Genomic DNA, 114,786 nt, shown 5'->3' on the forward strand with positions numbered 1-114,786 from the left:
ATCCACATAGATAGGCTACGTCTAGTTCATGAAGCCACTAACAACGGAGAATCCCACGATGCCCGCACCAGAGTCCCGCGTGGCGTTCGTGTCGGGTGCGCGGCTGCCGGGGTGGGTGGCGCGCTTTGCCGCAAGCCACGGCACAGTCGGGGTGGAAGAGCTCGACGGCGGGCTGCAGCTGTCAGCGCCTGACGGCGCCGTGGCGCTGCTCCAGCCGCCGTGGCCGCCGGACGGCCGGCCGGGCCGCGGCAGCGATGCGGTGGAACGGCTGGCATCGCTGGCGGCACAGTCCCGGATGCTCGGTCTGGTGCTTGTCCGCCGCGGCGGATACTCCGTGGCGGCGGTCCGTGACGGCGCCGCCGTGGCCGCCAAGAGCGGCACCCGCCACATTCAGTCCAGAACGGCCGCCGGCGGATCATCCCAGCAGCGCTTCGCCCGGAGGCGCGCAAACCAGGCGGATGCCCTGGTGGAAGCGGTCGCGGAGCACGCGGAGCGGATCTTCGCCGAACAGCGGATCGAATACCTTGTGCCGGGCGGCGACCGCACACTCGCCGAGCAGGTCCTTGGCGCACCCGTGCTGAAACGCTACGCGGCGCTGACGCGGCTGCCGTTCCTGGACGTCCCGGATCCGCGCGCCGCCGTGTTGAAGCAGGCCGCGGCGGACGCCTGTTCTGTGCGGATCCTGGTGACCGACCCGGCTTAGGGCTTCCTACTCGTTGCCCACTCCTGCAACAGGGGCTCTCAGGCTACTCATCAGGTGGGCGCGGCCTCTCGAGAGTACGCGCGTGTAAAGAACAAGTAGTCACCACTCGTTTCTGTCGAATATTCCCAAAGTTAGACTCACCCCAATCAATTCGTCACAGGTCTCGATTAAAAGCGGGGGGTCGCTCAGTGAACGCTCTTATGAAATCAGCCACGCCGGTTTCACATAAGATCCGTTGCGGTGCTGTATATCGCCTCGCCTTTTATACGTCGGCAGGCTGTTTGCCGCTTATGGCAAGGGTTGCGCGATGAAAAGGCCACCTCGAATTACCGGTATCATTGCGGCAACCCTTGCCCTCCTGTTTACGGCAAATTATTTAGCCGGCGATCCAAGGGTTGCCTCCGCCGCCGAACCCGTGAATTTGGTCAAGAATCCCTCGCTGGAACTAGGCAACGGCCAGCCCACCTGCTTTAAGCCCTCAGGCTGGGGCACCCCCGGCAAGTGGTCATTCGCCCCGGGGCGGAACGGCGGTCGCTCCTATGGGGTGACGGTCACCGGGTACACCCAGGGGGATCGCAAACTGCTGCAGACAGAAAGCGTTGACTGCGCCCCGAAGGTCACCCCGGGACAAACCTACGAGATGGGCATCTGGTACAAGTCCACCGCGTCGGTGTCGCTCACCGTCTTCCGGCACACTGCGCAGGGGTGGAGCTACTGGGGCGACATCGAGCGGCAGGCGCCAGCGGCAGGCTGGACCCTCGCCGCCGCCACTACTCCGCTAATTCCTGAAGGTACGGATCAAATTGCCTTCGGCCTTTCCCTCTCGGCAAATGGGACGTTAATTACCGATGACTATTCATTAGTGCAAAATGTGGTCACTGAACCGGTGCCGAACACGGGGCAACTTGTTGTTAATGGCAACTTGGCCGCAGGTGCACAAATGCCTACCTGCTTTAGCGTTGGAGGCTGGGGAAATCGCCAGTTGACTTCTTCGCTTTCCACCGATGTGCCCGCTAATTCAACCGTCGGCACCCGGTCGCATGATCTGACAATTGCTTCCTACGTTTCCGGCGACGCGAAACTCATTCAGTCGGAGCAGACCGGCTGCGCCCCCGCCGTCGTACCTGGAGCGCAATACGACCTCAAGGTCGATTACAAGACATCTGCCGTTCCGGGCACCAACCTCACGGTCTTCGCTCACACTGCCACGGGCTGGCAATACTGGACCGACCTGAAGACGTTGCCGGCCAGTGCGGCCTGGACCACGGCCCAGGCCCGGACCCCGGTGACACCCCAAGGCGTGGACCGGATCTCGTTTGGTTTGTCCCTCAGCGCCAACGGTTCGCTGAAGACCACCAACTACTCAATGGTCAAGTACGACCCTTCACCGCCGCCGGTTGCCGGCGGACCGGAACTCGTGGGCTCGTGGGACGTCCTGACCACCCAGCTCCCCATCCGCGCCATCCATTCGACGCTGCTTCACGACGGGCGCCTGCTGCTGATCGCGGGTTCGGGGAACGACGGGGCAGCCTTCACGGCGGGATCGTTCAAGGCCGTGGTCTGGACACCGAGCACCAACGCCTTCAAGGACGTCCCGGTCCCCTACGACATGTTCTGCGCCGGCCACGTCACCCTTCCGGACGGCAAGGTCCTCCTGGCCGGCGGCACGGAAGCCTTTCCGGGCAGCACTGACGGACCCACCGCCTTCAAGGGCGCCAAGAAGAGCTACTACTTCGATCCGGCAGACGACCAGTTCCACCAGATCGGTGACATGACCGGCGCCCACTGGTACCCGTCGCTCACCAAGCTGGGTAACGGCGATGTGTGGTCCGCCGGCGGAATCGACGACCAGGCCAAGGGAACCGTCCTGACGGAAATGTTTGACACCTCGGCCATGGATTGGCTGCCGCAGAACGAGGTCCCGCAGACGTGGAGCTACTGGGGCACCTACCCGCACATGTTCCTGCTGGACGACGGCAAAATGTTCTACACGGGCGGCCACACGTTCGGAAACGGCCTGCCCGGCACCGGCGCCAGGGTATACGACTGGACCACGGCCCAGATGTGGGACGTCCCGGGGCTGCGGCAAAAGGACATGAGGGACCAGGCCGGTTCCGTCTTCATCGGGCCCGCCCAGGACCAGAAGCTGATGATTGTGGGCGGCGGCAATACTGACGGGAACGCCCCGGGCATCAACCTCGTGGACATCATCGACTTCAAGCAGGCAGCACCCGCATACGTCCCCGGCCCGGATCTTCCCGGGCCCGGCAAAACGTACGTCAACCTGGTCAATCTTCCGGACCGGACGGTGCTCGCGGCGAATGGCGCGCAACTGAACCGCGCCGGCAACGTGCAGACCGCTTCCCTGTACAACCCCGTCAGCAACTCCTGGAAGGAAATCGGGGCTGATCCGGTGGGGCGCAACTACCACTCGACATCGATCCTGCTGCCCGACGGCAAGGTGGCCATCCTGGGTTCGAATCCGCTGGACAACTCCTTCGAGCTTCGGATCTCCGTCTACAGCCCGCCCTACCTGTTCAAAGGCACGCGCCCCACGGTCACTGCCGTTCCGGGATCGGCAAACTACGGCCAGACCATCGAGCTGGGAGTCACGGGCAACGTCTCCTCCGCCTCCCTCATGTCGCCGATGTCCGCAACCCACCAGACGGACACCAACGCCCGCCTGGTAGATCTTCCCATCGCGGGAACCGGCGGCAGCCGCACAGCGCAGATACCGGACAACCCGAACCTCCTGCCGCCGGGACCCTACATGCTCTCAGTCCTCGATAGTAACGGCGTCCCCAGCATCTCCAAGTGGGTGTGGATCTCATGATGAATCTCAGGAAAGTGGACCGGCGCACGCCAAGCCGCCGCAAGCGCTGGACCACGGTGCTGGCCACTTCGGGCCTTGCCGTGGCGGCGGCCGTGACCTGGGGCGGAATGTCCGCCGTCTCCACCGTGGCGACTGTCGATGCTGCGGCACATCTGACCGCGGCCCCGGCGGAACCGCTGCCGCTACCGGTACCGGTACCGGGGTCAGTGTCTGGCGGGACAGCCGGGCCCGCACACCACGACTCCGCCGCCCGGCAGGCAGACCGGCCTGAAGCACTCCCGGAGAGTGCACGCAACGACAGCACTGCGGCGGGCCGCGCTGATGAAGCACCCGGGATCGGCAACAAAGCTGAGGTTCCACTCAGTGAGGCAGCAGGAGCCGAGGTCGGTCCGGCAGCGGGCGCCAGGCGCGACGGCCGGGACCGTTCGTCCGGCCTCACAGAGCAGGCAGCCGTGGACCCGGCCGCGGTGCTGGGCTCCGGGGACGTTTCCCTTGGCGGCTGCCTTCCCCAGTACGGCGCGGACGGCCAGTGCCTGCCCGCTGTTCCGCCAAGCCAAAGCCAGCATCTCCAGGACATGAAGAGCGCAGGCATCGATCCCGGTTCGATGGCCCACGACTGGAACTGCGCTGAAGTCCGCGAGTACTTCCCGAATGGCATCGTTGTCCGGCAGGTAAGCGTCGACCCCCAGAAGCTGGACCCGAACGACGACGGAATGGCCTGCGGCCCGGCCGACTGACCACAGCGCTGCTGACCGCCTGAGTTTCACCCACCAAGCCATCCCGAGCCCGCCACCTTTCATTGGAGCTACCCCATGCCTGTTTCCGTGCTGGCCAGCGCCCTGGTCGTCCTGATTGCATTGGCGTTGTTCGCCATTGCGTTGTCCACCCTCTACCTCAATACGTATGCGTGGTGGGATCCCAAGACCCAGATCCGCACGTCCTACTCGGGCCTGCAGGAGTCGGAAGCGTGCTCCTTCTCGCTGATCATGCCGTGCAGGAACGAGCGGGAGGACGTCATGCGGGCAACCCTTTCCGCGCTGCTGGCCCAGACGCATTCCCGCAAGGAAGTGGTCATCTCGGTGGGTCATGACGATCCGGAAACCGTTGAGACGGCGTACAAGCTTGCCCGTGAGTATCCGGACCACGTCCGGGTCAGCGTGGACGTCAGTGAAACCAAGAACAAACCACGGCAGCTCAACAAGGCGCTATCCATGTGCCGCAACAGCGTGGTGGGTGTGTTCGATGCCGAATCGATCGCGGCTAAAGAGTTGCTCGCCCACATTGACAGCGTCTTCGCGACGAAAAACGCAGACGTCGTCCAAGGGGCCGTCCAGCTCATCAACTACCGTGACACCTGGTACTCACTGCGTAACTGCCTGGAGTACTTCACCTGGTTCAGGTCCCGGTTGCATGCCCACTCCCGGCAGGGATTCATTCCCTTGGGCGGCAACACGGTGTTCATCAAGCGTGAGCTCCTCAACGAGGTCCGCGGCTGGGACGGGAACTGCCTTGCCGAGGACTGCGACCTAGGGGTCCGGCTATCCACCCTCGGCCGGAAGATTATCGTTGCCTACTCCCCCGAACTGGTCACCCGCGAGGAGACTCCGGACACCCTCAAGGCCCTGGTGCGCCAGCGGACCCGCTGGTCGCTGGGCTTCATGCAGGTTTTCGCCAAAGGCGACTGGAAGAACCTACCCACCCGGAAGATGCGTGCCATTGCCTGGTGGACCCTGATGCAACAGCACTTCATGGCTTTCGCCGGCGTCTGCATTCCCGTGGCAATCTTCGCGGCAGTGTGGGGCGGGTTCCCGCTCGTTGTTACGCTCGTGGCCTTCCTTCCCCTCGTCCCCACCCTGGCGACGATTGCTTTCGACATCTGCATGCTCCAGGAGTTCGGCCGGGACCATAAGTTCACCATCACCTGGTACGACTACCTGCGCCTCATTGTCGGCACACCCCTCTACCAGCTGGTGCTTGCGTTTTCCGCCCTGCGCGCCCTGCTCAAGTTCATCCGCCGCGACTTCGGCTGGGAAAAGACCGACCACTCCGGCGCGCATCTTTCCTACCTCGAACCCGCAGCGGCCGTCACGGTCCGTCCCTAGTTTCACCCCCGTCCGTCCCTAGATTCGAAGCAACCAGGCAAAGAAGGAGGAAATCATGGCAGTTGCGGAGATGGAACCGTCCGTCATTGAAGGCAAGAACAGCGGTTCACCCCAGCACCGGGGCCCGGGACCCGATGCACCGTTTTCCCTGACGCAGCTGTCCTTCTGGGACCGCATCACGTTGTGGGTCCTCACGGCAGCGGCGGCCGTCCTCAGCCTGTGGAATCTAACCGGCGCCCCCAGCTACCAGGACGATGAGGGTACGTACACGGCCCAGGCCTTCGCCGTTCATTCGGGAAACCTGGCTCCTTACACCTACTGGTATGACCACCCGCCACTGGGGTGGATCCAGATCGCGGCCCTCAACTGGCTCCCGACGATGCTGGGCGTAGGCGACGGGACCGCCATCGGTGCAACGAGGTACGTCATCGCCGCATTCTTCGTCGCCAGCGCCGTCCTGCTCTACATGGTTGCCAGGCGCCTGAAAGTCCGTATTCCCTTCGCCGCGCTGACAACCGTCATCTTCATCCTGTCCCCGCTCTCCCTCGTCCTGGGACGGCAAATCTACCTCGACAACATCGGAGTTCCCTGGCTCCTGCTGGCTTTCTATCTCGCCCTGTCCTCCCGCGACGCCCTCTGGCACCACGTGTGCGCCGGGATCTGCTTCGCCGTGGCGGTCCTTTCGAAAGAGACCCTTGCGATCTTCGGCCCGGCGCTGTTGATGGCGCTCGTATACCGTCCGCGCTGGAGCAACCGTTCGTTCTCCGTGGTGGGATTCCTCACGGTGGGAGGGCTGATCCTCGCCTTCTATCCGTTGTCGGCGCTGCTGAGGAACGAGCTCTTCTCCGGATCCAACCACGTGTCCCTCCAGGACGCCCTCTCGTACCAGTTCCTGGAACGCTCAGGTTCGGGAAGGATCTTCGAAGCCGGTTCGAGCCGCGCGGAGTTGTTGGCGGGCTGGCTCTACTTCGACAAGTACCTCATTGCTGCCGGCCTTGTGGCAGCCGCCCTCTGCCTGCTGAGGAAGCAATCGAGGGTCATCACGGTGGCCATTCTGTCCTTCGCCATCCCGATCGTCCTTGGCCAGGGCTACCTGCCTGCGATGTACATCATTGGAGTCATACCTTTCCTGGCGCTGGCGCTGGGCACCGGCGTCGACATCGCGTGGTCCGGGCTGGAGAAATTCGGCAGGACCCGGCCGAACCTACGAAGGCCGTTGCGGGCAGCGTTCGTGGCGGTCCTTTGCTCCTCGCTGGTGCTCATGTCCGTGCCGCAATGGTTCGAACAGGACAGGGACCTCCTGACCGCCGAAAACAACGCCAACTGGCGGCAAACGCTCTCCTGGGTTCAGGACAACATCTCCCGCGAGGACGTTGTCCTTGCGCCCTACTCCATGTGGTACGACCTCAATTCCAGCGGCTGGAACGACTCCTGGACCATGATCGCCACGGAGAAACCCGACCTCGACAAACAATTTGAAACAGCCCATCCCGACGGATGGCAGGAGATTGACTGGATCATCGTCGGACCGTCCGTCACGGCCAACATCGACAGCCTGGGCCTGAGCCGGGCAGCCTCCGCGCTGCAACACTCCACGGCTGTCCGGACGTTTGGCGAGTGGAGTATCCGCAGGGTGGAAGCCCCCGTCCGGCCACAGGCCAACGAGCGATAGGAGCAGGTGCCGTGAAACTTTCCGTGATCGTACCCACTGCCAATGAAGCACCCAACATCGAGCAGCTCGTCAACCGCGTGGCAGGAGCCTGCAAGGATATCGACGCCGAAATCATCTTCGTCGATGACTCCACGGACAACACCCCCGAGGTCATTGGCCGCGTTGCGTCGACCGCGGCCCTTCCGGTCCGGATGATCCACCGGACAGAGCCAGAGGGCGGTTTGAGCGGGGCTGTCGTCGCGGGCTTGCAGTCAAGCTCAGCCGAATACTGCCTTGTCATGGCTGGCGATCTCCAGCACCCGCCTGAGCTGATTCCCGTCTTGCTCGCAGAGCTCGAGGGCGGGGGCCATGACGTAGCCCTGGCCTCCCGGTATTGCGGTCCGGGCAGTAGCGCCGAGGGGCTCCCCAGCCTGTACCGGCGGATAGTTTCCGGCAGTGCGTCACTGCTGACACGCTGCCTGTTCCCCTCAAAGCTGCGTGACTGTTCCGACCCCTTGACGGGTTTCTTCGCCCTGCGTCGCTCGACGGTGGATTACGACAGGCTCCGTCCCGGTGGATTCAAAATCCTTCTTGAGATTCTCGGCAGGCATCGCCTGGCTGTCACGGAAGTTCCCTTCATCTTCGAAAAGCGCACGGCCGGAACATCCAAGGCAGGCGTCCGCGCAGGCATGGGGTTCCTCCTTCAGCTCGTGCAGCTTCGCATCGGCAGGGCCGGTGTTTTCGCGGGCGTGGGCGCAGTCGGCACTGTGCTCAACCTCCTGATTATGGGGCTCCTGCTGACAGCGGGGACACACTACGTTTTCGCCGCCGTCATCGCTGCGGAACTGACCATTGTTTCGAACTTCGTCATGCAGGAGCGGCTGGTTTTCGGCGCGAGCCTGCACACAGCGAGGTCGCGGACAACCCGGTTCCTGCACTCCTTCGGGTTCAACAACGCCGAGGCACTGCTGCGGCTGCCGGTCCTGATGGTTGCCGTCGAAACGCTCATGATCAACAGCGTCGTTGCCCAGGGGCTGACGCTGCTGGCTGCGTTCACCGTGAGGTACCTCTATCACTCCAAGGTCGTCTATCGGCCAACGCAGCCTGCACCGGCCGCCGCCACCATGACGGGAGTCCGCCGCGAGCCTTTCGTGCCACAGGCACAGGGCGACCCTGTCATTTAATGATTCCGGCCGCACCGCGCCCATCCGACGACGCTGGACAACCGGTGCGCAGGGAACTGTCGAAACCGGCGCGCTAGTCTTCGGGAGCCAGGGTGACGGTTACTCCGTTGAGCGCCGGGCTGAAGTCGAGTTGGCAGGAGAGCCTGGAGCCGCATTCCTGGTAGCCCCCGGCCTCGACGAGCAGTTCCAGTTCATCCTCGCTGCGTTCGCCCAGCGTGTCGAAAACCTCCTTCTCGAGGAACACGTGGCAGGTTGCGCAGGAGGCGGTGCCGCCGCAAGACGCCAGGACGGGCAGGTCGTTGTCACGGAGGGCCTCCATCAGCGTCTGGTCCGGTTCCCATTCGAGGCGGTGCGTGGAGCCTTCACGGTCGACGACGGTGAGATTGTTGTTGCTCATGTGGGTGGTTCCTTTAGATTCGGGCTGCTGCAAGTTCAGCGTGGGTGGGAGCGGGCGAGCTGTGTTCAACGCCGGAGAGAACGGCTTCGGAGAGGTGGATGCCGGGGTCCGCCGCCAGCGTCGGGTCCATTCGGGCGCCCTGGGCGATCAGTTTCCGGGCCGGGCGGAAATCGGTCAGGCCCGCCACCGTGTCAACCGCGGCGAGGCGGCCGTCCCGGAGATAGACCACGGCGAAACTCCCGCTGGCGGGGTCACCGCGCACGATGACCTCATCGTCGGGGTGCCGCACACCGGCCGTCTGCAGCCGGACGCCGTGCTGGACGGTCCAGAACCACGGGATTTCCGGAACTGCTGCCTGCTGACCGGTGATGTGCGCGGCAACCCTGTCTGCCTGCGCCTGCGCGTTCTGGATGCATTCCAGGCGCTGGCTTGCACCGTCGATCGGGCTCGTGAACCGCGTGGCGTCGCCGGTGGCGTAAATCGTTGCATCAGAGGTGAGGCCGTCTGCGTCCACAAGGATGCCGTCCCGGCACTCGATTCCGGCTTCCGCAGCCAGCTCCTGGTTGGGAATGACGCCGATTCCGGCCAGTACGACGTCGGCGTGGAACGCGGCGCCGTCGGCGGTGACCACCCGTTCGGCGCGTTGGGTGCCTTCAATACCCGTCACGGCTGCGCCAAAGACGAACCGGACACCGTGCCGCTCGTGGAGCTGTTCGAAATGCCGCGACACCGGCGCTGAGGTAACGCGGCTCATCACGCGGTCCTGAAACTCCAGCACAGTGACCTCGCAGCCCCTCGCGGCTGCCGCGGCCGCGACCTCCAAGCCGATGTAGCCGGCACCGATGATGGCTACCCGGGTTCCTGCGGCCAGGTGGCGTTTGAGCTCGAGGGCGTCATCCTTGGTCCGAAGTGCCTGCACCCCGGAAAGTCCGGCGCCGGGCACCGTGAGGGGCCGCGCCCGGGAACCCGTGGCAATAACAAGCCGGTGGTACGCGTGCCGGCTGCCGTCAGCCAGCAGGACTGTCCGGCCCTGCCGGTCTATCGACTCGACGGCGAGGCCCGCAGCACGGTCGATGCGCCTGTCCTGGTAGAACTTCTCCTTGCGCAGGACAGCGGACTCGTCATCCGCGCCGGGCTTCAGGAGTTCCTTGGACAGCGGGGGGCGTTCATAGGGTGTCCCCTTCTCCGCTTCGAGCAGCAGGATACCGCCCTCCCAGCCCCTCGTCCGGAGTCCCGCAGCCACCGCAACACCGGAATGCCCGGCTCCTACGATCACCACGGGCGCGGTGGCCCCGGCCATCAGTTCCCGTTCTTGTTCGTTGTCACGCATTGGACGCCTCCAGCACCACGTGGAGGTGCTCCGGACCGGAGTTGGTCAGGTTGTTGCCGCGTACGTATTCGATGGGCTTGGACGGCTCCAGCGCCAGGGACCCCAGCTTTTCGGCGAGGAGCTTCACGGTCACCAGGACCTCAAGCCGCGCCAGGGGTGCGCCGAGGCAACTGTGGACGCCGTGGCCGAAGCCCAGGTGTCCGTCGATACTGCGATCCATGTCGAAGCGCTCACCATCGGGATATTTGCTGCTGTCCCGGTTCGCTGCGGCGGGCAGCAGGCGGACGATGGCGCCTGCCGGAATCGTCACACCGGCAACGTGTACTTCTTCCGTGGTGATCCGGCTGGCCCGCTGCACCGTGCCGCGGTAACGGGCGAGTTCTTCGACAAAGAGGTTCGCGTCCTCCGGGTTTCGGCGGATCCGTTCCAGCAGTCCGGGCTGCTCGCTGAGGACGCGGAATGCGTTGGCCAGGAGGATGGTGGTGGTGTCGTGCCCGGCGACAAAGACAAAGGCGCAGAGTTCCTTGGCTTCCTTCTCGCTGAGCAGGCCGTCCTTCCACATCCGGGCTATGTGGCCACCGACGGACTCGCTTTCCTCGCTGTAAAGGCGCTCCATGGTGCCCTTGAGGTAGTCAAAGAACTCGAAGGTACTTCGTTCGTCGGTGCCGGTGCCCTGCGCGTTGCGGGCAAGCCGGCCGAAGTAGCTGAAGGTCTCGTCGGACCAGAACTTCATCTTCTCGAAGTCCTCGGCCGGTACGTCCAGCAGGGCGCTGATGGTGGACATGCTCAGCGGGATGGCGTAGTCGTCCACGGAATCGCCGCCACCGGCGGCGAGCATCGGAGCCAAGTACTTTTCGGCGTTTTCGCGGACCCGGTCCTCAAAGCGTGCAATGGCCTTCGGGATGAAGGCCTGCGCCACCACCTGGCGCAGGCGGGTGTGGTTGGGGGCGTCGAAAAGGGTCAGGAAGGTCAGCGGAACCGGGTCCACCACCTGGGAGGAGAAGACCTTCGGGGCGCGCATTGCCTTGCGGACATCGTCGTAGCGGGAGATGAACCACACATCCGATACGGGCGAATGGGCACGGAGGACAGGGGCGTTCTCCCGCATCCATTCATAGTGGGCGTAGGGATCACCCTGCGTCCCGTCATCGACGACCTTGAACGGGGCCATGCCCTCCGGCCAGCTCAGTTCGTGCGAATACGGGGGAAGTTCCGGAGCCCCGACGGGCTGGCCTCCGGACGTATGGGCTGCTGAAATCTCTGTCGTAGCGGAAGACATCGTTGTCCTTCTTTCGGAGTTTTCGGACGTGATTTACGTCTCAGGCAACAATGCCGATCCCGCCCCCGCCCGCCCCATAGGGCTTCCGTTCATCGGTTGTAAAAGGCTAGCGTCGGGGTGCCCCGGCGGCCTTCAAGGCCCGTGAAATCCCGTGGGCGGCAGTCAGCAGCGCAGGAACGGTCTGGGGAACGGCGGCTTCCTGCCGCGGAACGATGGCATTGAGCGCGGCGGCGATGCCGTTGTCGGGACCAAAGACGGGCACGGCGATGCCGGTCCATTCCGTGACGCCAATGCCCGGCAGTGCCACATAGCCGCGCTGCCTGATTTCAGCCAGATGCTTCCGGATGAGCGCGGGGTCGGTAATAGTCTCCGTCGTCACAGCCGCCAACGGGCGCACGAGCACCTCGTCCTGGAAGGCAGGCGGAGAGAAGGCCAGCAGCACCAGTCCGGACGAGGCAGCATGAATCGGCATCCGCTGGGCGATGTGGGCCGCGTCCAGGCTGGATTCCGGCGAGGACAGCCGCTCCACGTACAGCACCGACCCGTGGTCCAGCACCGCAAGCGTGGTGTGCTGATGAACGGCCGCCTGGACATCGTGCATAAACGGCAGTGCCAGCTCGCGGAGGTTCAGCGCGCGCGACCCCCGGGCGGCCAGCTCCCACATCCGCATTCCGGAACGCAGGTTCCCGTCCGGCAACCGTTCAATCAGTCCGTGCAGGACCAGATCGTCCACCAGCCGGTGGGCTGTGGTCAGGGGCAGGCCGGCCCTGCGGGCGAGGCCGGAGAGCGTCATGGTGGGCAGGTCCCGGTCGAACGCACTCATGAGCCGCACAACGCGGCTGATGACCGATTCACCCGATGGTGAGTTTGCCATCGACGCCTCCGGCCGCTGACCTAGACCGCTCCGACGGTGGCCGCGCGATCGGTACCCAGGCCGGCCGCGAGCCCGGCAATGTCCCGGCCCGCCCGGTATCCGAACACGAGGGCCGGGCCGATGTGCGAACCGTAGCCCGGGTAGCCGCCGCCGAAAACGCTCACGGCAGCCGCACCGACGGCAAGCAGGCCGGGGACTGCCGTTCCCTCCGTGGTGACAACTTCCGAGCGCTCGTTGACCCCCACTCCGGCAAAGGTGCCCAGGTCGCCCATCTGGATCTTTGCGGCGTAGTACGGGCCTTTGCCAACCGGGGCGAGGTTCGGATTCGGCTTGTGCTCAAGGTCACCGCGGAAGTGGTTGTACAGGGTGGAGCCTCGGCCGAACGCCGGATCCTCGCCGCGGCCGGCGGCCGGGTTGAATTCAGCCACGGTGGCAGCGAGGCCTTCGGCGTCGATGCCGAGCTTTCCGGCCAGTTCCGCCAGGGTGTTGCCCTTGACCAGGTACCCGGTCCGGTAGAAATAGCCGCGCGGCATCGGCCAGGGTTTGGCGTAGCCGATGCCGTACTTGTGCATCGTCTTCGCATCGCCGATCACGTAGCCGAATGTCTTGTCCTCGTCCTCGTTGTGCCGGATCATCGCGCCGCCGAAGTCGTGGTAGCTCAGCGCCTCGTTGCCGAAGCGCTTGCCGTGACGGTCGACGGCGATCAGGCCGGGCAGGCCGATGGCCCGCAGGTGCGGGAAGAGCCGCTCCTTGCCGCTCAAGTACCTGAACACGGTCACCGGAGCCCAGGAGCCCACGCTGAACACGGAGTCATCGATGTGCCCGCCGGCACTCATCGCCAGGGTGGCGGCGTCCCCGCCGTGGCCCACTGTCGGCGTAAAGTGGTCGTCGCCGTCGCCGTCGTGCGGGAAGTACTGCCGCCGCAGTTCCTTGTTGCCCGAGAAGCCGCCGGCGGCGAGGATCACGCCGAGCCGTGCAGTCACCGTGCCGGCATGCTCTCCCCCGAGCACCGCCCCGGTGACAGTTCCGGCGTCGTCACGGGTCAGCGAAAGGGCGGGCGAAGACTTCCACAAGCGCACACCAAGGTCGTCGGCGCTCTTGACCATGCGGGTCATCAGGGCATTGCCGTTGGAACGCAGGACGGGACGCTTGTAGCGGGCGGCGTCGGCCCATGTGCGCAGCAGCTTCTTCGCCACATAGACGAAGGATTTGACCGACTGGTTCACGTGGAAGAACTCGTTGATGTCCGGGCCCACCTGCGGCATGTAGCCGAACACGGTGTAGGAGCTCATGTACGGCTGCATCAGGAGCCGCTTGTCCCCCAGCACGCGTGCGTCAACATCCTGCGGCAGGATGGCACGGCCCGAAAGCTTCGCCCCGGGCAGGTCCATCTGGTAATCCGGGGACTTTTCCGGGTAGGTGAACTTCACCTCGGTTTCCTCCTCAAAAAAGGAGATCGCCTCGGGCACAGTATCCAGGAAGTCCCGAACGCCCGCTTCGTTGAACGTCTCGGGGGCCAGGTTCCTCAGGTACGTCTCGGCGTCCTCGCGCGTATCGCCCTGGGCCACGCCCTGCTTGTTGCCGGGGACCCACGCCCAGCCCGCGGAAATGGCCGTGGTTCCACCAAAGTACTGTTCCTTTTCCGCAACGATCACAGTCAATCCCTGTGACGCGGCCTTCAGTGCCGCGGCCATCCCGGCGACGCCGGAGCCGATGACGAGGACGTCACAGACAGTAGTGTTCGTGGTCGGTTTCTTGCTCATGGTTGTTGCCTTGCTCATTATCCTGGCTCCATTCAGTCGGCTGCCTGCATCCTCGCGGCGGCCGGTTGGAAGGCTAAACCCCCAGTAGACCCGGCGGCACCGGCAGGCGGGAGGAGGATTACCATTGAGCGGGAATCCTGAGGAGGAACTGTGGCCAATTCCGCGTCGGGCGAGTCGATTATCGGCCGCTTCGTAAAAATCGTGAGCGCGTTCGACGACAGGCACACCTCCATGAGCGTCGCCGAGCTCGGGCGCAGGACCGGGCTGCCGGTCACCACCACTTACCGGCTGGTGAATGACCTGTTGCAGGAACGGCTCCTCGAACGCGAAACCGGCGGAGAGATCCACATCGGCACGCGGATGTGGGAACTCGTCTCCCGGGGGTCCAAAATGCTGGGCCTGAGGGAGGCTGCCCTGCCGTTCATGGAGGACGTCCAGGCGGTGGTGCAGCACTCCACCACGCTCGGCATCCTGGATTCGGACGAGGTGCTCTACATCGAGCGGCTCGGCTCGGACAAGACCATCGTGGACATCACCAAAATCGCGGGCAGGCTGCCACTGCACGCAACGTCCTCGGGCCTGGTCCTGCTGGCGCACGCCCCGGCCGCCTACCAGGACAGCTTCCTGGCCCGGCCGCTGACCAAGTTCACCGAAACCACCCTCACCGAACCGTCCCAGCTGCGCCGCCACCTTGCCGACATCAGGCAGCGGGGTTTTGCCGCCATGCCGGGCGTGATCGTGCCCGAATCCAGCGGCATCGCCGTACCGGTCTTCGGGCCCGACAACACCGTCCGTGCCGCGCTCAGCGTGGTGGTGCCGCGCAACGAGGAGAACGCAGCCGCCCGCGTCCCTGTCCTGATGGCTGCTGCCCGGGGCATATCGCGGGCCCTCGGCTGGCGGGGCGAGCTGAAGGGCACTCTTCGCCAGAGCCACTAAGGACCACTATTTCCGTTCATCGGGAATCATGTGGTTCCAGTCACACCACCCCTGAGACTCTGGCTAGGTGCAGCAAGGAAGCTGCACGAGCTACGAGGAGCACACCACATGAACACCACAGCGAACCGCGTGGCCGGCAAGACCGCAATCGTTACTGGCGGCCGCGGCGACCTGGGCAGCGCCACCGCCGCCCTGCTGGCCGAGCACGGCGCAAAAGTTGCCAGCCTTGACGTCGCCGGGATCCCGGCTGGTGCGACCCACCCAAACATCAGCGAGTACGACGTCGATGTCACCAGCGAGGAGAGCGTCGTCAACGCCATCCGCCGGGTCCGGGACGAACTGGGCACTCCGGACATCCTGGTCAACGCCGCCGGAATTATCGGCCCCGCCGGGGCCTCCCACACCGCGTCGGTCACGGACTTCGACACGATCTTCAACGTCAACGTCAAGGGCGTCTGGCTGATGACCAAGCACGTGGTCCCCGGAATGATCGAAAAGGGCGCCGGCAGCATCGTCAACTTCTCCTCCATCCACGGCATCACCGGCGGACGGAATGTGCCGCTGTACCACGCCACCAAGGGCGCGGTCCGGCTGCTGAGCAAGTCCGACGCCGCGGCCTACGGAAGCCACGGCATCCGCGTGAACTCAATCCACCCCGGCTCCATGGACACGCGGATGAGCCGCCGCTCCGCCGAGCAGTCAGACATCGGCGCCGAGGCCTACTACAAGCAACTGGTGGGCTCCAACCCGCTCCCCCGCCAGGGTAAGCCGGACGAGATCGCCTACGGCGTGCTGTACCTGGCCTCCGACGAATCCCGCTTCACCACAGGCTCCGAGCTCGTGATCGACGGCGGCTACACCGCCGTCTGACCCGGCCCTGCCCCACATTTCTTCCTCCTGAAAGGCAACACCCATGAAATTCGTCAATGGCACCCCGGCGGAAAACTACGACGTCGTCATCGTCGGTTCCGGCGCCGGCGCCCTGACCGCTGCGGCCACCGCGGCCCGTGCCGGCAAGTCCGTCGTCGTCCTCGAGAAAAGTGCCCTGCTGGGCGGGACCTCGGCCGTCTCCGGCGGCATGCTGTGGGTGGCGGACAACCACCACGCCCGCGAGGCCGGTATCGTGGATTCCAAGGAAGCGGCCGCAGAGTACGTGCGCGCCGTGGCCCGGGGACGCGGCCGCGATGAACTGCTGGACGCGGCACTGACCTACGGGGACCAGATGCTCCGCTTCGTCGAGGAAGAGTGCGGGCTCGGCTTCATCTTCCTGGACAACTTCCCCGACTACCGCCAGGACCTGCCCGGCGCCGTGGAAGGCGGCCGCACGGTGGAGCCCGAGCTGTTCAACAGCCGGGAGGCCCTGGGCGACCTCAAGGAACACGTGCGCAGCGACGGCCGTGCCCCGTTCACCATGCAGGAATACGAAAACTGGGGCGCCTTCACCAAGTTCCCCTGGGACGACCTCAACCGGCGCCATGCCGACGGGCTTGTGGCCAAGGGCCAGGCCCTCGTGTCCATGCTGCTCGCCAGCCTGGTCCGTGACGGAGCAGCACTTGTCACCGGCGCACGGGGGCACCGCCTGCTCACCGACGGCAGCCGGGTGACGGGCGTCGAACTCGAGTCTGGCCAAGTCTTCCAGGCGAACGACGGCGTGGTGCTGGCCACCGGCGGCTTCGAATGGGACAAGGCACTGGCCGACTCGATGCTCGCGTCGCGGCTTTACACGATGTGCTCGCCGCCCTCGAATACCGGTGACGGCCTGCGGATGGCCCAGCGGATCGGCGGCCAGACCCGCGGCACCCGTGAAGCCTGGTGGGCCCCGATGTCGGTCACCGGCGACACCCGCGACGGGCAGCCCATTGGCACCCTGCTGCGCTTCGAACGCCAGGGCCCCGGATCGATCATGGTGAACCGCCACGGCCGCCGCTTCGCCAACGAGTCGCAAAACTACAACGACCTCGCCCGGAGCCTGCAGTCCTGGGACTCCGCCGCGAACCGGACCCTCAACACCCCCGCGCACGTGATCGTCGACCACGCCTACATGGAGCGCTACGGCATCCTGGCCCACCGCGCCGGCCAGCCCGCCCCCGGCTACCTGACCGAGGCGGCGACAGTGGAAGAACTTGCCGCAAAGATCAACGTTCCCGCGGAAAACCTCAGCGCAACGGTGGCGCGGTTCAACGAATACGCCGTGAAGGGCGAAGACCCGGACTTCGGCCGTGGCGAAAGCGCGTACGACAAGTACTGGGGCGACGACGACAACATGTACCCGAACCCGTCCCTCGGTCCGCTGCAGACCGGCCCGTTCTACGCCATGGAAGTGGTCAACGGCGCGTTCGGCACCAACGGCGGCGTGGCAACAGACGGGCTGGCCCGCGTGCTCGACGTCGATAACCAGCCCATCGAGGGCCTGTTCGCCGTAGGCAACACCACCGAAAACGCCTACGCGGCCGGATATCCCGGTGCGGGCGCCACCCTCGGCCCGATCATGACCATGGGCTACCTCGCCGGGCGGACCATCGCCGGCCAGTCCGCGGAGTACAGCGCGGCAGAACAGACAGAATCCACATCAGAACTGGTAGGAGCCTGAGATGATCCGCCACACCGTACTCTTCAAGTTCAAACCGGATTTCCCGCCCGCCGACAAGCAGGCATGGATCGCCGGACTCAACAGGATGACCGGGAACATCCCCGGCATGCTCAGCCTGAGCCACGGCAAGGACGTGCTCAACACGGAGCGTTCCTTCGACTACGCCATCGTGGCGGACTTTGAAACGGTTGAGGACATAGCGGTGTACAACACCCATCCGCTGCACGAGCCGCTCAAGGCCTACTCATTCCCCAACAGCCAGCAGATCCTCTCAGTGGACTTCCACCTGGAGGTTTCCCAGCCGGCTCCCGCTAAGACACCGATGTCTTAAGGAGACCCCCATGCAGTCCGTATCCCCAACCCATCCCGCAGCACGACCGACCCAACGCAAGACGCCCGGCAAGGCCGCCCTGGCGTCATTCCTCGGCAGCACCCTGGAGTACTACGACTTCTTCATATACGGGACCGCCGCCGCGCTCGTGTTCCCGCACCTTTTCTTCCCGTCCGCGGACCCCGCCATCGGCCTGATCGGCGCATTCGCAACCTTCGGCGTCGCCTACGTGGCACGGCCGGTGGGCGGACTGGTCATGGGCCACTTTGGCGACAAGCTGGGCCGGAAGAAGATCCTGCTGCTGACCCTGGGCATCATGGGCCTGGCATCGTTGGGTATCGGGTTCCTGCCCACCTATGAGCAGGTGGGCGTCTGGGCGCCCATCCTGCTGGTGACCGGCCGGCTGGCACAGGGCTTCTCGGCCGGCGCTGAATCGGCGGGCGCCTCCACCCTCACGCTCGAGCACTCGCCGGAGGGCAGGCGCGGCTTCTTCACCAGCTTCGTGATGACCGGGTACGCTTCCGGCATGGTGCTGGCCACCCTGGTCTTCATTCCGGTCACCGCCCTGCCCCGGGACGCAATGATGACCTGGGGCTGGCGCATCCCGTTCTGGCTCTCCATCGTGGTGCTGGCCATCGCCTACTGGGTGCGTACGCACCTGGACGAAACACCCGTCTTCGAAGAGGCACAGGAAAGCCGGCAGGTCGCCCCGATGCCCATCGGAGAAGTGCTCCGCTTCCAGGCTCCCGACGTGCTGCGCGTCGTCGGGATGTCCATCATGTCCGTGATGCAAACCATCTTTACGGTTTTCGGACTGGCATACGCCACGTCCACGGCAGGTTTTGACCGGGCCTCCATCCTGACCGTCAACGCCGTCGCTATCGGGCTGTCCATGATTGCCATGCCGCTGGCGGCACGGCTTTCGGACCGGATCGGCCGCCGGCCCCTTCTGCTCACTGCCGCCTTCGGGTGCTCCGCCACAATCTTTCTGTACTTCCTCGCGCTTTCCTCAGGCAACATCGTCCTGGTGTTCCTGGCGGCGTTCCTGAACATGACCGTGCTGTACTCAGGGTTCAACGGCATCTGGCCGTCGTTCTTCGCCGAACAGTTCGCCGCCCCGGTCCGCTACACCGGGATGGCGATGGGAAACCAGCTGGGACTGGTCCTGGCCGGCTTCGCCCCGATGATCGCCGGCATGCTCCTGACCCCGGGTGTCACCGGCTGGGTTCCCGTTGCTGTGTTCGGCACAGTCTGCATGCTCGTCGCGGCGGCCTCCGTGTACTACTCACGCGAGACGTTCAAAACGCCGATCGAGGAACTGGGCGCTCCCTACCTGGCCGGAACGGCGAAACGCAGGGAAATGCACAACGCTTGAATACCTTGAAGGTTCTTAGCAGCCGGTCAGGTGGCGCTTGGGCCGCTCCTGGCGGTAATAGTAGCGGCCGGCTTCCGTGAACCCGGCCTTTGAGTACAGCTCCCGGGCGCCGGCATTGGCCGCCGTCACCAGCAGCCAGTAGCTCCCGAGGCCCCGGGCGTCGCCTTCACGCAGCAAGGACTGGAGAACCCGGGTTGCGTAGCCGTGGCGCCGGTTTTCGCGGTGGGTTGCCATGCAGTACAAGCCGCCCGCCCCGCCGGAAGGGAGGGCAAGGCGTCCGACGGCGGCGGGAACGCCGTCGTCGTCGCACACCAGTGCGTACAGCGACTGACAGCCCCGGAGGATGCTGCGGGCGGTCGCGAGGGAATCGTCGCCGCCGCGGCCGTCCACACTCCACCAGAGCCGCAGCCACTCATCCGACGGCTCAGCGGAAAGCTCGACGCCGGTGTCCCGGGGTGCGGTGTCCCGGGACGCGGACGCCCCGCCGGCGTCCCGCACCAGGACCAGGGTTTCGGACTGCCGGGTGAAGCCTTCCTCGTCGAGGACAGCGTTCAGCGCGGCACTGCGGGGGTCGTCAAAGACCTGGAAGATCACAGGGAGCCGGCGGCTGCGGTACCAGGCCCGGGCTTCCCGGAGCGAAGCCAGCCGGCTGTGGTTTGTGCCGTCAGGTTCCGAGCGCGGCCAGATCGAGTTGGCCCGCTGGGTGACGCCGTCCGAGGCGCGCAGCACCCAGCCGCTGGCCTCCTCCCGGTCAGGGCTGGGCCAGGCAGCATCCATCAGCGTTTCCAGGGAGGGCAGTGCCGCCAGGGCGGGCATGGCCTGCCGTTCCATGGGACTCCTCACTGATTTGTTTGTGGGAAAGCCAAGGCTCCCCGGTTTCCCGGAGAGCCTTGGCTGGCAGTTCACGCTACTTTGCTGCGTCCTCGGGGTTTTGAGGTACAGCCGTTGTCTTCTTGGCCTCCGGCTTGAAGTCGACGCCGGCCTCCTTGCGCTGCTGCGCGGTAATCGGCGCCGGAGCCTGGGTCAGCGGGTCGTAGCCGCCGCCGGACTTCGGGAAGGCGATGACGTCGCGAATCGACTCCACGCCGGCCAGCAGTGCCACAACGCGGTCCCACCCGAAGGCGATGCCGCCGTGCGGCGGAGCGCCGAACTTGAAGCCTTCCAGGAGGAAGCCGAACTTCGTCTCGGCATCGGCCTTGTCCAGGCCCATGAGCTCGAAGACCCGCTCCTGGACGTCACGTTCGTGGATACGGATGGAGCCGCCGCCGATTTCGTTGCCGTTGCAGACAATGTCGTAGGCGTAGGACAGCGCGGACTCGGGGTCCTGGTCGAATGAATCCATGAACTCCGGCTTGGGCGAAGTGAAGGCGTGGTGGACGGCCGTCCACTTGCCGGCACCGACTGCCACGTCGCCAGAGGCCACTGCGGCGGCGGCCGGCTCGAACATCGGTGCATCCACCACCCAGCAGAACGCCCAGTCAGCGGGGTTGATCAGGCCGGTGCGGTGGCCGATTTCAACGCGGGCCGCACCGAGCAGTGCACGGGAGGGTGTCTTCTCGCCGGCGGCGAAGAAGATGCAGTCCCCGGGCTTGGCACCGACGGCGTCGGCCAGGCCGGCACGCTCGGTTTCGGTGAGGTTCTTGGCCACGGGACCGGCCAGTTCGCCGTCTTCCTTGAAGAGGACATAGGCAAGGCCCTTGGCGCCGCGCTGCTTGGCCCATTCCTGCCAGGCGTCCAGGGCACGGCGTGCCTGCGAGGCGCCGCCGGGCATGACCACGGCACCGACGTAGGGTGCCTTGAAGACGCCGAAGTTGGTGTCCTTGAAGAATTCGGTGAGTTCGGTCAGCTCCTGGCCGAAGCGGAGGTCCGGCTTGTCAGAGCCGTAGCGGGCCATGGCGTCGGCGTAGGTGATGCGCTGGATGGGCGTCGGGATTTCGACGTCGATCAGCTGCCACAGGGCTTTGACGATGTTTTCGCCGAGCGAAATGATGTCGTCCTGCTCCACGAAGCTCGCTTCGATGTCCAGCTGGGTGAATTCCGGCTGGCGGTCGGCGCGGAAGTCCTCGTCGCGGTAGCAGCGCGCGATCTGGTAGTACTTTTCGAAGCCGCCCACCTGCAGGAGCTGCTTGAAAAGCTGCGGGGACTGCGGCAGGGCGTACCAGGAACCCGGCGCGAGGCGTGCGGGAACGACAAAGTCACGGGCGCCTTCCGGCGTCGACCGCGTCAGCGTGGGGGTCTCGATCTCAACGAAACCGTCCCGGTGGAGCAGCTCGCGCGCCACGCGGTTGGCCTCGGAGCGCAGGCGCATGTTCCGGGCGGGGCCCGGGCGGCGCAGGTCGAGGTAACGGTGCTTGAGCCGTGCTTCCTCGCCCACCTCGACGTGCTCGTCGATCTGGAAAGGCAGCGGTTCGGAGGTGTTGAGGATGGTCACCTTCTCGGCGATAACCTCGATCTGGCCGGTGGCCAGCGCCGGGTTTTCGTTGCCCTCCGGGCGCTGCGAAACCGTACCGATAACCTGCAGCACGTACTCATTGCGGAGTCCGTGGAAAACCTCTTCTTCGCGGACTACCACCTGGGAGACGCCTGAGGCGTCGCGAAGGTCAACGAATGCCACACCACCGTGATCACGACGCCGGCCCACCCAGCCGGCCAGGGTTACGGTTTGTCCAATGTGCTCGGAGCGAAGGGATCCGAGGTCATGTGTGCGCAGCACAGCACGCCTTTCTGAAGGAGACAGCAGGAATACAGAGATGATGTTGAATGGGACCGTTACGGGAACAGTCCCGTACGAGTTTACCCGTTGGAGAGGCTTTCCTTCCGCCATGCAGACCCATCAACGGCTTCAGCGCCGGCTCGGCGTGTTCGATGCAACCGCGATCGGACTTGGATCCATGCTCGGCGCCGGTGTATTCGTCGTCTTCTCCCCCGCCACCGCACTGGCCGGCCGGCTCATGATCGTCTCTGTGCTGATCGCCGGTGCGATCGCCTACTGCAATGCCGTTGCGTCCGCCCAGCTCGCCGCCAAATACCCGGCAAGCGGCGGGACCTATGTCTACGGCCGCAAGCAGCTGGGCGAATGGCCGGGCTTCATTGCCGGCTGGGGTTTTGTCACCGGAAAGACTGCATCGTGCGCGGCCATGGCCCTGACTTTCGGACACTATGTAGCACCGGACTATGCCACGCCCCTGGCTGTCGCCGCCGTCGCCGTGCTCACGGCGGTCAACCTCATGGGCATTACCCGCACCGCGCTGTTGACCAGGATCCTGCTCGGCCTAGTCCTGGCCACCCTCGTCTTCGTTGCGGCCGCGGGCCTGACCGGACCCCACCCGGATCCGCTTGCCTCGGCGCAAAGCCCCGGCAATGCCTGGGGCATCCTCCCGGCCGCCGGGCTGATGTTCTTCGCCTTTGCCGGCTACGCACGGATCGCCACGCTGGGCGAAGAGGTCAAAGATCCCTCCCGCACCATTCCGCGGGCAATACTGGCCGCGCTGGCCGCCGCTTTCGTGATCTACCTGGGACTCGCCGCGCTGCTGCTCTGGCACCTGTCCCCCGGACGGCTGGCTGACTCACTGTCACCCCTGCTGGACGCCGTGGCCCTCTCAGGCTTCAGCGCGGGCGGCCCTTTTGTCCAGGCCGGAGCAGCCGCCGCGTGCCTGGGAGCCCTGCTGGCCCTTATCACCGGAGTGGGCCGCACGGCCCTGGCCATGGCCCGGGAGCGGGACCTCCCGGTTGCCCTGGCCCGCGTGCACGGACGCCACACGGTGCCGGTCGCCGCCGAACTCTCGGTGGCCGCTGCCGTGGTGCTCCTGCTCGTCACCACCGATGTCCTCACCGTGGTGGGCTTTTCCAGTTTCGGCGTGCTGATCTACTACTCGGTGACAAATGCCGCCGCTTTCACCCTGGCCGAGCGTCCGGGAAGCGCACCCCGCTGGCTCAACGCTGCGGGCTTCGCCGGCTGCCTCATCCTGGCCTTCACGTTGCCGCTGGGCTCGGTGTTGGGCATGGCGGCCGTCCTGGCCGCCGGCGTCGCCGGACGGTTCCTGGCACTGCGGTTCCGGAAGCGGCCGCCTGGGGCCTAAGGATGTTCAGTTCTTAAGGCCGCTCAGGCCTTCACGATCCGGACGTGCAGGTCCTCGTCCGACGGCGTCCAGCTGGCCGGATCGGCGTCTGCCTGCTCGCCCGAGCGGATGTCCTTGACCTGGTGCCTGCCGTCGTCGTCCGTGAACCAGACAAACGGGATGCCCCGGCGGTCGGCAAACTTGATCTGCTTGCCGAATTTGTCCGCTTTGGCGGCCACCTCGGTGGAGATTCCGCGGCTGCGGAGCTGGGCGGCGACGTCCTGCGCCGCGCCCCAGCTGTCGTCGTTGGTCAGGGCGACGAGCACTGCAGTGGGCACTGCACGGGTGGCCTGCGCCAGTTCCTGGCTCAGGATCCTGGAGACGAGGCGTGTCACTCCGATGGACAGGCCGACGCCCGGGAATTTCCGGTTTCCCTTGCTGGCCAGCGCGTCGTAGCGGCCGCCGGAGCAGATGGAGCCCAGCTGCTCATGGCCCACCAGGACGGTTTCCACCACGGTTCCCGTGTAGTAGTCGAGGCCGCGGGCGATGCTGAGGTCCGCCACCACTTTGCCGGGCGCACGCTCCGCCGCTGCGGCGATGACCTGTTCCAGCTCGTTCAGGCCTTCCTCCAGCAGTTCGTCCTTGACGCCCAGGGCAAGGACCTTGTCAACGAAGGACGTGTCCTCGGTACGGATGCCGGCCAGGCTCAAGGCCGCCTGCGCCTGGTCCTCCGAGGCTCCCAGCTCGGTTTTCAGCAGCTCGGCCACCTTGGCGGGACCAATTTTCTCGAGTTTGTCGATGCTTCGCAGGACTCCTGCGGTATCCGTCAGGCCGATACCGCGGTAGAAGCCCTCGGCCAGTTTGCGGTTGTTGATGCGGAGGCGGAAGTCCGGGATGGGGAGGGCGCTCAGTGCTTCGGCGATCACCAGCGCGATTTCGACGTCGTAGCGGAACGGCAGCTCGCCGTCGCCCACGATGTCAATGTCCGCCTGGGTGAATTCACGCGCACGGCCCTCCTGGGGACGCTCACCGCGCCACACCTTCTGGATCTGGTATCGGCGGAAAGGAAACGACAGGTAGCCGGCGTTTTCCACGACGTAACGGGCGAACGGGACTGTCAGGTCGAAGTGCAGGGCCAGGGAGTGGTGCTCGCCCTTGGCGGCCCGGGATTCTTCTTCGTCCTCCTGCAGCCGGCTGAGGCCATAGACCTCTTTGTCGATCTCACCCTTACGGAGGAGCTGGCCCACCGTTTCCACTGCACGGGTCTCGATCGAGGAGAAGCCATGCAGCTCAAAGACGCGCCGAAGCGTGTCCAGCACATGCAGCTCCACCAGCCGCTCCTCGGGAAGCCACTCGGGGAATCCGGACAGGGAGGCGGTGCGTGCCATGGTGGATTTTCTCCTCAGGTAACAGAAGGCTGGAGTCCGCTGCCCGGTATTCCGGTTCCGCCATGTGATCAAAAGCGGCGGGTAAGGGCGGGAGTCCAGCCAGTCATGCATAAACTATGTGCGGCAGTCAGTTTATGCTTTCGGCGCCCGCAACTCTAATGGGGCGGCCGGGAACATCGCCTGCCGCTTGTTGCCGGACACCGGACGTCGCCCCTGGCCCGTTCGGGGGTGCGGCCCGACAACCAGGAGGACTTTTGGCGGCCAGTTCACGGAGCGCCCGCGAAGCAAAGCGGCGCATCCTGCAAATGGAAGCAAAGCGCGAGCTGCGGCGGCAGCAGGAGAAGCGCCGGAAGCGCGACAACGTGGTCGCAGCCGGTGCGGGCGCCGCAGCGCTGGTTCTCGCCGTCGTCCTCCAACTGACTGTCTTCTCGAGCAATCCGACGGAAGACGAATACGCCGCGGCACAGGCCGGCCTGACCAGCCCGTCAGCCACTCCGACGGCTCCGGCCACGAATGCCGCCAACATTCCCAGCCCGGAGACTGCGGCGGGCAAGGTCTTCAGCGGCGAGCTTAAGCTCAACAGCGGTGCCCTCGGCGTCGAACTTGACGGGACCAAGGCGCCGCAGGCAGCCGCAGTCTTCAAATCGCTTGCCGACGAAAACTACTTCAACGGGATCAGCTGCCACCGGCTGACGACCGGCGAAACGTTCGGCGTCCTGCAGTGCGGTTCAAAAACCGGAGACGGGCAGGGTGACCCCGCGTACACGTGGGGTCCGTTGGAGAACACGCCGGCAGACAACGCCTATCCGGCCGGGACCATCGCAGTGGCCCGTACCAGCGGCAACGCCTACGGGAACGGCACCCAGTTCTTCATCGTTTACAAGGACACGGTCATTCCGTCCGATGCGGCCGGCGGGTACACGGTGGTGGGCAAGGTGACCTCCGGCCTCGATGTGGTGGCAAAGATCGCCGACGGCGGTATTAAAGCGGGCGGAAGCGCAACAGACGGCGCTCCTGTGGAACCAGTCACGATAGACTCGTTCTCTCTGAAGTAACCAGCCCCGGCCTCCACGCTGCGGGTGCAGGTATTTCCCTCCAAGCGAAAGACTTTTAGCGGTGACAGACAGTCAGAAATCCGACGAAACAGTAACAGCAGCCTCCGAAGAAGCCGAGACCGGGGTTCAGGTGGTTGACGACGCGCAGGCGGCCGGCAACGACGCAGCTCCCGAGGCCGCGGCGGAAACGCAGTCAGCAACGCCCGAATCTTCCGCAACGGAGCCTGAATCCGACGCTCCGGCCACGGAGGAGGCACCTGCCGCCGAGGAGACTCCCGCTGAGCAGCCCGCCGAGGAGGCTCCCGCTGAGCAGCCCGCCGAGGAGGCTCCCGCCGCCCCGGCACCCGCCCCGCGGCCGGCAGCGCGCCCGGCCCCTTCACCGGCCGCCTTTGCTGCCCGGCCGAAGGCTGCGTCCTCTCCTGCAGTTCCCGCCCCCGCTTCTGTCTCCTCTGCTGCCTCACTGGCCGAGGCCGCACGCTGGGGCCGGGTTGAAGGCGACGGCCACGTCTTCCTGACCATCGACGGCGAGGAACACCCCGTGGGTCAGTACCCGGACGTGAGCGACGAGGAAGCACTCGGCTATTTCGCCCGGAAGTACGACGACGTCGTGGCCCAGATTGTCCTCCTGGAACAGCGCGTGGGCTCCAAGGCCCCGACCACCGACATGCAGAAGACCGTAACCCACCTGCGCGAGCAGCTGGCGGAACGGAACATGGTGGGAGATATCCGCGCGGCCGAAGCCCGCCTCGACACGCTGTCCACCCAGATCGCGGAACTCGAAAAGGCGGAAAAGGCCGAACACGACGCCGTCCGCGCCGCCGAGCTGGCTGCCCGCGAAGCAATCGTTGCGGAAGCAGAAGAAATCTCCGGCCACGATCCTGCGCAGATCCAGTGGAAGACTTCCAGTGCCCGCATGAACGAGCTCTTCGAAACCTGGAAGGCTGCGCAGAAGAACGGCGTGCGCCTGGGACGCAGCAACGAGGACGCCCTCTGGAAGCGGTTCAGGGCAGCGCGGACTGTCTTTGACCGCCACCGCCGCGCGTACTTCTCGCAGCTGGACAGCAACAACTCGGCAGCCAAGGCTGTGAAGGAAAAGCTGATCGCTGAAGCTGAAGCGCTGTCCTCCTCCACCGACTGGGGCTTCGCCGCGGGCGAATACCGCCGCCTGATGGACGAGTGGAAGGCCTCACCGCGGGCCAGCCGCAAGGACGACGACGCACTGTGGGCCCGCTTCCGTGCCGCCCAGGACGTCTTCTTCACCTCGCGCCAGGCAGCCAACGACGAGATCGACCAGGAATATGGCGCCAACCTGACCGTCAAGGAAGCCCTCCTGGTCGAGGCCAACGCACTGCTGCCCATCAAGGACCTGGCCGCCGCGAAGAAGGCACTCCAGTCCATCCGTGACCGCTGGGAAGAAGCCGGCAAGGTTCCCCGTGCGGACATGGGCCGGATCGAAGCAGGGCTCCGGAAGGTGGAGGACGCCGTCCGCCATGCCGAGGACGAAAACTGGAAGCGGTCCAACCCCGAGACCAAGGCGCGGACCAACAGCGCCCTGTCGCAGCTGGAAGCCGCCATCGCGGGGCTGAAGGAAGACCTCGCCAAGGCGGAGAAAGCGGGCGACCAGCGCAAGATCAAGGCCGCCCAGGAAGCCCTCGAAGCCCGCCAGGCGTGGCTCGACCAGATCTCACGCTCGGCCAGCGAACTTTCCTAAGCACGCTCGCGCCACGTACGGGCCCTCTTCCGGTTATCCACATAACCGGAAGGGGGCCTGTACGCGTTTCGGGCGGCAGGAAAGGATGGCTGGATGGCTACCCCTTCTCCGGAAATCTATTCCCCCGGCCGTGTCTTCTCATGGCCGGAACTGCAGGCAATGGCCGCAGACGGCATCCTCAACCAGCTGTATCAGCGCGGGTACGTGCTCCCCGGGACGGCCGCCACTCCGCAGCTGCGGGCGCGTGCGGCGTCGTTCGCAGTCCCGCCGGCCATCCGGCAGCGTGTTGTTGCCGGACGCATGACTGCGGCATGGATCTACGGCTGCGCCGGGGAACCGGACCGGCTGGCGCTCCTCGTGGACGCCACACGCCGTGTCTCGAGCCTGCGGTCGACCCGCGGGTGCACCCTCCACGAGGTCAGGCTCGGACCGTTCGACGTCGTCAGCCTGGGCGGCCTGATGGTGTCCAGCCCGCTGCGGACAGCGTTGGACATCGCCCTCCACGTGGACGCCGAGCGCGCCCTGCCGGCACTGCGGAAAATGCTGGCGAGCCCTGAGCTGGATGTCAGGCTGCGGCTGCTGATGCTAGCGGTCGAAGCCACTCCCCGGGTGCCGCACAAGAAGGCGGCCCTGGAAATACTCTCCGCCCTGAAGCTTGAACCTGGCTGACCCGGCCCGGGTGCGGCGCGGTGACCGCCCTGGACTCAGCTGCGCCGCCGGTTGCCGGTGGTGCGGTAAACGTCGAATACTCCGTCGATGCGCCGCACGGCGCTGAGCACGTGGCTCAGGTACTTCGGATCGCCCATCTCGAACGCGAACTTGGAGATGGCCACACGGTCAGTCGACGTGTGAACACTGGCAGCCAGGATGTTGACGTGGTTCTCGGAGAGGATCCTGGTGACGTCGGAGAGCAGCGACTTCCGGTCCAGCGCCTCCACCTGGATCTCCACGAGGAAAACGCTGGACTGGGTAGGCGCCCAGTCCACCTCCACGATGCGGTCCGGCTGGTCCTTCAGGTCTGAGACGTTGGTGCAGTCCGTCCGGTGCACTGATACACCGGAGCCCCTCGTGACAAACCCCAGGATGGGATCCGGCGGTACCGGCGTGCAGCAGCGTGCAAGTTTCACCCACACGTCACCCACGCCGCGGACGATCACGCCGGAGTCGGAATACTTCGTCTTGCTGACCTGTGTGGGGATGCTGACCTCGGTCAGGTCATCCTCGGGCCCCTCATTGCCTCCGAGGGTTTCAACAAGCCGTTCCATGACCGACTGGGCCGACGTGTGCCCGTCGCCCACTCCGGCGTAGAGGCCGGAGATGTCCACGTACTTGAAGTGCTCCGCAACCTCTGCCAGGGCGTCGTGGGTCATCAGCCGCTGCAGGGGAAGGTTCTGCTTGCGCATGGCCTTCGTCAGCAGTTCCTTGCCGCGGTCGATTGCCTCTTCACGGCGTTCCTTGCTGAACCACTGCCTGATCTTGTTGCGGGCGCGGGCACTTTTGACGAAGTGCTGCCAGTCCTGGCTGGGGCCGGCACCCTCGGCCTTGGAGGTGAAGATCTCCACCCAGTCGCCGTGGTTCAGTTCGCTGTTGAGTGGGACGAGCTTTCCGTTGACCCTGGCGCCGATGGTCCGGTGGCCCACTTCGGTGTGGACGGCATAGGCGAAGTCCACCGGCGTCGATCCCGCCGGGAGGGCCATGACCTCGCCCTTGGGCGTGAACACGAACACCTCGCGGGCGTTGATTTCGAAGCGCAGGGAATCCAGGAATTCGCCGGGATCGGACGTTTCCTGCTGCCAGTCGACCAGTGACCGCAGCCAGCCCATGTCGCCGTCACGGGGGCTTCCGGGACCTGCGGCCGTCCGGTTGGGCTGGTCCTTGTACTTCCAGTGCGCCGCCACACCGTACTCGGCCCGGCGGTGCATCTCGTGGGTCCGGATCTGGATCTCCACCGGCTTGCCGCCAGGCCCGATCACCGTGGTGTGCAGGGACTGGTACATGTTGAACTTGGGCATGGCGATGTAGTCCTTGAAGCGCCCCGGAAGCGGGTTCCAGCGCGAATGCAGCGTGCCAAGGGCCGCATAACAGTCACGGACGGAGTCCACCAGGACCCGGACGCCCATGAGGTCGTTGATGTCGTCGAAGTCCTTGTCGCGGACGATCATCTTCTGGTAGATCGAGTAGTAATGCTTGGGCCGGCCCGTGATGGTGGCCTTGATCTTCGCCGTCCGGAGATCTTCGGTGATCTGGTTCCGGATAACACTCAGGCTTTTTTCACGCTCCGGGGTCCGGTCCCCCACCATGCGCACGATCTCTTCGTACACCTTCGGGTACAGCGCCGCGAAGGACAGGTCCTCGAGCTCCCACTTGATGGTGTTCATGCCGAGCCGGTGCGCCAGCGGAGCGAAGATTTCCAGCGTTTCCCGGGCTTTGCGGGCCGAGGACTCTGCCGAAACGAAGCGCCACGTGCGGGCATTGTGCAACCGGTCGGCCAGCTTGATCATCAGCACGCGGATGTCCTTGGCCATCGCAACGACCATCTTGCGGACCGTTTCGGACTGCGCCGCTTCGCCGAAGCTCACCTTGTCCAGCTTGGTGACGCCGTCCACGAGCATGGCAACCTCGGGGCCGAAGTCCCTCTTGAGGTCGGCCAGCGTGTAAGGCGTATCTTCAACGGTGTCGTGCAGGAGCGCCGCCGCCAGCGTGGTGCCGCTCAACCCCAACTCCGCCAGGATGGTGGCCACTGCAACGGGATGCGTGATGTACGGGTCGCCGCTCTTGCGTTTCTGTCCCCGGTGGCTCTGTTCCGCCACCACGAAAGCCCGCTGGATGAGGTCGAAATCCTCTTTGGGGTTGTTCGCCCGGACCGTGCGGAGCAGCGGTTCAAGGATCGGGGAATACGTGGCCGTTCCGCGCCCGGTCAGCCGGGCCAGCCTGGACCTGGTGCGTTCGCGGCGTCCGGGAAAAGTAGGCCGGAACCCGGAACTGTCAACCGGCACGCCTGCATCCGGGCGTCCGGACGCGACCAAGCCGGTCTGCGGACCCTGGCCCGGACCTTCCCCACCGTCGGCCGTTGGCGCCGACGTCGAACGTTCTTCCAATGAAGCACCCCTCACGACCCGTTAATTATCCCAGTCTATTCCCGCGGCAGGGCACTTCCGTAACCGGGACGCAGATGCGAAGGGCCGGGCACCGTCACGGATGACGGCGCCCGGCCCTTCACGGCCGAACAGTTCAGGTTGTTGCGGCCTCCGGTGCGGCAGTCGCCTTCGCGGCCGATTCGGCCCGGCGGCGTTCAACCCGCTCGGCCTGCTTGACCAGCGCAGGTTCACCCTGGCGCAGCCAGGCGTACAGCGGGGCTGCGATGAAGATGGTCGCCGCGGTACCGATCAGGATGCCGACGAAGAGTGCCAGCGAGAGGTCCCGAAGGGTACCGGCACCCAGCAGGCCGGCACCAATGAACAGGATGGCACCCACGGGGAGGATGGCCACCATCATGGTGTTGATGGACCGGACCAGCGTCTGGTTGACGGCAAGGTTGACCTCTTCCGCAAAAGTGCGGCGGGTGGAGGCATCCAGGTCGGCGGTGTTCTCGCGGATCTTGTCGAAGACCACCACCGTGTCATACAGCGAGTAGCTGAGCACCGTCAGGAAGCCGATGATGGCGGACGGCGTGACTTCGAAGTCGCTCAGGGCGTAGACCCCGGCCGTGACGAACATGGTCACGAGCATGCCCACCAGCGCTGATAGCGACATCTTCCAGGTGCGGAAGTACAGGGCCATCAGAACGGCGGCGATGACTACGAAGATGACCAGGCCCAGGAGGGCCTGCTTGGTGACGTCGGCACCCCAGGTGGGACCCACGAACGTGGAGGTCACCTCGTTGTCCGTGACGCCGTACGCGGTGGTCAGCCCTTCCTTGATCCGGAGGGTTTCGTCATCGGTGAGCTTGTCCGTCTGGATGCGCATGGTGTTGCCGGCAACGTTGGCCACGCGCGGAATGCTGCCCTCCACGACGTCCTGGACGGCCTTCTCGCCAAGGGACGCTTCCGTGGTCTTCACGTTGGAAACGGTGAATTCGGATCCGCCCCGGAACTCGATGCCGAGGTTGAATCCACCCTTGGCCACCGGGAGGAGGATGGACAGCGCCACGGCGACGGCCGCAATGATGAACCAGATCTTCTTGGAACTGACGAAGTTGTACGAGCGCTTGCCCGTGTAGAGCTCGTTGCCGAACGTAGCAAAATTCGTGGTCATTTACTTGCCCTCCTTGGACGTGCTCTTGGAGGAACCGGCAAGCTGCTCCTGCTTTTCCGCCAGGCGGCGTTCTGCAATGGTCATCCGGCGCTCGGCTTCAGCTGCCGCACCGGTGTTCTTGGCGCGCACCACGCCCGGCTTCTCGTCCGGCGTGCGGAGCCTGCCCGCGCCGCGGTAAAGCGGCACCGCACCGAGCCGCTTCGGGTCAAGGCCGGAGAACCTGTGGCCCTCGCCGAAGAACTTGGTGCGGGCCAGGAGCTGCAGGGTCGGGTGGGTGAACATGAACACGACGATGAGGTCGGCGATGGCCGTCAAACCCAAGGTGAAGGCAAAGCCGCGGACGTTGCCCACGGCGACGAAGTAGAGCACGAGGGCTGCCAGCAGGTTCACTGCCTTGGACGCCAGGACGGTGCGCTTGGCACGCTTCCAGCCGTTCTCCACGGCGGAGACCAGCCCGCGGCCTTCCCGAAGTTCATCGCGGATTCGTTCGAAGTAGACGATGAACGAGTCGGCCGTCTGGCCGATGGCCACGATGAGGCCGGCCACACCGGCGAGTGACAGGCGGTAGTTTTCAGTCCAGCCCAGGATGGCAATCGCGAGGTACGTCAGCGCACCGGCCACCACGAGGGAGAGAATGGTGACGAATCCCAGTGCCCGGTATTGGAACAGCGAGTAGACCACCACCAGGAGCAGGCCGATGATGCCGGCGAGCAGGCCCATCTTGAGCTGCTCGCCGCCCAACGTAGCTGAAATCTGCTGTTCACTCTGGATCTCGAAGCTGATGGGGAGTGCACCGAAGCGCAGCTGGTCCGACAGGGCCTTGGCCGACTCCTCGGTGAACCCACCGGTGATCTGCGGACGGCCGTCAGTGATCACAGCGAGCGACCGCGGGGCTGAGATGACCTGGTCATCGAGGACAATGGCGAACTGGGCCTTCGGATCGGAGCCCGATTCACCACCGGCGGCCACGAAGAACTGGTACAGCCGTTCGGTGACTTCCTTGAACTTGGCGGTGCCCTGCTCGTCGAACTGGATGTTCACGGCCCACTCGTTGGTGACGGCGCCCTGGGCACCCTGCTGCAGCTGGAAGGAGGAGGACTTGATGTTGGAGCCCTTGACTTCCACCGGACCCAGAATGTACTTGATGGCCGGGGACGTGGCCGTTGCCGGTTCACATGTCACCAGCGGTTTGGCGGGGTCCGAGCGCTCCTGCTTGTCCTGCGACGGGTTGTCGCAGTCGAGGGTCTCGAACTCCTTGTACACCTCGGCCGTGACCCAGTTGACGTCGCTGCTGTTGGTCGGTTCGGCCGTCGGCTTGGGGAGCTGGTCATCCGGCGTCAGGGATTCCGTAGGCACTGCGGCACCGGGACCGGCTTGGAGCACCGGCCGGAAGTTCATGTCGGCAGAGGCCTGGATGAGTGCGCGGGTCTCCTTGGAAGGCGTACCGGGGAGGCTTACCACCACATTGCGGCCGGACTGCGTGCTGATTTCGGCTTCCGCCACGCCTGAACCGTCCACGCGCTGGCGAATGATCGCAACGGCCTGGTTGAGCTGATCCTCGTTGATGTCCGAACCGCCCTCGACCTTGGGCGCCAGGATCATCTGGGTTCCGCCCTCAAGGTCAAGTGCAAGCTTTGGTGCCCAGCTGGCCTGGCCGGAAATGGAGCCGCCGGCGAGCACGGCAGTCATGACGGCGAGGATAACGCCGAGCCAGACCAGCACCCTGAGTGCTGAGTTTTTGGGGCCAGTACGTGCCATTGTCGATCTTTCTATTGTTTACGGAGGAGCCGCCGGGGTGAGCTTGGCTCACACACCGGCGGCAGCCCGCGGCCGTCGTTCGTTCTACTTAGCGGGACTTGGCGGGAACGCCGGACTAGCTGTCTTTCTTGCCTTCGTCGTTGAGACGCTTCAGCGATTCTTCGGGCGTCTCGTTGACGGCGTCAGTGCGGACAGCCTCGGTGCGGTTGACGGCGTCGGTGCGGTCGGCGTCGTGCCCGGTCAGGGACGAGGCGTCATCCGGAACAACGGTGGGCTCTTCGGCAGCAACAACCGGCTCAACGATCTTGGTGACGGCCTGGCGGTGCACGGTGGCCAGGTTGCCCGGGGACAGTTCGATAACGACCTTGTTTTCGTTCTCGTCGATGGAGACGATGCGGCCGAAGAGTCCGAAGCTCGTCATGACCTCCACACCCGGCGCGAACTGCGACTGGAGTGTTGCCTGCTGCTGCTGCGTCTTCTTGTTGCGGCGGAACATCATGAAGATGAAGACTCCGAGCATCACGAAGAGCAGGATTGTCATGATGTCGATGCCGCCGCCGGCCTGCGGCTGGGCCTGGGCAGTAATGTGTCCGAACACAGGAAGTTTCCGTTCTGTACTTGCGTAGCTGGTTGACAGCAACGTCGGCTTCATTTCGGCCCGCCCGGCAGGAAATTCATGCCCGGCCATCGGCGGCCGGAGCCGCCCACAGAAACAAAGGCCCGAACGTGCCGAGCGTCATTCCAGTCTAGAGGGAAAGTCAGCCGGACGCTGCTATTGGCCGTTCGGAAGCCACTCCGCCACCGGTTCAACGCCGAGGCCTTCCGCGTCGAACAGGGTCAGCGCCTCCTGGCCGAACACGCCGTCCGGAACCGCATAGCCCAGGTGCGTCCAGGCCGGAGCCATGGCGATCCGGCCACGCGGCGTTCGCCCCAGAAGCCCTTCGCGGACAAGGAACGGTTCCGCGACGGTTTCCACGGTTTCCGGTTCCTCGCCCACGGCAATGGCCAGGGTGGACAGTCCCACCGGCCCGCCGCCGAACTTGGTGATCAGGGCTTCGAGGACGGAGCGGTCCAGGCGGTCAAGCCCCCGTTTGTCCACTTCATACATGTCCAGCGCGGCGGACGCCGCCCGCGCGTCGATTTGTTCGATGCCGTGGACGAGTGCCCAGTCGCGCACGCGGCGGAGGAGGCGGTTCGCGATTCGGGGCGTGCCCCGGGACCGGCCCGCGATTTCGCTGAACCCTGCCGAGTTGACCTTCAGGTCCAACAGACCGGCCGACCGCCTCAGGACCAGCTCCAGTTCCTCAACTGAATAGAATTCCAGGTGCCCCGTGAAGCCGAACCTGTCCCGCAGCGGGCCGGGCAGAAGCCCGGCGCGGGTGGTGGCGCCCACGAGTGTAAAGGGCGGCAGTTCGAGTGGAATTGCCGTGGCTCCCGCACCCTTGCCCACCACGATGTCCACCCGGAAATCTTCCATGGCCATGTACAGCATTTCCTCTGCCGGCCGGGACATGCGGTGGATTTCGTCAAGGAAAAGGACTTCACCCTCGGACAGCGAGGAAAGGATGGCTGCCAGGTCGCCGGCGTGCTGGATGGCCGGACCGCTGCTGATCCGCAGGGGGGCATTCATCTCGGCCGCGATGATCATGGACAATGTGGTTTTGCCGAGTCCGGGCGGGCCGGAGAGCAGGACATGGTCGGCGCTGCGTCCGCGCATCCGCGATGCTTCCAGCACCAGCGACAGCTGTTTGCGGACACGGTGCTGGCCCACGAAGTCATGCAGGTTCCTGGGCCGGAGGGCCGCCTCGATGACCCGTTCCTCCGGCTCCTCTCCCCCGGCGACCAGGGACGACTCAGCCACGGGTGCCTACCCTGTTGCCGGCGCGGGCGCCGTCCTGGCCAAGCCACCGCAGAGTGGCCCGCAGGATCTCGGCCACCTGGCCGCCCGCTTCGAGTTCCGGGGAATCCGAGAGCGCTTTGTCGATGCTGGCGGCGGCGTCCTTTTCGGACCAGCCGAGGCTCGTCATGGCTGCCACCACCTGCGGCTTCCACGGCGCGGCCGCGGCTGCTGCGGGCGCTGCCGCCGCACCGGTCCCGTGCGGCACCAGTTTTCCGGCAAGCTCCAGGACAATCCTTCCAGCGACCTTGGGCCCGATGCCGGGAACCTTCGTAAAGGCCTTGCCGTCGCCGGTATGCGCCGCAACGCGGATCGCTTCGGGGTCGTGGACGGCCAGCACAGCAAGGGCCAGCCGCGGGCCCACGCCGCTCACGCTGAGCAGGACATCGAAGACTTCACGTTCGTCGTCGCTGGCGAATCCAAACAGCGTCAGGGAATCCTCGCGCACAATGAGGGACGTGAAAAGCTTCCCTTCCTCGCCGGTGCGCAGCCCGCTGAGGGTCTGGGGTGTGGCGTTTACGCTCATGCCGGCACCGTTGAGGTCGATCACGGCGGAGGACAACCCGACGTGCGCTACGGTTCCGCGGAGAAAACTGATCAAGGCCGGGCTCCTGGGTTACACAAAACTGGGTTTACACGAACATACGCGGTTCCACGAATAACGGCCGGAACACAGTCCGCCCATCCGAACATATCTACGAATACCCTAGCAAGTTCCCCGGCCGCACAGCCGGACCTTCAGCGTGCCCGGCGCGCCTTGGCTTCCGCCTCGGCCCATGCCCGCTGCGCCGGGGTCAGGGCCGAACTGCCCGGGCCAGTGGTAGAGATGGCCGCTCCGCTGCCTGCCCGCCACGCGTGGGTGATGGCCAGCGCCAGCGCATCGGCGGCGTCGGCGGGTCGGGGCGGGGCATCCAGGCGGAGGATCTTGGTGACGAGTTTCGTCACGGCATCCTTGTTGGATGTTCCGCTGCCGGTGACGGCCGCCTTGACTTCCGACGGCGTGTGCAGGGCAACGGGGATGCCGCGCCGGGCGGCGGCGGCAATCACCACGCCGGACGCCTGGGCAACCCCCATCACCGTGCTGACGTTGAGCTGCGAAAACACCCGCTCCACGGCGAGCACATGGGGTTCGTAGCGGTCCAGCCAGTCATCGATGGACGTGGCGATAAGGAGTAGCCGCTGGTCCAGGCTTTCATCGGGCGACGTGCCCACCACGCCGACGGCCACCATGGTGGCACGCCTGTTCTTCTCGACGTCCACGACGCCGATGCCGCAACGGGTGAGGCCCGGGTCGACTCCCAATACTCGGAGGGTCAAGGCCGGGCCTCAGTTTCACAGCAGGGTTGCGGGATCACTCGGCTTCCAGTGCGGCCTGCACTTCGTCGCTGAGGTCGGCGTTGCTGTAGACGTTCTGGACGTCGTCGAGCTCTTCCAGGGCGTCCACCAGCTTCATGAACTTTTTGGCGGCGTCGAGGTCGAGCGGGACCTCCATGGACGGGACGAACTCAGCTTCATCGGTGTCATAGTCGATCCCGGCGTCCTTGAGGGCGTCGCGGATGGCCTGCAGGTCCTTGGGATCCGAGTGGATTTCCCAGTTGTCTCCGTTGTCCTTGACTTCCTCTGCACCGGCATCGAGCACGGCCATCAGGACGTCGTCCTCGCTGAGCCCGTTCTTGGGCAGGGTGACAACGCCCTTGCGGGAAAAGAGGTAGCTGACCGAGCCGGGATCGGCGATGGTGCCGCCGTTGCGGGAAATGGCGAGCCGGACCTCGGAGGCTGCGCGGTTCTTGTTGTCCGTGAGGCACTCGATCAGCAGCGCCGAACCCTGCGGGCCGCGGCATTCGTACATGATCTCGGTGTAGTCCACCACTTCGCCGGTGAGGCCGGCGCCGCGCTTGATGGCGCGGTCGATGTTGTCCGCGGGCACGGAGGTCTTCTTTGCCTTGGTGACGGCAAGTTCCAAACCGGGGTTGCCGGCGAGGTCGGGGCCGCCCATGCGGGCCGCGACTTCGATGTTCTTGATCAGCTTGGCGAACGACTTTGCCCGGCGGCTATCAAGGATGGCCTTCTTGTGCTTGGTCGTCGCCCATTTGGAGTGGCCTGACATGCTTTACGCTTCTCCTCTGATCATTCGAATAAAAAGTTCATGCACGCGCTTCTCCCCCGTCACTTCCGGGTGGAAGGAGGTGGCCAGCAGGCGGCCTGAACGCACTGCAACAATTCTAGCCGTCCCCTGTAGCGCCGCCGCATGCGAGGCATGCTCCGGATCCGCGGGCTCCACCTGGGCCAGGACCTCCACGCCGGGGCCTGCACGCTCCACCCAGGGACCGCGGATGAACACAGCGTGCACCGGGGCCACCCCCGAACCGGTGTCACTGAAACCCAGTCCCTTGAATTCAAGATCGGTCTCGAAAGACTCGCGCTGGCGGCCGAACGCGTTACGGCGGACAGTGATGTCCAGTCCGCCGAACGTCTGCTGCGGGTTGCCTTCAAGGTCCGTGGCCGGGTCCGCGATCTCATCGGCGAGCAGGATCATGCCTGCACAGGAGCCGTATACGGGCAGCCCGTCGGCGATCAGTTTCCGCAAGGGATCGGCGACTTCGAAGGCCCGGGCAAGTTTGTCGATAGTGGTGGACTCGCCGCCGGGAATGATCATGCCGTCAATGCCGTCAAGTTCGGACGGGCGCCGGATTCCGATGCCTGTGGCGCCCATTGCTTCTGCCGCGCGCAGGTGCTCCCGGAAGTCGCCCTGAAGGGCCAGGACACCGATTCGCAGGCCGGCACCCGCGCGGGAGTAGTCCGTGGAAGGGGGGGTGGTCATCCAAACAGCATAGTGCTCCCGGCGCCTGCAGGCTTGCCGGAACGGGTGCTCCCGCCCGGTTCCATGCCGCGACTGGGATATATTACAGAGCATGCTTTACTTCAGCGTTCCGCTCGGCAAGCTCGTCCGCCGGGTCTCCCGGCTCAGGGGCGGAGGCTCTGCCCTCCCCGGCCTCGTGGTGGAGAAAATCGACCCGGGATTCATGCAACGGACACTGTCCACCCTCCCCCTGGGCGTCGCCGTCGTGAGCGGGACGAACGGCAAGACCACCACCACCAAAATGGTGGTGGAACTGCTGGAGAGCCAGGGCCTGAAGGTTTTTACGAACCGCACCGGCAGCAACTTCACCCGCGGCGTCGCTGCTGCCCTGCTGGGCGACGTGGACTGGCGTGGGCGCCTGGACGCGGACATCGCGGTGCTGGAGCTGGATGAGGCGCACGCCGTGCACTTCGTCAACAGGGTTCCGCCGCGCTACAGCCTGCTGCTGAACGTCCTCCGCGACCAGCTGGACCGTTTCGGCGAGATCGACAAAACCGCGCAGCTCCTGCAGCACATTGCGTCCAAGACCACCGGAACGGTGGTCCTGAACCGCGAGGATCCGCGGGTCGCGCGCATCGCCGACACCCTGGACGGACCCGAGGTCCGCTACTTCGGCCTCGACGATTCGCTCCTGAGCACGTTCCCGAACGACGACGACCTGCGTGCCGGCCCCGGCAGCCCGGTACCGGCACTGCCCGCGAAGCCGCACGCCGACGTCGTGCTGCGCCGGGTGGGGACGGATGACGCTGACTTTGAGTACGACGGCGGCACGGTCACCACCGGGATGAAGCTCCGTGGCGTCTACAACATCTTCAACGCCGCAGCCGCCCTGGTCCTGGCGCGCTGCATCGCCGGCAACGGCGCCACGCCGACGGACCACGACGGCCTGCTGAAGGCCCTGTCCCGGGTTGCGCCCGCCTTTGGCCGCGGTGAAAGCCTGGTGGTTGACGGACTGCCGCTGGACCTGGTGCTGGTCAAGAACCCCAGCGGCTTCCGGCTGGGCCTGAAGTCCTTCCCCGCCGGCGGCTACGCCACCATGGTGGCGATCAACGACAACTATGCCGACGGCCGTGACATGTCCTGGCTCTGGGACGTCGAATTCGACTCGCTGCGTGAAGGCGGCGTGGACCAGTTGACCGGTTCCCGGGCTTACGACATGGCGCTGCGCCTGCAATACGACGACGTCGCCATCGGCGCCGTCAACCCGGAGATCGCGCCCGCCCTGGCAGCCTTCATCCAGGGGGCGAAAGGTAAACCCAAGCGCATCTTCTGCACCTACACGGCGATGCTGGCCATCCGCCGCGAGCTGTCCAAAATCACCACTGTGGAGGTGGTCTCATGAGCAAGGGCACCATCAGGGTCCTTCAGCTGTACCCCCGTGACATGAACATCTACGGGGACTGGGGCAACGCCCTGGTGCTCCAGCAGCGCCTCCGCTGGCACGGCTACACGCCCGAACTCCTCGAATACAACGTCGGCGACGAGTTCCCGGCCGATGTCGACCTCATCGTGGGAGGCGGCGGCCAGGACAGCGGGCAACTGGTGATCCAGGACGACCTGCTCTCCCGTGAATCGACGCTGAAGGAGTTGGCCGAAACAGACACTCCCATGCTGCTGATCTGCGGGATGTACCAGCTCTTCGGGCGCTTCTTCAAGACCCGCACAGGATCAGTGATACCCGGCATTGGCGTCCTGGACGTCGAGACGAACGGCACCGACGAACGCCTGATCGGCAATGTCAGCGTGTCTTCTCCCGAGTTCGGCGACATCCTGGGCTACGAAAACCACAGCGGGCAGACGACGCTCGGCCCCGGAGTCAGGCCGCTGGGCGCCACGCCCAAGGGCACGGGCAACAACAGCAAGGACGGCCAGGAAGGTGCCCGCTACCGGAATATCGTGGCGAGCTACCTGCACGGATCGCTCCTGCCGAAGAACCCGGCCATTGCAGACTTCCTGATCCGCACCGCCGTTGAACGCAAATACGGCAGCTTCACCCCCGGCGCACCGGATGACCGGTACGCCACCTTGGCGCGCGAGCACGCCGCGAAGCGGCCCCGCTAGAACCCGGCCCGTTCAGTCGCCCGCCCCGGTACGCGGGCTGCCGGTGACGCTTTGTGACCGGCCGGAGACGGGGCCGTGGGAAACTGGTTCCATGGACACCGCATCCGCCAGCCTCCCGGAACATCTCCGCCGCCACTCCGGCCCGCGTGATCCGGGCGACGCCTGGGTGGAAGGTGCGGCAGGAAAATTCTGGGGCCGTTTCGGCTCTGCCGGGCTCCTGGTCCAGGATCCTGCCAAGGGAATCCTGCTGCAGCACCGCGCCACGTGGAGCCACCATGGCGGAACGTGGGGCCTGCCCGGCGGGGCCCTTCATCAGGGCGAAGACGCCATAACGGGAGCGCTTCGCGAAGCCCACGAGGAAGCGGCCGTCCCGCCCGGGAACGTCCACGTCCTCTTCACGTCCGTGTTCGACGTCGGATATTGGTCCTACACCACGGTGGCAGTCCGCGTTCTGGAATCCTTCGAACCGGCCATCAATGATCCCGAGAGCATCGAACTGACATGGGTGCCGGCCGATTCCGTCGAAGAGAGAGAACTCCACCCGGCGTTCGCCACGGCCTGGCCTGAGCTGTGGCGCCGGCTGTCGCAGCACCGCCACTGATTTCCCTGACTGTTTCTCTGTAGGCGTAGCAACCACCGGAGTACCGCAGCGGACGAAGCCGTTGACATAGGTAGGCACCATGTCAGGAGGCACACCATGGCGGAAGTCAGCAGCGGATCCAACGGAGCCCACGAAACGGTTCCGGCCGAAGACCCGCTGGATTCCTATTCCGCAACCGTTATCCGAGTGGCGGAAACCGTCACCCCGCACGTCGCCGCCGTCGAAATGACCGGCAACGGACGTAACGGGAGATACCGGGCAGGGGCGGGCTCGGCCGTCCTGTTCACCTCGGACGGGTACCTGGTGACCAATGCCCATGTTGTGGGCTCTGCCGGGAAGGGTTTCGCGATATTTGCCGACGGCACCCGGACGGCGGTTGAAGTGGTGGGTGCCGACCCCCTGTCCGACCTTGCCATCGTCCATGGCAAAGCTCCCACCGCGCCGCCGGCCGAATTCGGCGATGCTGAACTTCTCAAGGTCGGACAGCTGGTCATTGCCGTCGGAAATCCGCTGGGACTCTCCGGCTCCGTGACAGCCGGGGTGGTCAGCGGACTGGGCCGTTCCATCCCGGTATGGTCCGGGCGCAACCGCCGCGTGATCGAGGACGTAATCCAGACCGACGCAGCCCTGAACGCCGGCAGCTCCGGAGGTGCCCTGGCGGACGCTCGCGGCCGCATCGTGGGCATTAACACCGCGGTCGCCGGGGCGGGGCTGGGCCTGGCCGTTCCGATCAACGCCACCTCGCGCCGGATCATCGCCTCGCTCCTCTCGGACGGACGGGTCCGGCGCGCCTACCTCGGACTCGTGAACACCCCCGTGCAGCTTCCGGTCAGCTCCGTGGTGCGCACCGGCCACCGTGACGGACTGCTGGTGGTGGAGGTGCTTCCCGGATCGCCCGCCGAACGGGCGGGCCTTCGCGCCGGGGACGTGCTTTTAAGCGTCGGCCGGAAGTCTGTCTCGAATGCGGAGAGCCTCCAGAAACTGCTCTTCTCGGAGGCGATCGGTGAGCCGCTGGACATATCAGCGGTGCGTGACGGCACGGAACTGCGGGTTGTGGCCGTCCCGGAAGAAATGACGGAGAACTAGCCGAAGCGTGCAGCCCCCTGAGATCCGGCCCCCTGGCGCCGTAACATAGCCGGCGTCGCGCCGCACGAGAATGCTCCCGGGGCTCCAATCCTGCGAATGGCGCACACACATGACAGGGGCAGGTTGGAAACTGTCCCAGCGACGAGGTTACCGCACCTGCGAAAGTAATAAACCCCTGCATCTGTTCCGCCTCCGGCCATCGCGCTATGGTTGGTGGTGAACAGCCCCTCCAACCACATCGATGTGGGGGACGAGCGCTGTTCCAGCACTACAGGCCGGTCACCGGATCACCGTTACCGGAGCCGGGATTGTGGATATTGGGGTAGGCACGGGGGTGCCCTCATATCGTTATCCGTGCGCTTTAACTTCACTCACCGTGAGGCACGGAGGTTTCCAAATGCGGCTGGGGCTCTGCGCCGCCGCTTTGAATCAGGCCACTGCAAAAATGGGGCATTGCGCCGATTCACGGAACGTATCGCCGCGTAAATTTGGGGCCACTAACCGCAGACAAACGTCCGACTGGAATCTGATATCCGGCGCAGCCACACCATGGCGCGCTGGAACCACACTGATCCACGGTGGGTGATTCCGCGTGCCCGGACCCTGCGGCCTACACCTGGGAATGAACCACAAGATAGGAAGATCTCATGAAGAGGTCAATGGGATTGCTCGCATCCACCCTGCTGGCTGCAGGACTCGGCATCGGCGGGACGGCAATGGCTGCCGGACCCGCTGCGGCGGATTCCGGGCTGAAGTCCGTCACGATTTCCGCGACGAACTACCAGAGCTACACGGACCACGATAGGGACCGCGACCGCGACAAGAAGCGGGACTGGCGTCATGACCGCAAGTGGTGTGAGCGGCACGGCTACTGGCACCACCACAGGGGTGACAGGGACCATAGGGGTGGCTGGCACTTCCACAGCTACTGTGACGACGACCATCGGCGAGGCCGGCACTAGGCCGCCGGCGGTGATGTGACCGCACGGCAATAGCTGCAGGAGGGGCACCGCTTTCAGGCGATGCCCCTCCTGCGCCATCCTTCGTGGCGTTCGTCCCGGCGAAGTCTTCCCGCGCACCCGGTCCGATGCCAGAGTCGGTACATGAACACCTGGGACCCTGGAGCTGCCGGAATCATCAGTTTCCCCTCCGGCCGGCGCATTCGCGGCCGTGCACTGCGTCGTCCGCTCCCGCCGGGTCCGCTGCCCGATTTTGCCGTCTATCTGCTGGGGAAACCCCCGGCACCAACAGGATGGGAACAGCGGTGGGTGCGCTGGCCGGACTTCTGGTTGCCGGCAAACAGGACGGACGCCATGGATGCCCTGCGGGAAGCCTGGGTCCGCGCGGCATCTGAGCGCGTCGAGGTCGCCTGCATGGGCGGCCACGGCAGGACCGGCACCGCACTTGCCTGCCTCGCTGTGATGGACGGCGTCCCGCCGGGGCAGGCGGTGTCCTTCGTGCGGGAACACTACGGGCCGGCGGTGGAGACTCCGTGGCAGCATTGGTACGTCAGGTACGTTGCCGGCCGGATCAGGTGAGCCTTTGTTCCTGGCGGGGCCGCCACACTTATCTTCCTTCGTCGGAAATGATCAGTTCCCGGGCACCCGCCCCGGCGGCGCCCATCGACTCCACCACGGACCTGGTGCGCAGGCGCGTTCCTGCATCCGCTTCCGCTCCGGCACACGGCCCTTGCGGTGCGTCGACCGCCACGGAACACCAGCGGTACGGATCGCGGACAATCACTGAAGGCACCCAGGCCAGGTCCGTGGCCGCCCATTTTCCGGCCGCGTCCTGGCTGAACTGCGCCCGCACCAGCAAGCCTTCGTTGTTCACCACATACCAGGGCGAGAGTTCCGTGACGCCGTTGCCCAGCCCGTACACAATCCACGTCCCCTTGTAGTTCTCAATGGGAAGCACCGAGTGCGTGTGGTGGCCGTAAACCATGGTGAATTCGCCGCTGTCCACGAGGGCATGGGCAGTGTCCTGCTGCTGGGCGTTGGGTGCGCCGGCATACTCGTCACCCGCATGCATGGCGCCGAGCACAATGTCCGCCCCCAGCTCTCTGGCCTTCCTGGCTTTGGCAATCATGGCCGGAGCGTCCAGGAGGTCCACCTGCCAGGTGTGTTCGGGGAACTGCCCGTTGAGGCCGTAGGTGGCTTCGATCACGGCAATGCTGGCGGCTTCGGTCTCCAGGATCAGGATCCCTTGCGACTCCGCCTCAGTCCGGTAGGAACCAGTGTGTTTCAAACCCGCGGCGTCCAGGGCATCGAGGGTCCGGACCAGGCCGGTGGTCCCCTGGTCAATGGTGTGGTTGCTGGCCGTGGTGCAGGCCGCGTAGCCCACGTCCTTTGCCGCCGCGACGATCTGCGGAGGAACATTGAAGGACGGATAGGCCGAGAAGGGCCCCGCCGGGTCCGCAACCGGAGTTTCCTGGTGGCAGACGGCGACGTCGCTCTTCCCGATGTAGGCCCGCTGCCCCTCGAGCAACGGCGTGAAGTCCAGGCCCGGCTTCCCCCGGGCCGCGGCGTCGGCCCGGGCCTGGTCCCACAGCTGGGCGTGCACCAGCATGTCCCCCGTCACCAGGACGGAAGTGCACCGTACTGCAGCGCAGGCCGGGCCTTTGCCCGGCGTCGGTTCCGGAACGGGGGCCGGTTCCGGGGCGGCAGCCGACGACGCCGGCGCGGAGGCCGCCGTCGTCCGCGGTGAATCGGCGGACCGCTGGCCGGCGCCCTGCTCGGCGAGGACGCCGCACGACGAGAGCGCAAGCATCACGAAGGCAGCGGCGAACGCCGGGGCGCTCCCTTTGCCCAGCCTTCGCGGTGCCCGTCGACGAAATTCCGCCATGGCGCCATCCTATGGGGGGTCAGGGCCGGAAACCCGGCAAAATCACCATTGAGAACCTCCCGATTACATGAAAGGGTTGTTTCATGACTAACCCCCTCCTCATTCCCAGCCCTTTGCCGTTCGGGCTCCCGCCATTTGCAGACATCGAAGAGGCCGATTACGCCGAAGCAGTCCGCAGCGGCCTGGCGGAGCACCTGGCGGAAATCCAGGCAATCGTGGACAACCCCGAACCTGCCAGCTTCGAAAACACGGCCTTGGCAATGGAACGCTCGGGACAGCTCCTCCAGCGCGCCGCCGCGTCCTTCTTCACCCTGGTTTCGGCCGATGCCTCGGACGGTATCCGGGCGCTCGAGACTGAATTGTCCCCCGAGTTTTCCGCCCATCAGGACGCTATTTACATGAACCGGCGGCTATTCGACCGGTTCGCAGCCGTGGACACCACCGGTCTCGATGACGAATCCGCCAGGCTCGTGGAGGAATACCTCAAGGAGTTCCGCCAGTCCGGCATCCAGCTGGATGATGCCGGGCAGGAAAGGCTCAGGGCCGTCAACGCCGAACTGTCCCGGCTGGGCACCGACTTCGGGCAGCGCACCAAGGAAGCCATGAAGACCTCCGCCCTGCTTCTCGACGATCCCGCTGAACTGTCCGGGATGCCGGCGGACGACATTTCCAGTGCCGCAGAGGCAGCACGGGCGGCCGGACACGACGGCAAGTTCCTGCTCGCGCTCATCCAGCCCAGCAACCAGCCGGCCATGGCAACCCTGGAAAACCGCGACGTCCGCCGCCGCCTCTACCAGGCGTCCATCAGCCGTGGAAGCAGCGGTGGAAGCCTCGACGTCCAGGACCTGGTGAAGTCCATGGTGGCGCTCCGTGCAGAGAAGGCACGCCTTCTGGGGTTCGCCAACTACGCCGAGCTCACTGTGGACCGCCAGACGGCCCCCGATTTCGAAGCCGTGCAGACCATGATGAACCGGCTGGCGCCCGCCGCCGTCCGGAATGCCGACGCCGAGGCCGCCGCCCTGGCTGACGTCGCGGGCCATCCGCTGGAGGCCTGGGACTGGGCCTACTATTCGGCGAAAGTGCGTCGCGAGCGGTACAGCGTGGACGAGCAGGCGTTGCGCCCCTATTTCGAGTTGGACCGCGTGCTTCGCGACGGCGTGTTTTTCGCCGCAACATCCCTCTACGGTGTCACTTTTCACGAACGGCCCGACCTCAAGGGCTACCACCCCGACGTCCGGGTCTGGGAAGTCCGCAACGAGGACGGTTCCGAGCTGGGACTGTTCCTGGGCGACTACTACGCCCGGGAGTCCAAGCGCGGCGGGGCCTGGATGAACTCCCTGGTGGACCAGTCCGCGCTCCTCGGGACGAAGCCGGTGGTGATCAACAACCTCAACATCTCCAAACCCCCGGCCGGCGAACCCACACTCCTGACCCTGGACGAGCTTCGGACCACGTTCCACGAGTTCGGCCACGCCCTCCACGGACTGTTTTCCAACGTCACCTTCCCGAGGTTCTCCGGCACAGCCGTTCCGCGGGACTTCGTGGAGTACCCCTCCCAGGTCAACGAAATGTGGATCATGTGGCCCGAGGTCCTGGCCAACTATGCCCGGCACCATGTCACCGGTGAGCCCCTTGCCCAGGAGGTCGTGGACAGGCTCAACGAATCGCAGCTGTGGGGAGAGGGATTCGGCACCACGGAGTACCTGGGCGCCGCTCTGTTGGACCTTGCCTGGCATGTCCTGGACGAATCAGGGGTCCCGGCTGACGTCCTGGCGTTCGAAGCCAAGGCCCTGGCGGCCGCCGGAGTGGCACACACCCTGATTCCACCGAGATACCGCACCGGATACTTCCAGCACATCTTCGCGGGCGACGGCTATGCGGCGGGCTACTACTCCTATATCTGGAGCGAAGTGCTGGACGCGGACACCGTGGAATGGTTCAAGGAAAACGGCGGTCTCAACCGCGCCAACGGGGACTTCTTCCGGAACGAACTCCTGTCCCGCGGCAACAGCCGCGAACCCCTGGACTCGTTCCGCGCCTTCCGCGGCCGCGACGCCCAGCTGGAGCCGCTGCTGAAGCGCCGCGGGCTGGAGTAACACAAAAAACGACGGCGGCGAGTCACCCATCGTGGGTGACTCGCCGCCGTCGCGGGTTTATTACTCGGAGGCAGGTACAGGTCCGGCAGCTTGCGTAAAAGGGGCCCTGCGTCCCCGCTCGCCGCGAAGCGGCTTTAGAGGGACGTGGGGAATAGCAAGCAGAGGATCAGGACCTGCCTCATGGCAGAGGACTACCAGCCCCGCTCGGCGAGGCGGTGCGGCTGCGGGATTTCGTCGACGTTGATGCCGACCATCGCTTCGCCCAGGCCGCGGGAGGCCTTGGCGATGACGTCCGGGTCGTCGAAGAAGGTGGTGGCCTTCACGACGGCGGCCGCGCGCTGGGCCGGGTTGCCGGACTTGAAGATGCCGGAGCCGACGAACACGCCGTCAGCGCCAAGCTGCATCATCATGGCGGCGTCGGCCGGGGTGGCGATGCCGCCCGCGGTGAAGAGCACCACGGGGAGCTTGCCGGCCGCGGCAACTTCCTTGACCAGTTCGTACGGGGCCTGCAGTTCCTTGGCCGCGACGTAGAGCTCGTCCTCGGGGAGGGCGGCAAGCTTGGCGATCTCGGAGCGGATCTGGCGCATGTGGCCTGTGGCGTTGGAGACGTCGCCGGTGCCGGCTTCACCCTTGGAGCGGATCATGGCCGCGCCTTCGTTGATGCGGCGCAGCGCCTCACCAAGGTTGGTGGCCCCACAGACGAAGGGAACCTTGAAGTTCCACTTGTCGATGTGGTTGACGTAGTCGGCCGGGGTCAGGACCTCGGACTCGTCGATGTAGTCCACGCCGAGGGACTGCAGGACCTGCGCCTCAACGAAGTGGCCGATCCGGGCCTTGGCCATGACCGGCACGGACACGGCTTCGATGATCTTGTCGATCATGTCCGGGTCCGACATGCGGGACACGCCGCCCTGGGCTCGGATGTCGGCCGGAACGCGTTCCAGCGCCATCACGGCCACGGCACCGGCGTCTTCGGCGATGCGGGCCTGTTCGACGTTGACGACGTCCATGATGACGCCGCCCTTGAGCATCTCTGCCATGCCGCGCTTGACGCGGTTGCTGCCCGTGACGCTGTTGGCGGACGAGCCGGCTTCGCTGCTTACATCAGGTGTAGACACAAAAACCCCTATGGGTAGCTAGATGTTACGTAGATCCGGTCTCTCGGTTCCGGCGCAGGCGGCGGCACAGACGGGAAAGTCACGCCGCACGCACACCGGATTACCGGATCCAATGACCAGGTACAGCTAATACTAGTCGTACGCCGCGAAGCTGCTGAATTCGGGTTACCCCTGGTTAGGCCGGCTGCTGCGAAGCCGTTCCGTTGGGCTCCTCCAGCGACTGCCGGTATACGGTGGCGATGCGCTGGACCACAGTCACCAGGCTGGCCGCCGCGAGCAGGACGAGCGTCGCCAGCAGCACCACGCTGGGGAGCCCGATTCCGGTAAATCCCGTCACCACAAGCACCGAAACCAGCCGTTCTGCCCGCTCGGCTATGCCCACGTTGGCGTGGAAGCCCAGGGCCTCGGCTTTAGCCCGCGCGTAGGAGACCACCATGCCAAGCACCAGGCAGACGACGGCGGCCACGGCGATTGCGCGGTCCGCGCCCCCCGTGAAAAACCAGATGGCCAGGCCGGCAAACAGGGCGCCGTCGGCAACCCGGTCCAGGGTGGAATCCAGGAAATTGCCCCAGCGGCCGCCGCGCTCCTGCATCCGCGCCATGATTCCATCGAGGACGTCGGAGAAGATGAAAGCGGTAATGAACAGCGTTCCCCACCACAGCTGTCCCAACGGGTAGAAGACCAGCGCACCCACCACCACGCCGGCCGTGCCCACGATGGTGATCGCATCCGGCGAAACGCCGATCTTCAGGAGCCAGCGGGCCAGCGGGGAGAAGAGGGCGGTGAAGAACCCGCGGGCGTGCCGGTTAAGCATGCTCGTCCTCGGGCCAGGCCTCCGCGACCTGCTGGCGGACCTCGCCGAGCGTCTGCGTGATCGCTTTTGTCTGGGCGATGATGGGGAAGAAGTTGCCGTCGCCGCCCCAGCGGGGAACAACGTGCTGGTGCAGGTGGCCGGCAATCCCGGCACCGCCCACTACGCCCTGGTTCATCCCGAGATTGAAACCACCGGGGTTGGACACCTTGCGCAGGACCCTCATGGAGGTCTGTGTCAGTGCCGCGAACTCCGCGGTTTCCTCCACGGTCAGGTCTGTGTAGTCCGGAACATGGCGGTATGGACAGATCAGCAGGTGGCCCGGGTTGTAGGGGAAAAGGTTCAGCACCACATAGGCTGTGCGTCCCCGGTAGACAATCAGGGAGTCTTCATCGTTGCGGGCGGGCGCCACGCAGAACGGGCAGTCATCCTTGTTCTTGAACTGGTGCTGCCCGCCCTTGATGTAGGCCATGCGGTGCGGAGTCCACAGGCGCTGGAAGGCGTCCGGAACTCCGGCCAGACCGAAATCATCGGTCACACCGCCGTCGTCCGGATAACCCCCGCCAGCGCCTGTGTTCTCCTGCACGTCGCCTGCCATTCCGCGTCTGCTAGCTGGTCCGGTTGCTGACGGCGTGGACGATCCGCTGGACGGCTTCGGCCACCGGCACCCCGTTGTCCTGGCTGCCGTCGCGGAACCGGAAGGACACTGCCCCTGCCTCGGCGTCCTCGCCGCCGGCGATCAGGACGAAGGGAATCTTGTCCTTGCTGGCGGTGCGGATCTTCTTGGGGAAGCGGTCGGAGGAAATGTCCACCTCAGCCCGGATGCCTGCGGCCTTGAGCTGGTCCACGACGTCGAACATGTAGTCGTTGAACGCTTCCGCCACGGGAATGCCCACGACCTGGACAGGTGCCAGCCATGCCGGGAACGCGCCGGCGTAGTGTTCCGTCAGCACGCCCATGAACCGTTCCACGGAACCGAACAGGGCGCGGTGGATCATGACGGGGCGCTGGCGCGTGCCGTCCGCGGCCTGGAACTCCAGTTCGAAGCGCTCGGGCAGGTTGAAGTCCAGCTGGATCGTCGACATCTGCCAGGTGCGGCCAAGCGCGTCTTTTGCCTGGACGGAGATCTTGGGGCCGTAGAACGCGGCTCCGCCCGGATCCGGAATGAGCTCCAGGCCGGAGGCTTCGGCAACCTCGGCGAGGGTCCGGGTGGCTTCTTCCCAGGTGGCGTCGTCGCCCACGAACTTGTCTTCGTTCTTGGTGGAGAGTTCAAGGTAGAAGTCATCCAGGCCGTAGTCCTTGAGCAGGCCCAGCACGAAGTTCAGCGTGGTGGTGAGCTCGTCCTTCATCTGCTCGCGGGTGCAGTAGATGTGGGCATCGTCCTGTGTCATGCCGCGCACACGGGTCAGGCCGTGCACCACGCCGGACTTTTCGTAGCGGTACACCGAGCCGAATTCGAAGAGCCGCAGGGGCAGTTCACGGTAGGACCGTCCGCGCGACCGGAAGATCAGGTTGTGCATGGGGCAGTTCATCGGCTTCAGGTAGTAGTCCTGGCCGGGCTTGCGCACGGTGCCGTCCTCGTTCAGTTCCGCGTCGATGTGCATCGCCGGGAACATGCCTTCCTTGTACCAGTCCAGGTGGCCTGAGACTTCGTAGAGGTGCCCCTTGGTGATGTGCGGGGTATAGACGAACTCGTACCCGGCATCAACGTGGCGCTGGCGGGAGTAGTCCTCCATGGCCTTGCGGATGATGCCGCCCTTAGGGTGGAACACCGGAAGGCCCGAGCCCAGCTCGTCGGGGAAGGAGAAGAGGTCCAGCTCGGCACCAAGTTTGCGGTGGTCGCGGCGTTCGGCCTCGGCGATGCGCTCCTGGTAGGCCTTGAGTGCGTCCTTGGTGGGCCAGGCCGTGCCGTAGATGCGCTGAAGCTGCTGGTTGTTCTGGTTGCCCAGCCAGTAGGCGGCCGAGGACCGGGTCAGCGCGAAGGCGTTGGAGATCAGCTTGGTGTTGGGCAGGTGTGGTCCGCGGCACAGGTCGCACCAGACGCTGTCCCCGCTCTTGCGGTCCACGTTGTCGTAGATGGTGATGTCTCCGGCGCCCACTTCGACATTGACGCCTTCTCCGGCGTCGGCGGCGTTGTTTTTCTTGCCCAGCAGCTCGAGCTTGTAGGGCTCGTCCTTCATGGCGTCGCGGGCTTCATCCTCGGACACCACGCGGCGGACGAACTTCTGGTTCTGGTTGATGATTTTGAGCATCATCTTTTCCAGGGTCTTCAGGTCTTCCGGGGTGAACGGTTCGGCGACGTCGAAGTCGAAGTAGAACCCGTCCGTGATGTAGGGGCCGATGCCGAGCTTGGCGTCAGGACGCAGCTGCTGCACGGCCTGGGCCATGACGTGCGCCGTCGAGTGCCGGAGAACGTTGAGTCCGTCCGGGGAATCGATGGTGACGCCTTCGATCTCCGAACCCTCAGGGAGCGGCTGGTCCAGGTCCTTCAGTTCGCCGTTTACTCGGGCCACAACGACGTCGCGGCGCTCAAAAAAGAGTTCCGCGCCGGTGGTCCCGGTAGTCACCTTGGTCTCTTCGCCGTCGACGATGAGGGTGATCTGCTGGGCATCTGACACGGGTGTCTCCTATTCAAAGTTAAGGCTTCGTAGCTTGTGGCGTACGGGGACCACAGCCAGCCTCGTCCATGCTATCGGTTGGGAGAGAGGCCGACCAAAGCGGCGCGGCCGTCCCGGGCGCCTGACCCTTCCGGAGTTGCGGTTCAGCTGCCAAGACCCGTGATGGCCAAGTTCCGGCTGATTCCGTGCAGCGGCCCCCGTTCCTGGAGGGCAGGTTCCCAGGTGTCAGTGGATTGCAGTTCCGGGTACGGCAGGGTCTCGGTGCGGCTGAGGTCCCAGGCCATGGTGGCGCTGATGCTGATCCCGCGGGGGCCGGTCCTTCTGGTGTTGCCTCTGATCAGGAGCAGGCGGGTGCCGAACAGCAGCGGGCCTGCCAGCTCCTGGGCCTCATGGAAGAACACCGAGTCCACGCAGCCGGTGCCGTCGTCGATGCTGATGAACACAACCCGGCGCCCCCCACGCATGGGCGGCGTCTGGGTGGCCACCCGGACCCCGGCCACCAGCACCTCGGTGCCGTTCCTGAGCCCCAGGAGCTTGTCCGCCGTGGTGACGCCCAGCCTGTCGAGCAGGGGGCGGTGGCTGGACATCAGGTGTTCGCTGACATCGACAGCCATCAGGTCAAGTTCTGCCCTGACGTTCTCAACGGTGGTGGGCGCCGGAAGTTCAGCCTTCAGGTTCCTGAGTTCAATATCGCCCAGGGGCAGCGACAGCTGGCCTTCGATGACCTCAATGCCTTTTTTGGAGGGGCGGTTCTGGAGGGTCTGGAGGTGCTGGACGAGGTCTGCCCGGTTGGCGGCTCCTCCGGATTCCCGGTGGAGGGTGTCGAAGGCTCCCAGCTGGGCAAGCCGCTTGATGCTTGGCCTGCTCAGCCTGGAGCGGGCACGCAGGTCAGCAAGCGAGTCATAGGGCTGCCCTGCGACGATCCTTTTGAGTTCGGCGCCGGAGAGGCCGTAGATGCCGTTCAGGCTCAGCCGGATACCCAGCTTGCCGCGGTCGGGGCCGGACTCAACCCGTTCCACGCGGTACTCCGCCTGGCTCCTGTTGATGTCCAGGGGCAGGATGGGAATCCCCAGCCGCCGGGCTTCGGACACCAGGAGCCGCTTGGGATACATGCCGGGATCGTGCTCCCACAGACCAGCCAGAAAAGCCTCCGGGTGGTGCGCCTTCAACCAGGCCGACTGATAGGTGGGCACGGCAAAGGCAGCCCCGTGCGCCTTGCAGAAGCCGAAGCTGCCGAAGGCTTTCAGCGTCCCCCAGACCTTGTCCACCACGTCGGGCGTGTAATGCCGCATCCTGGCTTCCTTGCGGAAAAATTCCTCCACTTTCGGCTCCTGGACCTCGTTCCCCAGGGCCCTGCGGAATTCATCAGCCCGGGCGAGCCCGCAGCCGGTCATGACATCGAAGGTCTTCAGGATCTGTTCATGGAAAACAGTCACCCCGTGGGTTTCCTGGAGCACCGGCTTGAGGTCCGGGTGCGGATAGACCTCCGGAGCAAAACCGTGGCGGTGCTCCAGGAACGGCCGCACCATGTCCGATTTCATCGGCCCCGGACGGAACAGTGAAATGTCGATGATGAGGTCGTTGAATTCCCGCGGTGCCAGTTTGCCGATCAGCTCCCGCTGGCCCGGGGATTCGATTTGGAAACAGCCCAGGGTGTGGGTGCTGCGGATCAGTTCGTAGGTTGGTTCGTCATCCAGGGGCACTGCGTTGAGGTCAATATGTCCGTCAGCCGCTATGAAGTCCGGCCCTGTGCCGTCCGGTCCTGCCGGATGGGCGCCGGCGGCCACCACCTCGGCCTTCGACGGGTGCAGCCGGATGACCTCACGGACGGCGAAGGCCATGGCACTCTGCATCCGGACGCCAAGGACGTCCAGCTTGAGCATCCCCATCGGGTCCATGTCGTGTTTATCGAACTGGCTCATGGGAAGGCCCAGTCCGCTGGGCTGGACAGGTGTACGGTCCAGCAGCGTGGCATCACCAAGAATCACACCGCAGGGATGCATGGAAATATGCCTCGGCAGCCGGTCAAGCCTCTCGGTCAGGTCAACGAGCAGGTCGAGCTGCTGGTTTTCCGCGAAATCGCGCTGCTCAACCCTTCCGGCGAACTCCTTCAACTCGGGTTTTTCCACCAGGGCTTCACGGAAATTCCGTGCAGAAAAGCGCCACAGCTGTTTGGCGATTTCGCCGATATCGCCGTCGTCCATGCCCAGTGCAAGACCGGCATCACGGACGGCACCGCGAGCGCGGTAGCCGTTCTGCATGCTCATGAGGGTGACGCGTTCCGCCCCGAAGCGGTCAAAGATCCGGCGGTAGACATTGTGCCGCTCTGCGCTTTCGACGTCGATGTCGATGTCAGGAAGGGTCGCTCTGTCACGGGAAAGGAACCGCTCGAAGATGAGGTCGTGCTGCAGGGGGTTCACCTGGCTGATATCGATCAGGTAGTTCACCAGGCTGGAGGCACCGGAGCCCCTGGCCGCAGCTCTGACCCCCATATCCAGGATCATCCGGGAAACCTCTGCGACAGTGAGGAAGTAGGAAGCGAAGCCAAGTTTGGCGATGATACGCAGTTCGTGGTCCAGCCGTGCCCGCATTTCCGCCTCGGCCCGGCCTGAAATGCCCGGGAACCGCCGGCTGATGCCTGCTTCGCAACGCCGGGTCAGCTCCAGCAGGGGGTCTCCCTCGATACCGATGACCGATGCTTCCGGAACAACCGGCTGCTTCCATCCCATGTCCGTGACGGGGTCCATCCGGCAACGGTCCGCGAGCGCCTCCGTCTGGCCCAACAGCGTGGTGAGGTCGGTGGTGCCGTAGCCCGCGGCATGAATGATCTCTTTGGCAAGCTCGAGCATTTGGGCGGATGACTTCAGCCACCCCCGGCCGTTGGGCTGAAGCAGCGGTTCGGCGGTCAGTTCGGGCAGCGATTTCAGGGTACGGGCTGAGTCCAGCACATCTGCCGTAGCTGCGCCGTCCTCCGCGCAATAGCGGACTGCGTTCGTCAGTACGGCAGGAACGCTGTGCTCAGCGGCGAGCTTGAGCATGCGCACCGCATGCGCTGTGCTCAGCGGCTCACCGGGGGCGCTGAGGTGTGACACCACTTCAGCTGCCACAGTTCCCTGGGGCATACTGTCCAGCCATTGCTTGAAGAGTGTGCGGGGGCGGAGGTACCTGCGTCCGCCCATTGCCCTGCCGACGTCGGAATCAGGTCCCACCAGCACTGTCAGCACCGGCTCGAGTGTTTCCGGGTGCAGCGCCCTGGAGGCAATTTCGGCGCGGGTCACAGCGACGGGCACCACTCCCCCGGCTTTGCCGGACGTGCGGGCATGGGCATCTGAGATCAACCGGCAAAGGGCGCGGTAGCCGGCACCGTTGTTGTGTCCGTGGGCGAGTACGACGACGCGGCCCGCGAGCTGGGTGCGGAGGTCGCCGTCGTCGTCATAGACCGCCAGGTCAACCCCGACGACGGGATCCAGGCCCGCTGCCATACAGGCCTTAAGGTGCTTGACGGTGCCGTATAGCCCGTCCCGGTCGGTGCAGGCCAGTGCCGTGGCGCCGTCTGCGGCGGCAGCCTGGGCGAGGTCGTCCGGCCAGGAGACACCGTAGTGGGCGCTGAAGGCAGTGGATACGTGGAGATGGGTGAAGCTCATGCTGACTGCGGCCTCAGGGCATCGTGGATCCGCAGCAGCCTCCAGCGCCCGCTGCCGGTGTTCCTGGTCAGGTCCAGGGTGAGGGTCTCATCCTGCTGGGATACTTCTTTGGCATCTGCGGGCTTGGCATCTGCGGGCCGGACCTGGACGCGCCAGATCTCATGGTCAACCAGTCCCGGGCCGGTTCCCAGCGGTGCCCGGGTTTCCTCGACCCACCACTGCCGGCGCTCATACCAGTGCACGGGCTCGGCGCAGACCGTGTAGTGCCGCCCTGACCACGTGAGTTCGGACGGCTGGCCCGCGGGCGTGCAGACGACGTCGACACCCTCGCTAAACAAGCCCATCGGCGCCTCCCGGAACTGCACTCCCCTTCCCGCAACGGGCGATCGCACCGCCGGCAGGGAGAAACCTGAAATGATTCGTTGTGAAATCATTCCTTCGAACATATCTTCGAATAACTCAAGTCTACGCCGGAGGCCGGACAAAACCTACAGACCCCTCCTCCGTCAGCGCTCCCAGCGAAACATTGCGCCCGTCACGTGGATATCCGGCTCCGCCGTATCTCTTCGCCGTGTGAGTGCGCTCGCATCTTCCACCCGGTGCGCGATCGTTCTGGCGCCGGCTCCATCCAGGCTCCGGTAAAAGTCACCATGACCCCGGCCACCGGGGGGGTCGCGAGGCGCAAGGGTCGCCTTCGGTCTATTGCGATCGCATCGGAGTTCTCTGCATCCGTCCGGAGTTGCCGGTCGTACGCCGCAAGTAAGTCGTACGCCGCAAGTAACTAGGCCGTCGTCAGATTCCTTCGACCCTCCACGACACGACGTCCATGTCTCGAAATACTGTTGTTATTCGAGACATTCGGCAGCGCAGATCTAACTTCATGCACAGCCCCTAGTCGAGGCCCTGTGCATGAGCATCAGCCTTGGTCTGTGACGTTGTCATCATCTTCATATCGAAACTCGTATTTGAGGTCCCTAATCATCTTTCTGGAAAGGAACCAGGCGAGGACAGCGGCGATCCCAGCTAATCCCGCCCACCACAGCCGCTCAACCGTGGGATCCAGTAGGGCGAAAAAAATGAAAAGGACAGCAGCAGCCGTGAACACGATCGCTTGCGCGGTCCAATAAATGGTGCCCCGTTTGACTGTCGGATGAACCCAATCGGTTGTCCATCCTTTGAAGCGGTGGTCCATACGTCCCCCTGTTTGGGCTTGGCGCTGATCACGGCGGTTCTCTTGTCCCTCGGAGTTTGGATAGAGCGCATAATCCTTGGACCGCCGACGCTCCTTTGCCTTGTCGACCAGGTGGGTCACTGCGACCAGGGCAGCACAGAGAATAATTACCGCAAAGACGATCACGTTGATCAGGAAAAGCACGTCGTCTGGGATCCCGCTCGTGTTGATACGGGCGAAGTTCATAGAGTGATCGAACCCTAAACTCCCTTACGCCACAAGACTCGGGATGGAACAGCTGCCTGAGCACAGAACCAGCACCACCAACATCAGTTCGAGAACTGGCATTGAAGCGTCACTCACGGGAGCGAACTAAACTCAGGGCGGTCGCTCAGGTCAGTACGTCTTCCTGGAAAAGCACCTAGCCGGATTCAGAAAGTACGTTGACTCAACAGAGCACACCGCCGGGGCCCAGCCTCGTAGCCCGATGAGGTTTCCCCTTACAGGGTGCAGGGTGACAAATATATCGGTGCCAAAAGACCGCCATTTATCGGTGCCAGTCACAGCCAAAAATGGCCTCACCCTGTCTCGGGTCGACGTCTCTTAACCCTCGCGTTGCGGGACAAACTCCGTGCACCCAAGACCGCCGCGAGATGCGCCGGCCATTTCCGGTCATCCTCACCCGCCAACACGCCATGGCCGTTGAAGATCAGGCTCAGGTAGTCACCCGATAGCCGCGCGTTCAGACACGGACCGGCCATGACGGATCAACCAAACCAAGGGTGCCCGGAAGAAGAGTCCGGATCCCACACACCTGCACTCTGCCGCCGGGTCAGATGCCCCAGCGCAGATGCCCCAGAAACATTCCCGCTGAACCCGGAGCGTCCACCGACACCGATGCTCCACGAGCAAAGTCATGTCGGCTGAAACGAGAACTTCATGAAGTGGTGAACGCAGAGCAGGTCGACAAGCCGTCCGTGCACAAGCGTGTGCACAATGTGCACACACCCTTGCCCGGACAAACTCGCGATCAGCGCCTCTGCCTGGTTCGCAGCAAGCAGCTATCCGAGGAAGATCCTCAAGGAAAAGTCGGCTTCGTCATGTCGTCACCACAACTCCTGGCCATGAATGAGTGACGGCCAACAACTGGCCACCGGAAACACAAAAGGGACAACCCATGAACCCAGATTCCAGCAGGCGCAGGGGCCACCAGCCAGGGCTCTGATCGCGCCACCCACATAACTTAACAGGCGACCGCGGCGCCAGGCACAGACGGCGGCCAGGGGCAATGTCAACACGTTAAAGCAAAAACCCCTCTGAAGAGGGGTCATGCGTGCCCGAGGTGGGACTCGAACTGCATTCCAGCCCCCGCAAACACTGGGAACTCCAGAAAACGTCGCCAATACGAGCCAAACCGGCACCAGTTCGTCCCAGTCATTGGCGAAGGGGTGTTGACATTGTCAACACCCCTTCCTGCGAGATCTTGAGCAACTCCATTCAACTGTACGGGCATGGATTCCGATGCATGCCCAGCGGTAGACGACCTCCGGACCTGGCAGAGCCCAACAGGTCAAGCGCCCGATGCGAGCCGGGCTCTGGACCGCGCAGTGAAACCCTTGGGTAAACGGTCCAGAGCGGCAACCGCAGTTTTTTCCTGCACGTGTCGCGGCGGGGCTACATGGGCCCCTACGCGCACCCCCAACTAACCCAGTAGTCGACTCATGACGAAGTTTGCGGCTATGGCTGTCCTGTCCGGCGGCCTGCTCGCGGGGAGGATCAGCGGTCGAGATCCGAAACCTCTAATCAATACCAAGTCGGATTTATCCTCCTGCGATTCGATGCACAGAGACCATTCACAATCCCATAGAGTTCTTCAATGACCACAGAAAGCCTGTCAACGGCGACTCACGAACTTGCGTCGCAGAGGGCGCTCTGGCGTGGGCAGGCCGGTTCGATCCCTGGCCTCCTCGGTGGAAAAGGTGTATGGGTCCCGCTTGTTCTACAACTCATAGAGCAGGTCGGTGAGAAACACGCGCTTGACCTGAACGCAAAACCTGAGCTGACATTCAACACCGTCGACTTACAGGCCCGCCACGTTGGCGCACCTCCGAAGACGGACGTCGCCACGTGGCGCGAATACTACGGCTTCCTTCGAGGTCTTGGGCTGGTCGAGAACACTGGAGCCGGACTCGAGCTCGCCGCGAAGGGGTTGGAGCTCGAGTCCGATCCAACGCCCGAACGTCTCGCCATTATCTTTGCTGATCGGATTCGACTGTTCTCAGAGGTGCTGTCCGTAGTCGCCGACGAGCCACGCACAGTCGACGATGTCGATGAGCGGATTCGGGAGCTTTACAGGACCTCGTGGCAAAGCAACGGCGGCACTCGGAGTCGAATGGATTGGCAAGAGGTACTTGGCCTAATCGAACCTGTGGGAAGCCGGCGATGGCAGATCACTACTCGGGGACGCTCATTGCTTGAGGGCCGCTTGATCGTGACGCCCGAGGCCTTTGATGAAGAGCAAGAGCCGGTCGTCGAGATTACAGATCCGCCTGCTGAGATCGCCGCACTGCTCGCTGAATTCTCCACATCAGCCCGTACCCATGAATCGCGCAGCACCTACAACATCTGGGTTCCGAGTCCGCCATCGAGTCCCAACAAGGTAGCGAATCTCAGAACGATCATAAACGCAGCGTTGGAGAAAATAGGGCGAGAAGAACTGTTCGCGTTTATCTGCCAGACCTTCAGCCTGAGGAGGAGCAGCGTGGAGTCCATGCTGCCATTCATGCGCGCTTCAGGGATTCTTGTGGAGGTAGGTCGGGGAGTTTTTGAGGCAACGCCGGCAGCAAGAGCTTGGATTGAGTCAGGAGACGACCTGAACTTCGTCCGAATCCTCCACGCGAACATGCGGTTCGTTGGTGAGATGATCCGCGCTGTTGAGAACGATGTCACACGGAATGGAGTATATTCCGAGGCGGCGTTGTTCGGACTCAACATAGATAAGTGCCGGTGGATTGCCAGTTTTCTGCTTAACACCGAGTTAATCGAAGAGTCGCGATACGGAAGCCTTAGAGCGACGCCACGTGGGAATGCGTTCCTGGCAGAACTGCCTCTCGCGGAAGTGCCCGCTGCCCGAGTGGAAATCGGCGGTCCTGCCCAGGTTGCTAGGCAGGTGAACGAAGTGAGGTCACTTGGCCTGAACGGTGACCTGGCCAGACTCTCACGAGAACCACTTGCGTCGGGACAAGCGTCGGGCCGAGCGTTCGAGAATGCCGTGCGTGACGTCTTTCTTGCGATGGGGTTCGAGGCTCGTGTGATCAGTGGGTCTGGTGACACCGATGTCCTCGTTCGCTGGTGCAGTGCTGATGGTTCGCGAATGACGGCGATAGTTGAAGCAAAAGCGCGATCAGTGGGTCATGTCGCACACACGGACATCAGCGATGTGGCGATTGAGACGCACAAAAATCGTCATCATGCGAGTTTTGTCGCGATTGTGGGTCCCGCCTTCAGCGGTGACACGATCAAGAACATGGCCTCCCAGAGGGAGTGGGTGCTACTGGAAGCTGAGCGACTCGGGAATCTTGCCGACACCTCGATTGCTCTGGGACTTCGACCATTCGAGATTGGGCAACTGTTCCTTGCGCCTAATGGACTCTCCGAACTCGACGACCTGCTCGCGGCGCGCCAAAGAGAGCTGAATATCGTGACATTTGTGCTCGCCAAACTATTTGAGGAGGAGCGCGAGGCCGGAGAGGCGCTTTCCGCGCGTGATATTTCTCGGGATGGACGTAAGACTGAACTAGCTCCTAGCGTCGAAGAAATCGTTGTTGCGATCGAAACCATGTCGCAACTGCAAATTGACGCGCTGCGGATGGTCGAGACAGCAGACGATCCAAAATTCGCAACGTACGTTCTCGGTAACGCGTCAGCCGCGACGCGCCGACTCCGCGGACTCGCCGACGCGATAGAACGTCGGGACAGTGATGCAGTTACATGATTTTGGCACTCGAAACTTAGTGACTCAGACGGCTCTCGGTGAGGACTCCCAGACAAGGAAAGAAGATGTCGAATGAGCGGACTCAGCGTAGCTAACAAGACGTACCTCGAAGCCCTTCTCGGCATGACGAGTGGATACGTCCTTGACTTCTCGAATGCCTCGTTCGCGAATTTCTTTCGTGAACTCAACATCGATATCTACGACGCTGAACGCTACCCCGGATTCGGCGATTCAAAGGCAAATAGGGTCCGTGCTCTCTGGAAGAGCGGATCCGACATAGAGGTTGCCACATCCCTGCATGCACTCGCCGAGTACCTCGATGCCAAGAAAGCAGCAGCTGCTTTGGGAGCCGACATCACTGATGAGCAGGTTGTACGAATACATGACATCGCGCGCAGCTTGAGCAGCACGCGGGCGGAAGATGCGAAGACCCCGTTAGCTGGTGGCGTACACGCTAGCTTCACTACGGAGGCGACAGTCGCGGCCAATAAGATTCAGATCGAGATCCACGAGGACATCTACAACCATATTGACCAGTATCTAGTCAACGGCGATTACTTTCACGCGGTTGAGGAGTCGTACAAGCTCGTGCGAGAAAAGCTCCGCGAGAAGACTGGTAGCGAGAAGGCCACGGATGCATTTGCAGCGTCGAACCAGGAGAAGATTTTTGGTCATGCTAGCCGCAACCCCGCCGAGAAGGACTTCTACGATGGAGTTAAGTATCTGAACATGTCGATTCAATTCCTGCGTAACGAGAAAGCCCACACTCCCGCAACGCCGCTTGAGTCGAACCTCGCTCTGCACTACATCTCGCTCGCAAGTCTCGCCTACGATCTGATCACGCGCTACGTGAGCGATGAAGTGATTGCGGAGGTCGAAGGTATTATCCACGCCAAGCGACGCAGCCTCTCAGCCTCTGCTTTTTATCGAGTATTTGAAGGTGGACAATGGCTCGATAGCATCAGCCTGCCAGAGGAATTGAAGTCGTCCTCGGTGCGCCGGGTGCTCAAGGAAAAATGGCTTGCGGAGGCTGATTTCACCCGTAGCTACGACCATAGCAACGTCATGCTGATGAGGCTCGAAGCTATTGCTGAAGAACTAACCAAAGCTGATCTCGATGATCTTATCGAGCGTCCAACGCTGGACACCTACGGTAATGATCAGGAAGCAGGCATGTTGCCATTTATGGAATACATGCGTGCGAAGCACCCGGACAAGCTGTCCTCGAAAGTGGAGCGCTGGATCGAGGACAAGCTTCGCGAACATGCGCAGCGATGAAGGCACGCCATCGTCGTCTTCGGTAGTATCCGGGCCGAAGGGCCTGCGATGTCTCGAGCTGATCTTCCAGAGCGTGTTGCCGCGTGCCCAAGCTTGCGATTTACGATGTGGACGGAACCGTAACAGCGCGACGACAGTCCCCAGTCATGTCAAGGTAAAACGAAGCAAGCCCTGCAGAAAAATCCGCGGGTCGCGCGGACTGTCTAGGTCCGTGACGTAAGCGTCCCGGAGTGCCACGCAGCCAGCGGCACAAAGATCACGGCTTCCGACGAGGCTGCTCGGCAGTCATCATCGCCTCTCGCGGGACTTAGGTGGAGACCTGGAGCGAGAGCCCGATGCTGAGTCGGGTGGGGCCAATAGATTCTACGGCGGTAGCGTACAGATCAGGCCGGAGGAGCAGGTCGGTCCCCACGATCGCAGGTTCAAGCGGTTCGTAGTTTCCGTCGTGGATGGGAAAAGAACTCCATTGTCGGCAAACGAGGGCTGGGCCGGTGCCGTCGATCAGCATCAGTCGGTTCGACGGCGACTCTGGAGAGAGCTCAAGGAGCGCACTGAGCTCGATGTGCGGGGCGAGGAGGAACGGGTGGAGCCCGGGGGCCGTATCAGGGTGAGGGATGCCGTGCGTGGAATCGAAGTCAAGAAGCGCAACCAGGGGTCTTGCAAGGGCAGAGAGGTTGGCGTGTGCCTGGGCTCGGTGAAGCGCTGGTTCAAGTTCTGTGGCTCGATGGGTCCAGATAGTCGGGATCGATCCGGCGAACGGCAGGTCCGGTCGGCGAGGGTCTCCGTTGGTCACTTCGAGACCGGTAGAGATGATGTAACGACGGGCAGGCCGGTCGGGATGTTTGGTGGCATACGTGCGTTGTCGTTCGATGAGGCCGAGTTGCACCCAGTTTTCGTAGGGGGCTTCAGTGCAGCGGGGCAGTTCATTTGAGGAGAGTTCATTTTGCCGTTGAAGGACGACAGCTTGTGGTGGTGGCCATGTGTACGCGCTGTCGTTGAGCCACGGAACCGCTGGAAGTGTCCACGAGAGCGCGGCGGGCCGTGTTGGTGGGCGTGGGACGCGTGCGGCTTCGCTTCGAATTGCCCAGGCGGCCGTTGAAGCAAGTTTTCGCGTTGCAGCTTGCTCGAATGGGATTGCTTCGACGAGGTGGCCTTCCATCGCCATGGCGGTGCGGATGCCGGCGGCCGCTTCTTGGAGGCTCGTTTCGAGCGCCTCTTGGTATGCGTAGTAGGCCTGGGGCCGGTGGAGTTCCCGGGCGTCGAGATGCTTGATTTGATTTTTGACTCGGTCGGTAACCTCATCACACATACCGGCGAAGCGGGCCTCGACTGCGTCGCGCAGGCCAGGTGGCCGTTGTGCTAGTTCGAGACGTTCCCCAAGATATTCATTTACGGCCTCTTTCGCGAACTCCCGGGCGTTCTCGTTCATGCCTCCTCCATCGCTTTGTTGATGGCGCGACGCACTGCACCATCAGGGTTTGTCGCCGGAGGGTTTGGGACGGGGAGACCATGGTATTTAAGGATTTGACCGGCGAGGGCGCGCACTGACAGGCGGTTCGTCGTTGCAAGTCCGGTCAGTTTGTCTGCGAGGGCGTCGGTGAGGCGTCCGTACGGCAGGTGATCGCGGATGGTTTCGAGGACCCAGGTTATGCGGCCGGCGTCGAGGTCGGCCTGGAGTACTGGAATTACAGCTGTTTGGGCGAGCTGTGGTCGGCAGGCGATAAGCAGTGTGAGGGCGAGGAGCGCGGTGCGGATGTCTTCTGTCTTAGGTTGGCAGAGCGTTGCTATGGCGAGGGAGGTGAGTGCTTCGTTCAACTCGTTGTGGCGGTCTGGCGTTGGGGTCGGGGTGTAACTGGGGCCGGCTCTTCTTACGGTTCCGGGTAGTCGTCGTTCGAAGATTTCGAAGGCGGCCTTCCAGATCTGAACTGCGGTGCCGGAGGCGCCTTGTGCGGGTGCCGCTGCAAACGCTGCGACTACGGCTTGAGTAACGCCGAAGAGTCCGTAGTGTTCGGTTGCGATGTTGTAGGCGATGGCGGCTGCGAGGGTGTCGTCGGCGGTGTCCGGGTGGAGGGATCGGGCTTGTGTCCAGAGTTCGATGCGTTCGCGTCCGGCGAAGGCTTGCCACCCACCCCCGCCTCTGATGCGCGTGTACGCGAGGACGTAAGCGTAGCTGGCGACTTGGTCGAGTTCGGGAATTGTGCCGTCGCAGCGTTGGGCGAGTCCGTCGGCGAGGGTGGCAAACAGCTCGTCGGCAGTCATAATGCGCAGTTCGCGGGCTACAGCGTCGAGGACATTCTTACCACCTTCGGCGCCGTCAGTGCTGGTGGCTTCGAGGATGCGCCAGCCGATGGTGCTGGCGAGAGTGTCAAGGTTGTATCTGATGGTGTTCTGGTCCGGTCGAAACCCCTTGTCTTGGTAGTCGCGTACGGCAAGTGCGGCACCTTTCGCCCCGGGGCTGAACGTGGGGCGTTGCGATGCTTCAAGTAGTTCGAGCAACGATTCGGGGCCGCCGTGAGCTCGATCAGGTGAGTTCTTCCCAGTGTCGTTCTGTTCGTCGCGAGGTTCGCGCGGTGTGAAGGCGGGGCCACCGAGGGCCTGGATGGCGGCGACGAGGTCAGGTGGCGCTGTTCCGCTTGGTAGGTCGCGGGCGTACATGAGAGCTTGGTTGTCGTAGCTAGCTGCGACCTGGTTCGCGAAGACAGCGAGGGCTACGTCGCCTTGGGCGCAGAAGCCGGTTTCGGCTCTGAGACGATCGAGCAGGGCCAGGTCTGTGGCCGGATGTCGCCAGCCGGGTCCGACGGTCAGGCGGAGCGCCGCGAGCGCGATAGGGTCCGCCGCGTCGGTGAGCGTTTCCAGTAGTTCGATGTGGGTGGTGTTCGCGAGGTAGTCCTCGTATCCGTACTCGCGGATGAGGATGCTCGCAGAGCTGGTCGCTGCTGCGATTGGATCGAGGCTAGCGGCTTGTCGCCACCAACTGGCTGGGGCCTGGTTGGTTCCGCGTCCATCGGTGTGGGCAGCAGCGAGGTAGGCGGCGTCTTGGACACGTCCGAGCGCTGCACGCGCTTGGTCGAGGTCGGTAGCCGCGATGTCTTCGATTGCTTCGATGAACTCATAGATGGTCGCGTCTTTGTGTCCGCCGTAAGCGCATAGTAGAGCTGCGGCTCGCCTCCAGCAGGCGTCAGCTTCGGCCTGGTCGCCGGCATCGAGGCAGATGCGCGCGGTTGCTGTCTCGAAGTCGGCCGTGACCGAGTACATAGTGTTGGCGTCGTAGCGGTTGGCCCTGATGGCGGGCATCAGTTTGTGGATGGGTTCGATACCGATGCGGCGGGCTGCTCGGCCGAGGATGGCAAGAAGGTCATTGGTTGCAAGTGGTCCTCCTTCAGCCATACCCATGGTGGACGCGGTTGTGTTCTCGCCGATTGTGGTGAGGTGGGCGAGTACCTCGTCAAGGTCGTGGGGTTGGACGACGAGTAGGGCTCGTTCGACGACTTCGTGGATGAGGTGGCGGATGGACCAGAGGTCGACGGCACGGGGGGTGCCGGTGAAGTGATCAGCTTGGATTGCGAGTTGTTCGAGGGCGACTCTGACAGTGGTTGACGCGGCGTCAAGTGTTGTCGCGGCATTGGCGGTGTCCTCGTTGAGGCCGACAGTTGCAACGGCGAAGCGGAGCCAGGCGCGGTAGAACCCAGCACCGCTGATGTCGCTACTGATGATGAGGGCAAGGCTGGGGTCAGTGGCGTGTGCGAGGCGTAGAAGGTCGAGCCATCGGCGAACGTGTTCCGGGCGTTCTGCCATGAGGTCGTTGAGCAGGGCCCGGGTGGCGGCGTGCAGCTCGGCTCTTAGGTCGGACAGGGCCAGCAGCGTGAGAAGTTCCTCTGCAGCAACGCCATGGTCTAGGTATTCGGTGATGTATGCCCCCGGGGCTCGGGCGGCAGCTTCACGGGCGAGCTCGGCTGCGTCTGGGAGGTTATGAGGCCCTGTGGCAGCGAGGTCGGCAAGGGTGATGAGTACAGTGGCCGCGTTCATCTCATCTGTCATCTCGCGCGCTGTATCAAGAAGGTCTTCGACAGGGACGGCAGCGGCAAACACTTCGACGAGCTGGTAGAGAGGTGGTTGGCTGTCGTGATCGTCGAAGTACTTGGCGAGCTTGGACCGGTCGATGCTGCGGCCTGCGGCGAAGCGCTGGCGGAGGTCGCCGAGCTGTTCGGAGACCCGCAAGCGGGCGTCGCTGTCTGCGCCGTAGTGGGTGTTGTCAGTTTTGACTTCCCGTCTACGGGCGGACAGGTAGGCCTCCCAGGGTGCCGGGACACCCGCTCGGTCGACCGCTTCGCACAGGCTGAGGCCCCAGCGGGCTGGGAACGTGGTGCGGCCCTCGTAGACGAGACGTTCAGCGACGGTGTCGGCTCCGAGGATGCTGACGACGACATCAGCGTACTCAACAAGGGTGTCAGGGAGCGATTCATTTTCGTAGACCCCGACGGCGCGAAGTGCTTCGACACAGGTGATTAACGCCTTCCAGTCGCGACGGCTCTGAGCTTCAACGGCGACAGTTGCGAGCACATGCTTAATGGATTCTGGGGGTTGCAGTTGGGCAACTGAGTTACTGACGAAGTCGGAGTCAATGAGGGCGATGAGCTCGTCGTACTTGCCCAGTTCGGCAAGGAGCTGGGGCAGGTTACGGAAGGATCGGGTGTCCTTGAAAAATCCTCGACCTCGGAGCCAGTCGGCTGCGCTCTGTCGAATGTGGTTGCACCATCGTTCGGGTTTATCGCGGCGTGTGAAACGGCTGAGGCTTTCGTGGTGGACTTTTAGACCTCCGGCTCCTGGGAGCGACACGAGGACGGGCGCGAGAGTTGCGATTGCTCCGTCCAAGAGGGGTTCGAAGGCGGGGAGAACTTGGCCCAGTTCGTCCTTGGTGAGCGCGAAGTCGCAGATGGCCAATGCGCCGACCGCTTGGAGTTCGCCATCGGTGAGGCTATTGAGGAGGTGCTGGTAGTAGGTGTCTAGATCGTTGGCAGTGTCGGGTACTTGCTGGATACGTTCGATGACTTCTGCCACGGTGGCGGGCGCCGACGGCGATTGGCCGAGAGACGATGTGCCGGTTGCATGGCGGCAGAGGTAGGTGGCATATAGCGCGTTCCCGCTGGAGCGGGCGTCGAGGAGGCTGACGATGGTCTCCCGGTCGCTGTCCGTGATGGGGGCACCGGTTCCAGGTTCCTTGAGTACCTCGTGCCGGTCGGCGAGGGAGGTGAGTTCGTCGGTTGACATGCGGGGCACTTGAAGTGGCGTGCCATGGTCGGGATTGGCGTCAACAAGGTGCATTCCCGGTTGGCTGGCCACGAGAAGGCAGGTGCCTTCGGGTAGGTCGACGCTCGCGAGCTGGTTGACCACTGCTCGCGAAGGGTCTGCAGCCCTTCCACCGATGTTGCGTCCGCGTACTCGGTCGATGTGGTCAAGCCCGTCGACGATCAGAAGAATTTGCTTACCCGGGTGCTTTCCACGGCAGTCGTGCAGAGCCTTAGCGAGAGTGTCGGCGGTAGCCGCGAATCGGGGGCGGATACCGGCTACGGCGTCAGGAGCTTGGAGTTCGAGCTGGTTGAGGAGGCTACCGATGACGACTTCGACTAGAACTCGTTGGCTGCGGTCGGAATCGGTTTCGCCGAGCCAGCAGTGATGACGAGCCACAATCCAGTCGCTGGCCTGGTAAGCGTCGGCGACCTGCTGACTGAGCCAGGATTTGCCAGCGCCTGGCTCACCGACGAGAACCACACGGCCACCTTTTTGCGCCGCGCTATCGACGTGGTTCTTGAGTGTGGCGAGCGTTCCTTCACGGGCAACTGCGAGAACGGATTCAACGGGACTTCCATCGCGGACAGCTCCGAAGTCAGTTGTCAGACGTACTTCGGCGGCAATTGAGGCGCGAGTGACGTAGCCGTTGGTGGCTCGAGCTTTAGTGGCCGCATGGACCAGTGTGAGCGCGATTTCCTCGGGCGACCTATTGACGTTCGGCGGCCGACCGGCGCCGAGTTCCACTGCGACTCGTTGAGCGAGAGCAGCCTCGGCTGGACCTGGGTCGCGGAAGCTGAGGGAGGCGGCAGGTGCACCTATGTCGACGATGAGCCGATCACAGGCGAGGCGGACATCTTGCTTAGTAAGTCCCGACAGCAAGGTCTTCCACGGCTTCGCCTGGTCGAGCTGATCTGGGGCGAACTTGTATCGCCGGGTCGTAACGCCGGGAAGTGGGTCGCCGAGGTCCTCAGACGCGTCCACGGCGACGAGAACGCCTGCGAGGTCGGCGTCGGGTTGCCCGTCTCGTACGACCACTCGATATGTGGTGTCCGGATTTGAGTCGAGATCTGTAAGCAACGAATGCAGGATTAAGTCGAGGCGCAGGTGACGACCGTCGGCGGTAAAGGTGCTTTGGGACAGGTCGCGGTCGAGCGTCGTGTGCTTGATTTGGAGCCGGACGCGGCGGCCGTCGGTGTAGGCGATAGTGATGTCGTCGAAGCGGTCACCGTCGAAATCTTTCAGGTCGACCTTAACCGAGACAGCCGTGCCGAGGAGGAGATCGACGAACGCATTACCGGTGACGATGTCCTGGTATGCATAGCCATGGTGACCCGGACGCAGGTTCATTGCGCATCTCCGTTCCGAGCGTCGAACTTTCTCTTAACCACGACCAACTCTACGGTGCCGGCCACGCGATACATGGCTTGACTGCTGCAACGGATCCGCGTTTGGCGGGGCACCGGCATACCGGATCAATGCGATCCAATGCCACTCAAAATGCACGAGAAAAGCACCAAGTACCCAACCCTTGAAGGGCGTAATAGTCATCTCGCGTGCCTCATCAAGGATCAGCACCCTGCATTGTGCCCCCGAGTGCATGCCGCAGGTCGCCCTTGTGGCTCGAGCGGGAGCGGCCCACCGGACCGCGGACGCCGAAGCGTGTTCCAGCTCACCCGCCAGGGATTCGGGTGAGTCTAGAAGAGAACATCTAGTCCGATAAGTGCAGAGGATGCTGCGCGATCCAGAGCTCATTGCCAGAGAGGCGGAGCCTGTCGAAAGCGACGAATTCCGAAAAGTCAAGCTTTGTCAACAGCAAAAAGACAAAAGCCCGCTGACCTGCGGAAACACTGTGCCCGAGGTGGGACTCGAACTACATTCCAGGCCTTGGAAACACTGGGAACCCCAGAAAACATACCGACTCCGGGTCAGCCCGAAGGATCTACGGGCCGATCCGAAGCCAAATGTGTTGACGCTGTCAACACCCCGTACGCCTCTCACGGATACCCGTCAGGACACCTTGGCATCACCCTCTACGTGACAGCAGGACAACCCCTCGCCCAAGATCAAAAGATCGCCCTCGAACTCGACACCGATGCCGTGCGCACAGAAAGCTGATACGTCGGCTACACCCCAGGGATCGCGAGATAGCTCTCGGGCCCGTCGACGCCCAGCAAGTCGTGGTGGAACATAGAGGCACAAGTGGAGCTGACGCAGCTGCTCGCCCGTGTGGACAGCATTCGGCGCGTTGATCAGGTCCAGATTCGGGTGCTCGGTGATCTCCTCACGGTCGCGTCCTTGAGCTTCGTGCAGAGCTTGATCTCGACGGAGGCGGTTGGCTCAGCGATGGCGCAGTTGGCGAGCCCCCATCTGGTCAGCGCGGCGATCTGGTTGGCCGTGTTGGCGAAGTCATTGAGCTGGCCTTCGAACGAGCCGCACGGCGTTGTCACGCCGCAAATTGGGTTGAGCGCGGGAATATCGCTTTTCTGTTTATCAAAAATTGCACCCGCTAATCGTTGCCGGAATGTTTGGTTTTAGGGCGCCATATATTCTTAAACTAAAACAAGAGACTCCAAATATATAAACTATAACGAGAGGAGTGAGTTATTGCCGCGCCACCACTCATGCGCCTAATACTCAGGGTTTTGCACATGGTCTTTTGCCTCAGGAAAACCCGGTATCTTTCCTATGGTGAAATGGGGACGAGATAAGAAGCGGGCAACAGGAAATGCGACAGGCAACCCGAACACAGTGCCCGAACCTGCGCCGGCGGAAGTAGAAACCGAAGAACACGACCCCCGGGGCATGTCACCTGATGAACTGAGGGTCCTATGGCGCGAGTCCCCCGACTACATCGCCTTCAAGAAGGTTCGTTGGAGGGGGCTCATCATTTCGCTGATCGCCGCAGTTCTTGTGGGGATAGGCGCTTGGTTTCTAAGTGACGTTTTCGACGGCGGATACGAGAGCAGGATTGACCCTCAGTCCAAAATCGTAGTGGCCATTGGTATGGCCTTCGCTTTGCTCTATGCGTACGTGGCAATGGCATTACTGATGGAGCAGCGGGCCAGGCGACGGTTCAATGACCGCGTTCGCTTTGGTCTCGTCGAGAACCTCCAGCGCAGAGAACGAAAGCTTGCTGAAGAAGCGAAAAATGGGCAGCTTGATCTGGCTTCTCTCTGGGCAGCAAATCAGGAACGCATCGACACCTATCACGAGATTGCTACGAGCCAGGCGGACAGTAGCTTCAAGGTAGGCCAATGGGCGATGATCTCAGGTTTTGGGGTCGTGGTTGTTCTCGGCTTTGTAGCAGCCTTTGCCAAGGACGGAACCGCTTCAATTGCTGCCAGTGTTGCGGGGGTGGCCGGCGCGGCACTATCTGCATACATCGGTTCGACCTTTATGAAAGCACAGACCGAAGCGTCCAAGCAGTTGAGCCAGTTCTTTCTCCAGCCGGTTGAGTTCGCACGGCTACTCGGTGCCGAGCGGCTCCTCGAAATGCTCGACAAATCTGAGCGGACGGTCGCGGTCCAACGGGTCATCGAGACCATAATGATCGCTCCGGGCCATGTCAGCGCGGCGAAGAAGGAGACCAAAGGCGACGACGCCAGCTAGTCCGAAGTTCGGACCCTAAACTCTGACCTCCGAGGATTCGCCACAGCTTCATAGATCGCCGCCAACACATCTGGCGCATCGTCGTGCTTGTTAAAGGAGAGCGCTGGAGTCCAAGAATACGTCTTCGTCCCCGGCTTGAACGGCCCGGTGTACGCGATCGAGGTTACGCAGCGTGAGCCGGACATACTCGGGGACATCAACTAGAAGTTTCTCAAACTCAGCAGGTAGGTCGAAAGTGCCACTAGGGAAGCCCGGAGGGGAGATTGGAATCGATTGCCGATCAATGATCAGCTGCTGATTGATGCCAACGTGCAGCGGAGAGGGACCACGCTGCTCCAGCGCCGCGATGTACGTGCGGATATCTGGCTCTGCATATCGTACGGGGTCGTAATCCAACGCGAAACGGATCGGAGGACCTGAGCTTTCACCAATCGTGTTGAGGCTGAGCCCTTCGCCCTTTTGCCCCACTACAGCCAGAGAGAGACGCATGATTACTGGTGTAATGTTGCGGTGTTTGTTCGCGTTGGAGAGATAGCTAATGGCCAGAGCCGATAGGTTTGCGGGAATGTCGACCAAGCCATCTGAATAATCGGGCTGGGCTTGCTCGATGACCCGTGCAAAGCGGTGGTCAAGCCGCTCTACGAATTTCCGAAGAGGCTCCCGCTTACCACCTGAAATCTTCCGATGATAGTCGCTTTCAAGAGGAAACTGAACAAAGACACCTTTTCGATCGAGCCCGTAATGATTCCAGATTGAGTCCACCGCCATGTCAAGGCAAGAACGCGCGTTGGTGACGATGTCTCCTATAAGAAAATTCACATCCTCGGCCAGCTCCGGACGATTGGAGACATCGACTACGAATTCAATATGCGCCTTCGAAGAAGCGGACTCATCAATAGTTGCTTTCAGGGGTGCAGTTCTTGGCAAGTCAATCAGTGGTCCGCACAGCGCCCGCACGTAGCCGGCCTGTTTCTCTACCCAACCGAGACGCTTCCAGGAGTCGTGAAAAATCGAGTGCTGTTCCTCGGATTCACTGAGCATTAGCGGCGCCGATTACTGTCACTGCACGAACGCGTCGGGCTTCCAAAGCTACCTTGGACGGCTGCCACTTTCCGTGAGCTGAGACCGTCCTTCTTCGGGAGATGAAGTCCACCCCAGGACGAACGCGTTTGATGCTCTCGTGGTCTTTCAGGCTGTCAAGGCTCATCTCAAAGTCCCAAGAGCAAGATTCGTAACGGCCGAGAGTGAAGGGAATATCCGGAGAGGCTGCCCCGTCCGGGGCCTCAAACAGTGATTCAATGCCTCCCCCACCATGAATGGCCGGGATGCGGTCTATCCTCGTGCCGCGATCAACCAGCCAGAAGGCAGCCGTGATTTGGGTCGACTGGTTGCCAGTGTTGAAAACCTCGGTATTGAAGGATGCTCTCTGCCCATCTGCCGTGCTGCGTCCGCCCAGCCACTGTTTCCCGGACACTTTGATGACCGGGCGATCCCAGCGCCAAGAACGAGAGATCGTCCACCCGACCGATAGCAGCGAGACCACAAGTGCGGTGGTAGCGAGGATGTCGGAATAGCTCATCTTGTTAGTATGCCAAGTGGAGAGGGTGACCTTCGCCTTAACCTGATGTTGTGGATCCCGCGTCGAACGCTGGGCGAAGGGTTGGCTGAGTGCGCCTCACCGCTTTGAGGGCTTGGAGTGCCACTTGACGACCGACTTCCGGACGCGAGTAATCAGCGCTTCCGAGGGACGCTGACGAGAACGTCAGCGGCTTGGGCTTCATCCAGCACCCACCGTTGGTGCTTCGGGTGTTCCGGGTACTTTCTACGCATCGGTCACGCTGTCAGTCCCGTCGGGTGTGACATTCCTGAGAACGCAACGAGGATGCGCATGTCGGTATAGCCCTGAGTTTCGATGTACTCGTTCATCTTCTCGGACCAGTGCCCCGGCAACGCAAGCTGTGGACCACGGGGGGAAGTGCCCGCGCTTATGTTTCTAGATGTCCTGCGACTTCCCGAGCACCAAGCGGTTCCATCTGCTGGTGTTTCCGACCGGCGGCGGGCCAAGGACGCGGATCGCTTTCTTATACCAGCGGTTACTGAGGTAGAAGACAGCGGCGATGAGGACAAGGAAGATGGCCAGGATGATCAGGGGCTGATCCTTTGCGGCCTGATAGTCGTGGTATGCGGGCTGGCCGTAGGCCAGTTCCCGGGAAATCAAAGGGCGAGTCACATCCAGAAAGTAGTAGAGCACCTGGATGAACGGGAACAGCAGCAGAACGAGCGGCGGAAGCACCATGGCGAAGTACTTGAGCCAGAGTTTCCCGCATCGTTTGTTCCAGTCGGCCAGCTGTTGCTTCTGGTCAGCGTCCATCGTCTGCGCCATGCTCTCCCCCAATGAATTCCTGCCTTCTGGGCACAGTCTACGGTGCCAGCGGCGTGCGCTGTCCGACGGTGGGTGTGCTTGAACTCAGCTTCATTCCCTCAGTCGACGAGCAAGTTGGCCGTGAGCTCTGCGGTTGGAAGAAGGTCGGCAAGGAAGTGGGACAGCCAAGTGGGCGGCGGTAGGAACAGCGCGTCAGAGCGATACTGACGCGAAGCGTGCCTCTGCTGTCATTTTCAGAAGGCGTCTGCACCGTGTATGTCAAAAGTCCTCTGCACGGATGTTCTGTGTTCGAAGGCGGAACCCTCTTGGGGGCTGCCGGGATACCCAGTAGCCCTTTTCATTATGGGCGTGCAACGGGAGTGTCACTCGATAGTCTGGCACCATGCCCATTCAGACACGCAGCGCCACGCGCTCTCCTGTAATCGCGGCTTGCGTCGTCCTTCTGGGCTTGTTTGTCCTTTGGGTAGCGCAGCCTGTTTTGCCTAGTTGGGGATGTGCGGTCAGCCTTTCGGCGATGTGCCCGCCGCACTTGCTGCCTGTTCGTGCGTCGCTAATTAGTGCGGGCATCCTCGTGGCACTGCTCGCGACTGTCATCATCGGACTATTGCTTCGGCCGTCCCGGGCAAGCACCTGGCTGGGCGGCATGTACCGAAGCGTCGTCCTCGCCGTGCCTGTGATTCTGGTCCTGACAGTCGTCGCGCACTTCGTGATACCGCAGCCCTGAGTCGATCCTGCCGATCGCGGCTTGCTGTTGCAGACGTCGAAAACGCCTGGTTGCAAGCCGGTGCACCCCACGAACCCTCTACGGAACGTGCGCTGTGGCCCGAGCCGGTATCCGCCTTCATCGGAGTGCATGCCGGCTCCTGCTGCGCTCTAGACCTGCCATGGCTGGTACTTAGGATTTTCCATTTGATGCGGTCGTTACACTTTGGGAGCTGCCGGACATTAACAGGGTATGAGCCAGCAAATAACCCGGGGGGAACGTGATGATGTGGAGCGCGAGAAGAGATTTTTAGCCGTTCACGCGGCTGGCCACGACCGCATTTATTGCTATTTTCGGCGTCGAACCGACAACGCGGCGACAGCTGAAGACCTCTGCGCCGAGGTATTCAGGATTGCCTGGGAAAAGACCGGCGAAGGCACGAGCATCTCGGTGATGGTTCTCTTCGGCGTCGCAAAGAACGTCCTCCGCAACCATGTCCGTTCGTCCGTGCGCTCCCAAAGCCTCTTGTCTGCCATCCAGCAGGAGCGACAAAGCGATTCCATCACCACGGAATCTCCGATCCATGATGCACTCACCCGGCTCAGCCCGGACGACCAGGAGGTGCTCCTCTTAACCTACTGGGACGGTCTAACCTCCGGGGAGGTATCCGACCTTCTAAACACCAGCGCTACCGCCGTCAGGATGCGCCTTCATCGGGCACGAAAAACCTTAGGCCAATTGATGCAGACCACACACGCTGAGCCAGAAGGAGCAGACAGATGAACACGGATAACCAGTCCCGAAATATAGAAGGTCTGCTGGCGTCCTCGGACCCCGCAGCAGAGGTTACCGAGCTCGAACTGATCCGTAGTCGGAACCGGTCGCTTTCCGTCATGGGAACGAACGCCCAACTTCTTTCACACGCCAACACTGCCGCGCCTTCTCGTTCACGCCATCGCACACGGCTCTGGATGGGTACAGGAGCCTTGGCCGGCGTCGGTCTTCTAGCTGGCGCCTCGATGCTGATGACCGCACTGGCCCCGACACCGCCGGACAGATTCCTGGACGCGACCAGGATCATCCCCAACCTGTCCGAACCTCAAAAGGAAACGGACAAAATCCCATCCACTGTGAACCCCGAGCTTGTCAGCAGCGTATTCGACGGTTCGGTGCAAAAGGACATCGACCCAGCAACGACACGACGCGTCGGAAACAGCGCGACTCTGACTTACTACGCCGCACCCGCTGGAAATGACATGATTTGCATCATCACCGTAACAACCTCCACAGGCACCAGCGACGGCCTCGGATGCGTCAAGCTGAGCAACTTTGAAACCTCCGGAATGAAGGTGGAAATTGCGGACGGGACTGAGGCGGGTTGGCTGATGGTCCCCGCAGCCGTGGAAAAGAATCTTGAGTCAGTCAAGAACGAACCTGGCTGGACTAAGCAGGCACCGAACTTCCTGGTCCGGGATAACCGGCAGCAATGACACCCGCAGCAGCAGGACAACCATGCTGGCGATAGACCTCGCAGGACTCGTAAGGGATAGCCATCGGTGCCGTGTCCGCACGGGTGCTCGGAAAGATACCTCGGCATGCAGCGTTCGGAAACAGGATGCCGAGCTCGCTGGTCAAACGGAAGGTCCCAAGCCTTATGCCAAGGTATGGCTCCCAAGGCGACTCGTCGGTACGCTCGCACCAAGGACCCCAACATGAATAATGACCCCAATTCGGAGTTGCGACATGAGGAAAGCTGCGAAGGTTCTTCTCCTTATCCTGGCGGTTCTGGCTCTTTCCGCGGTCGTTTACTGGATAGGTGGACCCGAAGCCGGCGGGACTGCCTTGCTCATGATTTCAATCGGCGTGGGTGCTTATTTTGCCGTTGGATGGGGCGGCGACTACGCCACCAAGGTCGAGAGCTACCGCCCGGAGTTGATCTTGAAAAAGAGACCTTCCGACAGCAAGCCAGATCTTGGGGTTACTGACCGGACAGGCGAGGACAGGGGCCCAACCACTTAGCTTCCTCGTGGACAGGAATCTTCTCCCAACCCGTCGAGATTCGCTGCGCTCAGGGTTTCTCTAGGACCATGCAGCGTGAAGAGACCGGTAGCAATCCCAACCAAGGATTAGAGATTGGCAAAGATCAGGAGCATGGTGCAAACAAAAGCCACTCCGAAGAACAGGAAAGCCCACACCAAGAATTTTCGATTCCGCCGATCATCCAAGTACTCTCCTGATTTGCGTCGAAAGAATCCGATCATCAGGATGACCATTCCAAGCACGAGTCCAGCGACCATGCCGAAAATATAGGTGTCGTTCATTGCATTTCACCGGTTCTACTTAGGCGCATCTGACGTCTGCACGGCTCAACGCATCCCTGGGCTGCAGGCCTATGCAGAGCCTACCGGCGGGTAAACGGAATCAGCTGTTCAACCCCTTACAATTCGACCGTTGAGGGTTCCTGATTATGTCAATCCTTCTTGGCCCCGGTTGGACGGACATATCTGGCCCCACCAGGAGCCTTGAGGCGCTGTTCAGCAGACGAACCAGTGGAATCACTGAGCCACACGAGGGCCGTTCCCCGGACGGTTTGTAGGACTGGTCCTGCGGGACGATAACTGCGCTGGGTTCTAACTTCTTCGGCCAGGTCGGAGACGTTTCCGGTAGCGGATCGATGCTCCTATGGATCGTCAAGGGGCTTTGATGGGTTCTTTCATAGTGTGGGCAGGTTGTAGGGCGGCGTTGATTTCTCGGGCGACGTAGCGTTTGAGGCAGCGAATGATCTCGGGTTTGGACAGGCCTTGCTGGGTGCGCCGGTCAGCATAGGCGCGGGTGCGTGGGTCGTAGCGCAACCGGCCGAGAACGACGATGTAGAGGGCGTTGTTGGCGGCGCGGTCACCGCCGCGGTTGAGTCGGTGACGGTGGGTTCGGCCGCTGCTGGCCGGGATAGGAGCGGCCCCGCAGAGGTGCGCGAACGCAGCCTCGGACCGTAGCCGGTCTGGATTGTCCCCGGCGGTGACGAGTAGCTGCCCCGCGACTTCGGTGCCGACACCAGGAAGAGCGAGCATGTGTGGTGCGGCTACGGTGATGAGCTCCTTCAGCTCGGCGTCTGCTTCTGCAATTTCTTCGGTGAGGTGTTGGTGACGACGTGCCAGACGACGCAACGCGATCTTGGTGGCATGCTCCGGGTCGCCGAGAACACCAGTTGGTCGCATCCTGGCGCAGGTCATGATCAGTACCGTCGTACTCAGATGACGCAGCTGCTCTCGTAGCTGGGACGGAGCGGTGATCAGGAGGGCTTTAAGCTGGTTCGTGGCTTGGGTGCGGGCTTTGACCGCGCCGTTGCGGGCCACCCGAAGCGCGCGGATCGCTTCGATCCTTCCGTTGCGCGTCTTGGGTTCGCCCTCAGCCGTCCCTGATAGTGCAGCCCGGGCTGCCGCGTAAGCGTCCAGTGGGTCGGACTTTCCCTTCGCCCGTCGTGCTGAGCGGTCAGGCCGATTGACCTCCACCACTGTCACCCCGGTGTCTTTCAGGTATCGGGCGATCCCGGCACCATACGTGCCTGTACCTTCTATACCGACGCGCTCAAGCTGGCCGTGTCGACCTAGCCACGAGCCTAATGCCTGGTACCCGGCGGGCGTTGTGGGAAATTCACGGTCATCGAGTTGGCGACCGACGTGGTCCAAAACCGCGGCGTGGTGAGTGTGTCCGTGTGTATCGATTCCGCCTATGACGATGCCGGCAGCGGGGATCATGCGGGTCATATCCGTACCTCTTCTCGTTCGCATTCAACGTCATCCATTGAGTTGGCACGCGATGCTCGAGTGGGACGGACAAGCCAGTGATGGGCGCATTGTACGCACGCTCCTATGAGGTCACGCCACCGAGCCATTCGCACGCATTGGCACCATCCACTGGGCGACCAATCGGTCCAAGGACAACGAAGTCGCGTCAGGCTTACGGTGAGTCAGACCCAGTGAATGATGCCACCTACATCCTCACTGGCTTACGGGATCGTTTGTGCGGGCGGGTATGCGAGAAATGTTTCGTACCGTTTCGTGGGTGCTGGGTCCTCACCGGTGCCCGGAAGGGTACCTCGGCCTGCGGAGAGCGTCCTTCGAGCAGGACCACGCTTTGAGTTGCGTTGCTACTATCGCTGCATGGCCGATCTGAGAAAGCGGCGCGTGTGGCTTATCGCCATTTCAGTCGTCGGGTTTGTTGCTATTTCCCTCACCGGGGCGCTCATAGGTAAGGCGATGGGCTGGGCTCCGTTTGCCAGCACGGCGACAACGACAGTATTTGCAGTTGGCTTCGCCATGACAATGGTGGACCGAATTAGGAAGCTGAAGTGATACGCGTCCGGTGTTCCTCAATCGTCGCGCCGAAGGTTGCCAAGCGGCCGGTTCCCGTTAGGGGGTGAGGTATGGTCAGCGTTATACGTGAACACGGGACCGGATTGGGGAATGTTCGGAAGCGTCTGATGTGCCTGGCCATACTGGTCGTGCTCTCCGCACCGTCAGTAGTGTCATGTACTCCCGATCCGTCCCAGCCGGATGCAGCTACCCGTGAGGACTTCGCAAGAAGCGTCGTGGCAGCTGCCGCGACGGGTTCCGTTGAGCAGGTGGAGAAGCTCGTGCCAGAGGTATTCGTCAATGTCCGCCCTGAGGCGGAGCGCCTAGTCGAGTCCGCCCGAGGCTGGGACCCTGCGACCGTCGAGCTTAAATTCAGCAGGGACTTCCCTGAATTCGCACAAGTTGAGGCTCTGCAGCCGGGTGCGACAGCAGGGATCAAATACGAGATCTCTTGGGGCACCGGGCACTGGAATCTCGTGATGGGAACATCCAGCTACGAGCCAACCGGCAACGCCGTCCCGGGTAACCCGGGCACGGGAACGCCCAAAGTAATCGACGCGCCCAAATAGCCCGTATCCATCGGCTGTCGGGCTACGCGGCCACATGGCCACATGGCCAAAGCTTAGCCCGGTGAAGGTTCGCGTTTAGGCCGAGCTCTGAGGTCCTTTTCCACTGCTCTGGCGCCGCAACAGGATGAACAGGCCACCCACCACGATGACGAATGTGCTCACGGCAATCCCTAGCCAGAATCCCCATACGTTCTGAATGAAGAAGAACACGGACGGTCCGATAACAACCAGTGCCAGCATCCAGGGCGATAGGTTTTGGGATTCCGGTCCCAGCGGACCGGACCCCGATTCTTGACCCGGTTTCGTGCTCCGCCCAGCGATTCCTTTGGTTGGATCCGGCTTCATGGTCATCACTCCCGCCTGAGAATATGCCTCAGACTACGCGCAAGCATGACCCTTCGCCTAGACATCGTTCCTTGCCCACCAGGCCGCCACAAGTGCCCGATAAAGGTAGCTTTCCCCATGTACTGTCCATCCCTCACCACTTTTGCTCCCGTGTCTGGAACGGCCCAATTTCCGCCCGCTCAGGGTTCCGTCTGAGGGCGGTCAGTGTCGTTTCCGAGTCCACTTCGGTGTCTCGAAACCTCCGTGCATCAAAACGCTCAGCTTGTGAGCAAACCCAGTGTGCCCGGGAGCCGGCACGTGATGCGCCGTCCATGTCCGGTCGCCCTCGCCCGCCAGCAAGCCTATGGCTCTTAGGGGCAGGGTCTGGTACTGACCCAAAAAGCTCGCGCCCAGACACACCCGACGGTTTGTCCTGTATCACGGCGCGTGTCGGCAAGGCAGTCGAGGACGGCGTTCCTGATTCATCCCAATAGAAAGCCAGGACGAAGGCTGGCCGGCCGAAGGCGACGTGATTTGCGGGGGTCGCGATAAGTTAACGGAAGAACTGCCAAGGAGACGCCCATGGGCTACACCCATTACTTTCCACGCCTTGCGGCTTCCACGGACATCGTCAGCGATGCCAGGAAAATCATTGATGCCTCCGCGGTGACCATCTGCGGTCCGGCCGGCCAGGGACAGCCAATCCTGAACAAAGAAGACGGAATCCGCCTGAACGGCTTTGAGGCTGCCGGCGAATCCTACGAGACATTCCATCTGCGCGGCACCAAAGCGCCGCCCTACCCGGGAATGTGGACGTTCTGCACCACGGAGAACCGCCCCTACGACGTCGTGGTCACCGCCATCCTGATCGCCGCGGCGGTCCGGTCTCTGGACTCGACCACCGGCACCGTCCAGAGCGACGGTCGGTGGGACAGCTGGGCCGCCGGCGTGGACCTGTTCGAGCAGGCCGTGCGCCCGCTAACCGAGGACGAGAAGATCGCACTGGATCTCGACGTCGAGGCCATGCGCCCAGCGCCAGCTCCACCCGACGTTTCGTAGGAATCGCGGTGACCTAGCTGAATAGCTTGGGGACGAAAGATTGATGCTGGACGCCGTTGACCCGCTCCGCTCCGTCAATCGGGTGCTATAGGAGGCGCTCATATTCAGGGCTTTGTGCCCGATCCCCTGTGGGAACGATGGCCTTCCAGGCGGGTCTCCGCGCGATTATGTGATCAGTCTTTCGGCAGGGCCCGGCGCGGAGCCCCGAGCGCCGCCCAGGCGCGCCAGCGCGTTGCCAAGCCAACAGCCTCAGCCGCGCTGTTTGAACTCCATCGTGTAGCCACGAGATACCTACCTTTGTGCGCAACTCTTCAGCCACGTCCCCCGGCGGCCAGCACGGTGTGGCGCTTCGCCAAGCACCCCACCTTCATGAAGCCAGAGGCAACTACGCAGTCTGTCATTCTGATCCCCCATCATCGCTGGGCGGGCCCTCCACGCAACCAGGGCGCTCCGCGCCGCTCGCGATCCAAAGTTCCGTTCGGCGCTCCCCCGTCGCTTATTTCCTCACGAAACCTTGAACCGCTCCCGGTCCCCCAAGTTGCACTCCAGACCCTCAAACCCAGCGGTGACTCCGTCTATCAGAACGAAGCCCACATCTGACAGAAACGCCTACCGACCTCGGTACTAAAACGCCGAACAGCGAACGCCGTCAATGCCCGCTTGAAAGCCATTCACAGGACGAACTTGACTGGGGCGCCGCCGCTGCGCCCGGCCCGGATCCGGACCCACGCCCTTGAGAAAGCGACTTTCCCCGAACCCGAATGCAATCCGAAGAGGCGAACCGCGTTCAAGTCCCCGGCCTGTGGATAGGCGTCTGCGGGCTCGCAGGGACGCTGCTCCGCACGGTACTTGATGTCGTGGAGGTACTGGAGCGGTGAGCGGGGGCGTGTGAAGGTTCAGGTCACCACTACCCATTCGTCGGTGTAGTCGGAGAACCGAGGCTCGTCAGGGCAGTCGATAGTGGTCGCAATCACCGAGCCCACGTGCCCCTCGAACCGGACACAGGCACTGACAGTACGATGCTCACCCCAGAAGCCGCCGCTGGTCGTCAGGTGCTCGCGGTAATAGTGATCGGTGTGGAAATTCCCCTCGGCGTCCCAACCGAAGGCGTAGGGCTCACGGTTGCCGCTGATGTCGCCAAGCCTGGAGGCAACCAATCCCCTGTCCGCCGTGTCAGTGGCCGACGTGAACCGGACAAACCAGTCCTTGCCCTGGGCGGCTTCTTCGCGGATGGCGTTGCGCCCCATCTCCTCGATAGACGCCCTGCCGCAAGAGCTCATGACCAGCACCAGAGCCAAGACGGCGACGAGCTTCACCGAACGTGACATCTCTCCCCGAACTACCTGTCGAACATTCTGAGATCGATTGTCCCCTCAGTTGATGATTTCGCCCCGCTCATCGGCAAGGAGCGCGCCCAGGCGTTCTTTCCACGCCCGCAGTTCTTCGGGAGCCAGACGCGTCCAATCGGTGACTTCGCCGACGACCCTGAGCGGGGCACTGCTGCGATATGACCGGGTGGGATTGCCGGGGAATTTCTTGTCGGTCACGTTCGGGTCATTCTCGAAGACACCCGTCGGCTCGACGGCGTAAACCCTGGGCGCGCCGTCACCTGCTGCGAGTTCCGCAGCGAGCCCCGCACCGTTCGGAAGAGCGGTGAAATAGATATGGTTCATCACGACTTCTGGACGGTAGTTCGACCTGAAGCCGGCGCTCAGCAGGTCCCCGTCCCGGAGGTCGGCTTTCGTGCCGTGAAAGAACGGCCCTTCATCCACTGGGTGATTCACAGATACAGCCTAAACGGCGGCGTCACGGTCACACCGGAAGAAAAGCCCGGATCCCACACACCTTCACATTCTCGATGCGTCGTTCACCGGCACAGATGCTGTGCCGGTGTACCCGGAACGTCCCAGGAACCGCCGATCCAGGCCGTAAAGCTGCCATTGACGGCATGTGCCAGGCCTAAAGACGGGTCGCCACCTGCAGACGAATACGTATGACTTAAGTGTTGACAGTGTCAACACCCTCTTTGGCCGGACAAACACGGTACCTACTGCCGAACAAACGTCCAGAAGCAGCTTTCCAAGAGGGACGTCCAGCTAAAGCGGCTACGTCATGTCGTACCCGCCGCTCGGAACCATGAATAGGTGTAGGCCAACCAGGGCCAACCCGACAGAACCGGAACGAGGAAACCGCATAGCCCCAGCCGCAGCAGGCGGAAGGCCCACCAGCCAGGGTCTTGAACCCGTTATCCCACACACCTGAATAGGCCACCGCGGCGGCCAGGCCACAGCCCGCGAACCAGCCGTCAGAGCGACGCGACCACAAGCTTTGTCAACACGTCAAAGCAAAATCGCCTCTGACGAGGGAAAACGTCGTGCCCGAGGTGGGACTCGAACCCACACACCTTTCGATACCGCATTTTGAGTGCGGCGCGTCTGCCAATTCCGCCACTCGGGCGCGGATTACACGGGAGTAACAATCTTAGGCTCACAGCCCCGTTGTGAGCAACGCGATCGCTTCCAGTGCGCGAAATTACTCTACATGCAGATAGGCTGAATTCCAGAATCGCGCCAGTGAAGCCGCAACGAACCCAAGCAGTTCCAAGTACAACAGCGGGCACAACTAAGATGGACTAGTTCCCGCCGTACCTTTCAAGGAGTTCCCGTGTCAGAACAGACGGAGTCAAACCCCAACACCCAGCCGGCCCGCCGCGTGATTGTCGCCGAGGACGAGACCCTTATCCGCCTGGACATCATCGAAATCCTCCGCGGCGAAGGCTATGACGTCATCGGCGAAGCGGACAACGGCGAAAAGGCCGTCCAGCTGGCCGAGGAACTCAAGCCGGACCTCGTCCTGATGGACGTCAAGATGCCGGTCATGGATGGCATCTCCGCCGCCGAAAAGATCGTCAAGGCCCGTATCGCCCCCGTGGTGCTCCTCACCGCCTTCAGCCAGAAGGAGCTCGTGGAGCGCGCCCGCGACGCCGGCGCCATGGCCTACGTGGTCAAGCCGTTCACGCCCGCGGACCTGATTCCGGCCCTGGAAATCGCACTGTCCCGCCACGAGGAAATCAAGGCCCTCGAGAACGAGGTGTCTGACCTCCAGGAGCAGTTCGCCACCCGCAAGCTGGTAGAGCGCGCCAAGAGCCTGCTGACCACCAAGATGGGCCTCACCGAGCCCGAGGCTTTCCGCTGGATCCAGAAGACCTCCATGGACCGCCGCCTCAGCATGCGCGAGGTTGCCGAAACCATCATCAACCAGGTCAACTAACTGCACGGCTCCGGCAGACCGCGACCCGCCGGCAGCAAGGCAAGCGTCTGCCCGGCGCCTGCCACCCCGGCGCCGGCGGCCAAGACCGCTGGGTCAACAAAGACAAAAAGGGAGGATCCCCGCCAAATGGCGGGGATCCTCCCTTTTGCCCTGCGTGCGGCTCGCGCCGCACGCAGGGGACGTACTAGGCCTTCTTCTTCTTTTCCGGCCAGGGGCCGAGCTTTTCCTTGTTGCTGGCCACTTCGCCGATGCGGGTGGAGTCAGCGAGGTCGCCCACCTTGTGCACCTTCAGCGAGTTGGTCGAACCGGCCTTTCCGGGAGGGGAACCGGCGGCGATGACCACGAGGTCGCCGTCTTCCACCAGGTCCAGTTCCAGCAGGCTGCGGTCTACCTGGGCCGTCATTTCGTCGGTGTGGTCCACCATGGGAACCAGGACCGGCTGGATGCCCCAGGTCAGTGCAAGCTGGTTCCAGACGTGCTCCACCGGGGTGAAAGCAAAGACCGGCTTGACCGGGCGCAGGCGGGACAGGCGGCGTGCCGAGTCACCGGACTGGGTGAACGCACAGATGTACTTGGCGTCCAGCTGGTCGGCGATCTCGACGGCGGCACGGGTGATCGCGCCGCCACGGGTCTTGGGCTTGGTGCCCAGCGGGGGTACGCGCTCCAGGCCGTGGACCTCGGTGGATTCGATGATCCGGGCCATGACCTTGACGGTCTCGATCGGGTACTTGCCCACGCTGGTCTCGCCGGACAGCATGACTGCATCGGCGCCGTCGAGCACTGCGTTGGCGCAGTCCGAAGCCTCCGCACGGGTGGGGCGCGGGTTGTCGATCATGGATTCGAGCACCTGGGTGGCGACGATGACCGGCTTGGCCCAGCGGCGGGCCAGTTCGATGGCGCGCTTCTGGACGATCGGCACCTCTTCGAGGGGCAGTTCCACGCCGAGGTCGCCACGGGCCACCATGATGGCGTCGAAGGCGTCGATGATCTCGTGCAGCTGCTCAACGGCCTGCGGCTTCTCGATCTTGGCGATCACCGGCACGCGGCGTCCCTCTTCGTCCATGATCTCGTGGACGCGCTTGATGTCCGTGGCATCACGGACGAAGGACAGGGCAACCATGTCCACGCCGCGGCGCATGGCCCAGCGCAGATCGTCCTCGTCCTTTTCGCTCAGCGCGGGGACGTTGACGGCAACACCGGGCAGGTTGATGCCCTTGTTGTTCGAGACCATGCCGCCGACGGTCACCTGGGCGACCACCTTCACGTCGTCGACCTCGAGGGCCCGCAGGGCCACCTTGCCGTCGTCGATCAGCAGCGCGTCGCCGACGTTGACGTCATCGGTAAGGCTCTTGAGCGTGGTGGAGCAGATGTCCTTGGTGCCCGGAACGTCTTCGGTGGTGATGGTGAAGATGTCGCCGACGGCCAGCTCGTGCGGGCCGTCCACAAAGCGGCCAAGACGGATCTTGGGGCCCTGGAGGTCCGCCATGATGGCGACGGGCTTGCCGAGCTGCTTCGACGCCTTGCGGACGTTCTCGTATGTCACGTCGTGCACGGAGTAGTCGCCGTGGCTCATGTTCATGCGGGCAACATCCACGCCGGCTTCAACAACTGCGAGGGTGTTCTCGAAGCTGGAAATAGCCGGTCCGAACGTTGCCACGATTTTTGCGCGTCTCATATACCTACCCTATTGGTCTGTTTCTGGATTGGAGTTATACCGCAGGTGAACTTCCGTGGTCCCCCGTTTGTGACTACCGAGCGTATGACTAGAGAACGGCGATGGCCCGGTCGGTTGGGGCAACCGGGGCAGGCAGGATCGTCGTCCCCATCAGGAATTTGTCAACGGCTGCAGCGCAGGCGCGGCCCTCGGCGATGGCCCACACGATGAGCGACTGCCCGCGGCCGGCGTCACCGGCAACGAACACACCCTCGGTGTTGGTCATGTAGTAGCCGTCGCGGGCCACGTTGCCGCGGCCGTCGAATTCAGCGTGGACCTGCTCGGTAATCCCGGCAGGCTCCGCGCCGGTGAAGCCCAGGGACAGGAACACCAGGTCCGCGGGAATGATCCGCTCGGTGCCTGCCTTCGGGAGGCGCTTGCCGTCCACGAACTCGGTCTCGGCAACCTTCACGCCGGTGAGCTTGCCGTTTTCGCCAACGAATTCCACCGTGGAGGCGAGGTACGTACGCTCACCGCCCTCTTCGTGTGCACTCGCCACCTCGAAGAGCGTGGGGAACGTGGGCCAGGGCTGGTTCGGCGTGCGCTCCACGGACGGCTGCTTGCCGATCGCCAGGGTGGTCACCGAGGCGGCCCCGTGGCGGTGTGCGGTGCCGAGGCAGTCAGCACCCGTGTCGCCGCCGCCCAGGATCACCACGTGCTTACCCTTGGCGTGGATCTGGTTCTCCACCTGCTCCCCCGCCACCACGCGGTTGGCTGGAACGAGGTAGTCCATGGCGTAGTGCACGCCTTCGAGCTCGCGGCCAGGGATCGGCAGGTTCCGCGGCACGGTGGCGCCGGTGGCAACCACCACGGCATCGTACCGGCGGCGGAGCTGCTCCCAGGTCACGTCGGTGCCCACGGCAACGCCGGTCCGGAAGCGGGTGCCTTCGGCCTTCATCTGCTCAAGGCGTCGGTCAACCTGTTCCTTCTCCATCTTGAAGTCGGGAATGCCGTAGCGCAGGAGCCCGCCGATCTTGTCGTCGCGCTCGTACACGGCAACGGTGTGACCCACACGGGTCAGCTGCTGGGCCACGGCCAGGCCGGCGGGGCCGGAGCCCACCACTGCCACGGTCTTGCCCGTCAGGCGGGTCGGCGGCAGCGGGTTGACCCAGCCGTTGTCGAACGCCTGGTCAATGATGGAGACCTCAACCTGCTTGATGGTCACGGCGGGCTGGTTGATCCCCAGCACGCAAGAAGCCTCGCAGGGAGCCGGGCACAGCCGGCCGGTCCATTCGGGGAAGTTGTTGGTGGCATGCAGCCGCTCAATCGCTTCCTCGCCCTTGTCCCGCCACACGAGGTCGTTCCACTCGGGAATCAGGTTCCCCAGCGGGCAGCCCTGGTGGCAGAACGGCACACCGCAATCCATGCAGCGGCCGGCCTGGCTCTTCAGGACACCCTTTTCCTGGGCCTCGTACACTTCCTTCCAGTCCATGATGCGGACGGGAACGGGACGGCGCGGCTGGGTTTCACGCTGACGTACTTTCAGAAATCCGCGTGGATCAGCCACCGGTCACCTCCAGGATTCGAGACCATACTTCTTCGCCATCGGGGTCCAGGCCCTCTTCGATCGCGTCAAGACGGGTCTGCAATACGGCCGCGTAGTCGCGCGGCAGGACTTTGGTAATGCGGGCTGCGGTGTCGTCGAAGTTTTCGAGCAGCCGCTGCGCGTGCAGCGACTCGGTTTCCTCGACGTGCTTGACCAGGAGGCCGTGCACAATGTCGCGGTCTTCGGCATCCAGTTCGCGCAGCTGCAGTTCGCCGGATTCCAGCGCCTGCTTGTTGACGCGGGTGGTCCGCAGGTCCAGCACGTAGGCCGTTCCGCCGGACATGCCCGCACCGAAGTTACGGCCGGTGCGGCCGATGATCAGCGTCTGGCCGCCGGTCATGTACTCACAGCCGTGGTCGCCGATGCCTTCGACAACCGCCGTGGCGCCGGAGTTCCGGACCAGGAAGCGTTCGCCCACCTGGCCGCGCAGGAACATCTCGCCGCTGGTGGCACCGTAGCCGATCACGTTGCCGGCAATCACGTTGCTCTCGGCCTGGAACACGTTGGTGCGGTCCGGGCGGACGATGATGCGGCCGCCGGAGAGGCCCTTGCCCACGTAGTCGTTCGAGTCGCCGAACATCCGCAGCGTGATGCCGGCGGGCAGGAAGGCGCCCAGCGACTGGCCCGCGGTACCGGTCAGCGTGATGTCGATCGTGTCCGTCGCCAGCACATCGGTACCGAACGTCTTGGTCACGGTGTGGCCCAGCATGGTGCCAACGGAACGGTCCGTGTTGATGACGTCCACGGCGATCTTCACCGGGCTGCGGTCGGTCAGCGCCTCGGCTGCCATGGTGATGAGCCGCTGGTCGAAGTGCTTGTCCAGCTCGTGGTTCTGGCCGGTCAGGTTGCGCAGCGGGGCGTCGTCGTCGAACTCGAGTCCGTGCAGGATCGGGTCCAGGTCCAGCCCTTCGGCCTTCCAGTGGTTGATCGCCTCACGGGTGTCCAGCATTTCGGCGTGGCCGATTGCCTCTTCGATGCTGCGGAAGCCGAGCTCCGACAGGATCTCTCGGACTTCTTCCGCAAGGAACTCGAAGAAGTTGACCACGAACTCCGGCTTGCCGCTGAAGCGGGCCCGCAGTTCGGGGTTCTGCGTGGCAACGCCCACCGGGCAGGTGTCCAGGTGGCAGACGCGCATCATGATGCAGCCTTCCACCACCAGCGGTGCCGTGGCGAAGCCGAATTCCTCGCCGCCGAGCAGCGCTGCGATCACGACGTCGCGGCCGGTCTTGAGCTGGCCGTCCACCTGCACCACCACGCGGTCGCGCAGGCCGTTGAGCATCAGGGTCTGCTGGGTCTCTGCGAGCCCCAGCTCCCACGGAACACCGGCGTGCTTGAGCGAGTTCAACGGCGAGGCGCCGGTACCGCCGTCGTGCCCGGAAACCAGTACGACGTCGGCCTTCGCCTTGGTGACACCGGCGGCAACTGTGCCGATTCCCACCTCGGAAACGAGCTTGACGTGCACCCGGGCCGAAGGATTGGCGCGCTTGGCGTCGTAGATCAGCTGGGCGAGGTCTTCGATCGAGTAGATGTCGTGGTGCGGGGGCGGGGAAATGAGTCCGACGCCGGGGGTCGAGTGGCGCGTCCGGGCAACCCAGGGGTACACCTTCTGCGCCATCAGCTGGCCGCCTTCGCCGGGCTTGGCACCCTGCGCCATCTTGATCTGGATGTCGTCTGCGTTGGTCAGGTACAGGCTGGTCACGCCGAAGCGGCCGGAGGCAATCTGCTTGACGGCCGAGCGGCGCTCCGGATCCAGCAGGCGGTCCACGTCCTCGCCGCCTTCACCGGTGTTGGACTTGCCGCCCAGCCGGTTCATGGCGATCGCGAGGGTCTCGTGGGCTTCCTTGGAAATGGACCCGTAACTCATGGCACCGGTGGAGAAGCGCTTGACGATGCTGGAGACGGGCTCCACTTCCTCAAGCGGCACGGCGGGACGGGCGTCGGTCTTGAACTTCAGCAGGCCGCGGAGGGTCATGAGGTTCTCGGACTGGTCGTCCACGCCCCGGGTGTAGGACTTGAAGATGTCGTAGCGGCGTTCACGCGTGGCGTGCTGCAGCCGGAAAACCGTCTCCGGGTTGAACAGGTGCGGTTCGCCGTCGCGGCGCCACTGGTACTCGCCGCCGCCGAGCAGCGGGCGGTGCGGCTGCTCGATGCCGCCCTCCGGGTACGCCATCTGGTGCCGGGCCGAAACCTCAGCGGCGATGACGTCGAGCCCGACGCCGCCGAGCTGGGAGTGCGTGCCGGCGAAGAATTCGTCCACCAGCTCCTGGCCGAGGCCAAGCGCTTCGAACGTCTGGGCACCGGTGTAGGAGGCCACCGTGGAGATGCCCATCTTGGACATGATCTTCAGGACGCCCTTGCCGAGGCCCTTGATCAGGTTGTAGACGCCGTCCTGCGGCGTCACCCCGACAACGTCTCCGCTGCTGATGAGCTGTTCCACGGATTCCATGGCCAGGTACGGGTTGACGGCGGACGCGCCGTAGCCGATCAGGACTGCCACGTGGTGCGTCTCGCGGACGTCGCCGGCTTCGACCACCAGGGCGGTCTTGGTCCGGTTGGCGCTGCGCAGCAGGTGGTGGTGCACGGCGCTCACGAGCAGCAGCGACGGGATGGGCGCCCACTGGGCGTTCGAGTCGCGGTCCGAGAGCACAACGTACTGCACGCCGCGGTTGATGGCACCGGAGACCTGCTCGCAGATCTCCGTCAGGCGGGCGCGCAGCGCGTTTTCGCCGCCTTCGGGACGGTACAGGCCGCGGACCTTCATGGCGACCCTGTCGCCGTCGGGGCTTTCGATGTTCGCGATCTTGGCGAGCTGGTCGTTGTTGATCACCGGGAACGGCAGGGAAACCTGCGGCTGCCGGACCTGCTTGGTATCCAGCAGGTTGCCGTTCGGGCCGATGGCACACGTCAGCGACGTGACCAGCTCTTCGCGGATGGCGTCCAGCGGCGGGTTGGTGACCTGGGCGAAGGACTGCACGAAGTAGTCAAACAGGAGCCGGGGGCGCTTGGACAGCACAGCCACGGGAGTATCCGAACCCATGGCGCCGAGGGGCTCGGCACCGGTGCGGGCCATCGGGCCCAGAAGGATCTTCAGTTCCTCGGTGGTGTAGCCGAAGGTCCGCTGGCGGATGTTCACGGACGCGGCGGTGTGCACCACGTGCTCGCGTTCCGGCAGCTCGTTGAGGTCGATCAGGTTGTCCTTGACCCACTCCGCCCACGGGTTGGCGGCAGCGACTTCGGCCTTGACCTCTTCATCGTCGATGATGCGGCCGGCCTCAGTGTCCACCAGGAACATCTTGCCCGGGGAGACACGCCCCTTCTTGACCACCTTGGAAGGTTCGACGTCGATGACGCCCACCTCGGAAGCGAACACCACCAGGCCGTCTTCGGTGATCCAGTAGCGTCCGGGGCGCAGGCCGTTGCGGTCAAGCGTTGCGCCCACCAGGCTGCCGTCGGTGAATGAAACGGCGGCGGGGCCGTCCCACGGCTCCATCAGCAGGGAGTGGTATTCGTAGAACGCCTTGCGGGCAGGATCCATCGTGGCGTGGTTTTCCCAGGCCTCCGGGATCATCATCATGATCGAGTGCGTGATGGGGCGCCCGGAGAGCCAGAGCAGCTCGGCCACTTCATCGAACGATGCCGAGTCGGAGGCACCCGGGGTGCAGATGGGGTACAGCTCCTCGGGGGAATCCCCCAGCAGCGGGTTGGCCAGCTGCGACTGGCGCGCACGCATCCAGTTCCGGTTGCCCTTGACGGTGTTGATTTCACCGTTGTGGGCAATGGTGCGGAACGGCTGGGCCAGCGGCCAGGACGGGAACGTGTTGGTGGAGAAGCGCGAGTGCACGATCGCGAGCTTGGTCTTGAAGCGCTTGTCCGAGAGGTCCGGGTAGAACGGCTCCAGCTGGGCGGTGGTGAGCATGCCCTTATAGACAATGGTCCGCGAGGACAGCGACGGGAAGTACACGCCGAACTTGTTCTGGGCACGCTTGCGGATGCGCCAGGCACGGGAGTCGAGTTCGTTGCGCTCCAGCACTTCCCCGGTGCTGGAGGCAAAGAACGGCTGGGAGAAGTACGGCATGCAGGCCCGGGCCATGGCACCGACGAGGTCGGCGACGATCGGAACTTCGCGCCAGCCCAGGACCGTGAGTCCCTCATCGGCGGCGAGGCTTTCGATGCCTGCCTTGGCGGCATCGGCTTCACGCTGCTCGGCGGGCAGGAATGCCGTACCGGCGACGTACTGTCCGGGTGCCGGAAGCTCAAACTCGGTGACGGCGCGGAAGAACTCGTCCGGGATCTGCATCAGCAGCCCGGCGCCGTCGCCCGTTCCCTCATCGGCACCTACGGCACCGCGGTGCTCGAGGTTGCGCAGTGCCGTCAGGGCGGCGTCGACGATGTCATAGCCGGGCTCCCCGCGGAGCGTGGCGATGATGGCGAGGCCGCAGGCGTCCTTCTCCTGCTCCGGGTTGTAGAGCCCACCGGCCTCCGGCAGCGCCGCGAACCGCTTGAACGGCGACATGGCAGGTGCAGGCTGGTTCGGTTCGGACCAACTGGGGCTGTGAAGAGTTTGGGTCATGGGAGACGTCCTTCCTCCTGATCGAGCGTATGGAAGGGACAACGTTGGCCCCACTCGCGGTGCCTGTGTGATGGGCACAACAAAGTGTTACTTACTGGAAATTGTAGGTCAGCCCGGCCTGCTGAACTAACAGTTACGCAGGCCCTGACCTGGGCTTGACCCGGCGGCAGCTCTGTGCTGACGGGAGGGGGCCCTGGTGCCACGACGCTGTGGGAACGGGCGCTGCGGGCGGTAGCCCTGCTGCCCGGTTTGCCGGCCCTGACTACTTGGTGCGGTCAGTGTCCGGCGCGGATCCGGAGTCCTGGTGAAGGGAGTTTTCACTTCCCGGCGCGCCCTTGGCGGGCGTGGTGCCGGCAGTTGATTCCCTCACCGCTTCAGTTGGGGCGGAAGTGTGCCCCGGACCGCTTTGGTTATCAGGGAGATTACCACGGGACCCACTATCTGAGACACTCTTGTCCGAATGCCGGATGCTTTTGCCCTCCGCCGGAACGGCTGCCAGTTCGGCAACTTCCGCCTTGTTGTCCTCGGCGTCGCCGTCATTGTCGGCCGGAACGTGACCGGCAAGGTACGGAGTGTCCGGCTCATCACGCTTGCGAAGGCCCAGCACGATGAACACGATCAGGGCCGCCAGGAAGACGAAGATGCTGGTCCAGACGTTGAGGCGGGTGGTGATGCCGAACAGGTTGATCTGTTCGGCATCGTCGATGCGCATGGCCTCGATCCAGACGCGGCCGAGCGTGTAGTACATGGCGTACAGCCAGAACAACCGTCCGCGCCGGAAGTTGAACTTCCGGTCGAGTGCAAGCAGGATCACGACGCCGGCGATGTTCCAGAGGGATTCATAGAGGAACGTCGGGTGGAAGAGGGTGTCGGCCGGCATTCCGGCCGGGAAGTTCGCGTTGTCAGCGTCGATCTGCAGGCCCCAGGGAAGCGTGGTGGGCCCGCCGAAGAGTTCCTGGTTGAAGTAGTTGCCCCAGCGGCCCACAGCCTGGGCCAGCAGCAGGCCCGGTGCGGCGGCGTCCAGGAACGCGGTCAGCTTGACCCCCGCCCGGCGGCAGCCGATCCAGGCGCCGACAGCACCGAGCAGCACGGCGCCCCAGATGCCCAGTCCGCCGCGCTGGATCTGCGGAATCAGGGAAAGGTCACCCGTGCCGTCGAAGCCGGGGCCGAAGTACGCATCCGGGGAAGAGAACACGTGGTAGAGCCGGCCGCCGATGATGCCGAACGGGATGGCCCAGATGGCGATGTCCCACAGGCTGCCCTCCGGTGTGCCGCGCTTGTTCCAGCGGACCGAGGTCAGCCACAGGCCAACCACGATGCCGGCGAGGATGCACAGCGCGTACGCGTGGATGCGCAGCGACCCCCACGGCAGCGGGATATCGAACCCGGACCAGTCCGGGCTCGGAATGCTGGCGGGGACCATGGCCGCCACGTGGAGGACAGTCTGCATTGTTTAGGCTTCTTCCCTGGACAGGCCGGTGCTGAGGTCTTTGGTCAGGGCGGCGACAGCGTCCACGCCGCCGTCGCGGATGGCGGCGACGAGCGCCGTGCCCACGATCACGCCGTCAGCGTAGGCCGCGATCTCGCGGACCTGGCCGGCGTTGGACACTCCGAGGCCGACGCACACGCGTTCCGCCCCGGCCGCGTGCGCTGCGGCGACGACGCCTTCGGCGGCACTGCTGACGGATGTGCGGGCACCGGTGACGCCCATGATGGACACGGCGTAGACGAAGCCGCGGCTGGCATCAACCGTGCGCTTCATGCGTTCCGGCGAGGACGACGGGGCCACAAGGAACACCCGGTCCAGTCCGTACTTGTCCGAGGCAGCCATCCACTCGGAGGCTTCGTCCGGAATCAGGTCAGGGGTGATGAGCCCGGCTCCCCCGGCTTCGGCCAGCCGGCGCGAGAATTCGTCCACGCCCATCCGGACCACCGGGTTCCAGTAGGTCATCACCAAAACGGCGGCGTCGGTCTTGCTGGTGATGCCGCGGACCACGTCGAAGACCTGCCGGACGTGGAAACCGTTGGCCAGCGCCTCGGTGGTGGCAGCCTGGATGACCTGGCCGTCCATGACCGGGTCGGAGTAAGGGATCCCGATTTCGATCAGGTCGGCGCCGTTTTCGGCCAGCGCGATGCCTGCCGCGATGGTCTGTTCCACATCGGGGTAGCCGGCCGGCAGATAGCCGATGAGGGCCGCCCGCCCTTCAGCGCGCGCCTTGTCGATGGCGGCGGCCGATTTGCTGGTGCTGGTGATGTCCTGAACGCCGGTCACAGCTGTTCCCCTTCTTTGCCGATTTCGGCCTCAACGGAATCCTTGTCCAACAGGTCGAACCATTCAGCGGCCGTGGCCACGTCCTTGTCGCCGCGGCCGGAGAGGTTGACGACGACGATCTTGCTGTCCGCGGGCTGCCCTTCGGCCTCCGCTTCGGCCGCGAGGCGCTGGCCCACCTTGATGGCGCCGGCCAGGGCGTGGGCGGATTCGATGGCGGGGATGATGCCTTCGGTCCGGCACAGGAGCCGGAAGGCGTCCATGGCTTCGGCGTCGGTGATGGGTTCGTAGCTGACCCGGCCGATGTCCGCCAGGTAGGCGTGCTCGGGGCCGACTCCGGGGTAGTCCAGGCCTGCGGAGATGGAGTGCGACTCGATGGTCTGCCCGTCGTCGTCCTGCATCAGGTAGGAACGCGCGCCGTGCAGCACGCCGGGCTTGCCCAGCGTGATGGTGGCGGCGTGGCGTCCGGTATCCACGCCGTCGCCGCCGGCCTCGAAGCCGAAGATCCTGACCGAGGGGTCGTCCAGGAATCCGTGGAAGATGCCGATCGCGTTGGAGCCGCCGCCGATGCAGGCGCAGACCGCGTCAGGGAGCCGGCCGGTCTGTTCCAGGATCTGGGCGCGGGCTTCCTCGCCGATGACCTCGTGGAAATACCGCACCATCGCCGGGAAAGGGTGGGCTCCGGCGGCCGTGCCGAGCAGGTAGTGGGTGTGGTCGACGTTGGCCACCCAGTCACGGAGTGCCTCGTTGATGGCATCCTTGAGGGTCTGCGATCCGCTGGTCACGGGGATGACCGTGGCACCCAGGAGCTCCATGCGGGCCACGTTCAGTGCCTGGCGGCGGCAGTCCTCGGCGCCCATGTACACCACGCACTCCAGGCCCAGCAGGGCGGCCGCGGTTGCGCTGGCCACTCCGTGCTGGCCGGCTCCGGTCTCGGCAATCACGCGGGTCTTGCCCATGCGCTTGGCGAGCAGGGCCTGGCCCAGGACGTTGTTGATCTTGTGCGAACCGGTGTGGTTCAGGTCCTCGCGCTTGAGGAAGACGCGGACGCCGCCGGCGTGCCCGGCGAAGCGCTTGGCCTCGGTGAGCAGGGACGGGCGGCCGGAGTAGTTCTTGTTCAGGTCCTTGATCTGGGCGACGAACTCCGGGTCGGCCTTGGCCTTCTCGAAGGTGTCTTCCAGCTCGTCCAGGGCCGCGATGAGGGATTCGGGCATCCAGCGCCCGCCGTAGGAGCCGAAGTACGGGCCCGGCGCGTGGCGCAGGGACCGGTCTCCTTGCAGAAATGCGTCCGCGGTGCCCTCATCAGAGCCGGTTGTTGGCGCGTCGACCATCGGTCTCACCATCCTGTTCCACTGTTCATAAGAAAATTCGGATGGCGCCCGGCGTCAGCGGTCTGCCGCCGGGCGCCCCGGTCGTCAGACCCGTGCTGCGATGGCTTCTGCCCCGGCAGCGGTAAATTCGGCAATCCGCTCGCGCGGGGTTGCATCGCTCACCAGCGCTTCACCCACCAGCACGGCGTTGGCGCCGTTCGCGGCGTAGTGCCGGACGTCGTCCGCGCCGCGGACTCCGGATTCGGCAACAATGACCGCTTCCGGCGGGATGCCGCCGGCGAGGGAGGCAAACACGGAACGGTCGACGTCGAGCGTCTTGAGGTTGCGGACATTCACGCCAATGATCCGGGCGTCAGCCGCGACGGCGCGTTCGATCTCCTCCGCCGTGTGCGTCTCCACCAGCGCGTTCATGCCCAGTTCACGGGTGAGCTGGCTGAAGCCGCGCAGCTCAGAGTCACTCAGCGACGCGACGATCAGAAGCACCAGGTCCGCGCCGTGCGCACGCGCTTCCCAGATCTGGTACTCGTCCACCGTGAAGTCCTTGCGGAGCAGCGGCACATCAACGGCTTTCCGGACGGCGTCCAGGTCGGCGAGGGACCCGCTGAACCGGCGTTGTTCGGTGAGGACGCTGATGACGGAAGCGCCGCCGTCGGCGTACTGGACTGCCAGCTCGGCAGGATCCGCGATGCTCGCCAGATCGCCCTTGGAGGGGCTGCGCCGCTTGATTTCGGCAATGACCTTCAGCTGGTTCCGCGGCGAGACGTTCCCGCCGAGGGCAGCCCAGGCATCGCGCGCGGGCGCGGCCGCTGCGGCGCGGTCCTTCAGTTCGGCGAGGGACACCAGGCGCCGGCGGGCCTCCATGTCCTCCCGTGCACCGGCATTGATGTCATCGAGAACAGTCACTGCTAGTGGCCGGAGTTCTTCAGCTTGCTGCCGTCCACGCCGTAGCCGGCCTTGCGCATGATCCAGCCGAGCAGCAGGCCGATCACCATGACTGCGGCGCCGGCGATGAAGATGGGGGTGCTGGCGATGACAAAGGCGATGGACGCAATGAGGGCGCCCACCAGCATGACGATCACGCACGTCCACGCTGCCGGGCTGTTGCCGTGGCCGAGGTCTGCACTGTGGTCGACGCCGGTGTTGACGTTCCGGGCAGCAGCGGATTTGGATGCGGAAACAGTGGCTTTGCTCATGGAAATCTCCTCAGGATGAATACTGGTTACATTCTGCCATTTTTTGGCGGTGCCTTGGACATCGGCGGGCCGGCCTAGGTGGGGTCGTCGCCCCGGGACAGCCTGTCCCAGCTGTCGATCTCATCCGCGGGGCCCTCCGGGGCGCCGGCCGTGCCGGCCGTCGCGGCGTCATATTTAGTGCGCGTCTTCCAATGGCGTCCGGCCGGAATGATCAACAGGGCTCCGAGTCCCAGCAGGACACCGGCGACGACGGCGAGTGCCGGGAATGCGGAAACGCTCACCTGGACGCTGCTTCCGGTGATGCCGGTGGCTGCAGCGATGGACCCCTGGGCGGCGGCCAGCGGATCCGTCATCACCGTCACCGCGGCGGTCACGATGCCAACTGACGCCAGGACAATGATCGCCGTAATGATCCAGCGCGCAATCCGCCCCGCGATCGAGGCAGCGAGGCCGCCTGCCAGCGCGACGAGTGCCAGCGCGGTGACGGTGGTCGCCGCTTTGCTGCCCTGCACCTGCAGGCCGTCCTGGCTGTTGACCGCCTGGCCCAGCTGGGCCGGATCCAGATGCACGGTCAGCCATGTCTGCGTGGTGGTGCCGAAAACCGCCAGGGCCAACGCCGCAATGACCAGGACCAGCGTCGACTTCCGCGCCCACACCGGAGCACCTGTCCGGCTGGCCGCCGGCCTGCCCTTTTTGTCCTCGGTGACGCCGTCTTCCATGACACCCATCAACTGCCCGGGCTCTGGCTGGCTGAGCTGCCCGCGGCATCTCCGGACTCCGTAAGGGAGTCGGCAGTGATGTTGTGCAGGGAGCCGGCCGTGTGGACGGCGCGCAGCGGCGCGGCCGCCTTGTTGACCGTTTCGAGGGCTTCGGTCGGGTTGACGGAATCGGCCACGATGCCGCCGCCGGCCTGGACGTAGGCTCGTCCCTCCCGGAGCAGGGCGGAACGGATGGCGATGGCCATGTCCATGTCCCCGGCGAAGTCCAGGTAGCCCACCACGCCGCCATAGATGCCGCGGCGGTGCGGTTCCAGCTCATCCAGGAGCCGGAGCGCGCGCGGCTTGGGGGCTCCGGAGAGCGTTCCTGCCGGGAACGTTGCCTTCAGGACGTCGTAGGCCTTCGCGGTGGGAGCAAGCCTGCCGACCACTGTGGAAACCAGGTGCATGATGTGGCTGAAACGCTCCACCTCCATGAACTGCGTGACGTCCACCGTGCCGGCAACGCACACCTTGGAGAGGTCGTTGCGGGACAGGTCCACGAGCATGAGGTGTTCGGCGCGTTCCTTCTGGTCGGCCAGCAACTCCTCTGCGAACGCCTTGTCCGCCTCCACGGTCTTGCCCCTGGGGCGGGAGCCTGCGATCGGGTGGGTGATGACTTCCTCGCCGGTGACCGTCACGAGGGCTTCCGGTGACGAACCCACGATGGAGTACTGCCGGCCGGCGGCGTCCTCGAGGCTGAAGATGTACATGTACGGGCTGGGATTGGTGTTCCGCAGCACCCGGTACACGTCGAGCGGATCCGCGCCGCACTCCATTTCGAAACGGCGGGAAATCACCACCTGGAACACTTCACCGTCCACGATCGCTTCCTTGCCGCGATCCAGGGCAGCAAGGTAGTCGGGCTCGTTCCAGCGTTCCTGGACACTGGAGGCGAAGTCCAGGGCGGCGGGCTCCAGCACGGAAATCGGCTGCTCAACCGGCGTGCTGACCTTGGCAAGCAGTGCCTTGACCCGGGCGACGGCGTCGTACCAGGCCTCGTCCACGCGCTCGGAGCTGTTGTCGAAGTTGATGGCGTTGGCGATCAGCAGGACGGTGCCGTCCATGTTGTCGTGCACAGCCATGTCGGTAACCAGGTTGAGGGCCAGTTCCGGCAGTTCCAGGTCGTCTTCGGGCGGGCTGGTGAGTTTCTCCCAGTGCCGCACGGTCTCCCAGCCGAGGAAACCGACCAGGCCCGAGGTGAAGGGCGGCAGGCCGTCGAAGCGGTCGGTGCGCAGAGCCTCCACGGTGTCCCTGATGGCATCCACCGGGTTCCCGTCCACGGGAACGCCCGCGGGGGGTTCGCCCAGCCAGTGCGCCTGGCCGTCCTTGGTGGTCAGCGTGGCACGGGATTTGGCGCCGATGAACGAATAGCGGGACCATGAACCGCCCACGGCCGCGGATTCCATCAGGAAGGTGCCGGGCTGGCCGTTCGCCAGCTTCCGGTAGAGCCCGATGGGCGTCTCCGCGTCGGCCAGTACCTTCAACCGGACGGGGATGACGCGGCTGTGGCTGGCGAGTTCCCGGAATTCTTCGAGGCCCGGGCTGATGATTCCAAGGTCCTGCATGGCTATGGTTCTCCGCCTGTTCTTGTGTAATGCCTGAAACGTGTGGATGGGTGTCCGGCGCTGCGCCCGGCCTGGCCGGTGTTAGCCGGCGTTTTCGCTGGCGCTTTCGCTGGCGCCGGCCTGGCCGGGGACCACCGACAGCCCGCGGCCGTCGAAGCAGGTCCGCGTGCCCGTGTGGCAGGCCGCGCCGACCTGGTCAACCCGGACCAGGAGGGCGTCGCCGTCGCAATCCAGTGCAACGGACTTCACCCACTGCACATGGCCGGAGGTATCGCCCTTGCGCCAGTACTCCTGGCGGGAACGGGAGTAGAACGTCACCCTCCCCGTGGTCATGGTGCGCCGCAGCGCCTCGTCGTCCATCCAGCCGAGCATCAGCACCTCGTTGGTGTCGAACTGCTGGACGATGGCAGCCACGAGGCCGGCGCCGTCGCGCTTGAGGGCGTCCGCCACGTCGGCAGGCAGGACGGGGGGTACTGGTTGCACGGGGGCAGGGGCGGGGGCGGGCTGCTCAGACATCAGACCAAGTCTAGTGCCTCACCGCAGTGTGACGATCAGGGGTCAAATTGGCAGCGCTTCCACTGCGCAACTCGCGGCCTCTCGTGCTAGTTTCTCAAGTGATGCATTTCGTCGATCCGTCCCGAGAAGTCCTGGCCGAGACCCTGCTGGCGGCCGGTCCTGACTCCCCCACGCTCTGCAGGGGCTGGCACACGCGTGACCTCGCCGCGCACCTTTACCTGCGCGAACGCAAGGCCGGGGTGGGGCTTGGCCTGATCATCAAGAGCCTGGCGAAGGCCTCTGACGAGGCCACCGCAAAGCTGGCGGCCAAACTCAAGACTCCCGAGGACTACACCCGGCTGGTGAACACCTTCCGCGGCGGCCCTCCGGCACTGTCGCCGTTAAGGATCAAGGCCCTGGCCGAGAGCTCCAACCTCATTGAGTACTTCGTGCACACCGAAGACGTCCGCCGCGCCGTGGACCGTTGGGCTCCGCGGGCTCTGGACGAGGAATACTCCGACGCACTGTGGGACGAACTCATCAAGCGCGCGGCCATCCTGTACCGGGGAGTGGACCTGGGAATCGTGCTGGTGCGCCCCTCCGGTCCCCGCCATGTGGCCAAACGGGCGCCCGTCTCGGTGGCCATCGTTGGCGAGCCCGGTGAGCTGCTGATGCACGCCCACGGGCGCACCCGCCATGCGCTGGTGACCTTCGAAGGCCAGCCGGACGCCGTCGCGCTTCTCCAGTCAGCCGAAGTCGGTCTCTAGCAGCCCGCCCCCGGCGGGCCGGAAGTCCGCCTAGCGGACTTCGAAGCCCGCCTCACGGATGGCCGTCTTGACCCGCGAAATCATGTCCAGCGGACCGAAGTGGAAGATCGACGCCGCCAGGACGGCATCCGCCCCGGCCGCGACGGCGGGCGGGAAGTGTTCGGGCTTGCCTGCCCCGCCGGAGGCGATGATCGGCACCTTGACGGCGGCGCGGACCAGGCGGATCAGTTCGATGTCGAAGCCGTCCTTCGTGCCGTCGGCATCAATGGAGTTGAGCAGGATCTCGCCAACGCCGCGGTCCGCGGCTTCACGTGCCCACTCGATGGCGTCAATCCCGGTCCCCTGCCGGCCGCCGTGTGTGGTCACTTCAAAACCTGACGCCGTGGGGTCGGAACCGGGCCGGGTGCGCCGGGCATCCACGGACAGCACCAGGACCTGCGAACCGAAGTGCCGCGTGATTTCATCGATGACGTCGGGCCGGGCAACGGCAGCCGTGTTGATGGAGGCCTTGTCCGCTCCGAAACGCAGCAGCTTGTCCACCTCGGCCACACCGCGGACGCCGCCGCCGACGGTGAGCGGGATGAAGACTTCCTCGGCGGTGCGGCGGACCACGTCAAAGGTGGTCTCGCGGTTGCCCGAGGAGGCTGTCACATCCAGGAAGGTCAGTTCGTCCGCTCCGCCGTTGTCGTAGCGGTGCGCCAGTTCCACGGGGTCACCGGCGTCGCGGAGGCCTTCAAAGTTGATGCCCTTGACCACGCGGCCGGCGTCAACGTCCAGGCACGGGATGACGCGCACTGCTACAGCCATGATTTCTCCTGAGGATTTGCTGGTGGGAGATTCGGTGGGGTCCGCCGGAGACTGGCCGCTCGACGACGGGCCCGGGTCAGATCCGGCAGGCGTGGATGCTGCTGACCAGGATGGCGCGGGCGCCCAGGTCATAGAGTTCGTCCATGATCCGGTTGGTTTCCCTCTTGGGCACCATGGACCGGACGGCAACCCACTCCGAGTCGCGCAGCGGCGAGACCGTGGGTGATTCCAGGCCGGGTGTCAGCGCCGCTGCCTGCTCCACCAGTTCCTTGCGGATGTCATAGTCCATCAGGACGTACTGCCGAGCAACCAGCACGCCCTGCAGGCGGCGGATCAGGACCTCGATTTCCTTGGCCGTGCCGTTCGCGGCGCCTTCCTGGCCAACGCGGCGGATCAGCACCGCTTCCGACTTCAGGATCGGTTCGCCGAAGATTTCCATCCCGGCCGCCTTGAGCGTGTTCCCGGTTTCGACGACGTCGGCAATCGCGTCCGCGACGCCGAGCCGCACCGATGATTCGACGGCGCCGTCCAGGCGGACCACCTTGGCGTTAATGCCGCGTTCGGCCAAGTAGCCGCGGAGGAGGCCGTCGTAGCTGGTGGCGAGGCGCTTGCCTTCGAGCTCTTCCACCTTGGTGAAGTCGCCTACCGGTCCGGCGAACCGGAACGTCGAGGCAGCAAAGCCCAGCGGCAGCAGTTCCTCGGCCTCCACCTCGGCGTCGAGGAGCAGGTCGCGGCCGGTGATGCCGACGTCGAGCGTTCCCCGGCCCACGTACACGGCGATGTCGCGCGGGCGGAGGAAGAAGAATTCAATGTCGTTGTCCGGGTCCACCATGACCAGTTCGCGGGTGTCGCGGCGCTGGCGGTAGCCGGCTTCGGACAGCATGGCCGAAGCCGCTTCGGACAGGGATCCCTTATTGGGGACGGCAACTCGCAGCATGAGGGTCTTTCTGGGTTAGGAAGTCTTGGTTACAGGCATCGGCCACGCTCAGCATGGCTACAGATGCTTGTAGACGTCTTCCAAGGTGAGGCCTTTGGCGAGCATCAGAACCTGCAGGTGGTACAGAAGCTGGGAGATTTCCTCGGCGGCGGCTTCGTCGGATTCGTATTCGGCAGCCATCCACACTTCGGCGGCTTCCTCCACGACCTTCTTGCCGATGCCGTGGACTCCGGACTCCAATTCTGCGACGGTGCGGGAGCCTGCCGGACGGGTGGCTGCCTTCTCACTCAGTTCTGCGAACAGCGTCTCGAAATTCTTCACGCCCTCCAGCCTACTTGCTCCGGGCCTGACCCCGCCTGTCGGGCCGTTCCATGACGGCGCCGATGTGAGGTATTGCACAGGTCCGGAGCAGGTGGCGGAGCGGTTAGCTGTACTGCTTCAGCGTCACGGCGGTGGCCAGTGCAGCGGTGACTGCCTCGTGGCCCTTGTCTTCCTTGGACCCCGGCAGGCCCGCACGGTCCAGGCCCTGCTGCTCGGTGTCGCAGGTGAGTACGCCGAAGCCCACGGGAACGCCGGTGTTGACGCTGACGTCGGTCAGTCCCATGGTGGCCGCCTCGCAGACGTACTCGAAGTGCGGCGTCCCGCCGCGGATCACGACGCCGAGTGCCACTACTGCGTCGAAGTGCTTGGCCAGCCGGGCGGCCGCCACGGGGAGTTCAAAGCTTCCCGGTACCCGGAGCACGGTCGGTTCGCTGATTCCGGCATCTTTGGCGGCACGGAGGGCTCCGTCCAGGAGCCCGTCCATGATCTGGGTGTGCCAGCTCGCGGCCACAATGGCCAGCTTCAGCTGCGACGTCTCCGCCGGGTTGAGGGTTGTGAGGTCAATCTCCGGTGCGCCGTGTCCACTCATCTAAGTCTCCTGGTTCGTTCCTGTTGGGGGTCAGTCTTGTTCGTGCTGGAAGGGGCCCTGGCCGGCGGCCGGCACCGCCGTCACCGGTTCCCCGCCCTGGAGGTCCAGGGTGAGCCGGTGGTCCATCCGGTCCTTCTTGGTCTGCAGGTAGCGGATGTTCTGTTCCCGCGAGGGAACTTCGGTGGGAACCATTTCAACCACCGTGACGCCGGCCTCCGCCAGCCGGTTCTGCTTGTCCGGGTTGTTGCTCAGCAGGCGCACTTCGTGCAGTCCGAGCTCGGCCAGGATCTGCGCGGCGGCGTTGTAGCAACGGGCATCCACCGGAAGGCCGAGCTGCTCGTTGGCTTCGACAGTGTCGAAGCCGGCTTCCTGCAGGGCGTAGGCCTTGATCTTGTTGGCAAGGCCAATACCGCGGCCCTCCTGACCGCGCAGGTACAGCAGCGTGCCGCCTTCCTCGCTGATCTTTTCCAGGGCGTAGGCCAGCTGTTCGCCGCAATCGCAGCGGTAGGACCCGAAAACGTCGCCTGTCAGGCACTCCGAGTGCAGCCGCACCAAGGGAGCTGTGCCGTCCACGGGCGGGATCGGTGAGCTGACCGCGAGGTGCTCAGCACCTGTCACCAGATCGGTCCAGGCCTGGGCCACGAAGGTCCCGAATTCGCTGGGCAGCTGGACGACGGGTCCGCCGCTCACCGGATGCGGCCGGCGACCTGCCTTCGTGTCTTTTTGTGCCTCTGAAGCCGTCATCGCATCTCCTCATTCCCCGCCGGGACCGGCGCCTGTCCGGCGGGCCCGGCTGCGTCCAAATATGACACCAGATCCTCGATCGAGATCAGCGGGCATCCATGTTCAGCAGCGAAGCCGCGAAGTCCGTCCAGGCGCATCATCTCTCCGTTGTCGTACACTACTTCGGCGATCACGCCCACGGGCTCCAGGCCGGCAAGCCGGCACAGGTCCACGGCCGCTTCGGTGTGGCCCGGGCGCTCACGCACTCCACCGTTAACGGCCCGCAGCGGAAAAACATGCCCGGGACGGGTGATCGATTCCGGGCGGCTCGCGGGGTCAGCCAGCACCCGGGCGGTGAGGGCCCGGTCCGTCGCGGAAATCCCGGTGCTGACGCCCACCGCAGCATCGCAGGAAACCGTGTAGGCGGTGCCCTTGGCGTCTTCGTTGACGGCTACCATCGGCGGCAGCAGCAGGGCATCCGCCCGGGCTCCGTCGAGCGGAACGCAAATCACGCCGGAACTGTAGCGGACGGTCCAGCCCATCAGTTCCGGGGTGGCGTGCTGGGCGGCAAAGATGATGTCGCCTTCGTTTTCACGGTCCTCGTTGTCCACTACGAGGACCGGACGGCCGGCAGACATGGCCCGGACGGCGTCTTCGATCGGGTCCAGGACCCGGTCTGCTGCCACCCGGAGGGCGGTCGTATTCTTGACGTGGCTCACTTGGATTCCCCCGTTCCGGCTGCGACGTTGGCTGTTCCAGCGCCGCTGGCGAACGCGAGCAGTCGCTCGGTGTACTTGGCCAGCACATCAACTTCGAGATTGACGCGGCCGCCGAGGTCCTTGGCACCCAGGCCGGTTTCGGCCAGCGTGGTGGGGATGAGGCCCACCTCGAACCACGGGGCCGCTTCAGCGGCGTCGCTGACTGCAGTGACGGTGAGGGAGACGCCGTCGACGGCGATGGAGCCCTTTTCAGCGATGTAGCGGGCGAGCCTCGGTGGCACTCCGAACCGCAGGCGGTCCCAGTTGCCCAGCGCCTCGCGCTCGAGGAGTTCGCCGACGCCGTCCACATGCCCCTGGACAACATGCCCGTCCAGGCGCCCGCCGGCCGGAACGCAGCGTTCCAGGTTCACGGCGTCGCCCGCTTCGAGCTCACCGATGGTGCTGCGTACCAGCGTCTCGCCCATGACGTCGACGCTGAATTCCTTGCCGACAATGGCCGTCGCGGTCAGGCATACGCCGTTGACGGCCACAGAGCCGCCGAGCGCCAGCCCCTCTGTACTGCCGGGTGCATGCAGTCGCACCGTGGCGCTGACGTCGCCGTCGCGTTCCACGGACAGGACCTTGCCCTGTTCGGCAATAATTCCGGTAAACATCAGTTGCCTCCTGTGGCGGTACCCGCGCCGGTGCGGTGCGGTAAGGATTCGGGTGAGCTGGTGACGGGTGAAAAAAGTTCGCGGAGGGGCGCAGCCGCCGTCGCGGCTGCCGGGGCAGGTTCGGCCGCTTCAGCCGGCCGGGCAGTTGTGGCCGCAGGTTCGGCGTGCCCCGGGAAGAGGTGGAGCCTCAGGTCCCGGCCGAGGGTCTGCACGGCTCCCCCGGATGCCTCATCCCATTCCCAGGCCTGTGCATCGGCCAGGGTGGTGATGCCGAGGTCGCCGAGGGCGGCCGTGCCGGATCCGAGAAGGGTGGGCGCCAGGTAAACGATGAGCTCGTCCACGAGTCCCGCGGCGAGGAAAGCGCTCAAGATCCGCGAGCCTCCTTCCACCATGAGGTGGCGGACACCGGCGGAGAAGAGCTGCGCCAAGGCCTCGTGCGGATCCCGGGTGGGCAGGTGCATCACGCGGCCGTCATCGCCGTGGATGGCGGCGTCGTCGGGGATTCCGCGCAGCCCCATCACGGCCCGCAGCGGCTGGCTGCCTGCCGTCTCGCCCGACGCATCCCGTGCGGTAAGCCTTGGATTATCCACTAGGAGTGTCTGCGTGCCCACCAGGATGGCGTCCACGCGGCTGCGGAGCCCGTGATTGTCGGCGAGGGATTCCGGGCTGGAAATCCACTGGCTGGTGCCGTCCGCCGCGGCGATGCGGCTGTCCAGGGTCTGGGCGATGTGGAGGGTGACGAAGGGACGCTGGCCCAGTACGGCTTCAAACCAGCGGCGGTTCAGCTCGAACGCTGCACGCGCGGCCAACCCGGAACGCACGCTGACCCCTGCGGCCCGCAGCGTTGCGGCTCCCCCGGCAGCGGGATCATGGGGATCGTCCACGGCGTACACCACTGACGTGATGCCCGCGTCAATGATGGCCTGGGCGCAGGGCCCGGTTCGTCCGCAATGGTTGCAGGGTTCCAGGGTGACCACCATGGTGGATCCGGCCAGATCGATGCCCTTCATGCCGGCCTGGGCTATGGCGTCAGCTTCTGCGTGCGCCGTTCCGGCCCCGCGGTGGTATCCCGTGACCAGTTGCCGGCCGTCGGGTCCGACGACGACGGCGCCCACCAGCGGGTTTGCCCCGCGGGGGCCGAGGAGCGCAGCGGCGAGAGCTGCCTCCATGGCATCGATCTCGGCTGCACTGAACATGGCTGTTGTCGGCGGCGTCAAAGCGTTCGTCGTTCCTTCCCTCGAGAACCGCGTAGGCTCCGGGGGTATACGACAGCGCAATACCGCACAGCCCAAGGGTCAGTGCAGTAACAGCTGTACGTGCTTCTCTCATCCAGACTTTAACTGTCGGTACCGGAATTTCACCGGTTCAACCGTCCGCCGGACCAGTTCCTGGAGAGGATCTGTGCCGGCTCGCGGGTCGCGGACTATCACCGCCGGTTCGGACTTACACCGACCCCGGAGCACGTAGTGTGTGTTGTTATTCTGTCACAACTGACTGGTGGGTCCTGCTATTCCCGCCGGACGCCGTCATGATTCCGAAACAGAGCGCGTTCCGGCCGAAACCGGGCGGGTCCCGGCTGCCCGGAGGCGGTCGATCGCCGTCGCGGGGTCCTCCGCGCCATAGACGGCGGAGCCAGCCACAAAAACGTTGGCTCCCGCTTCTGCCGCCCGGACGATGGTCTCCTCGGTGATGCCGCCGTCCACCTGGAGTGCCACTCCGGTTCCGGATCCGTCGATCGCTGCCCGGGCGCGCCTGATCTTGGGGAGCGTCAGGTCGAGGAACGACTGGCCGCCGAAGCCGGGTTCCACGGTCATGATCAGCAGGAGGTCCAGTTCCGACAGCATGTCCAGGTACGGCTCCACCGGGGTGCCGGGGCGCAGGGCCATTCCGGCTTTCGCCCCGCGTGCGCGGAGCTCCCGTGCCAGTTTGATGGGGGCGATTGAGGCTTCAACGTGGAACGTCACGGAGGCGAGCCCCGCGTCGGCGTAGGCGGGGGCCCAGCGGTCTGCATCGGCGATCATGAGGTGCGCGTCCAGCGGCACCGGGCTCACGGCCTGGATGCGCTGGACCACGGGCAGGCCGAGGGTCAGGTTCGGCACAAAGTGGTTGTCCATGACGTCAACGTGGACGGCATCGGCGTTGCTGATTCTGCGCAGCTCCGCCTCCAGGTTGACGAAGTCTGCGGAGAGGATGCTGGGGTTGATGCAGCACTGAGCCATGTGGGCTCCTTTCACGAAAGGCGGAGCGGTCAGGGTTTCTTATGGATGAGGGCCAGGAACATGGCGTCTGTCCGGTGGACGTGGGGCCACAGCTGGGCTGTCAGTTCGTGCCCGGCGCCAAGGTGTCCGGGCAGGCTGACTTTGTCGAGGGCGGCGCCGGCGTCGAGCAGTTCCAGGTCGTCGCGCTTGCGCAGCGCGTCGGAGACGACGGCGGTGGTCTCGGCCGGGTGCGGCGAGCAGGTCACGTAGGCCACCACGCCGCCGGGCCGGACAGCGTCCAGTGCCGACTTCAGCAGTTCGCGCTGGAGCGGGCCGAGGTCCGCAAGGTCCTTGGGCGTGCGCCGCCACCTGGATTCGGGCCTGCGCCGCAATGCACCGAGTCCGCTGCACGGGACGTCGACGAGCACGCGGTCGAACGTCCCCGCCATTTCAGCGCCTACGTCGCGGCCGTCTCCGGTCCGGACATGCCAGACCTCATGCGGGACCGCGGACAGAGCCTGCCGCACCAGCTTGGCACGGTGCGGGGCGGGTTCATTGGCCAGGAGGGTGGCGCCCTGCTGCCGGGCAAGGGCGCCCAGCAACGCAGCCTTGCCGCCCGGTCCGGCGCACAGGTCCAGCCATTTCTCGCCGCCCTGGCCGGCGGACTGCGCCTCCGCGCGGTTCAGTTCCACGGCGGCCATTGCCCGGGCTACCAGCTGCGAGCCGACATCCTGCACCCGCGTGCTGCCGTCACGGACTGACGCCAGGCGGCCCAGGTCTCCTCCGCTGGAGAGCGCCGAGCCTTCCACGAGTTCACCGGAGGTGGCGCCGCTCTCCAGGGCCTCGTCCAGGGTCCCCAGGCCGGGGAGGGCCACGAGGTTGACCACCGGGGCGGCGTTGTCCGCCTCGAGGAGTTCATTGATTTCAGTGACCGGCCGGCCGTGCGCCACGAGTGACTGCCTGAGGGCGCGGACAATCCATTCCGGGTGGGCGTAGCGGATGGAGGCGATCCGCGTGTCGTCCTGCTCGTCGCTGAGGAGCAGCTCCAGCCACTCCTCAAGGGTGTGGGCTGAGACCTTCCGCAGGACCGCATTGATCAGGGCGGACGGCCCGGCGCCAATGACGGCCCGGGCAAGTCCCACGGTCTGGTCCAGTGCCGCGTGGGCGGGAACGCGCATGGCCAGCAGCTGGTGGGCGCCGATCCGCAGGGCATCGAGGATGGCGGGATCCAGCTGGTCCAGCGGCCGGTCAACACAGCGGGCCAGAACGGCGTCATAGGTCCCCTGGCCACGCAGCGCCCCGTAGCTCAGCTCAGTGGCGAAGCCGGCGTCCCGCTTATCCAGCCCGTGGTGGCGGATCCGGGCCGGCAGGACCAGGTTTGCGTAGGCGTCTTCCGAAGCAACCGCCCGCAGCACCTCAAAAGCCACCAGGCGGGCCGGATCGGCACGCCGCGTGCGCTGGGAAGGAGCGTTCTCGCTGAAGTTCCGCTTGGGACCGCGGTTGCGCTCCCGGCCCTGGGCATCCCGCTGGCTGCCGTCCCGGCCACGGCCACGGCCGGAAAATCCGCCGGACTGCCCGCCGGCTCCTGCTCCGCCGCCGCTTGCGTTCCCCCGCTGGGGGCCCCTGCCGCGGCCGCTGCCGCCTGTGCCGGACTCGCTCATTCGAATACCACGCCTTCCAGTGCTGCCTGTCCGCGCGCCCAGTCGGCGGCGGCCATCATCTTCTTGCCCGAGGGCTGTATGCGCGTCAGCTCCACCGGGTGCGACCCCGTGCCTACCAGAACGCTTTTCCCGTCGGGCAGTACGTGTCCCGGCCTCAGTGCCGGAGCGTCGGGCCGGAGCACAACGGGCTCGAGTTTGACCCGTTGTCCGTCCAAGGTGGTCCACGCGCCGGGTTCAGGCGTCACGCCGCGCGCCCTGCGCCCGAGGGCGAGGGCGGGTTCGCGCCAGTTGATCCGGCCGTCGTCGAGGCCCAGTTTGGGCGCCAGGGATACGTCGCCTGACTGCGGAACAGCTACCGCGCGGCCCGCTTCGATCGCCGACAATGTCTGGGCGAGCAGCACCGCGCCGCTGTGCGAGAGCCGCTCCAGGAGTTCTCCGGAGGTGTCATCGGGGCGGACCGCCTCGGTGAGGGTGCCGAATACAGGACCGGTATCCAGCCCTTCTTCGAGGAGGAACGTCACGGCTCCGGTGATGTCGTCGCCGGCCATGACGGCGCGCTGCACGGGGGCGGCACCGCGCCAGGCGGGGAGCAGGGAGAAGTGCAGGTTGATCCAGCCGTGCCGGGGAATGTCCAGCGCCGCGCGCGGAATGAGGCCTCCGTAGGCCACGATGGCCGCGGCATCCGGCGCCGTGGCCGCGATCCTCGCCGTGACTTCCGCGTCCACCCTGGCGGCATGGATCACCTCAATGCCCAGTTCGGCGGCCCGCGCGGCAACGGGCGACGGCGTGAGCACGCGTTTGCGTCCGATCGGTGCGTCCGGCCGGGTCAGGACGGCTACGACGTCAAAGCCTGCCTGGACCAATGCATCCAGGGAGGGCACTGCGACAGCGGGAGTCCCGGCGAAGAGAACCCTCACTCGGCAGCGCCAAAGCTGCCGCCGCCGAAGCTGCCGCCCCCGAAACTGGATCCCACGGTCTTTGCCCGCTTCGACGTCGTCCGTTCGGTGATGGCGTCGTAGTTGGCATTGCGGATGGAACGCAGGGCGGACTTGCGGTCTTCGCCTTCGAGCCGGTCGGTGAAGAGGATGCCGTCCAGGTGGTCTGTTTCATGCTGGAAGCAGCGGGCCAGCATGCCCTCGCCCTCCACGGTGACGGGGTTTCCCTGCAGGTCGACGCCGGTGACCCGGGTGGCCCGGCGCCGGCGGACAGGAAAGCCAAGGCCCGGGATGGAAAGGCAGCCCTCCACCTCATCGGGCTGGAAGTCCTCGCTGTTTTCGAGCACCGGGTTAATGATGTGCCCTTCCACTCCGTCGATGCGGTACGTGAAGACCCTCTTGCTGACGCCTACCTGGGGCGCGGCCAGCCCTGCGCCGTCGACGTCCTCCATAGTCTCGGTCATGTCTGCAACGAGTTTCGCGAGTTCCGGCCCGAATTCCGTCACGGGATCGGCAACTGTGCGCAGCACAGGGTCGCCGATGATGCGGATATTCAAAATGGCCATGTGCAATCTGTCCTTCGGTGAGCTCTACGGAATAGGCGGTGGGATCCAGTCCAGTTTAGTGGGCCGGCTACCTGCCGGGCACAGCCTGAAGTTCGGGCGCCGGTGCAGAGCCTGACGATGCAGTCACCGGCGGCGGCGCCACCGGGAGCAGCGCCGTTCCGGCACTGACAGTGTCGGCTGACATCTCCCAGACCCGCCGGAGGGCGCAGAACTTCCACCAGTGGTGCTTGAGCACATCCGGGTTGGCCCGCATCGGCCGCACCTCTGTCTGCCCGATGGCGACCGCCAGCAGGATGGGTGATTCGCCGTGCCGCCAGGGCTCCCATTCCCCGGCGACGGGATCCACGAGGCTTTCTTCGGCCTTCATGCCCGCCACCAGTTGCATCACCACTTTGTCGTCCAGCGGCTTGACGGTTCCGTCCCGGGTGGTGCCCTTGGTCTTGTAGTCGATGATGCAGGTCCGGCCGTTGATTTTGGCGACAAGGTCAAGGGTTCCCGCGTAGCCCACGGTCTTGTTCCAGACGGTGACTTCCGGAGCCACGGGCTCCACGCCGAAGAGTTCCCACCACTCATCGAAGCGCGCCGCGAAGGCTTCCTCGCCGTTGGCTGCCAACGCCTCCCGCATTTCCTTCATCTGATGAGGCCGGCCGAGCGCCCTGAGCGCAACCTGTTCGCAGTAGTTGTGCACACGGTCACCGCGCTTGGCGGCGTCGTCGCGGTATGCCTCCGCGGCTTTGGCGGCCCGGCTGACCGCCTGCCGGACCTTGGCAGGACTTCCCAGGATGCCGGGCAGCAGCGGATCGCTGGCCAGACTGTTCGCCCCCATGTAGCCGAACCAGCCATCCAGGCCGTGCGGCTGCTGGCCGATGACCGTGGTGATGGACGGGACGGAAAACGACTCGGATGTTGAGCGCGCATACATCCGCCCGTATTCCGTGGCGTGGGCAAGGAGTGGATCAGTCATGCAAACACTCTTTCATGAAGGGCTGACAGGATTGCGCCTGCGCTGGCAAGGCCGGAAAAGCGAAATGGCCCGCTCCGCTGGGTCAGCGGAACGGGCCATTCATTGGTGGGCGATACTGGGTTCGAACCAGTGACCTCTTCGGTGTGAACGAAGCGCGCTACCACTGCGCCAATCGCCCCAATGCCATTGAATGCTAGCCCACCCCGGCGCCATTTGGAAATCGGACGACCGGGCACCGGATTGCGCGGCTGCAGCAGTCGACCGTGAGGGCCTCGGCGCCCGGGGCCGGCAGGCGGCCATCGGGCGCCTGCCGCGGAATACGGACCGCATACACAACACCGGAAGCCGGTGAATTACAACCCTGTAATTAGGAAAAACCCCTAGATTTCAAGGAAGCAGGGCCGTCGGGCGTCCGTGACGACTCCCCGATTTGTAAGTTGCCGGAACCTCCTATAGAGTTCTTACTCGTTGGAACGCGAGGAAATGCCGAATGCGGCACGGAAATGCTGACAATAATGCGGACGTAGCTCAGCTGGTAGAGCACCACCTTGCCAAGGTGGATGTCGCGAGTTCGAATCTCGTCGTCCGCTCGCAGGACACTGTCATGGCAAAGGTTCCCAGGAACCTGGCTTACACGGTGGGTTGGCCGAGAGGCGAGGCAGCGGCCTGCAAAGCCGTATACACGGGTTCGAATCCCGTACCCACCTCGGTGAAAACCTTGGTATCCGGTTCATCCCGGAGAACATTTGGGCGATTGGCGCAGCGGTAGCGCGCTTCCCTGACACGGAAGAGGTCACTGGTTCGATCCCAGTATCGCCCACCAGAGTAAGGAAACTTGCTTGTTGTTGAACGTCCGGTCCTGCCGGTACGTGCTTCATGTGCGGACGTAGCTCAGCTGGTAGAGCACCACCTTGCCAAGGTGGATGTCGCGAGTTCGAATCTCGTCGTCCGCTCTCTTTTCTTTAATCCCGTAAAACCCCGGCTACTCCGGGCCCGGGCGATTGGCGCAGCGGTAGCGCGCTTCCCTGACACGGAAGAGGTCACTGGTTCGATCCCAGTATCGCCCACCACGAAGCAGCTCTCCGGAGCTGCTTTTTTTGCTGCCCGGATCCGGGCCCAGGCACACTGAATAGGGCACCAGGACCCTAGACAACTCCCGGCGCGTGCCCTTGGCACGCCCAGGGACTCGGGCTAGGATCGAAAGCGGAGGAGCGATCTGGCTCCGCGACAGAAGGGAGGTGCCCGTGGGTATTCTTGACGATCTAAAGGGCAAGGCTCAGCGACTGGTTGGTGGCAATGAACAAGCCATCAAGGACGGCATCGGCAAAGCCGGTGATTTCATCGACTCAAAGACCGGCGGAAAGTACGCCGGCAAGATCGATACCGTTCAGAAAGGCGCAGCCGGCCTCGTGGATAAGGTCGACAACAGGCCGAAAACGGACCCCGTCGTCGAACAACCTCCCGTCGCCGGAGAGCCCCCTGTAACCGGTGAACCCCGGCAGCAGGGCCTCTAACCCAGGAACGTCAGCGAGGTGCCGGTCCCGCCGAGAGGCGGCGCCGGCACCTTTGGCGTTTAAGGGCGGCGCTCAAAGACTAGGACGGTTCGTGGTTCTGCCCTTCGCGGGCCAGCGCCGTCAGCCGGGACACCGCCCGGTAGTACTTCTTGGTGTAACCGCCGTTCATCATTTCTTCGGTGAAGAGCTGATCGAACGGAACGCCGCTGGCGAGGATGGGCACGTCCTTGTCGTACAGCCGGTCCGCCAGCACGACGAACCGGAGGGCCACTGCCTGCTCGGTGATGGTTTCAACATCACGCCACACCACGCCTTCGATGCCGGCCAGGAGTTGCCGGTACCGGCTGGGGTGGACGCCCGCGAGATGGTTGATAAGGGTCTTGAAATCGTCCCGGGCCACGGTCTTGCCGTGGAATTCCGCCTGCATATGGTGCGTCAGCTCGTCGTTCTTCAACGGAGCCGGCGCCGCCGGGAGTCCGCGGTGGCGGAAGTCTTCGCCGTCGATCCTCACCACGTCGAACTGGTCTGCCAGCACCTGGATCTCGCGCTGGAAATCGACCGCCGCGAACCGTCCGTCTCCCAGTGAACCGGGGAGCGTATTGGAGGTGGCGGCCAGCTTGACCCCGGCGTCCGCCAGTTCCCGCATCAGCCGGGACATCAGCACCGTGTCGCCCGGATCGTCGAGTTCGAACTCGTCGATGCAGACGAGCTTGTAGCTGCTCAGCGCCTCAACGGTCTTGCGGAAGGAGAGGGCCCCTACCAGGTTGGTGTACTCCACAAAGGTGCCGAACGCCTTGGGCCCGGGGGCCGCGTGCCACAGCGAGGCCAGCAGGTGCGTCTTGCCCACGCCGAAGCCGCCATCCAGATAGATGCCGGCACGCGAATTGTCCTTCTTCGCAAACAGCTTCTTGAACAGTCCGGAGCTTCCGTTGGCGCCGACGCCGGTCGCGAACGATTCCAGCGCCGTGACCGCCCCCGCCTGGCTGGGCTGTGAGGGGTCGGGGCGGTAGCTGCCAAAGGACACCTCACCGAACCGCGGGGAGGGATAAAAGCCCTTGAGGAGTTCATCCACGGATACTGACGGTGTCCGCGCGGAGAGCTGTTCGATCTGTACCAAGGTGGTCCGTTCTGCTGGTCTCGTGTCCCCAGAAAGAATACCGGCAATGCGGCATCGGCCTATTAACGCGGCGAGCGCACGTGACCAAGGGCATATTTCGCCTTGTGAACGCAGTGGCGCAATACTGCCGGGGCGTGGCTAGTGTTGGAACTGGCCCGGCCGCAGCGACGCCTCCCGGTGGCAAGGGGCCCCTGACCGTTTCAGCTTGACCGTTTCAGTGAAAGGCCATCCCCATGTCCTACCCAGTTGAAGAGAACGAAAAATTTGCAGCGTACGCGCACCCGGAGCGCCTCGTCTCCACGGAGTGGCTGGCGGCAGCCCTCGACGGCGGCGCGCTGGACGGCGGCAAGCTCGTGGTGGTGGAGTCCGATGAAGACGTCCTCCTCTACGAAACCGGCCACATTCCCGGTGCCGTCAAGATCGACTGGCATACGGACCTGAACGACGAGGTCACCCGCGACTACGTCGACGGCAAGGCATTTGCGGCACTGGCCGCAGCCAAGGGGATCTCCCGGGACAGCACCGTGGTGATCTACGGCGACAAGTCCAACTGGTGGGCTGCCTACGCACTGTGGGTCTTCACCCTCTTTGGCCACGAGGACGTCAGGCTGCTCGACGGCGGCCGCGACAAGTGGATCGCCGAAGGCCGTGCGCTCACCACGGATGTCAGCGTCCCCTCCCCTGCCGAATACCCCGAGGTGGACCGCAACGACGCCCCCATCCGCGCATTCAAGGAGGACGTCCTTGCCCACTTCGGCAAGCCGCTGATCGACGTGCGCTCCACCGAGGAATACACGGGCCAACGCACACACATGCCTGCCTATCCCGAGGAAGGCGCCCTGCGTGGCGGCCACATCCCCACCGCCGCGTCCATCCCGTGGGCCCGTGCGGCGGCCGAGGACGGCACCTACCGCAACCGCCCGGAACTCGAGGCCCTCTACCTCGGCGAAGCCGGCCTCACCGAGGGCGACGACGTGGTGGCGTACTGCCGTATCGGCGAGCGTTCCAGCCACACCTGGTTCGCCCTGAAGTACCTGCTGGGCTTCGACACCGTACGCAACTATGACGGCTCCTGGACCGAGTGGGGCAACGCCGTGCGGGTACCCATCGCCAAGGGATCCGAGCGCGGCTCCGTTCCGGCGTAAACTGGACGTGATGAATAACCACGCCCTTCCCGCCGCGCTGGCGGAAATAGTTGACGACTTCCAGGCCCTGACCGAACCCGAGCGGCTGCAACTGCTGCTGGAATTCTCGCAGGGGCTTCCTGAACTGCCGGACCGGTTGAAGGACCATCCGGAGTTGCTGGAGCAGGTTGTCGAGTGCCAGTCGCCGCTGTTCCTGACCATTGAGACGGAAAAGCACGACGCCGGTTCGCCGGACAGCGTGCGGCTGTACTTCAAGGCGCCGGCTGAAGCACCCACCACCCGGGGATTCGCAGGTGTCCTGCACGAAGGCCTTGACGGCCTCACGGCGCCGGAGATCCTCGCAGTCCCCGATGACATGCCCGAACTCTTGGGCCTCACCCGGGCCATCACTCCCCTGCGCATGCGGGGAATGACGGCCATGCTGGGACGCATCAAGCGCAAGGTCGCCGCCTCCGCCGCAGTGCAGGCCTAGGGCCCGCCGGTCCGGGCACGGCATGGCGCGCAAACAGGCTTCCCAGGG

General features: G+C 64.2%; 98 protein-coding genes, 7 tRNA genes and 1 riboswitch (2 of these 106 only partly in view). Of the genes, 43 read left to right on the plus strand and 62 right to left on the minus strand.

Annotation, left to right across the window (positions count from 1 at the left end; genetic code table 11):
- A protein-coding gene (locus RW112_RS11760) for a replication-associated recombination protein A (RefSeq protein WP_317781915.1) crosses the window boundary here: on the minus strand, positions 1-6 show its 5' end (the start). It extends 1,422 nt beyond the left edge of the window; the window shows 6 of its 1,428 coding nt (coding positions 1-6); its start codon is at positions 4-6; its stop codon lies off the left edge, out of view.
- A 52-nt stretch (positions 7-58) separates the two neighbouring features.
- Between RW112_RS11760 and RW112_RS11765 the strand changes: the two genes are divergently transcribed.
- The 6 genes from RW112_RS11765 (at position 59) to RW112_RS11790 (ending at position 8,473) form a co-directional block, all read left to right on the plus strand.
- Positions 59-703, plus strand: a complete 645-nt coding sequence (locus tag RW112_RS11765; RefSeq protein WP_317781916.1) for an acVLRF1 family peptidyl-tRNA hydrolase — start codon at positions 59-61, stop codon at positions 701-703.
- Between the two features lie 982 nt (positions 704-1,685).
- Positions 1,686-3,536, plus strand: a complete 1,851-nt coding sequence (locus tag RW112_RS11770; protein ID WP_317781917.1) for a galactose oxidase early set domain-containing protein — start codon at positions 1,686-1,688, stop codon at positions 3,534-3,536.
- Positions 3,533-4,273 carry a hypothetical protein gene (locus tag RW112_RS11775; RefSeq protein WP_317781918.1) on the plus strand — a complete coding sequence of 247 codons (741 nt, stop codon included), beginning with the start codon at positions 3,533-3,535 and terminating at the stop codon, positions 4,271-4,273. The genes RW112_RS11770 and RW112_RS11775 overlap by 4 nt, the downstream gene beginning before the upstream one ends.
- 75 nt (positions 4,274-4,348) lie before the next feature.
- On the plus strand, positions 4,349-5,638 hold the full coding sequence (locus tag RW112_RS11780; protein WP_317781919.1) for a glycosyltransferase family 2 protein: 1,290 nt from the start codon (positions 4,349-4,351) through the stop codon (positions 5,636-5,638).
- 55 nt (positions 5,639-5,693) lie between these two features.
- Positions 5,694-7,310: a glycosyltransferase family 39 protein gene (locus tag RW112_RS11785; protein WP_317781920.1), complete on the plus strand. Its 1,617-nt coding sequence runs from the start codon at positions 5,694-5,696 to the stop codon at positions 7,308-7,310.
- 11 nt (positions 7,311-7,321) lie between these two features.
- On the plus strand, positions 7,322-8,473 hold the full coding sequence (locus RW112_RS11790; RefSeq protein WP_317781921.1) for a glycosyltransferase family 2 protein: 1,152 nt from the start codon (positions 7,322-7,324) through the stop codon (positions 8,471-8,473).
- Between the two features lie 73 nt (positions 8,474-8,546).
- On the opposite strand, the gene RW112_RS11795 is transcribed toward RW112_RS11790, so the two are convergent.
- From RW112_RS11795 to RW112_RS11815, 5 genes are all read right to left on the minus strand, one after another.
- Entirely contained in the window at positions 8,547-8,870 is a 324-nt protein-coding gene (locus RW112_RS11795; RefSeq protein ID WP_317781922.1) for a 2Fe-2S iron-sulfur cluster-binding protein, read from the minus strand.
- A gap of 13 nt (positions 8,871-8,883) precedes the next feature.
- Positions 8,884-10,200: an NAD(P)/FAD-dependent oxidoreductase gene (locus tag RW112_RS11800; RefSeq protein ID WP_317781923.1), complete on the minus strand. Its 1,317-nt coding sequence runs from the start codon at positions 10,198-10,200 to the stop codon at positions 8,884-8,886.
- A complete protein-coding gene (locus tag RW112_RS11805) occupies positions 10,193-11,479 on the minus strand; it encodes a cytochrome P450 (RefSeq protein WP_317781924.1) in 1,287 nt (428 codons plus the stop codon). Before RW112_RS11805 ends, RW112_RS11800 begins: the two co-directional genes overlap by 8 nt.
- Before the next feature lie 106 nt (positions 11,480-11,585).
- Positions 11,586-12,353 carry an IclR family transcriptional regulator gene (locus tag RW112_RS11810; protein ID WP_317781925.1) on the minus strand — a complete coding sequence of 256 codons (768 nt, stop codon included), beginning with the start codon at positions 12,351-12,353 and terminating at the stop codon, positions 11,586-11,588.
- Between the two features lie 20 nt (positions 12,354-12,373).
- Complete coding sequence (locus RW112_RS11815; RefSeq protein ID WP_317781926.1) at positions 12,374-14,116, minus strand: FAD-dependent oxidoreductase; 1,743 nt, start codon at positions 14,114-14,116, stop codon at positions 12,374-12,376.
- Positions 14,117-14,266: 150 nt separating this feature from the next.
- Between RW112_RS11815 and RW112_RS11820 the strand changes: the two genes are divergently transcribed.
- From RW112_RS11820 to RW112_RS11840, 5 genes are all read left to right on the plus strand, one after another.
- Positions 14,267-15,052, plus strand: a complete 786-nt coding sequence (locus RW112_RS11820; RefSeq protein WP_317781927.1) for an IclR family transcriptional regulator — start codon at positions 14,267-14,269, stop codon at positions 15,050-15,052.
- 108 nt (positions 15,053-15,160) lie between these two features.
- Positions 15,161-15,922 (plus strand): SDR family NAD(P)-dependent oxidoreductase, encoded by a 762-nt coding sequence (locus tag RW112_RS11825; protein ID WP_317781928.1) that lies wholly within the window; start codon positions 15,161-15,163, stop codon positions 15,920-15,922.
- A 43-nt stretch (positions 15,923-15,965) separates the two neighbouring features.
- Positions 15,966-17,642 (plus strand): FAD-dependent oxidoreductase, encoded by a 1,677-nt coding sequence (locus tag RW112_RS11830; protein WP_317781929.1) that lies wholly within the window; start codon positions 15,966-15,968, stop codon positions 17,640-17,642.
- A 1-nt stretch (position 17,643) separates the two neighbouring features.
- Entirely contained in the window at positions 17,644-17,973 is a 330-nt protein-coding gene (locus RW112_RS11835; protein ID WP_317781930.1) for a Dabb family protein, read from the plus strand.
- A 10-nt stretch (positions 17,974-17,983) separates the two neighbouring features.
- On the plus strand, positions 17,984-19,348 hold the full coding sequence (locus RW112_RS11840; RefSeq protein WP_317781931.1) for an MFS transporter: 1,365 nt from the start codon (positions 17,984-17,986) through the stop codon (positions 19,346-19,348).
- A gap of 15 nt (positions 19,349-19,363) precedes the next feature.
- Here RW112_RS11840 and RW112_RS11845 read toward each other — a convergent pair whose 3' ends face one another.
- Together RW112_RS11845 and aspS are read right to left on the minus strand one after the other, a co-directional pair.
- Positions 19,364-20,179 carry a GNAT family N-acetyltransferase gene (locus RW112_RS11845; RefSeq protein WP_317781932.1) on the minus strand — a complete coding sequence of 272 codons (816 nt, stop codon included), beginning with the start codon at positions 20,177-20,179 and terminating at the stop codon, positions 19,364-19,366.
- A 76-nt stretch (positions 20,180-20,255) separates the two neighbouring features.
- Positions 20,256-22,061 carry an aspartate--tRNA ligase gene (gene aspS / locus RW112_RS11850; RefSeq protein ID WP_305941209.1) on the minus strand — a complete coding sequence of 602 codons (1,806 nt, stop codon included), beginning with the start codon at positions 22,059-22,061 and terminating at the stop codon, positions 20,256-20,258.
- Between the two features lie 109 nt (positions 22,062-22,170).
- Between aspS and RW112_RS11855 the strand changes: the two genes are divergently transcribed.
- On the plus strand, positions 22,171-23,427 hold the full coding sequence (locus tag RW112_RS11855) for an APC family permease (RefSeq protein ID WP_317781933.1): 1,257 nt from the start codon (positions 22,171-22,173) through the stop codon (positions 23,425-23,427).
- Positions 23,428-23,450: 23 nt separating this feature from the next.
- On the opposite strand, the gene hisS is transcribed toward RW112_RS11855, so the two are convergent.
- Complete coding sequence (gene hisS / locus RW112_RS11860; RefSeq protein ID WP_317781934.1) at positions 23,451-24,794, minus strand: histidine--tRNA ligase; 1,344 nt, start codon at positions 24,792-24,794, stop codon at positions 23,451-23,453.
- Between the two features lie 254 nt (positions 24,795-25,048).
- On the opposite strand from hisS, the gene RW112_RS11865 reads away from it, so the two are divergent.
- The 3 genes from RW112_RS11865 (at position 25,049) to RW112_RS11875 (ending at position 28,229) form a co-directional block, all read left to right on the plus strand.
- Positions 25,049-25,849, plus strand: a complete 801-nt coding sequence (locus RW112_RS11865) for a peptidylprolyl isomerase (RefSeq protein ID WP_305941212.1) — start codon at positions 25,049-25,051, stop codon at positions 25,847-25,849.
- Between the two features lie 61 nt (positions 25,850-25,910).
- Complete coding sequence (locus tag RW112_RS11870; RefSeq protein ID WP_317781935.1) at positions 25,911-27,560, plus strand: DUF349 domain-containing protein; 1,650 nt, start codon at positions 25,911-25,913, stop codon at positions 27,558-27,560.
- 93 nt (positions 27,561-27,653) lie between these two features.
- Positions 27,654-28,229, plus strand: coding sequence for a type IV toxin-antitoxin system AbiEi family antitoxin (locus RW112_RS11875; RefSeq protein WP_305941214.1), 576 nt, complete (start codon positions 27,654-27,656; stop codon positions 28,227-28,229).
- Between the two features lie 35 nt (positions 28,230-28,264).
- Here RW112_RS11875 and RW112_RS11880 read toward each other — a convergent pair whose 3' ends face one another.
- The 9 genes from RW112_RS11880 to pdxT form a co-directional block, all read right to left on the minus strand.
- Positions 28,265-30,658, minus strand: coding sequence for a RelA/SpoT family protein (locus RW112_RS11880; protein WP_305941215.1), 2,394 nt, complete (start codon positions 30,656-30,658; stop codon positions 28,265-28,267).
- A gap of 133 nt (positions 30,659-30,791) precedes the next feature.
- Entirely contained in the window at positions 30,792-31,814 is a 1,023-nt protein-coding gene (secF, locus tag RW112_RS11885) for a protein translocase subunit SecF (protein WP_317781936.1), read from the minus strand.
- Positions 31,815-33,572, minus strand: a complete 1,758-nt coding sequence (secD, locus tag RW112_RS11890; RefSeq protein WP_317781937.1) for a protein translocase subunit SecD — start codon at positions 33,570-33,572, stop codon at positions 31,815-31,817. It abuts the gene before it with no gap.
- Between the two features lie 115 nt (positions 33,573-33,687).
- Positions 33,688-34,113, minus strand: a complete 426-nt coding sequence (gene yajC, locus RW112_RS11895) for a preprotein translocase subunit YajC (RefSeq protein ID WP_317782190.1) — start codon at positions 34,111-34,113, stop codon at positions 33,688-33,690.
- 231 nt (positions 34,114-34,344) lie between these two features.
- Positions 34,345-35,433, minus strand: a complete 1,089-nt coding sequence (gene ruvB, locus RW112_RS11900; RefSeq protein ID WP_317781938.1) for a Holliday junction branch migration DNA helicase RuvB — start codon at positions 35,431-35,433, stop codon at positions 34,345-34,347.
- Positions 35,426-36,070 carry a Holliday junction branch migration protein RuvA gene (gene ruvA, locus RW112_RS11905; protein WP_305941219.1) on the minus strand — a complete coding sequence of 215 codons (645 nt, stop codon included), beginning with the start codon at positions 36,068-36,070 and terminating at the stop codon, positions 35,426-35,428. Before ruvA ends, ruvB begins: the two co-directional genes overlap by 8 nt.
- Before the next feature lie 137 nt (positions 36,071-36,207).
- Positions 36,208-36,786 carry a crossover junction endodeoxyribonuclease RuvC gene (gene ruvC, locus RW112_RS11910; RefSeq protein ID WP_305941220.1) on the minus strand — a complete coding sequence of 193 codons (579 nt, stop codon included), beginning with the start codon at positions 36,784-36,786 and terminating at the stop codon, positions 36,208-36,210.
- Positions 36,787-36,820: 34 nt separating this feature from the next.
- Positions 36,821-37,576 carry a YebC/PmpR family DNA-binding transcriptional regulator gene (locus RW112_RS11915; protein ID WP_305941221.1) on the minus strand — a complete coding sequence of 252 codons (756 nt, stop codon included), beginning with the start codon at positions 37,574-37,576 and terminating at the stop codon, positions 36,821-36,823.
- A gap of 3 nt (positions 37,577-37,579) precedes the next feature.
- A complete protein-coding gene (gene pdxT, locus RW112_RS11920; protein ID WP_317781939.1) occupies positions 37,580-38,290 on the minus strand; it encodes a pyridoxal 5'-phosphate synthase glutaminase subunit PdxT in 711 nt (236 codons plus the stop codon).
- A gap of 91 nt (positions 38,291-38,381) precedes the next feature.
- Between pdxT and RW112_RS11925 the strand changes: the two genes are divergently transcribed.
- The 6 genes from RW112_RS11925 to RW112_RS11950 all read left to right on the plus strand — a co-directional run bounded on the left by RW112_RS11925 (position 38,382) and on the right by RW112_RS11950 (position 43,615).
- The gene (locus RW112_RS11925; RefSeq protein WP_305941223.1) at positions 38,382-39,671 is read left to right on the plus strand and encodes a Mur ligase family protein; all 1,290 of its coding nucleotides are present in this window, start codon (positions 38,382-38,384) and stop codon (positions 39,669-39,671) included.
- A complete protein-coding gene (locus tag RW112_RS11930; RefSeq protein WP_317781940.1) occupies positions 39,668-40,390 on the plus strand; it encodes a glutamine amidotransferase in 723 nt (240 codons plus the stop codon). Before RW112_RS11925 ends, RW112_RS11930 begins: the two co-directional genes overlap by 4 nt.
- A gap of 91 nt (positions 40,391-40,481) precedes the next feature.
- Complete coding sequence (locus RW112_RS11935) at positions 40,482-40,991, plus strand: NUDIX hydrolase (protein WP_317781942.1); 510 nt, start codon at positions 40,482-40,484, stop codon at positions 40,989-40,991.
- A gap of 96 nt (positions 40,992-41,087) precedes the next feature.
- The gene (locus RW112_RS11940; RefSeq protein WP_317781943.1) at positions 41,088-42,077 is read left to right on the plus strand and encodes a S1C family serine protease; all 990 of its coding nucleotides are present in this window, start codon (positions 41,088-41,090) and stop codon (positions 42,075-42,077) included.
- 647 nt (positions 42,078-42,724) lie between these two features.
- The gene (locus tag RW112_RS11945) at positions 42,725-43,039 is read left to right on the plus strand and encodes a hypothetical protein (protein WP_317781944.1); all 315 of its coding nucleotides are present in this window, start codon (positions 42,725-42,727) and stop codon (positions 43,037-43,039) included.
- Between the two features lie 141 nt (positions 43,040-43,180).
- The gene (locus RW112_RS11950; protein ID WP_317781945.1) at positions 43,181-43,615 is read left to right on the plus strand and encodes a protein-tyrosine phosphatase family protein; all 435 of its coding nucleotides are present in this window, start codon (positions 43,181-43,183) and stop codon (positions 43,613-43,615) included.
- A 28-nt stretch (positions 43,616-43,643) separates the two neighbouring features.
- Here the strand turns inward: RW112_RS11950 and RW112_RS11955 are convergent, their stop codons facing one another.
- The gene (locus RW112_RS11955; protein WP_317781946.1) at positions 43,644-44,921 is read right to left on the minus strand and encodes a CapA family protein; all 1,278 of its coding nucleotides are present in this window, start codon (positions 44,919-44,921) and stop codon (positions 43,644-43,646) included.
- An 83-nt stretch (positions 44,922-45,004) separates the two neighbouring features.
- Here RW112_RS11955 and RW112_RS11960 point away from each other — a divergent pair, with 83 nt between their 5' ends.
- The gene (locus RW112_RS11960) at positions 45,005-47,017 is read left to right on the plus strand and encodes a M3 family metallopeptidase (RefSeq protein ID WP_317781947.1); all 2,013 of its coding nucleotides are present in this window, start codon (positions 45,005-45,007) and stop codon (positions 47,015-47,017) included.
- Between the two features lie 191 nt (positions 47,018-47,208).
- On the opposite strand, the gene pdxS is transcribed toward RW112_RS11960, so the two are convergent.
- From pdxS to RW112_RS11995, 7 genes are all read right to left on the minus strand, one after another.
- Positions 47,209-48,135, minus strand: coding sequence for a pyridoxal 5'-phosphate synthase lyase subunit PdxS (gene pdxS / locus RW112_RS11965; protein ID WP_011692158.1), 927 nt, complete (start codon positions 48,133-48,135; stop codon positions 47,209-47,211).
- A gap of 175 nt (positions 48,136-48,310) precedes the next feature.
- The gene (gene pgsA / locus RW112_RS11970) at positions 48,311-48,949 is read right to left on the minus strand and encodes a phosphatidylinositol phosphate synthase (protein WP_305941230.1); all 639 of its coding nucleotides are present in this window, start codon (positions 48,947-48,949) and stop codon (positions 48,311-48,313) included.
- Complete coding sequence (locus RW112_RS11975) at positions 48,942-49,532, minus strand: HIT domain-containing protein (RefSeq protein ID WP_317781948.1); 591 nt, start codon at positions 49,530-49,532, stop codon at positions 48,942-48,944. Before RW112_RS11975 ends, pgsA begins: the two co-directional genes overlap by 8 nt.
- 22 nt (positions 49,533-49,554) lie before the next feature.
- On the minus strand, positions 49,555-51,564 hold the full coding sequence (thrS, locus tag RW112_RS11980) for a threonine--tRNA ligase (RefSeq protein ID WP_317781949.1): 2,010 nt from the start codon (positions 51,562-51,564) through the stop codon (positions 49,555-49,557).
- 143 nt (positions 51,565-51,707) lie between these two features.
- Positions 51,708-55,208: a DNA polymerase III subunit alpha gene (locus RW112_RS11985; protein ID WP_317781950.1), complete on the minus strand. Its 3,501-nt coding sequence runs from the start codon at positions 55,206-55,208 to the stop codon at positions 51,708-51,710.
- Positions 55,205-55,552, minus strand: a complete 348-nt coding sequence (locus tag RW112_RS11990; RefSeq protein ID WP_317781951.1) for a DUF6504 family protein — start codon at positions 55,550-55,552, stop codon at positions 55,205-55,207. Before RW112_RS11990 ends, RW112_RS11985 begins: the two co-directional genes overlap by 4 nt.
- A 572-nt stretch (positions 55,553-56,124) precedes the next feature.
- The gene (locus RW112_RS11995) at positions 56,125-56,625 is read right to left on the minus strand and encodes a hypothetical protein (protein WP_317781952.1); all 501 of its coding nucleotides are present in this window, start codon (positions 56,623-56,625) and stop codon (positions 56,125-56,127) included.
- A gap of 1,630 nt (positions 56,626-58,255) precedes the next feature.
- Here RW112_RS11995 and RW112_RS12000 point away from each other — a divergent pair.
- Entirely contained in the window at positions 58,256-60,373 is a 2,118-nt protein-coding gene (locus RW112_RS12000) for a restriction endonuclease (RefSeq protein WP_317781953.1), read from the plus strand.
- A 72-nt stretch (positions 60,374-60,445) separates the two neighbouring features.
- Entirely contained in the window at positions 60,446-61,651 is a 1,206-nt protein-coding gene (locus tag RW112_RS12005; protein WP_317781954.1) for a TIGR02391 family protein, read from the plus strand.
- A 307-nt stretch (positions 61,652-61,958) separates the two neighbouring features.
- On the opposite strand, the gene RW112_RS12010 is transcribed toward RW112_RS12005, so the two are convergent.
- The 3 genes from RW112_RS12010 to RW112_RS12020 all read right to left on the minus strand — a co-directional run bounded on the left by RW112_RS12010 (position 61,959) and on the right by RW112_RS12020 (position 69,387).
- Positions 61,959-63,080 carry a hypothetical protein gene (locus RW112_RS12010; protein WP_317781955.1) on the minus strand — a complete coding sequence of 374 codons (1,122 nt, stop codon included), beginning with the start codon at positions 63,078-63,080 and terminating at the stop codon, positions 61,959-61,961.
- On the minus strand, positions 63,077-68,287 hold the full coding sequence (locus RW112_RS12015; RefSeq protein ID WP_317781956.1) for an ATP-binding protein: 5,211 nt from the start codon (positions 68,285-68,287) through the stop codon (positions 63,077-63,079). The genes RW112_RS12010 and RW112_RS12015 overlap by 4 nt, the downstream gene beginning before the upstream one ends.
- Positions 68,288-69,189: 902 nt before the next feature.
- Positions 69,190-69,387: a hypothetical protein gene (locus tag RW112_RS12020; protein WP_317781957.1), complete on the minus strand. Its 198-nt coding sequence runs from the start codon at positions 69,385-69,387 to the stop codon at positions 69,190-69,192.
- Positions 69,388-69,625: 238 nt separating this feature from the next.
- Between RW112_RS12020 and RW112_RS12025 the strand changes: the two genes are divergently transcribed.
- Positions 69,626-70,549, plus strand: coding sequence for a hypothetical protein (locus tag RW112_RS12025; protein ID WP_317781958.1), 924 nt, complete (start codon positions 69,626-69,628; stop codon positions 70,547-70,549).
- A gap of 90 nt (positions 70,550-70,639) precedes the next feature.
- On the opposite strand, the gene RW112_RS12030 is transcribed toward RW112_RS12025, so the two are convergent.
- The 3 genes from RW112_RS12030 to RW112_RS12040 form a co-directional block, all read right to left on the minus strand.
- On the minus strand, positions 70,640-71,590 hold the full coding sequence (locus RW112_RS12030; RefSeq protein WP_317781959.1) for a hypothetical protein: 951 nt from the start codon (positions 71,588-71,590) through the stop codon (positions 70,640-70,642).
- Positions 71,580-72,128 (minus strand): hypothetical protein, encoded by a 549-nt coding sequence (locus tag RW112_RS12035; RefSeq protein WP_317781960.1) that lies wholly within the window; start codon positions 72,126-72,128, stop codon positions 71,580-71,582. Before RW112_RS12035 ends, RW112_RS12030 begins: the two co-directional genes overlap by 11 nt.
- 414 nt (positions 72,129-72,542) lie before the next feature.
- Positions 72,543-72,932, minus strand: coding sequence for a hypothetical protein (locus RW112_RS12040; RefSeq protein WP_317781961.1), 390 nt, complete (start codon positions 72,930-72,932; stop codon positions 72,543-72,545).
- A gap of 571 nt (positions 72,933-73,503) precedes the next feature.
- Between RW112_RS12040 and RW112_RS12045 the strand changes: the two genes are divergently transcribed.
- The 4 genes from RW112_RS12045 to RW112_RS12060 all read left to right on the plus strand — a co-directional run bounded on the left by RW112_RS12045 (position 73,504) and on the right by RW112_RS12060 (position 75,654).
- Positions 73,504-73,656: a hypothetical protein gene (locus tag RW112_RS12045; RefSeq protein ID WP_317781962.1), complete on the plus strand. Its 153-nt coding sequence runs from the start codon at positions 73,504-73,506 to the stop codon at positions 73,654-73,656.
- 231 nt (positions 73,657-73,887) lie between these two features.
- Positions 73,888-74,418 carry a sigma-70 family RNA polymerase sigma factor gene (locus RW112_RS12050; RefSeq protein WP_317781963.1) on the plus strand — a complete coding sequence of 177 codons (531 nt, stop codon included), beginning with the start codon at positions 73,888-73,890 and terminating at the stop codon, positions 74,416-74,418.
- Entirely contained in the window at positions 74,415-75,125 is a 711-nt protein-coding gene (locus RW112_RS12055) for a hypothetical protein (RefSeq protein ID WP_317781964.1), read from the plus strand. Before RW112_RS12050 ends, RW112_RS12055 begins: the two co-directional genes overlap by 4 nt.
- A 253-nt stretch (positions 75,126-75,378) precedes the next feature.
- Positions 75,379-75,654: a hypothetical protein gene (locus RW112_RS12060; protein WP_317781965.1), complete on the plus strand. Its 276-nt coding sequence runs from the start codon at positions 75,379-75,381 to the stop codon at positions 75,652-75,654.
- Positions 75,655-76,325: 671 nt separating this feature from the next.
- Here RW112_RS12060 and RW112_RS12065 read toward each other — a convergent pair.
- On the minus strand, positions 76,326-77,399 hold the full coding sequence (locus RW112_RS12065; protein WP_317781966.1) for an IS110 family transposase: 1,074 nt from the start codon (positions 77,397-77,399) through the stop codon (positions 76,326-76,328).
- Positions 77,400-77,795: 396 nt separating this feature from the next.
- Here RW112_RS12065 and RW112_RS12070 point away from each other — a divergent pair, with 396 nt between their 5' ends.
- From RW112_RS12070 to RW112_RS12080, 3 genes are all read left to right on the plus strand, one after another.
- The gene (locus RW112_RS12070; protein WP_317781967.1) at positions 77,796-77,987 is read left to right on the plus strand and encodes a hypothetical protein; all 192 of its coding nucleotides are present in this window, start codon (positions 77,796-77,798) and stop codon (positions 77,985-77,987) included.
- Positions 77,988-78,223: 236 nt separating this feature from the next.
- Positions 78,224-78,556, plus strand: a complete 333-nt coding sequence (locus RW112_RS12075; protein ID WP_317781968.1) for a hypothetical protein — start codon at positions 78,224-78,226, stop codon at positions 78,554-78,556.
- A 906-nt stretch (positions 78,557-79,462) separates the two neighbouring features.
- On the plus strand, positions 79,463-79,939 hold the full coding sequence (locus RW112_RS12080) for a hypothetical protein (RefSeq protein WP_317781969.1): 477 nt from the start codon (positions 79,463-79,465) through the stop codon (positions 79,937-79,939).
- An 896-nt stretch (positions 79,940-80,835) separates the two neighbouring features.
- Here the strand turns inward: RW112_RS12080 and RW112_RS12085 are convergent.
- The 3 genes from RW112_RS12085 to RW112_RS12095 form a co-directional block, all read right to left on the minus strand.
- A complete protein-coding gene (locus RW112_RS12085) occupies positions 80,836-81,219 on the minus strand; it encodes a hypothetical protein (RefSeq protein WP_317781970.1) in 384 nt (127 codons plus the stop codon).
- Between the two features lie 93 nt (positions 81,220-81,312).
- On the minus strand, positions 81,313-81,723 hold the full coding sequence (gene arr / locus RW112_RS12090; RefSeq protein ID WP_317781971.1) for an NAD(+)--rifampin ADP-ribosyltransferase: 411 nt from the start codon (positions 81,721-81,723) through the stop codon (positions 81,313-81,315).
- A gap of 591 nt (positions 81,724-82,314) precedes the next feature.
- Positions 82,315-82,396, minus strand: a tRNA-Leu gene (locus RW112_RS12095).
- A gap of 207 nt (positions 82,397-82,603) precedes the next feature.
- On the opposite strand from RW112_RS12095, the gene RW112_RS12100 reads away from it, so the two are divergent.
- Positions 82,604-83,209: an ANTAR domain-containing response regulator gene (locus tag RW112_RS12100; RefSeq protein WP_011691554.1), complete on the plus strand. Its 606-nt coding sequence runs from the start codon at positions 82,604-82,606 to the stop codon at positions 83,207-83,209.
- A 184-nt stretch (positions 83,210-83,393) separates the two neighbouring features.
- Here the strand turns inward: RW112_RS12100 and pyk are convergent, their stop codons facing one another.
- From pyk to hisI, 11 genes are all read right to left on the minus strand, one after another.
- A complete protein-coding gene (gene pyk / locus RW112_RS12105) occupies positions 83,394-84,884 on the minus strand; it encodes a pyruvate kinase (protein ID WP_317781972.1) in 1,491 nt (496 codons plus the stop codon).
- An 88-nt stretch (positions 84,885-84,972) separates the two neighbouring features.
- On the minus strand, positions 84,973-86,430 hold the full coding sequence (locus tag RW112_RS12110) for a glutamate synthase subunit beta (protein ID WP_317781974.1): 1,458 nt from the start codon (positions 86,428-86,430) through the stop codon (positions 84,973-84,975).
- Positions 86,423-91,039, minus strand: a complete 4,617-nt coding sequence (gene gltB, locus RW112_RS12115; protein ID WP_305940615.1) for a glutamate synthase large subunit — start codon at positions 91,037-91,039, stop codon at positions 86,423-86,425. The genes RW112_RS12110 and gltB overlap by 8 nt, the downstream gene beginning before the upstream one ends.
- Before the next feature lie 262 nt (positions 91,040-91,301).
- Positions 91,302-92,489 carry a prolipoprotein diacylglyceryl transferase gene (gene lgt, locus RW112_RS12120; protein ID WP_317781975.1) on the minus strand — a complete coding sequence of 396 codons (1,188 nt, stop codon included), beginning with the start codon at positions 92,487-92,489 and terminating at the stop codon, positions 91,302-91,304.
- Between the two features lie 3 nt (positions 92,490-92,492).
- Positions 92,493-93,311 (minus strand): tryptophan synthase subunit alpha, encoded by an 819-nt coding sequence (gene trpA, locus RW112_RS12125; RefSeq protein ID WP_317781976.1) that lies wholly within the window; start codon positions 93,309-93,311, stop codon positions 92,493-92,495.
- Positions 93,308-94,639: a tryptophan synthase subunit beta gene (gene trpB / locus RW112_RS12130; protein ID WP_317781977.1), complete on the minus strand. Its 1,332-nt coding sequence runs from the start codon at positions 94,637-94,639 to the stop codon at positions 93,308-93,310. The genes trpA and trpB overlap by 4 nt, the downstream gene beginning before the upstream one ends.
- A gap of 84 nt (positions 94,640-94,723) precedes the next feature.
- Positions 94,724-95,542 (minus strand): indole-3-glycerol phosphate synthase TrpC, encoded by an 819-nt coding sequence (gene trpC / locus RW112_RS12135; RefSeq protein WP_317781978.1) that lies wholly within the window; start codon positions 95,540-95,542, stop codon positions 94,724-94,726.
- A 2-nt stretch (positions 95,543-95,544) separates the two neighbouring features.
- Positions 95,545-95,832: an HGxxPAAW family protein gene (locus tag RW112_RS12140; RefSeq protein ID WP_305940610.1), complete on the minus strand. Its 288-nt coding sequence runs from the start codon at positions 95,830-95,832 to the stop codon at positions 95,545-95,547.
- A 74-nt stretch (positions 95,833-95,906) separates the two neighbouring features.
- Positions 95,907-96,551: a Trp biosynthesis-associated membrane protein gene (locus RW112_RS12145; RefSeq protein ID WP_317782191.1), complete on the minus strand. Its 645-nt coding sequence runs from the start codon at positions 96,549-96,551 to the stop codon at positions 95,907-95,909.
- A gap of 8 nt (positions 96,552-96,559) precedes the next feature.
- A complete protein-coding gene (locus RW112_RS12150) occupies positions 96,560-98,155 on the minus strand; it encodes an anthranilate synthase component I (protein WP_317781979.1) in 1,596 nt (531 codons plus the stop codon).
- Between the two features lie 81 nt (positions 98,156-98,236).
- On the minus strand, positions 98,237-98,671 hold the full coding sequence (gene hisI, locus RW112_RS12155) for a phosphoribosyl-AMP cyclohydrolase (protein WP_317781980.1): 435 nt from the start codon (positions 98,669-98,671) through the stop codon (positions 98,237-98,239).
- A 101-nt stretch (positions 98,672-98,772) separates the two neighbouring features.
- Here hisI and RW112_RS12160 point away from each other — a divergent pair, with 101 nt between their 5' ends.
- Positions 98,773-99,417, plus strand: a complete 645-nt coding sequence (locus RW112_RS12160; protein ID WP_317781981.1) for a TIGR03085 family metal-binding protein — start codon at positions 98,773-98,775, stop codon at positions 99,415-99,417.
- 30 nt (positions 99,418-99,447) lie between these two features.
- On the opposite strand, the gene hisF is transcribed toward RW112_RS12160, so the two are convergent.
- The 14 genes from hisF to RW112_RS12230 form a co-directional block, all read right to left on the minus strand.
- Positions 99,448-100,224: an imidazole glycerol phosphate synthase subunit HisF gene (gene hisF, locus RW112_RS12165; protein ID WP_317781982.1), complete on the minus strand. Its 777-nt coding sequence runs from the start codon at positions 100,222-100,224 to the stop codon at positions 99,448-99,450.
- Between the two features lie 76 nt (positions 100,225-100,300).
- Positions 100,301-101,161, minus strand: coding sequence for an ATP phosphoribosyltransferase (gene hisG / locus RW112_RS12170; RefSeq protein ID WP_317781983.1), 861 nt, complete (start codon positions 101,159-101,161; stop codon positions 100,301-100,303).
- A 57-nt stretch (positions 101,162-101,218) separates the two neighbouring features.
- Positions 101,219-101,482 carry a phosphoribosyl-ATP diphosphatase gene (locus RW112_RS12175; RefSeq protein WP_028270786.1) on the minus strand — a complete coding sequence of 88 codons (264 nt, stop codon included), beginning with the start codon at positions 101,480-101,482 and terminating at the stop codon, positions 101,219-101,221.
- A gap of 103 nt (positions 101,483-101,585) precedes the next feature.
- On the minus strand, positions 101,586-102,071 hold the full coding sequence (gene ribH, locus RW112_RS12180) for a 6,7-dimethyl-8-ribityllumazine synthase (protein WP_011691538.1): 486 nt from the start codon (positions 102,069-102,071) through the stop codon (positions 101,586-101,588).
- A gap of 30 nt (positions 102,072-102,101) precedes the next feature.
- Positions 102,102-102,815, minus strand: coding sequence for a GTP cyclohydrolase II (ribA, locus tag RW112_RS12185; RefSeq protein ID WP_317781984.1), 714 nt, complete (start codon positions 102,813-102,815; stop codon positions 102,102-102,104).
- The gene (gene ribB, locus RW112_RS12190) at positions 102,812-103,513 is read right to left on the minus strand and encodes a 3,4-dihydroxy-2-butanone-4-phosphate synthase (protein ID WP_317781985.1); all 702 of its coding nucleotides are present in this window, start codon (positions 103,511-103,513) and stop codon (positions 102,812-102,814) included. The genes ribA and ribB overlap by 4 nt, the downstream gene beginning before the upstream one ends.
- Complete coding sequence (locus RW112_RS12195; protein WP_317781986.1) at positions 103,510-104,166, minus strand: riboflavin synthase; 657 nt, start codon at positions 104,164-104,166, stop codon at positions 103,510-103,512. The genes ribB and RW112_RS12195 overlap by 4 nt, the downstream gene beginning before the upstream one ends.
- Entirely contained in the window at positions 104,166-105,362 is a 1,197-nt protein-coding gene (gene ribD, locus RW112_RS12200) for a bifunctional diaminohydroxyphosphoribosylaminopyrimidine deaminase/5-amino-6-(5-phosphoribosylamino)uracil reductase RibD (protein WP_317782192.1), read from the minus strand. The genes RW112_RS12195 and ribD overlap by 1 nt, the downstream gene beginning before the upstream one ends.
- Before the next feature lie 116 nt (positions 105,363-105,478).
- A riboswitch (FMN riboswitch) is annotated at positions 105,479-105,633 on the minus strand.
- 59 nt (positions 105,634-105,692) lie between these two features.
- The gene (gene rpe, locus RW112_RS12205) at positions 105,693-106,385 is read right to left on the minus strand and encodes a ribulose-phosphate 3-epimerase (protein ID WP_317781987.1); all 693 of its coding nucleotides are present in this window, start codon (positions 106,383-106,385) and stop codon (positions 105,693-105,695) included.
- 29 nt (positions 106,386-106,414) lie between these two features.
- A complete protein-coding gene (locus RW112_RS12210; protein ID WP_317781989.1) occupies positions 106,415-108,025 on the minus strand; it encodes an RsmB/NOP family class I SAM-dependent RNA methyltransferase in 1,611 nt (536 codons plus the stop codon).
- Positions 108,022-108,942 (minus strand): methionyl-tRNA formyltransferase, encoded by a 921-nt coding sequence (gene fmt / locus RW112_RS12215; protein ID WP_317781990.1) that lies wholly within the window; start codon positions 108,940-108,942, stop codon positions 108,022-108,024. The genes RW112_RS12210 and fmt overlap by 4 nt, the downstream gene beginning before the upstream one ends.
- Entirely contained in the window at positions 108,939-109,526 is a 588-nt protein-coding gene (gene def / locus RW112_RS12220) for a peptide deformylase (RefSeq protein ID WP_317781991.1), read from the minus strand. Before def ends, fmt begins: the two co-directional genes overlap by 4 nt.
- Positions 109,527-109,593: 67 nt before the next feature.
- Positions 109,594-110,490, minus strand: a complete 897-nt coding sequence (locus RW112_RS12225; protein WP_317781992.1) for a PD-(D/E)XK nuclease family protein — start codon at positions 110,488-110,490, stop codon at positions 109,594-109,596.
- Positions 110,491-110,593: 103 nt separating this feature from the next.
- Positions 110,594-110,668: transfer RNA gene (locus tag RW112_RS12230), tRNA-Val, on the minus strand.
- A gap of 339 nt (positions 110,669-111,007) precedes the next feature.
- Here RW112_RS12230 and RW112_RS12235 point away from each other — a divergent pair.
- From RW112_RS12235 to RW112_RS12260, 6 genes are all read left to right on the plus strand, one after another.
- Positions 111,008-111,080 (plus strand) — tRNA-Gly (locus RW112_RS12235).
- Positions 111,081-111,126: 46 nt separating this feature from the next.
- Positions 111,127-111,197: transfer RNA gene (locus tag RW112_RS12240), tRNA-Cys, on the plus strand.
- A 41-nt stretch (positions 111,198-111,238) separates the two neighbouring features.
- Positions 111,239-111,313: transfer RNA gene (locus RW112_RS12245), tRNA-Val, on the plus strand.
- Positions 111,314-111,370: 57 nt separating this feature from the next.
- Positions 111,371-111,443: transfer RNA gene (locus RW112_RS12250), tRNA-Gly, on the plus strand.
- A 42-nt stretch (positions 111,444-111,485) separates the two neighbouring features.
- Positions 111,486-111,560, plus strand: a tRNA-Val gene (locus RW112_RS12255).
- A gap of 174 nt (positions 111,561-111,734) precedes the next feature.
- Complete coding sequence (locus tag RW112_RS12260; RefSeq protein ID WP_317781993.1) at positions 111,735-112,004, plus strand: antitoxin; 270 nt, start codon at positions 111,735-111,737, stop codon at positions 112,002-112,004.
- A 79-nt stretch (positions 112,005-112,083) separates the two neighbouring features.
- Here the strand turns inward: RW112_RS12260 and zapE are convergent, their stop codons facing one another.
- Entirely contained in the window at positions 112,084-113,121 is a 1,038-nt protein-coding gene (zapE, locus tag RW112_RS12265) for a cell division protein ZapE (protein ID WP_317781994.1), read from the minus strand.
- Between the two features lie 233 nt (positions 113,122-113,354).
- On the opposite strand from zapE, the gene RW112_RS12270 reads away from it, so the two are divergent.
- The 3 genes in view from RW112_RS12270 to ybaK are tightly spaced (at most 22 nt apart) and all read left to right on the plus strand, a layout consistent with a single transcriptional unit that may run on beyond the window.
- The gene (locus RW112_RS12270) at positions 113,355-114,266 is read left to right on the plus strand and encodes a sulfurtransferase (RefSeq protein ID WP_317781996.1); all 912 of its coding nucleotides are present in this window, start codon (positions 113,355-113,357) and stop codon (positions 114,264-114,266) included.
- 10 nt (positions 114,267-114,276) lie between these two features.
- On the plus strand, positions 114,277-114,738 hold the full coding sequence (locus RW112_RS12275) for a SufE family protein (protein WP_317781998.1): 462 nt from the start codon (positions 114,277-114,279) through the stop codon (positions 114,736-114,738).
- A 22-nt stretch (positions 114,739-114,760) separates the two neighbouring features.
- Positions 114,761-114,786: the 5' end (the start) of a Cys-tRNA(Pro) deacylase gene (gene ybaK / locus RW112_RS12280; protein ID WP_317782000.1), read on the plus strand. The gene runs 487 nt beyond the window's last position; the window shows 26 of its 513 coding nt (coding positions 1-26); the start codon lies at positions 114,761-114,763; the stop codon falls past the right edge of the window.

The sequence above is a fragment of the Arthrobacter sp. B10-11 genome, assembly GCF_033142195.1.
In the GTDB taxonomy this organism is placed as follows: Bacteria; Actinomycetota; Actinomycetes; order Actinomycetales; family Micrococcaceae; genus Arthrobacter; species Arthrobacter oryzae_C.

Bases quoted from the DNA above. Each gene is read 5' to 3' on its own strand.
- RW112_RS11765 (WP_317781916.1), top strand. From the start codon at position 59: ATGCCCGCACCAGAGTCCCGCGTGGCGTTCGTGTCGGGTGCGCGGCTG.
- RW112_RS11775 (WP_317781918.1), top strand. From the start codon at position 3,533: ATGATGAATCTCAGGAAAGTGGACCGGCGCACGCCAAGCCGCCGCAAG.
- RW112_RS11780 (WP_317781919.1), top strand. From the start codon at position 4,349: ATGCCTGTTTCCGTGCTGGCCAGCGCCCTGGTCGTCCTGATTGCATTG.
- RW112_RS11785 (WP_317781920.1), top strand. From the start codon at position 5,694: ATGGCAGTTGCGGAGATGGAACCGTCCGTCATTGAAGGCAAGAACAGC.
- RW112_RS11795 (WP_317781922.1), bottom strand. From the start codon at position 8,870: ATGAGCAACAACAATCTCACCGTCGTCGACCGTGAAGGCTCCACGCAC.
- RW112_RS11800 (WP_317781923.1), bottom strand. From the start codon at position 10,200: ATGCGTGACAACGAACAAGAACGGGAACTGATGGCCGGGGCCACCGCG.
- RW112_RS11805 (WP_317781924.1), bottom strand. From the start codon at position 11,479: ATGTCTTCCGCTACGACAGAGATTTCAGCAGCCCATACGTCCGGAGGC.
- RW112_RS11810 (WP_317781925.1), bottom strand. From the start codon at position 12,353: ATGGCAAACTCACCATCGGGTGAATCGGTCATCAGCCGCGTTGTGCGG.
- RW112_RS11815 (WP_317781926.1), bottom strand. From the start codon at position 14,116: ATGAGCAAGAAACCGACCACGAACACTACTGTCTGTGACGTCCTCGTC.
- RW112_RS11825 (WP_317781928.1), top strand. From the start codon at position 15,161: ATGAACACCACAGCGAACCGCGTGGCCGGCAAGACCGCAATCGTTACT.
- RW112_RS11830 (WP_317781929.1), top strand. From the start codon at position 15,966: ATGAAATTCGTCAATGGCACCCCGGCGGAAAACTACGACGTCGTCATC.
- RW112_RS11835 (WP_317781930.1), top strand. From the start codon at position 17,644: ATGATCCGCCACACCGTACTCTTCAAGTTCAAACCGGATTTCCCGCCC.
- RW112_RS11840 (WP_317781931.1), top strand. From the start codon at position 17,984: ATGCAGTCCGTATCCCCAACCCATCCCGCAGCACGACCGACCCAACGC.
- RW112_RS11845 (WP_317781932.1), bottom strand. From the start codon at position 20,179: ATGGAACGGCAGGCCATGCCCGCCCTGGCGGCACTGCCCTCCCTGGAA.
- RW112_RS11855 (WP_317781933.1), top strand. From the start codon at position 22,171: ATGCAGACCCATCAACGGCTTCAGCGCCGGCTCGGCGTGTTCGATGCA.
- hisS (WP_317781934.1), bottom strand. From the start codon at position 24,794: ATGGCACGCACCGCCTCCCTGTCCGGATTCCCCGAGTGGCTTCCCGAG.
- RW112_RS11875 (WP_305941214.1), top strand. From the start codon at position 27,654: ATGGCTACCCCTTCTCCGGAAATCTATTCCCCCGGCCGTGTCTTCTCA.
- secF (WP_317781936.1), bottom strand. From the start codon at position 31,814: ATGACCACGAATTTTGCTACGTTCGGCAACGAGCTCTACACGGGCAAG.
- secD (WP_317781937.1), bottom strand. From the start codon at position 33,572: ATGGCACGTACTGGCCCCAAAAACTCAGCACTCAGGGTGCTGGTCTGG.
- yajC (WP_317782190.1), bottom strand. From the start codon at position 34,113: ATGACAATCCTGCTCTTCGTGATGCTCGGAGTCTTCATCTTCATGATG.
- RW112_RS11915 (WP_305941221.1), bottom strand. From the start codon at position 37,576: ATGTCAGGCCACTCCAAATGGGCGACGACCAAGCACAAGAAGGCCATC.
- pdxT (WP_317781939.1), bottom strand. From the start codon at position 38,290: ATGACCACCCCCCCTTCCACGGACTACTCCCGCGCGGGTGCCGGCCTG.
- RW112_RS11925 (WP_305941223.1), top strand. From the start codon at position 38,382: ATGCTTTACTTCAGCGTTCCGCTCGGCAAGCTCGTCCGCCGGGTCTCC.
- RW112_RS11930 (WP_317781940.1), top strand. From the start codon at position 39,668: ATGAGCAAGGGCACCATCAGGGTCCTTCAGCTGTACCCCCGTGACATG.
- RW112_RS11935 (WP_317781942.1), top strand. From the start codon at position 40,482: ATGGACACCGCATCCGCCAGCCTCCCGGAACATCTCCGCCGCCACTCC.
- RW112_RS11940 (WP_317781943.1), top strand. From the start codon at position 41,088: ATGGCGGAAGTCAGCAGCGGATCCAACGGAGCCCACGAAACGGTTCCG.
- RW112_RS11945 (WP_317781944.1), top strand. From the start codon at position 42,725: ATGAAGAGGTCAATGGGATTGCTCGCATCCACCCTGCTGGCTGCAGGA.
- RW112_RS11950 (WP_317781945.1), top strand. From the start codon at position 43,181: ATGAACACCTGGGACCCTGGAGCTGCCGGAATCATCAGTTTCCCCTCC.
- RW112_RS11955 (WP_317781946.1), bottom strand. From the start codon at position 44,921: ATGGCGGAATTTCGTCGACGGGCACCGCGAAGGCTGGGCAAAGGGAGC.
- RW112_RS11960 (WP_317781947.1), top strand. From the start codon at position 45,005: ATGACTAACCCCCTCCTCATTCCCAGCCCTTTGCCGTTCGGGCTCCCG.
- pgsA (WP_305941230.1), bottom strand. From the start codon at position 48,949: ATGCTTAACCGGCACGCCCGCGGGTTCTTCACCGCCCTCTTCTCCCCG.
- RW112_RS11985 (WP_317781950.1), bottom strand. From the start codon at position 55,208: ATGAGCTTCACCCATCTCCACGTATCCACTGCCTTCAGCGCCCACTAC.
- RW112_RS11990 (WP_317781951.1), bottom strand. From the start codon at position 55,552: ATGGGCTTGTTTAGCGAGGGTGTCGACGTCGTCTGCACGCCCGCGGGC.
- RW112_RS11995 (WP_317781952.1), bottom strand. From the start codon at position 56,625: ATGAACTTCGCCCGTATCAACACGAGCGGGATCCCAGACGACGTGCTT.
- RW112_RS12000 (WP_317781953.1), top strand. From the start codon at position 58,256: ATGACCACAGAAAGCCTGTCAACGGCGACTCACGAACTTGCGTCGCAG.
- RW112_RS12005 (WP_317781954.1), top strand. From the start codon at position 60,446: ATGAGCGGACTCAGCGTAGCTAACAAGACGTACCTCGAAGCCCTTCTC.
- RW112_RS12010 (WP_317781955.1), bottom strand. From the start codon at position 63,080: ATGAACGAGAACGCCCGGGAGTTCGCGAAAGAGGCCGTAAATGAATAT.
- RW112_RS12015 (WP_317781956.1), bottom strand. From the start codon at position 68,287: ATGAACCTGCGTCCGGGTCACCATGGCTATGCATACCAGGACATCGTC.
- RW112_RS12025 (WP_317781958.1), top strand. From the start codon at position 69,626: ATGGTGAAATGGGGACGAGATAAGAAGCGGGCAACAGGAAATGCGACA.
- RW112_RS12030 (WP_317781959.1), bottom strand. From the start codon at position 71,590: ATGCTCAGTGAATCCGAGGAACAGCACTCGATTTTTCACGACTCCTGG.
- RW112_RS12035 (WP_317781960.1), bottom strand. From the start codon at position 72,128: ATGAGCTATTCCGACATCCTCGCTACCACCGCACTTGTGGTCTCGCTG.
- RW112_RS12040 (WP_317781961.1), bottom strand. From the start codon at position 72,932: ATGGCGCAGACGATGGACGCTGACCAGAAGCAACAGCTGGCCGACTGG.
- RW112_RS12050 (WP_317781963.1), top strand. From the start codon at position 73,888: ATGAGCCAGCAAATAACCCGGGGGGAACGTGATGATGTGGAGCGCGAG.
- RW112_RS12055 (WP_317781964.1), top strand. From the start codon at position 74,415: ATGAACACGGATAACCAGTCCCGAAATATAGAAGGTCTGCTGGCGTCC.
- RW112_RS12060 (WP_317781965.1), top strand. From the start codon at position 75,379: ATGAGGAAAGCTGCGAAGGTTCTTCTCCTTATCCTGGCGGTTCTGGCT.
- RW112_RS12065 (WP_317781966.1), bottom strand. From the start codon at position 77,399: ATGACCCGCATGATCCCCGCTGCCGGCATCGTCATAGGCGGAATCGAT.
- RW112_RS12070 (WP_317781967.1), top strand. From the start codon at position 77,796: ATGGCCGATCTGAGAAAGCGGCGCGTGTGGCTTATCGCCATTTCAGTC.
- RW112_RS12080 (WP_317781969.1), top strand. From the start codon at position 79,463: ATGGGCTACACCCATTACTTTCCACGCCTTGCGGCTTCCACGGACATC.
- RW112_RS12085 (WP_317781970.1), bottom strand. From the start codon at position 81,219: ATGAGCTCTTGCGGCAGGGCGTCTATCGAGGAGATGGGGCGCAACGCC.
- pyk (WP_317781972.1), bottom strand. From the start codon at position 84,884: ATGAGACGCGCAAAAATCGTGGCAACGTTCGGACCGGCTATTTCCAGC.
- gltB (WP_305940615.1), bottom strand. From the start codon at position 91,039: ATGACCCAAACTCTTCACAGCCCCAGTTGGTCCGAACCGAACCAGCCT.
- lgt (WP_317781975.1), bottom strand. From the start codon at position 92,489: ATGCAGACTGTCCTCCACGTGGCGGCCATGGTCCCCGCCAGCATTCCG.
- trpB (WP_317781977.1), bottom strand. From the start codon at position 94,639: ATGGTCGACGCGCCAACAACCGGCTCTGATGAGGGCACCGCGGACGCA.
- RW112_RS12140 (WP_305940610.1), bottom strand. From the start codon at position 95,832: ATGAGCAAAGCCACTGTTTCCGCATCCAAATCCGCTGCTGCCCGGAAC.
- RW112_RS12145 (WP_317782191.1), bottom strand. From the start codon at position 96,551: ATGGAAGACGGCGTCACCGAGGACAAAAAGGGCAGGCCGGCGGCCAGC.
- RW112_RS12150 (WP_317781979.1), bottom strand. From the start codon at position 98,155: ATGCAGGACCTTGGAATCATCAGCCCGGGCCTCGAAGAATTCCGGGAA.
- hisI (WP_317781980.1), bottom strand. From the start codon at position 98,671: ATGTCTGAGCAGCCCGCCCCCGCCCCTGCCCCCGTGCAACCAGTACCC.
- RW112_RS12160 (WP_317781981.1), top strand. From the start codon at position 98,773: ATGCATTTCGTCGATCCGTCCCGAGAAGTCCTGGCCGAGACCCTGCTG.
- hisF (WP_317781982.1), bottom strand. From the start codon at position 100,224: ATGGCTGTAGCAGTGCGCGTCATCCCGTGCCTGGACGTTGACGCCGGC.
- hisG (WP_317781983.1), bottom strand. From the start codon at position 101,161: ATGCTGCGAGTTGCCGTCCCCAATAAGGGATCCCTGTCCGAAGCGGCT.
- ribH (WP_011691538.1), bottom strand. From the start codon at position 102,071: ATGAGTGGACACGGCGCACCGGAGATTGACCTCACAACCCTCAACCCG.
- ribA (WP_317781984.1), bottom strand. From the start codon at position 102,815: ATGACGGCTTCAGAGGCACAAAAAGACACGAAGGCAGGTCGCCGGCCG.
- RW112_RS12195 (WP_317781986.1), bottom strand. From the start codon at position 104,166: ATGTTTACCGGAATTATTGCCGAACAGGGCAAGGTCCTGTCCGTGGAA.
- ribD (WP_317782192.1), bottom strand. From the start codon at position 105,362: ATGTTCAGTGCAGCCGAGATCGATGCCATGGAGGCAGCTCTCGCCGCT.
- rpe (WP_317781987.1), bottom strand. From the start codon at position 106,385: ATGGCTCAGTGCTGCATCAACCCCAGCATCCTCTCCGCAGACTTCGTC.
- RW112_RS12210 (WP_317781989.1), bottom strand. From the start codon at position 108,025: ATGAGCGAGTCCGGCACAGGCGGCAGCGGCCGCGGCAGGGGCCCCCAG.
- def (WP_317781991.1), bottom strand. From the start codon at position 109,526: ATGGCCATTTTGAATATCCGCATCATCGGCGACCCTGTGCTGCGCACA.
- RW112_RS12225 (WP_317781992.1), bottom strand. From the start codon at position 110,490: ATGACTGATCCACTCCTTGCCCACGCCACGGAATACGGGCGGATGTAT.
- RW112_RS12270 (WP_317781996.1), top strand. From the start codon at position 113,355: ATGTCCTACCCAGTTGAAGAGAACGAAAAATTTGCAGCGTACGCGCAC.
- RW112_RS12275 (WP_317781998.1), top strand. From the start codon at position 114,277: ATGAATAACCACGCCCTTCCCGCCGCGCTGGCGGAAATAGTTGACGAC.